Here is a 111,585-nt window from a genome sequence, read left to right as displayed (position 1 = left end):
CACTGAGAGCACGGGATTGAAATTCTTGTCTTCCATTCAAATAACGTGAGGGCGATTCATGTCTATTGGTTTTGGTCGGCTGCACACCGGTGTGGTGCTGGCAGTCGCTCTCCTGCCTTCCTGGGCGCTGGCACTGTCCTGCTTAGAGTATCGGTCAGACTATGTGGTCAAAGATGGAGCCGTGGTGTTCTCAGCGTACCCGCCCGCTATCAAAAGGCGCGTTGAGAACTTCGATAGCAGTTCATTGCAACTGGTTCATCCGCCAGGGTACGGAGCCGGCCCCTGCTCAACTTTTATCAACGACTACGCAAGCGACGGCCATCGTGTCTTTTACCGCGGGGAATTGATTGAGGGGGCTCAACGCAAAGGCTTTCGAATCCTCGGAGATGGGTACGCTGCGGATGAAAACGCAGTCTATGGAAAGACGGCGCGGATATCAGAACGTGTGTCCGATTTCAAAAAAGTGGGCACTTTGGCCACAGACGGTGTCGCTGTGTTCTACCAAGACCGGCGGTTGAAGGGCGCAAATTTGGAGAGCCCACCAGGGCTCCCTCGGATCTATCGAACCAGTGCAGCTGTCTACGATGCACAGGGGGAGGAGATCGATGCCGATCCTGCGACAGTGCTTGCCTTGATTCCATCGAACGAATTATGGCGTGATCAAACCAAGGTCTTCCTTAGATCGAAGGTGATTCACGGCGCTGACCCGGATACCTTTGAAAGCATCGGCGACTACTTCTACAGGGACAAGCGAGCTGTGTACTTGATGGGCCGCGAAATTCCCGGCATGAACCCAAGAACCGCGCGCCAGTTTAAGCATCAGGGGCTGTACTCAACAGACGGAAATGCGGTTTACAAACGATACGATCGCCTTAACAGAGATCCTGAGACGTTCACCGCAGAAATGCAGTCGTGGTACACGAAGGATAAGAACGGCGTGTATCACCAGGACGTCCTCATAAAAGACGCTGACGTTGCGACGTTTGAGGCGACGGCGCTTGAAATGGCCCGGGATAAGAACTACTACTACCGAGGAAATACCATGGTGTGCGCACGGCGCGAAGGGCTGAAGCCAGGAATCGAGCGGTGCAAGCCGTGAGCGGTGTTGGCATAAAGTAACTTGGCACGCTGGGCATGGCTTCTTCGGCTAGAACAAAAAGGCCGCGCCTCGTAAGAGGCGCGGCCTTCGTCATCTTGGGACAGCCCGCCATGCGGGCCGAGAGTCGATCAATACCCCAACGTCTTCCCATCCGGATTGCGCGGATCCGAGTACCCGTACAGCGCGCCACCCCGCAGCTGGATCGTCTGCGTGCGGCCCATCGATGGCTTCACAGCGATGTTGTGGCCGCGCTGCTTGAGCAGCGCCAGGGTGTCGGGCGACAGGCCCTTTTCCACGCGCAGCTCATCGGGCGTCCACTGGTGGTGCACGCGCGGTGCGGCGGCGGCTTCGGCGGGGTTCATGCCGAAGTCAATCGTGTTCACCACCGTCTGCAGCACCGTGGTGATGATGCGCGCGCCGCCGGGGCTGCCGGTCACCAGGGTGGGCTTGCCGTCCTTGAGCACCAGGGTGGGCGTCATGGACGACAGGGGGCGCTTCTTGGCGGCAACCGCATTGGCGTCGCCGCCGACCAGGCCGTAGGCATTGGCCACGCCGGGCTTGGCCGAGAAGTCGTCCATCTCGTTGTTGAGCAAGATGCCCGTGCCCTTGGCGACGATGCCGCTGCCGAAGTTGGTGTTCAGCGTGTAGGTCACGGCCACGGCGTTGCCGGCCTTGTCCACCACCGAGTAGTGGGTGGTCTGGTCGCTCTCATAAGGCTGGGGCTGGCCGGGCTTGATGCTCTTGCCCGTGCGTGCGGTGTTGCCGTCGATGCCCTTGGCCAGCGACTCGGCGTAGCGCTTGGAGGTCAGGCCCTTGAGCGGGATCTTCACGAAGTCCGGGTCGCCCAGGTACTCGGCGCGGTCGGCGTAGGCCAGCTTCATGCTCTCGGCCATGTAGTGGATGGTCTGGGCGCTGTTGGGGCCCCACTGGGCCAGGGGCAGGGGCTCCAGCATGTTCAAAATCTGCACCAGGTGCGGGCCGCCGGAAGAGGGTGGCGGCATGGTCACGATCTCATAGCCGCGGTAGGTGCCGCGCGTGGGCACGCGCTCGGCCACCTTGTACTCGCGCAGGTCCTGCAGGCTGAGGGCGCCGGCATGCGGTGCCATTTCGGCGGCGATCTTCTGGGCGATCTCGCCTTCGTAAAACGCCTTGGCGCCTTGCTGGCCGATCAGGCGCATGGACTGGGCCAAGTCTTTCTGCACCAGCGGGTCACCCACCTTCAGGGGCTCGCCGTTCTTCCAGAAGATGGCCTGGGTGGCGGGCCACTTGCCCATGTTCTTCTTTTCCTGCTGCAAAATCTTGGCGAGCGTTTCGCTCACGGGGAAGCCCCGGTCCGCCAGTTCGATGGCCGGGGCGATCACGCGCGCCAGGGGCAGGGTGCCCCAGGTCTTGAGCGCATGCTCCATGCCGGCCACGGTGCCGGGCACGCCCACGGCGTAGTGGGTGAACAGCGACTTGCCGTCCACCACGTTGCCCTTGTCGTCCAGGTACATGTCGCGCGTGGCCTTGATGGGCGCCACTTCGCGGAAGTCCAGGGCCACGCTCTTGCCGGTCTTGGCGTCGTGCACCATCATGAAGCCGCCGCCGCCCAGGTTGCCCGCATTGGGCAGGGCCACGGCCAGCGCAAAGCCGATGCCCACGGCCGCGTCCACCGCGTTGCCGCCGGCCTTCAGGATGTCGAGGCCGATCTGCGAGGCCAGTTCCTGTTCGGTGGCGACCATGCCGTTGCGCGCCACCACGGGGTGGAACACGTCCATGTCGAAGTCATAGGCGGCGCTGGCGGCCTGGGCCGCTGCCGTCTGCTGTACTGCCGGCGCGGATGCCGGGACGGCAGTTACGGCCGTCGGGGTGCTGCCGCAGGCGGTCAGGCTGGCCAGGGCCAGTGCGACGCTGCTGGCCAGCAAGGTGTGGCGGATGCTCATTGGTAGGTGCTCCTTGGTTATTGCTTTGTAGGATTTTGGAAGTCAGGCCCGCGAATCGGCACGCGAAAGGGGCCCAGGTTAAGTGTAGGGGTGGCCCGGGCTGCGCGTAATCACCGGGTCATGCCGATTGGGTATGCGCCCCATGCGTGCGCGTCATCCCCCGCCGGCAGGCGCTCCCGCCGGTTGCTGGTCGGGTGAAATCGGTCGGGGATGAAGAGGTCATGGCTGCGCAGTCCTGAAGGGCAGGACGAGTGGCTGCAGGCCCATGACTCTAGGGGTGTTGCGGACCGGAAAAAAGGTCCACGGGGGTGCAATCTGATGGTGCCACGGGGCGTGGCGCCTTGCCATCAAGGCCGTCCACCAAGGGATGGACGTTCGCCACCGGTCTACCGCCTGAGGGGGCGGGGCGGCTACGGGGCCGGGCGTTTGCAGCGCGCCCAGCCCCGAGGGGCCGGCTTACGCCAGCAGGTCCTTCAGGGTGCGTGCGATCACCTTGGTTGCACGGCGCAGGTCTTCCAGGTCCAGGCGCTCATCGGCGCGCTTGGCATGCGATTCGAGCACGGTGCGCGGGCCGGCGCCGTAGATCACGCCGGGAATGCCGCGCTCCACGTACAGGCGCACGTCGGTGTACAGGGGCGTGCCCAGGGCGGGCACGGGCTCGCCCAGCAGCTCCTGCGCGTGCTTCTGGATGGCATCAACCAGGGGCTTGTTACCGGCCAGCGGCGTCATGGCGTTGGCCAGCAGCAGGCGGCGGATCTCCACCGAGATGCCGGCGCGCTCGCCTGCTGCCTGCTCGATCACGCGGCGGATGTTGGCTTCCACCTCCACCGGATTCTCCTCGGGGATCATGCGGCGGTCGAGCTTGAAGCTCACCTTGCCGGGCACCACGTTGGTGTTGGTGCCACCCTCGATGCGGCCCACGTTGAGGTACGGGTGCTTGATGCCGGCCACGTTGGAGGTGACCTTCAAGTACTCCTGGTTCTGCGCGTACAGCGCGTTCAGGATGTGCACGGCGCCCTGCAGCGCGTCCACGCCGGTGTGGGGCACGGCGGCGTGCGCCATCTTGCCGTGCACCGTCACCTCCATCTGCAGGCAGCCGTTGTGGGCCGTGACCACCTCGTACGAGAAGCCGGCCGCGATCATCAGGTCCGGCTTGGTCAGGCCCTTTTGCAGCAGCCAGCCGGGGCCGAGTTCGCCGCCAAACTCTTCGTCGTAGGTGAAGTGCAGTTCCACCGCGCCCTGGGCAGGCTGGGCCACGGCTTCGAGAGCACGCAGCGCAAAGGTGAAGCTGGCGAAATCGCTCTTGCTCACGGCGGTGGCGCGGCCGTACATCTTGCCGTCCACGATCTCGGCGCCGTAGGGGTCGTGCGTCCAGCCTTCGCCGGGGGGCACCACATCGCCGTGGGCGTTCAGGGCGATGGTCGGGCCCTTGCCTTCGCTGCCGTACTTGCGGCGCACGATCAGGTTGGTGATCGACTCCATGCCGTAGGCCTGCACGTCGGCGGCGGGCACGGCGTGCTTTTCGGCCTCGTAGCCAAAGTCACGGAGCAGCTCGGCCGTGCGCTCGGCATGGGGTGCGTTGTTGCCCGGGGGCGTGTCGGTGGGCACGCGCACCAGCGCCTGTAAAAACTGCACTTCCTCGTCGAAGTGCTGGTCGATCCACGCATCCAGTGCGGCGTAGTCGGTCGTTGGGGTGGTGGTCATGCGGGGGTTTCCTCGGAGAGCTGTTGCAGCACGTGCGTGAAGGCGTCCACGGCCAGCTGCATGTCGTTGTTGGTGGTGGATTCGAGCGGGTTGTGGCTGATGCCGGAGTTCAGGCCGCGCACGAAGAGCATGGCCTGCGGCATGATCTCGTGCAGCTTCATCGCATCGTGCCCGGCGCCGCTGGGCATGCGGAACAGGGGCACGCCCTGGGCGTCCACCGCGCGTTCCCAGCGCTGCTGCCAGGCCGGGGCGCTGGGGGCGGCGGCCGCGCGCATGGATTCCTCCAGCGTGTAGCGCATGCCGCGCCGCTCGGCAATGCGGGCCAGCTCGGCCAGCACGTCCTTGGCCAGCGCGTCGCGCTGCGGGTCGTTGGGGGCGCGCAGGTCCAGGCTGAACTGGCAGCGGCCGGGCACCACGTTGATGGAGCCGCCGGGCACGTTGAGCAGGCCAATGGTGCCCACCGAGTCGCCGTCCTTGGCGGCGCGCTGCTCGATGTACAGGGCCAGCTCGGCCACGGCCACGGCGGCGTCGCGGCGGCGGTCCATGGGGGTGGTGCCGGCATGGCTGGCCATGCCGATCATCTCGCCCACGTAGCGCACGCCGCCGTTGATGGAGGTGACCACGCCCAGCGGCAGGTCCAGCTCGTTGAGCACCGGGCCCTGCTCGATATGCACCTCGATGAAGCCCAGGTACTGCGCGGCGTCGCGCTGCAGTTTGGGAATGTCGTCGATGCACAGGCCGGCATGCTGCATGGCCTCGCGCATGGTCACGCCGTCGGCGTCCTTCTGGTCTAGCCAGGCGTGGTTGAAATGGCCGATGAGCGCGCCCGAGCCCAGGAAGGTGGCCTTGTAGCGCTGGCCTTCTTCTTCGGCAAAGCCGATGACCTCGATGCCGAAGGGCAGGCGCTTGCCGGCGCGGTGCAGCTCGCGCACGCAGGCCATGGGCACGAAGATGCCCAGCCGCCCGTCGTACTTGCCGCCGTTGCGCACCGTGTCGTAGTGCGATCCGGTCATCAGGTATTTGGCTTGTGCGGCGCCAGCGGCAGGGTGGTAGCGGCCCACCACGTTGCCCACGGCGTCGACCTCCACCTCGTCAAAGCCGCAGTCGCGCATCCAGTGGCTGATGCGCTGCGCGCAGGCGCGGTGCGCGTCGGTCAGGTAGGTGACGGTGAGCTGGCCCTTTTCGGCAAAGCCGGGGTCCGAGTGCTGGGCCAGGTTCTCCTGCCAGTCCCACACGTCGTTGCCCAGCATGGGCTCGGCATCGAACTTGTCGTTCAGGCGGATCTCGGCGATGCGGTGGATGTTGCGCAGCGCCTCGGCGCGCTCGAAGTCGGGGTGGTTGTCCAGCCGGCGCGCAAAGGTGGCGATGATCTCCTGGCGTGGCAGGCCCGCGCCGCGCGGCCCGCGCACCGCCAGGATGAAGGGGAAGCCAAAGCGCGCGTTGTAGTCCGCATTGAGCTTCTGAATGCGCGCGAACTCCTCGGGCGTGCACTGGGCCAGGCCCGCCTTGCTCTGCTCGTTGGTCGACTCGGCCGTGAGGCTGTTGGCCACCATGGCCTTGCCGGCCAGTTCCGGGTGGGCGCGGATCAGTGCCAGCTGCGCATCCTGCGGCGCGGTGCGCACGGCCTGAGCCAGGGCGTGGCGCAGGTGCGCCAGCGAGCGGAAGGGCCGCTCTGCCAGCGCCTGCTCTGCGATCCAGGGCGAGTGCTCGTACACGCCGTCCAGCCACTGCAGGGCCTCGGCCGGGGTGGCCGCGTTGAGTTGGTCAAGGGTGAGTGCCATGGTGGTCAGGCCTTGCTGGTGACGGTGGTGTCGTTGAAGGGATGCACCTGGGCCCAGTGGCGCGCGATGTCCACTCGGCGCGCCACCCACACCTTGTCGTGCTGGGCGATGTGGTCCAGGAAGCGCTGCAGCGCCGTGATGCGGCCGGGGCGGCCGAGCAGGCGGCAGTGCATGCCGATGCTCATCATCTTGGGTGCGTTGTCGCCGTCGGGGTCGCCTTCGGCGTACAGGGCGTCGAAGGTGTCCTTGAGGTACTGGAAGAACGGGTCGGCATGCGAATAACCCTGGGGCAGGGCAAAGCGCATGTCGTTGCAGTCCAGCGTGTAGGGCACGATGAGCTGGGGCGCCACGCTTCCGTCGCTGCGCTGCACCTTCATCCAGAAGGGCAGGTCGTCGCCGTAGTAGTCGCTGTCGTACTCGAAGCCGCCGAAGTCGGCCACCAGGCGGTGGGTGTTGGGGCTGTCGCGCCCGGTGTACCAGCCGGTCGCGCGCTGGCCGGTCATGCGCTCGATGATGGCCATGGCCTCGGCCATGTGGGCGCGCTCCACCTCTTCGGGGATGTGCTGGTAGTGGATCCACTTGAGGCCGTGGCAGGCGATCTCGTGGCCGGCCTGCACGAAGGCCTGGGTCAGCTCGGGGTGGCGCTGCAGCGCGCTTGACACGCCGAACACGGTGAGCGGCAACTGGCGCTTGTCGAACTCGCGCAGGATGCGCCACACGCCGGCACGCGAGCCGTATTCGTAGATGCCCTCCATGCTCATGTGGCGCTCGGGGTAGCTGGCGGGGTTGAACATTTCCGACAGGAACTGCTCCGAGCCCGCGTCGCCGTGCAGGGTGGCGTTTTCGCCGCCCTCTTCGTAGTTGAGCACGAACTGCACGGCGATGCGTGCCTGGCCGGGCCACTGGGCATGGGGCGGGTTGGGGCCGTAGCCGACGAGGTCGCGGGGGTAGGGGTGGGTGGAGTCGTAGATCATGGTGTGTCTGCTCACGAAACGGAAGTCACGGGGGCGAGCGCCATGGCCAGGTCGCTGGCAGGGCGCTTGCGGTCGAAGGTGAGGCTGGCCTCGACATGCTCGAGGTGCGACTGCATGAGGGCCACGGCCTGGTCCTCGTCGCGCGCGGCCAGCGCGGTGACGATCTCGCCGTGTTCCTCGTGCGAATGTTCTGCGGCGCTGGCCGACTGGTACATCAGCGTGATCAGCGCGCAGCGCGAGATCAAATCGCCCAGCAGGTGGGCCAGCACCTCGTTGCCCATGAGCTCGGCCATGCGCACGTGGAAGTCGCCCAAGAGCTCGGTGCGGCTGCTGGCATCAGCCGTGCCCATGGCGGCCTTCTCGCTGGCCACGTGGGCGCGCAAGGCCTTGATCTTGGCCGGCGTGACGCTGCGCACGAAGGCGCGGGTCATCTCGGTCTCGAGCATGCGGCGCACGGCGAAAACCTGGCGTGCCTCTTCCACCGAGGGGGTGGAGACGAAGGCGCCGCGTGCGGGCTCCAGCGTGACCAGCTTGTTCTGCGCCATCTGGAACAGCGCCTGGCGCACCAGCGTGCGCGAGACGCCGAAGTGGTCGGCAAGCTTCTGCTCGGCCAGCTTGGTGCCGGGCTGCAGGCGGTGTTCAACGATGGCGCGGGTCAACGCCTCGACGATGGCACTGGTGGATGAAGATTCCATGGCGACATGATAGGAGGATTGGCGAAAAGTGTATACACTTTTGGTCTACAGATTGCATTTTTCCTATCCCCATCCTTCAGGAGAATCCCTATGGGCTTGAGCACGCATGTTCTGGACACCATGAATGGCTGCCCCGCGGCCGGCATGGAAGTCGCCCTGTATTCCACCCACGGCGACGCCGCCACGCTGCTGCAGCGCCTGGTGCTCAACCACGACGGCCGCACCGATGCACCGCTGTTCGACAACGCCAGCCTGCGCGCCGGCACCTACCGGCTGCGCTTTGACGTGGCGGGGTATTTCAAGGCCAAGGGCGTGCAATTGCCCGAGCCGAACTTCCTGAACCAGGTGAGCCTGGACTTCGGCGTTGCGCACGAAGACCAGCACTACCACGTGCCGCTGCTGGTGAGCCCGTGGAGCTACTCCACCTACCGCGGTTCTTGAAGGCTCTCAGAGCTGACCTTCGGTGAGGGTATCGAGTTGGAACTTGCCGCTCTTGTCCCACAGCCAGGTCTCGGTGTAGGTCACCTTGCCCAGGCGCGTGGGCACCGGGTAGGGGGCCGCGGCGCGCACGGTGCGCTCGATCTCCTTGACCACCTCGGGTGCATGGCGCGGGGCGCGCAGCCAGTTCACGCGCGTGACCTTGCCGGTGCGGTCGATGTCCACCTCGATCACGCCGATGGCGTACAGCTGCGGGGGCAGCTTGCCCTTGAAGATGCGCTCGGCGTTCAGGCCATAGAGGTGGGTGGCGCCGTCCTGCCGGTAGGCGCGAGGCGTGGCAGCTGCCGAGGGGCGGGCCGAGCCGGCGCTGGCCGGCACGGGGCCCTTGACGCCCTGGATGTCGGTACTGGTAGGAGGGCGGGTCTCTGGCGTGGCTGGCGCGGCTGCGGGTTCTGGCGCAGACTTGCAGGCAGCGACCAGGGCGGCACCCGCGGCCATGATGCCTGCCAGCAGCCAGTGGCGGCCTTTGCCGGGACGGTGATTTGGCGGGGTATCGGGCATGGTGGGCGGGTGTAACGAAAGGACGGCGGCAGTGGAGAACTTGCGTTTGTTGCTGGAGGGCCTTGCGGCCGAACCGGCATGTCTGGTGAGCGTGGAGTCTACCCAAGGCTCCGTCCCGCGTGAATCGGGCGCGTGGATGGCCGTGTTCGCAAACAGGTTGGTGGGCACCATCGGCGGTGGCCACCTGGAGCACCAGGCCATTGCCGAGGCGCGCCGCCGCCTGGCAGACCCTGGCGCCGCGAACGATCCGGCGCCGATGCGCTTTGCCCTGGGCCCTGCCCTGGGCCAGTGCTGCGGCGGCGTGGTGTACCTCGAATTCGAGCGCCTGGCCGCGCAGGACGCCCCGGCCCTGGCCCGGCGCCTCACGGCCGACCTGCACCCCGTGGCGCTGTTCGGCGGCGGCCATGTGGGCCATGCCCTGGCGCGCGTGCTGGCGCCGCTGCCCTTTGCGCTGACCTGGATCGACAGCCGCGACGGGATTTTTCCGGACGCGCCGCCGCCCAATGTGCACTGCGAGCATTCCGAGCCGGTGCAGATGGCCGTGCCCACGCTGGCGGCGGGATCGCGCGTGCTCATCATGAGCTTCAGCCATGCCGAGGACCTGGACGTGGTGGCCGCCTGCCTCAGGCGCCAGCGCGAGCAGGGCGACCTGCCCTTCATCGGGCTCATCGGCAGCAAGACCAAATGGGCCACCTTCACCAGCCGGCTCACGGCACGCGGTTTCAGCGCGCGCGAGCTGGCGCATGTGACCTGCCCCATCGGCGTGCCGGGCATCCCCGGCAAGGAGCCCGAGGTGATCGCCGTGGCCGTGGCGGCACAACTCTTGCAATCAGTGGCGGCAGTCCAGGCGGTGGTGCACAACCCACAGCGAGGGTATTCCCAGGCCTGATTGCTTCTTGATGGACTGGAATTGAGAACAGTTTTTGCATACACTTTCACCCGGGATCTTGCCGGCCGTTGCGGCACCGGTCCCATGGGTCGCAGCGGTGCCCCGGCAAGCATGGTTTGCCAAGGTGCGCGACCCCCTGTTCTGCTCAGAGCGCCCGCAGTGGTGAGCAGGTTGTTCAGGCGGTGTGTCCCCCCACGCCGCCAAGGTTGAGAAAAAAATGGAACACTACCTTCTCGACTGGGCCAACCTGCTGCTGCGCTGGGTCCACGTCATCACCGCCATCGCCTGGGTTGGCTCGTCGTTTTACTTCGTCTTCCTGGACAGCAGCCTCACGCCGCCAGAGGACGAAGACCTGAAGAAGCAGGGCGTGAGCGGCGAGCTCTGGGCCGTGCACGGCGGCGGCTTCTACCACCCGGTCAAGTTCGCCGTCTCCCCGCCCGAGCTGCCCAAGCACCTGCACTGGTTCTACTGGGAGAGCTACAGCACCTGGCTCAGCGGCTTTGCGCTGTTCACCCTGTCCTACCTGTGGAGCGCCGGCACCTACCTGATCGACAAGTCGCGCATGGACTGGGCGCCGCCCGCAGCCATCGGCGCGGCGCTGGCCTTCCTGGTCGTGTTCTGGCTGCTGTACGACGGCATCTGCCGCATCTTCGGGCAAAAGAAGAACGGCGACGCCATCGTCGGCGGCCTGGTGCTGGTGCTGGTGTGCATCGCCTCGTGGCTGGCCTGCCACCTGTTTGCCGGGCGCGCGGCCTTCCTGCTGGTGGGCGCGATGATCGCCACCTCGATGAGCGCCAACGTGTTCTTCTGGATCATCCCCGGCCAGCGCACCGTGGTGCGCCAGATCCGCACGGGGCAGAAGGTGGACCCGATCCACGGCAAGCGCGGTAAGCAGCGCAGCGTGCACAACACCTACTTCACGCTGCCGGTGATCTTCGCGATGCTGAGCAACCACTACAGCTTCCTCTGGAGTCACGCGCAGAACTGGCTGGTGCTGATCGTCATGATGTTCGCGGGCGCCGCCATCCGCCAGTTCTTCGTGATGCGCCACGGCTACAAGCTCGGCCGCAACCCCAATCCGCTGCCTTACGCCCTGGTGGGCGTGGCTGCCCTGCTGGGCGCCATTGTCTGGATGCGGCCGGCCCCACCAGCACCGGCACCCGTCGCCGCGGCCAAGCCGGCGGCGGCTGTTGCTGCTGCCCCTGCGGCCCCTGCCGCTTCCGCGGCGGCCCAGGCCGCAGCGGCCACGGCCCCGGCTGCCGCCGCACCCGCCGCGGCGGGCACCGGTGGCGAATTCGCCGCCGTGCAGACGGTGCTGGAGCAGCGCTGCTACCTGTGCCATGGCGCCCAGGTGCAGATGAAGAACCTGCGCCTGGATTCGCCGGCCCTGGTCAAGCAGCACGCCCAGGCGGTCTACCAGCAGGCCGTGGTGCAAAAGCTCATGCCCATGAACAACGCCACGCAGATGACGGACGCCGAGCGCGCCCTCATCGGCCGCTGGTTCCAGGACGGCGCGAAGACGCCCTGATCGACGCGCTGCCTGGGGCAGCGCTGGACCATCAGGCGGCCAGCACGCTTTGCAGCGCGCGCAGCGCGTTGTGCGGCGGCCCGGGCAGCTCGCCGCCGTGCAGCACCACGCCGGTGGAGGCCAGCTTGGCCTCGTGCTTGGCCACGGCGGCCAGGTTGGCCACCTCCTCGGCATGGCGGTACACGCCGGGCTGGATGCGCACCGCGCCGATGGCCAGCGTGGTGCAGGGGAAGAAGCGGCGCACGCCGTGCCGGTCTTCCGAGTGGATGCCGCCCATGGCGCGCGCGCCGTCGTCGAACAGGGTGAGCGCCTCGCGCGCGAACTCGTCCACGATGTGCTTGCAGCGCTGCAGCCAGTTGCTGCTCTGGAAGATGAGCATGAAATCATCGCCCCCCACATGGCCCACGAAGTCGCGGCGCGCGTCGCAGTGCGTGGTGGCCAGGCGCGCCACCAGGCGGATCATCTGGTCGCCACGCCAGTAGCCGTAGTGGTCGTTGAAGGGCTTGAAGTTGTTCAGGTCCGCATAGCAGGCGACGAACTCGGTGCCGCTCTCTAGCAGGCGCTGCATGTGCATGCTGATGGGGATGTTGCCGGGCAGGAAGGTCAGCGGGTTGGCGTGGCGCGCAGCCTCGATGCGCGTCTCGGTCACCGCGCGCACCAGTTGGTCACCCGTGCCCAGGCCCACGTAGCGGCCGTTATCGGTGACGATGTAGCCGTCGCTCAGGTAGCGCTGGTCCTGCGAGGTGAGGATGCCCACGAGCTGGTCCACGTCGCAGTCGAGCTCCACCACGCGCGGCGTGTTGTTGGCAAAGCCGACGCAGGGCTTGCGCCCATGCACCTCGCGAAAGTACAGCGTGGCGTAGTGGTTCATGAACTGCTGGCGGTTGATCAGCGCCACGGGGCGCTGGCCATCCACCACGGCCAGTGCGTGCAGGTCGGTGCGCCCCTGCAGCAGGGCGGCCACCTCGTCGTTGCTGCTGGAGGGCGCCACCGTGGGCGCCTGCAGCACCATCAGGCTGCGCAGGATGCCCGGGCGCGCGGTCTGGCCCAGGTGGGGCAGCACGGCCACGCGGCGGTCCTGCAGCACGTCGAGCGCCGGGCCGTCGATGGCCTCGCGCGGGGTGCGCGCCGGGCGCCCCAGCACCCAGCCCTGGCCGTAGGGGATGGCCAGGTCGCGCAGCGCCCGCAGGTCGTCGCGCGTCTCGATGCCCTCGGCGATCAGCGTGGTGCCGAACACGTCGGCAATGCCCTTGATGGCCTGCAGCATCTGCAGGTTCTCGGGGTGTTCGCTGATGTCGTGGATGAAGTAGCGGTCGATCTTCACGAAGTCGGGCTTGACCTCGGACCACAGCCGCAGGCTGGAGCGCCCGTCGCCGAAATCGTCGAGCGCCAGGCGCGCGCCGCAGGCATGCACCTCGCGGATGGCCTCGCGCAGCGCGGGCATGTCGGTCACGCGCTCGTGCTCGGTGATCTCGAACACCAGCATGCGCGCGCTCACGCCAAAGGCGCGCACCGTCTCGCCCAGGCGGCGCTCGCCGCACAGGGCCACGGCATGCACCAGCGCATCGGCGCTGATGTTCACGAACAGCCGGCCGGGCGCGCCGTGGTCGCCCCAGTTCGAGAGAGCGGTGAACACGCACACGAGTTCGAAGTCCTGCAGCAGGCGCTCGCGCCGGGCGGTCTCCAGCAGCAGGTCGGGCGTGTGCAGGGCCGTGCCCTCGGGGCCGCGGATCAGTGCCTCATGCGCAAAGATGCTGCCTTCGCGCAGGTCACCCAGCGGCTGGAAGACGCAGTGCAGGCCCCCTTCGCGCATGAGCCGCGCCAGCGGCCCTGATCCCAGCCGCGCCGCAGGCGACAGCAGCGCCAGCATGCGGTCGAGACGTTCTTGCTTGGGATGCGCCATGGTTGCAATTTGTCACTTCTAGGGGGCTGACCATACCGGCCGCTCGTGACAGATGCGTTACAGGGGTTCGGGTTTCCACCTGTCTGCCCGAGGCCACGCACAATGGGCACCATGTCTGAAATCTCTTCTTCCCCAGCCGGCGCGTTGCCCGATTTCCACACCGATCCCCGCGGCTTTCTGCGGGGCCTGTTCGACGTTGCCGTGCGCAGCGCCCAGCCCCTGCACGGCATGCGCGCCTGGCTGCCCGCGCCGCCGCGCGGGCGCACCCTGGTGCTGGGGGGCGGCAAGGGCGCAGGGGCGATGGCCCAGGCGCTCGAAGCCCTGTGGCCGCACGGCGCGCCGCTGTCGGGCCTGGTCGTCACGCGCTACGGCCACACCCCGCCCCGGCCCGAGGGCCTGGTGCAGCGCATCGAGGTGGTCGAGGCCGCGCACCCCGTGCCCGATGCCGCCGGCGAGGCCGCGGCGCAGCGCCTGCTGGACCTGACCCAAGGCCTCACGGCCGACGACCTGGTGCTGTGCCTGATCTCGGGCGGGGGCTCCTCGCTGCTCACCCTGCCGGGCGAGGGTCTGACCCTGGAGGACAAGCAGCGCATCAATCGCGCGCTGCTCGAGAGCGGCGCCGACATCGCCGAGATGAACTGCGTGCGCAAGCACCTCTCGCGCATCAAGGGCGGGCGGCTGGCGGCGGCCTGTGCGCCGGCGCGCGTGGTCACGCTGACCATCAGCGACGTGCCGGGCGACGACCCCTCGGTCATTGCCAGCGGCCCGACCGTGCCCGATGCCACCACCTGCGCCGAGGCGCTGGCCATCCTGGTGCGCTACGGCATCGAGGTTCCGCACCAGACCCTGCAGGCGCTGCGCGAGGGTGCGCTGGAAACGCCCAAGCCCGGCGACGCCGTGTTCGAAGGCCATGCCGTGCACCTGGTGGCCACGCCCTGGCAGGCGCTGGAGGCCGCGGCCGCGGCGGCGCGCGCGGCAGGCTTGGACGCCGTCATCCTCTCGGACGAGATCGAGGGCGAGTCGCGCGATGTGGGCAAGGTGCACGCGGCAATGGCGCGCTCGGTGGCGCGCCATGGCCAGCCGTTCACCAAGCCCTGCGTCATCCTCTCCGGTGGCGAAACCACGGTCACGGTGCGCCCGCGCGCACCCGACGCCCCGCGCGGCCGCGGCGGCCGCGCCGGCGAGTTCTGCCTGGGGCTGTCCAAGGCGCTGCAAGGCGAGCCGTCGGTCTGGGCGCTGGCTGCCGATACCGACGGCATCGACGGCGTGGAGAACAACGCGGGTGCCTTCGTCGGGCCCGACACCTTGTACCGCGCCCATGCATCGGGCGCCGACATCAACGACGCCCTGCAGCGCAACGACGCCTGGGGCTACTTCGCGGCCCTGGGCGACCTGCTGGTCACCGGGCCCACGCACACCAACGTCAACGACTTTCGGGCGATCCTGGTGCTGTAGCCCTCCGACCCATCAGGGCCCTGCAGCCTTCCAGCGGGGCGCGTGCTGCGAAACTGGCACGGTCGAGGCCAGTGCCCCCGTGCAAGGGCCGCCCCGCCGCACCGGGGGCATCCCCCCTCAGGGGGGATGACGCGAAGCGGCTCAGGCGGGAGCATCAGAACCTGTGGCGGACGCCCAGGCCGAAGCTGTTGCCGGTGGTGCGCGCCGTGATGCGGTCGTTCATCAGCATGGCATACACATCGGTGCGCTTGGACAGGAAGTGGTCATACCCCAGCGTGAAGGTCTTGCGCGAGACGTCGGTGGCCGACAGCTCGGTCTGGGCCCACGAGGCCAGCACCTTGCCGGTGCCGAACACCGGCACGGACACGCCCAGCTGTGCCGTTTTGGCCTTGTTGGCGCTGTTGTCGGCCTTGGCCTGGCCGTAGCTGGCAAAGGCCTTGACCACGCTGAAGTCGTAGGCGCCGCCGAGCATCCAGTCGCTCTTGGTGGTGCCCAGGTAGGTATTGGGCACGGCAGGGTTGCTGACCTGGTCGCGCTCGTAGAAGCCGGTCAGGGTCAGCGGGCCGTTGAAGTACAGCGCGTTCAGGCCGATGTTCTTCTTGCCGTTGTCGTTCGCGATCTCGCCCACCTGGTAGTGGGCATTGAGCGTGAGCCCACCCAGGCTGGGCGTGCTGTAGATGATCTCGTTGGACCAGCCCGTGTCCGAAGGCGTGGTCGCCGTCCAGCCCGTGCCGTTGAACAACGGCACGTTCATGTGCAGGATCAGCGGCGCGAAGGTGAACGAATCGCCCATGGGGTTCGACAGGATCGAGGGCAGGAAGTTGGGCGCCAGGCCGCGGCCCACGGTCACCGTGCCGAAGCCTCCCGACAGGCCCACGTTGGCATCGCGCGAGAAGAAGGTGTCGTTCACGAAGCGGCCCTGTACGCCGCTGTCCACCTTGATGAACGAGGTCAGCGCGAAGTTGGCCTTGAGGCCGCCGCCGAGGTCTTCGGTGCCCTTGACGCCGAACCACGAGGTGGTCATGCCACCGCTGTTGAGCACGGTGGCGCGGCCGGCATCGCCGGCGTTGCGCAGCGAGCCGACGAACACGTCGGTCAGGCCCATCAGCTGGACGGAACTCTGCGCCTGGGTGGCCGCGCTGGCGCACAGCAGCGCGCCACCGAGCGAGAGGGCAATCAGGTTTGTTTTCATTGTGTACTCCTGGGGTGAGGAAATGGCCGGAGGTCCGGCGCGGGGCTCTGGTGCCCGCCGCATGCCGCACCTTGGTGCACGGGCGGAACCAGCCGACCGGGTTCGCAAGTTCCATGCCCCTGGCCGAACAAGTGCTTACAGAAAGCGGACACCGCGCAGGGCCGTGCGCGTGGCACCGGTTTGATCTTGCTCAATGCGCCCGCCAGCCACGCGCGGCACAGTTCGGGCCATGCTGCCCTCATCCCTTTTCTCCCTGCCGGCCCAGGTCCAGATGGCTGCGGCCGGTGACATGCTCAGGCACCGCCACCAGACCCTGGCCACCGTGGCCCACCTGGAGCGTGGGCGGGTGCTGCTGGGGATCTGCGAGCACGGGCAGATGCGCCACCAGCTCGGCGTGGTGGAAGCCCCCTTCTGGCTCGACGCTGCATCGGCGCTGTTGGGCGAACCCTGTGCCATGGACATGGTGGCCCAGACCCCGGTGCACCTGCGCCATGTGCCGGTGGAGGCCTTTCGCAGCCACTGCGCCGAGCTGCCGCCCGCCGCGCAGGCCCTGCTGCGCAACCTGGCCACGGGCTACCTGCAGCAGTCGGGCCTGGCCGTGAGCCGCCTCGCGCAGGACGCCCAGGCCCGCTGCGCGCAATGGCTGCTGCAGAACGCCGAACCCGACACGGGCGGCGCCATGAGCGTCACCCTGCACCAGCGCAAGCGGCTCATCGCCGCCCAGCTGGGCATCGCCCCCGAGACCTTCTCGCGCGTGATGCGCCACCTGCGCGAGCATGGCCTGGTGGCAGGCACCGGCAACGTGCTCAGGCTGCCCCAGCCGATGGCACTGCAGTCGGTCGCAGGCGGCTGAGACCCCGCAAAAGAAGGCCTGAAAAAGGTCGCCAGGAGAGCCTCTCTCAGGGTTTTTCCTTGGGGGCATGTGAGGGTTCCACCCAAGCCCTTGCGGGCGGGTGCTGCGTATATTTGTTGGGAGCCCTGTTGTTTCCTGCAGCTTCCTCCATGCCCGCCTCCTTCATCGTCCGTACCTGCAGCCCTCCAGACCGGGACAGCGCATGACGCCACCTGCCAACCCCGTCGCTGCCGCGCAAGAGCCCGCCTGGAGCCTGCCAGGCCCTCTGGTGCTGCGGCTGATGGTGGTGGCTGCGCTGGTGGTGGTGCTGGCCAGTGCGGCATCGGTGTGGCTGGTCTCGCGTGCCGCAGGCCAGGAGGCCATGCGCCGCGTGGTCGGCCAGCAGACCGACGAAGTCGAGGTGGTGGCGCGGCTGTTGGCCAGCAAGATCGAGCAGAGCCAGAAGGTGCTGCGCACGGTGGCCCAGGGCATCACCCCGGCCATGCTGGAGTCGCCGTCCTCGCTGGACTGGCTGCTGCAGCAGGGCCTGCCTGCGGTAGGCTTCTTCGACGCACTGCACGTGGCCCGCAAGGATGGGGAGCTGCGCCTGAACATCCGCTCGGGCCAGTTGGTCAAGGCGGCCGAGCTGGACCCGGCCGAGCGCGATGCCCTGCGCCGCACGCTGATCGACGGCAAGCCCCAGGTGTCGGAGCTGATCGCCGGGCGCACCAATCAGGCGCGCATCATGTTCACGCTGCCGCTGCACAGCGAGGAGGGGGCCGTGCTGGGCGTGGTCGCAGGTGCGCTCAAGCTGCAGTCGCAGGGCCTGCTGCCGCAGTCCATGGCGCTGCCGGCGCGCGACGACTCGCGCCTGCTCGTCTTCACGCGCGACGGCACCATCCTCTCGCACACCGACCCGGCGCGCATCATGGGCCAGGTGCGTGACGAGCCGGGCCTGGCACCCGTGTTCGCCGAGTGGCTGCGCCGCGCGCAGCCCGTGGTCGGGCGCGGTACCACCGAAGTGCAGCCCGAGCACATCGTGAGCGTGGCCGGCATGCCGTTGCCGCAGTGGTTCGTGGCACGGGTGAGCAACTCGCAGGCCCTGTTGGCGCCGCTGCAGGGCGCCCAGCGCGAGGCCTGGTGGCTGGCCGCCGCGGTGATCGCCCTGGGCGTGCTGCTGCTGGCCGCCGCCATGGCCTGGATGGCACAGCCCCTGGCCCAGCTGTGCCGCGGCGCGCTGCAGCTTCTGCGCCACGACCAGCAACCTGGCGCTGCGCGAGGCACCGTCGAATGGCCCGCCGGCCGGGGCGAAGTGGGCGCGCTGGTGCGGGCGTTCGACGGGCTGGCCCAGCAAAAGCGCCAGCAGGACCACCTGCATACGCTGCTGCACGGCCAGTTCCAGGCCATCCTGCAGAACGCGTCGGTAGGCATCGTCATCACGCGCCATGGCGTGCTCGAAGTGGTGGGGCGCCAGGCCTGCCTGATGCTGGGCTATGCCGAGAGCGAGCTGCAAGGGCGGCCGGCGCGCACGCTGTACGGCTCGGACGCCGACTACGCCCGCCTGGGCGAGCGCGTGCAGTCGGCCTTTGCGGCGCACGGCACCTTCGATGGCGACGTGTGCTTCGTGCGCAAGGACGGCAGCCCCGTCTGGGCGCGCGTGCAGGGCCGCAAGGTGGACTCCGAGGCGCTGGGCGGTGGCACCGTGTGGATGCTGGAAGACATCACCGCCGCGCGCGAGGCCCAGTACCAGCAGGCCTGGGAGCTCACGCACGATGCCCTCACGCAATTGCACAACCGCTCGGCCTTCGACCACCGGCTGGCCCTGCTGCTGGCCGAGCGCTCGGCACGCACGCGCACCGCCGATGCGGCACCGGCGGCCGCTGCAGGGGACGACGCACCCGACGACGGGGTGGTGCTGTTCATGGACCTCGACCATTTCACGCTGGTCAACGACGTGGCCGGCCACGATGCGGGCGACGATGTGCTGCGCCACGTGGCCCGGCTCATCGAGACCCAGGTGCGCCAGGTGGGCTGGTCCGCGCGCCTGGGCGGCGACGAGTTCGCCGTGGTGCTGCCCGGTTGCACGCTGGCACGCGGCCAGGCCGTGGCCGAGCAGTTGCGCGCCACGGTGCAGGCCTGGGAGCCGTCCTACCAGGGGCGCAGCTTCACGCTCGGGGTGAGCATCGGCCTGGTGGTGCTGGACTCCCACCTGCACGACGTGGCCTCGGTGCTGTATGCCGCCGACATGGCCTGCTACGACGCCAAGCGCGCCGGCCGCAACCGGGTCGAAACCCGGCATGCGCGTGACATGACGTCCTCAGGCCGCATGGCCCTGGGACCGTACTGAATCTCCCTCAGTCGCTGATTCGTCCCAGCGCGCGCAGCACGTTCTCGGCCGTGGCGGGCGCCGTCAGCCGAACCGGGGCCAGGTGGTCCTCGCCCGCACCACGTGTGGCCGCCACGGCATTGCGCAGCGCCTCGTAGACGCTGATGGCCAGCATGAACGGGGGTTCGCCCACGGCCTTGCTGCCGCCCACGTTGTCCTCGCGGTTGGCCTCGGGCCACAGGTTCACGCGGAAATGCGCGGGGATGTCGCCCGTGGCCGGTATCTTGTAAGTGCTGGGGGCGTGGGTGGCCAGGTAGCCCTTGTCATTCCACACCAGTTGCTCGGTGGTGAGCCAGCCCATGCCCTGCACGAAGCCGCCCTCGATCTGCCCGATGTCGATGGCCGGGTTGATGCTGTGGCCCACGTCGTGCAGGATGTCCACGGCGATCACGCGGCTCTCGCCGGTGAGGGTGTCGATCACCACCTCGGTGCAGGCCGCACCGTACGAGAAGTAGTAGAACGGCCGGCCCGTGAGGGTGGTCTTGTCGTAGTGGATCTTGGGCGTGCGGTAGAAACCGTCGCTCCACAGCTGGATGCGGTTGGCGTACGCCTCCTTGACCACGTCGTCGAAGGCGCGCACCTTCTTGGGCGAGATCACCTGCCCGCCCGCGAACTGGATCGCACCCGCGCCGCAGCCATCGAGCCCGCAGACATAGGCCGCCAGGTTGTCGCGCACGTGGCGCGCGGCGAACTGGGCCGCGCGGCCGTTCAGGTCGGTGCCGCTCGAAGCGGCGGTGGCGCTGGCGTTGGGCACCTTGCTGGTGTCGCTGGCCGTGACCAGCACGCGCTGCAGCGGCACGCCCAGCTCGTCGGCCACGATCTGCGCCACCTTGGTGTGCAGGCCCTGGCCCATTTCGGTGCCGCCGTGGTTCACCTGCACGCTGCCGTCGGTGTACACGTGCACCAGCGCACCGGCCTGGTTGAACAAGGTGGCCGTGAAGCTGATGCCGAACTTGACCGGCGTGATCGCCAGGCCGCGCTTGAGCACGGGGTTGGTGGCGTTCCAGGCGGCGATGGCGGCCTGGCGCTCGCGGTAGTTGGCATCGCGCTCCAGCTGGGGCATGAGCTCGTGCAGGATGTTGTCCTCCACGGTCATCTGGTAGTGGGTGACGTTGCGGCCTTCGCTGGCGTCGCGGCCGTAGAGGTTGCGCAGGCGCACGTCCTGTGCGTCCAGCCCCAGTGCGCGCGCGATGTCGCCCAGGATGGCCTCGATCACGATCACGCCCTGCGGGCCGCCGAAGCCGCGGAACGCGGTGTGGCTCTGGGTATTGGTCTTGCAGCGGTAGGAGGCGATCTCCACGTCGCTCAGGTAGTAGGCGTTGTCGCTGTGGAACACGGCCCGGTCGGCCACGGGGCCCGAGAGGTCGGCCGAGAAGCCGCAGTTGGCCGCCATGTGCAGGTTCAGCCCCGTGATGCGGCCCGTGCCGTCGAAGCCCACGTCGTAGCGGTAGGCAAACGGGTGGCGCTTGCCGGTGACCATGAAGTCCTCGTCCCGGTCCAGGCGCAGCTTGATGGGGCGGCCCAGCTTGTGTGCGGCCACGGCGGCCCACACGGCCAGGTGCCCGGCCTGCGTCTCCTTGCCGCCAAAGCCCCCGCCCATGCGCCGGCACTCCACGCGCACCGCATGGTTGTCGATGCCCAGGGCGTGCGCCACCCAGTGCTGCACCTCGCCGGGGTGCTGGGTGCTCGAATACACCCACCACTGCTTCTGTTCCAGCGGCATGGCGTAGGCAATCTGGCCTTCGAGGTAGAAGTGCTCCTGCCCGCCTACCTCGAAGGTGCCTTCCAGGCGGTGCTCTGAGCCGGCCAGGCCCGCCGCCGCATCGCCGCGGCGCACGAACACCGGGGGCAGCACATAACATTCGGCCGCCAGCGCCTCTTCCACCGTGAGCACGGCGGGCAGCGGCGTGATGTCGAGCTTCACGGCGCGCACGGCGCGGCGCGCCTGCATCACCGTGTCGGCCACCACCAGGCCGATGACCTGGCCGATGTGCTGCACCGTGTCCATGGCGAACACCGGCTCGTCGTGCGCGAAGGCGGCCAGCATCTTGTCGCCCGGCACGTCGGCGGCCAGCACCACGCCGCGCACGCCGGGCAGGGCCAGGGCGGCGCTCGCGTCCACACCGTTCAGGCGGCCGTGGGCCACGTTGGAGAGGATGGGCGAGGCGTAGAGCGTGCCCTTGATTTCGGGCAGGTCGTCGATGTAGTGGGCCGCGCCCGCCACCTGGGCGCGCGCGCTTTCATGGATGTGCGAATGGCCCATGGCGCGCAGGGTTGCGGGGGGCGTGGCCGCCAGCGGCGCTGCCACGGGCTGGTCGGCGTGCGCGTCGGCGGCCACCACCACGGGGTCGTCCACTGCATCGCGGCTCAGGGGAAGGGTGTCACGCTGGTTCATACGGCGGCCTCCAGTCGGAAGTTTTCCACGCTCACCGCATCCTGGCCCTGGCTTTCGAGCCAGAAGCGCTGCAGCAGGCTGGCCAGCACGGTGCGGCGGTAGGCGCCGCTGGCGCGCATGTCGGAGATGGGGCTGAACTCGGCCTGCAGGGCGTCGGCGGCCTGCTTCACCGTCTCGGCCGACCAGGGCTGGCCGGTGAGGGCGGCTTCTGTTTGCCGCGCCCGGGCTGGCGTGGCGGCCACGCCGCCCGCACCGATGCTGGCACGGCGCACCACGCCGGCCTCGATGTCGAGGTTGACGACCAGGCACACGGCCGATATGTCGTCGTCGAAACGCTTGGATATCTTGTAGGCACGCAGGAAGTTGGCCCCCACGCTCGGCACTGGCGTGTCCTCGCTGCCCCCCAAGGGGGCGCTCGCCGCCTTGGGGCGGCCCGGCGGCGGCTCGGCTTCGGTGACCGCAGGGCGCGGCACCACGATGCGCACCAGCAGCTCATCGGGGGCCATCACGTTCTGGCGGTAGCCGGTGTACAGGTCTTCGAGCGCCAGCGTGCGCTCGCCGCGCGTGCTGGCCAGCACGATCTGCGCGCGCAGCGCGATCAACAGCGGCATGGAGTCGCCGATGGGCGAGCCATTGGCCACGTTGCCGCCCAGCGTGCCCGAGTTGCGCACCGGCAGGCCCGCGAAGCGCGTGGCAAAGCTGTGCAGCTGCGGCCACTGGCGCACGAGCGCGGCAAACGCGTCGGTCAGCGACACGGCGGCGCCGATGGTGATCTGGTGCGCGTCTTCACCGAGCTGCAGCAGCTCGGCCGCGCGCGTCACGTCCAGGATCTGTGCGTACTGCTTGTGCATCTTGGTGACCCACAGCCCCACGTCGGTGCAGCCGGCCACCACCTGGGCGCCGGGGTGCGCGGCGCGTGCGGCCAGCAGGGCTGGCAGGGTGGTCGGGGCCAGGTAGGCCGTGCCGTCCGCTGCCAGGGACTGCAGCTGTGCCAGCTGGCGCAGCAACTGGGCTTCGTCCACGGCCACGGGGGGCAGGGCGGCCATCTGCTGGGCCGCGTCGAGGATGGGGCGGTAGCCCGTGCAGCGGCACAGGTTGCCCGAGAGTTCTTCCTGCGCGAGTTCGCGCGTGATGGGCTGGCCGTGGCACACGTGGTTCTGGTACATGCCGAACAGGCTCATCACGAAGCCCGGCGTGCAAAAGCCGCACTGCGAGCCGTGGCACTGCACCATGGCTTCCTGCGCGGGGTGCAGGGTGATGGCTTTCTCTGCCGACGGGGCCGGGCCGGCGGGGCGGATCAGCGGGTCTTCGGCCAGGTCTTCCACCGTCCACAGCGCCATGCCGTCGACCGAGTGGGCCAGGCGGATGCAGCTGTTCACGGCGCTGTAGTGCAGCTTGCCGTCGCGCTCCTCGCCCAGCACCACCGTGCAGGCACCGCAGTCGCCCTCGCCGCAGCCCTCCTTGGTGCCCGTGCAGCCCAGGTCCTCGCGCAGCACTTCGAGCAGCGTGCGGTCGGGCGGTACGTCGTGCAGCGCCGCGGTCTGGCCGCGGCGGATGAAGCGGAGAGGTCGGTGGGTCATCATCATCGTCATGCGTGGGGTGCTCGAAACGGGCCAATGGGTCAAAACCAGAGCGTATGCGCGCCTGCGAGGGAACGCATATGCGAGAGCGTATAACGGGGATGCCTGCCGCGCTATGGGGCGGCTCGGCTCGGCGCCTGCTGGATACACTGCCGCTGCACCATTGTTCACCGTTTTGTCCCGCCTGCAACCGTCCATGCCTGCCGCCACGCCACCCCGCAAATCCGCCGCTGCAAAGGCCGTGCCCGCCGCCACCCTGGACCAGCCGGTGTACGAGGCCGTGCTCGACGCCGTCATGCACGGCCGGCTGCGCCCCGGCGAACGCCTGGGCGAGCCCGCGCTGTGCGAGCGCTTCGGCGTGAGCCGCACGGTGGTGCGCCAGGCCCTGCACCGGCTGGCCGAGTTGCGCATCCTGGACATCGTGCCCAACAAGGGGGCCACGGTGGCCCGCCCCGGCCCCAGGGAGACGCGCGACATCTTCGCCGCGCGCCGCGTGGTCGAGGCCGGCATCGTGCGCATGGTGGCCGCGCGCATCACGCACGGCGAGGTGCAGCGCCTCACGCAGCGCATGCGCGCCGAGCACGAGGCCCTGCACCAGCAGGACCATGCGCGCTGGGTGGCGCTGGCGGGGGGCTTCCACCTGGCGCTGGCGGAGCTCTCGGGCAATGCAGAGCTGCAGCGCATCCTGACCGAACTCATGACGCGCTGCTCGCTGATCGTCGCGCTGTACGAGGCGCCCGGCGAGTCCACCTGCGAGCACGAGGAGCACGAACAGCTGGTCGAGTGGCTGGCCCTGCGCGATGGCGACGCGGCGGCCGCTGCCATGGACCGCCATCTGCTGGCGCTGGAGGCCCGGCTGCGCCTGCCGGACGAAGGTACACCGCTGGGTTGAAAAATCGTATACGTTTATTATGCGAAATGGAATTTATCCGTTAATCAGGATAAAATTTCGTATACGATTTGTTTTATAAAAGGCCATGGACATCGATTTCTCGCAGCTGGACGCCTACCAGCGCTACAAGCTCATGGCCAGCCTGATCGTGCCGCGCCCGATCGCGCTGATCACCACGCTGGGCGAAGACGGCACCGTCAACGCGGCGCCTTTCAGCATGTTCAACATGCTCGGCGAGGACCCGCCGGTGGTCATGGTCAGCATCAACCGCCTGAAGGACGGCTTGCTCAAGGACACGGCGGCCAACATCCTGCGCACTGGCGAGTTCGTGGTGCACATCACCGACGAAGCCATGGCCGCGCAGATGCATGCCTGCGGCGACAGCCTGCCGCCCGATGAAAGCGAGCTGGCGCACGCCGGCCTTACGCCTGTGCCCTCGCGCAGCGTGGCGCCGCCGCGCATCGCCGAAGCCCCCGTGGCCTTCGAATGCGTGCTGCACGAAACCCTGGAGACCGCGAGCCGCTACGTCTTCATTGGCCGCGTGCAGTGGCTCGGCGTGCGCGAGGGCCTGGTGGACACCGAGCGCTGGCGCGTGCGCCTGCAGGACTTCCACCCCGTGGGGCGCTTCGGCGCGAGCTTCTACGTGAAGACTGGCGAGCGCTTCGCCATCGGTGCGGACACGCCTGCGCAGGCGCGCACCACGGCCATCGACGAGATCTGAGCGCCATGGCCGCACCCGCCTTCAGCGCACAGGACCACGCCGCGATGCGCCTGGCCATCGACGCTTCGCGCGCCGCGCTGGCTGCGGGCGACAACCCCTTCGGCGCCACGCTGGCCTCGCCCGCTGGCGAGGTGCTGTTCACCGCACGCAACAACCAGAACACCACCCGCGACTGCACCGGCCATGCGGAGCTGGTGCTGGTGCGCGAGGCCTCGGCCGCGCTCGGCCCCGAGGCCCTGCGCGGTGCCACCGTCTTCGCCAGTGGCGAGCCCTGCGCCATGTGCGCGGGCGCCATGTTCTGGGCCGGCATTGCGCGCGTGGTGTATGCCGCGAGCCAGCAGGACATCGCGCAGGCGCTGGGCGGGCCGCAACTGGCCACGCCGTGTGCTGAACTGCTGGCGCAGGCGCGCCCACCCGTGGCCGTGCAACACGGCCTGCTGCGCGACGAGGCCGCGGCCGCATTGCGCGGGGCCTGACTGCGCTGCAGGGGCGGGGCCTGCGGCCCTGCACAGGGATTTCCAGGGGCACGGCGCAGTGGGTGTGCGGTGTACAGTGCGCCGACACTTTTTTCCCCACCCCACAACGCCCCCACTGCCCACACCGTGCAGCGCAACGCATCCATCGCGCAGAGCGGCATACGTGATGGCGTATGACAAGAATGCAGGCCCCTGTATGCGAGACCACGCCCTTTTCGACAAGATAGACCTCCATCTCATAAGGGTCTTGCACACCGTGTTGACTGAACGCAGCGTATCGAGGGCAGCCATCCGCCTGGGCATGCACCAGCCGGCGGTGTCGGCCGCGCTCAAGCGGCTGCGCGACCTGGCGGGCGATCCGCTCTTGGTGCGCTCGGGCGCCAGCATGATGCCCACCGACGCGGCACTGCGCATGGTGGAGCCCGCGGGCGCCATCCTGCGCTCGGCCGAGGCCCTGTTCTCCGATGCCCGGGGCTTCGATCCGCGCACGGCCACCCGCACCTTCCGCGTGGCCGCCAGCGACTACCTGGACCCGCTGTTCCTGCCCCAGCTCGTGGCGCGCATCAAGGTCGAGGCCCCGCTGTGCCCGATCGAGATCCTGCCCCTGTCGGGCGACACGCACTACCACGCCCACTTGGCACAGGGCGATGTGGACGTGGTCATCGGCAACTGGCCGCAGCCCCCGGACGACCTGCACATGGGCCGCCTGTTCGGCGACGAGGTGGTGTGCCTCGTGAACCGCGACCATCCCGCGGTGCGCCGCGGCTGGGACGCCGAGAGCTGGCTGGCCGCCGAACACATCGCCCCCACGCCCACCCACCCCGGCGCGCGCGGCGTGATCGACCTGCACCTCGATGGCCTGGGCCTGGCGCGCAACATCACCGCGCGCTGCGCGCATTTCAGCGCCATCCCCCCCATCGTGGCATCGAGCTTGCTTGTGATGACCACCGGGCGCCAGTTCTGCGAGCGCTATGTGGACCACCTGCCGCTGGCCATCCTGCCGAGCCCCGTGGAGTTTCCGCGCCTCATGTACTACCAGCTGTGGCATGCCCGCACACACCACTCGGCGGCCGCCGTGTGGCTGCGCGAATGTGTGAAAGGCGTGGCTGCATCGCTACGAAAAGAATAGCTTTGCGATCATGCTGATCAAGCGATGGCAGGCAGTTTTATCCCTATAACGACCCACCAAACTGAGAGACAATCCACCGCATGAGTTCACCACCTCTTTCCAATGCCCCGGGCTTGGCGCCCCGGCTGCAGCTCACAGGCATCACCAAGCGCTATCCCGCCGTGGTGGCCAACAGCGGTGTCTCGCTCACGGTGCAGCCGGGCGAGATCCATGCCGTTCTGGGCGAGAACGGCGCGGGCAAGTCCACGCTGATGAAGATCATCTACGGCTCGGTCAAGCCCGACGAGGGCAGCGTGCACTTCAACGGCCAGGCGGTGCAGGTGCGCAATCCGCAGGAGGCGCGGGCCCTGGGCATCGCCATGGTGTTCCAGCACTTCAGCCTGTTCGACACCCTCACCGTGGCCGAGAACGTCTGGCTGGGCCTGGACAAGAGCCAGGACCTGGCCGAGGTCACGCAGCGCATCACCGCCAAGGCCGCCGAGTACGGCCTCGACATCGACCCGCTGCGCCCGGTGCACACGCTGAGCGTGGGCGAGATGCAGCGCGTGGAGATCATCCGTGCGCTGCTCACCAACCCCAAGGTGCTGATCCTCGATGAGCCCACCTCGGTGCTCACCCCCCAGGCGGTGGAAAAGCTCTTCGTGGTGCTGCGCAAGCTCGCCTCCGAAGGCTGCAGCATCCTCTACATCAGCCACAAGCTGCATGAGATCCGTGCGCTGTGCACCGCCTGCACCGTGCTGCGCGGCGGCAAGGTCACGGGCGTGTGCAACCCGGCCGAGGAATCGAATGCCTCGCTCTCGCGCCTGATGATCGGCGCCGAGCCGCCAGCGCTCGAGCACCGCGAGGTGCAGACCGGCGCCACGGTACTCAACGTGCAGGGCCTTTCGCTGCCGCGCGCCGACCAGTTTGGCGTGGACCTGGTGGACCTGTCCTTCGAGGTCAGGGCCGGCGAGGTGGTCGGCATCGCCGGCGTCTCGGGCAACGGGCAAAAGGAACTGCTCTACGCCCTGTCGGGCGAAGACCAGCGGGCCACGCCTGCCAGCATCCAGGTGGCGGGGCAGAACGCGGGCCGCATGGGCCCCGCCCGCCGCCGCGCCCTGGGGCTGCATTTCGTGCCCGAGGAGCGCCTGGGCCGCGGTGCCGTGCCCACCATGGGCCTGGCGCACAACCTGCTGCTCACGCGCACCAACTCGGTGGCGGGCAGCGGCTGGATCAAGGTGGGGGCGCTCGAAGCCCATGCGCGCGCCATCATCGAGCGCTTCCAGGTCAAGGCCGGTGGGCCGCACTCGGCAGCCAAGTCGCTGTCGGGCGGCAACCTGCAGAAATTCATCGTGGGCCGCGAGATCGATGCCAAGCCGCGGCTGCTCATCGTCTCGCAACCCACCTGGGGCGTGGACGTGGGCGCGGCCGCGCAGATCCGCGGTGCCATCCTGGCGCTGCGCGATGCGGGCTGTGCCGTGCTGGTGGTCAGTGAGGAGCTGGACGAGTTGTTCGAGATCTGCGACCGCCTGCATGTCGTGGCCAAGGGCCACCTGTCGCCCTCGGTGCCGCGCGCCGAGGCCACCGTGGAGCGCATCGGCGAATGGATGAGCGGGCTGTGGCATGCCGACGTGCAGTCCCACCTGGGACACGCAGGACGGGCTTCGGCCGTGGGAGGACTGCAGCATGCTTAAACTGGAACCGCGTCCCCAGTCCTCGCGGCTGTGGACCTTCGGCTCGCCATTGCTGGCGCTGGCCTTCACCGTGCTGATCGGGGTCATCCTCTTCGCCGCCCTGGGCAAGGACCCCGTGCGTGCGCTGCAGATCTTCTTCTGGGAGCCGATCAAGACGCCGTACGCCATCGGCGAACTCATGGTCAAGGCCACGCCGCTCTTGCTCATCGCCCTGGGCCTGGCCGTGTGCTTTCGCTCCAATGTCTGGAACATCGGCGCCGAGGGGCAATTCGTCATCGGCGCCGTGGTGGCTGGCGGTGTGGCGCTGCTGGCCGACAAGACCACCGGCCCGTGGATCGTGCCGGCCATCCTCGTGGCCGGCGTGCTCGGCGGCATGGCCTGGGCGGGGCTCACCGCGCTCTTGCGCGACAAGTTCAACGCCAGCGAGATCCTGGTCAGCCTGATGCTGGTCTACGTGGCCACGCTGGTGCTGGGCTACCTGGTGTACGGCCCGTGGAAGGACCCCATGGGCTACAACTTCCCGCAGACCAAGACCTTCGAGCGCGTGACGCAGATCCCGCGCCTGATGCAGGGCTCGCGCGTGTCCATCGGCCTGCTGCTGGCCCTGGCCGGCGCGGCCGCGCTGTGGGTCTTCCTGTTCCGCACGCGGGCCGGCTTTGCCCAGCAGGTGGGCGGCCTGGCACCGGCAGCGGCGCGCTATGCCGGCTTTTCGTCGCGCCGTGCGCTGTGGGTGGCGCTGCTGGTCTCCGGCGGGGCCGCAGGCCTGGCCGGTGCGCTCGAAGTGGCCGGCCCCATCGGCCAGCTCACGCCGTACGTGCCGGCGGGCTATGGCTTCGCGGCCATCATCGTCGCCTTCGTGGGGCGGCTGCACCCGGTGGGCATGGTGCTCTCGGCCATCCTGATGAGCATGTTCTACATCGGCGGCGAGCTGGCGCAGTCGCGCCTGGGCCTGCCCAAATCGCTCACCGGCGTGTTCCAGGGCCTGCTGCTGTTCACGCTGCTGGCCTGCGACACGCTGATCGCCTACCGCGTGCGCTGGGTGGGCCACCAGGGGGTGAAGGCATGAACCGCACACCTCGTATCCACCACATTTTCGGGCAGGGGGCTTGATATGGAATCCTATGCACTGCTCATAGGTGCCACGCTGAGTGCGGGCACCGTCCTGGCCATCGCGGCCCTGGGCCTGCTGATCAACGAGAAGGCCGGCATCGTCAACCTCGGTGCCGAGGGCATGATGCTGTGCGCCGCCATCGCCGGTTTCGCCACCGTGGTGCACACAGGCAACAGCTGGCTGGGCTTCGCGGCCGGCATGGCCGCCGGTGCCGTGCTGGCCGCCATCTTCGGCGTGCTGGTGATCTGGCTCAACACCAACCAGTACGCCACGGGCCTGGCACTGAGCCTGTTCGGCGTGGGCTTCTCGGCCTTCCTGGGCATCAGCTACGTGCAGGCCAAGCTGCCCGAGATGCCCAAGTACGCCATCCCCGGCCTGTCCGAGGTGCCGCTGCTCGGGCCCGCGCTGTTCCAGCAGCACCCGGTGGTCTACCTGACCATGCTGCTGGTGGCCGCGCTGATCTGGTTCCTGTACCGCTCGCGCGCCGGCCTCGTGCTGCGTTCGGTGGGCGAATCGCCCGAGTCGGCCCATGCGCTGGGCTACCCGGTGCGCCGCATCCGCCTGGCGGCCGTGGTGGCCGGCGGCGCACTGTGCGGCCTGTCGGGGGCCTACATCTCCACCGTCTACACGCCGCTGTGGGTCGAGGGCATGGTGGCCGGCCGCGGCTGGATCGCGCTGGCGCTGACCACCTTCGCCACCTGGCGCCCGGCGCGCGTGCTGCTTGGCGCCTACCTGTTCGGCGGCGTGACCATGCTGCAGTTCCACCTGCAGGCCACGGGCGTGCAGGTGGCCAGCCAGCTGCTGAGCATGCTGCCCTACGTGGCCACCATCGTGGTGCTGGCCCTGATCTCGCGCAACCCGGCGTGGATCCGCATCAACATGCCCGCCTCGCTGGGCAAACCTTTCTACCCTGGTTCGTGAAGATGGGCGGATGCCTTCTCGTGGCGCACGGCCTCGGCTTGGATCTTGCATCCTGCCGGGTGCCAAGGCCTTGCCGGTCGCATCTCCCCCAAAAACCTTTGGTTACCGCCCGGTAGATCGCCCCATAATCACCGTTTTCGTCCCCAACCTTGCAAACTCCTTCTTTCTTATAAGGAACCGACATGACTGATCTGCAGAAACGCTCCATGCTCAAGATGGCTGCGCTGACCGCCGTTGCGGCCGCCGCGCTGGCGGGCTGTGGCAAGAAGGAAGAGCCGGCACCGGCGCCTGCTGCCGCACCGGCCCCCGCGCCAGTGGCATCGGCCCCCGCGCCCAAGCCTGAGCCGCTGAAGATCGCGTTCGCCTATGTCGGCCCCGTGGGCGACGGCGGCTGGTCGTTCGCCCACGACAACGGCCGCAAGGCCATCGAGAAGGAATTCGGCGACAAGGTCGTCACCAGCTTCGTCGAGAGCGTGCCCGAATCGGCCGATGCCGAGCGCGTGCTGCGCGACCTGGCCGGCCAGGGCAACAAGCTGATCTTCGGCACCACCTTCGGCTACATGGAGTCGATCCAGAAGATCGCCCCCGACTTCAAGGACGTGAAGTTCGAGCACGCCACCGGCTACAAGACCGCCGACAACGTGCGCACCTACGACAGCCGCACCTATGAAGGCGCCTACATGGCCGGCGTGATCGCCGGTGCGATGACCAAGAGCAACACCCTGGGCGTGGTGGGCTCGGTGCCGATCCCTGAAGTGATCCGCAACATCAACAGCTTCACGCTGGGTGCGCAATCGGTCAACCCCAAGATCAAGACCAAGGTGGTCTGGGTCAACGAATGGTTCAGCCCACCCAAGGAAACCGAAGCCGCCACCTCGCTGATCAACGGCGGCGCCGACGTGCTGTTCCAGAACACCGACTCGCCCGCCGTGCTCAAGACCGCCCAGGAAAAGGGCAAGCGTGCCTTTGGCTGGGACAGTGACATGACCGCCTACGGCCCCAAGGCCCACCTGGCATCGGCCGTGATCAACTGGGGCCCGTACTACATCAAGGCCACCAAGGACGCTCTGGAAGGCCAGTGGGCCACGGGCCAGAGCTGGTGGGGCGTGAAGGAAGGCGCGATCGACATCGTCTCCATCGCCGAAGACGTGCCTGCCGACACCAAGGCCAAGGTCGAAGCGGTCAAGAAGGGCCTGGCCGACGGCAGCTTCCAGATCTGGAAGGGCCCGATCGTGGGCCAGGACGGCAAGGAAGTGGTCGCCAAGGACGCCGTCGCCGACGACAAGTTCCTGAGCGGCGTGAACTTCTACGTCAAGGGCGTGGAAGGCAAGATCCCCGGCGGCGACAAGAAGTAAGCCGCCATTGATCGGGCCACAACGGCCCGGTCCACGAAAGGGAACGTGCGCAGCACGTTCCCTTTTTCGTTGGGGCCGTACAGAATGTCCACAGGGCTGCGCGCCGGGCCCCGAACAACAAGAACCATTCCCATGATCGAAACCACCCTCTGGCACCCGGTGGCCCTGGCGCACGCGGTACAGCAGGCGCCCCTGGCCGTGCAACTGCTGCAGCACGCCCTCGTGCTCTGGCGTGATGGTGCCGGCCAGGTGCAGGCCTTCACGGACCGCTGCCCGCACCGGGGGGCGCGCCTGTCCCTGGGCCGGGTGCACGGCGGCCGCATCGAGTGCCCCTACCATGGCTGGCAGTTTGCAGCCAGCGGGCAGTGTGAGCATGTACCGGCGCTGCCGCAGTTCACGCCGCCCGCAACGCACTGCGCTCTGCGCCATGGCGTGGTGGAGGCCTACGGCCTCATCTGGGTGCGCATCGGTGCGGGCGATGCTGCGCTGCCCGCCTTCGAGGCCGAGGGCGACGAGCGCCTGCGCAAGCTCGATTGCGGCCCCTACGACGTGGCGACCAGCGCCCCGCGCATCGTCGAGAACTTCCTGGACATGGCGCACTTCGGTTTCGTGCACGACGGCTGGCTCGGCACGCGCGAGGCCACGGCCATCGACGACTACCGTGTCGAGCCCACGCCCACGGGCCTGCGTGCCACGGGCTGCAAGGCCTGGCAGCCGCAGTCCAACCTGCACTCGACGCTGCCGGCCCAGGTCGAGTACACCTACGAGGTGACCGGCCCCTACACGGCGGTGCTGACCAAGGTGCCCGAGGCCGGCACCACGGCCGTGGCCGGCTGGCGCGAGTCCATCGCGCTGTTCGTGTGCCCGCTCACGCCGGAGACCAGCCGCGTGTGGTTCCGCCTGGCCGTGGCCGACTTCGCATCGCCCGACGAGAGGCTGCAGGCCTTCCAGCACACCATCTTCACCCAGGACCAGCCCGTGCTGGAGTCCCAGACACCGCAACGCCTGCCGCTGGACCTGCGCGCAGAGTTGCATACCGCCGCCGACAAGGCATCATCCGCCTACCGCCGCTACCTGCGCGCCAGCGGCATCACCTTTGGAGTTTGCTGATGTTCAAAGTCCCCCCCATCCCCGCCGCGCGCATCCCCGAGCTGCTGCGCGCCATGCCCAAAGCCGAGCTGCACATCCACATCGAGGGATCGCTGGAGCCCGAGCTGATCTTCGCGCTGGCGCAGCGCAACGGCCTGTCGCTGCCCTATGCCGATGTGGAGGCGCTGCGCAGCGCCTACGCCTTCACCAACCTGCAGAGCTTCCTCGACATCTACTACGCGGGCGCCAGCGTGCTGCTGCACGAGCAGGATTTCTACGACATGGCGCGCGCCTACCTGGTGCGCGCCGCGGCCGACAACGTGCTGCACGCCGAGCTGTTCTTCGACCCCCAGACCCACACCGAGCGCGGCGTGGCGATGGAAACGGTGGTCAACGGCCTGCACCGCGCCTGCGTGGACGCGAAGGCCGACCTGGGTATCAGCGCCACGCTGATCCTGTGCTTCCTGCGCCACCTGAGCGAGGAGTCGGCTTTCGAGACGCTGGAACAGGCCCAGCCGTTTCTGGACAAGATCGTCGGCGTGGGCCTCGACAGCAGCGAGGTCGGCAACCCGCCCGAGAAGTTCGCGCGCGTGTTCGCGCGCTGCCGCGAGCTGGGCCTGCATCTCGTGGCCCACGCGGGCGAGGAGGGGCCGCCGGCCTATATCTGGAGCGCGCTCGACGTGCTCAAGGTCGAGCGCATCGACCATGGCGTGCAGGCCGTGCACGACGCCGCGCTGATGCAGCGCCTGGCGCAGGACCGCATTGCGCTCACCGTGTGCCCGCTGTCCAACCAGAAGCTGTGCGTGTTCCCCAACCTGGCCGACCACAACCTGGCGAAACTGCTCGACGCGGGCCTGGCCGCGACCGTCAACTCGGACGACCCGGCCTACTTCGGCGGCTACATCAACGACAACTTCACCGAGGTGTTCGCCGCCACGGGCATGACGGTGCGCCATGCCTACCAGCTGGCGTTCAACAGCTTCGAAGCCAGCTTTGCGGGCAACGCCGACAAGCGGGTGTGGGAGCACAAGCTCAAGGAGCGCTTCGAGCGCTTCATGGAGCACGACTACTGATCCCGGGGCGCTCGCACCAGAGGAGTGCAGAAATTCAGGGTAAACCCTATAATTCAACTTTATGTAAGCATTTGTTGGCTCCCGTGAGGTGCTGGCACTGCTGAATGCGGCCCCTGGGGGCCGTATTTTTTTGCGCAACCCACGCCCCTTCCTGGCCGGAGCCTTCCCCATGTTTCTCAATCAGCTGTCCATCGGCAAGCGCCTGACCCTGGTGCTCGGTGTGATCCTTGCCCTGTTCCTGCTCAGTTCCATCGTGGCCGTGGTCCGCCTGGGCCAGCTCGGTACCGAGATCGACACCATGGTCAACGACAACATCAAGGTCGAGCGTGCCGGTGCCGACTGGCTGCGCCACACCACTTCGGGTGTGCAGCGGGCCGCCGCCATCGCCAAGAGCAGCGACGCCTCGCTGATCCCCTACTTCGCGCCCGCCACGGCCACCTCCATCAGCGAAACCAACGAACTGCAGAAGTTCATTGAATCGAAGATGGACACGTCCGCTGAAAAGGAACTGTTCACCAAGGTCGGTGAACTGCGCAAGGCCTACCTGGCCGCCCGCGAAGAGGTGAGCAAGTTCAAGCAGGCCGGCGATGCCGAGAACGCCAGCAAGGTGTTCAGCGAGCGCTTCGAGCCCACCTCGCGTGACTACCTGGCCGGGGTGCAGCAACTGGTCAGTGCCCAGCGCTCCGATCTGGATGCCGCCGGCAAGCGCGCCGAGGAACTGCGTTCCCAGACCACCGTGCTGCTGTACGTGTGCACGGCCATCTCCCTGGTGCTCGGGGCCCTGCTGGCCTGGCTGCTGGCCACCAGCATCACGCGCCCGCTGCGCAAGGCGGAAGCGATCGCCGAGTCCATCGCCAACATGGACCTGACCGGTGCCCCCCAGGCCAGCTACGCCAATGACGAGACCGGCCACCTGCTGCGCTCGCTCGATGTCATGCGCAGCGCGCTGCACGGCTCGCTGCAGCAGGTGCGCGGCGTGGTGGACAGCATCTCCACCGCCAGCGCGCAGATCGCCATCGGCAACCAGGACCTGAGCGCGCGCACCGAACAGACGGCCGCCAACCTGGAGGAGACGGCAAGCTCCATGGAAGAGCTCACCAGCACCGTGCGCCAGAGCGCCGACTCGGCCGTGCAGGCCAACCAGATGGCCGCGTCGGCCGCCCAGGTGGCGCAGCGCGGCGGCGAGGTCGTGGCCCAGGTGGTGAGCACCATGGACGCGATCAACGCCAGCAGCAAGAAGATCAGCGACATCATTGGCACCATCGACGGCATCGCCTTTCAGACCAACATCCTGGCGCTCAACGCCGCCGTGGAGGCGGCGCGTGCCGGCGAGCAGGGCCGGGGCTTTGCCGTGGTGGCCAGCGAAGTGCGCAGCCTGGCGCAGCGCAGCGCCGAGGCCGCCAAGGAGATCAAGACCCTGATCGGCCAGTCGGTCGAGAAGGTGGAATCGGGCGCTGCGCTGGTGCAGAACGCCGGCAGCACCATGGACGAGATCGTGGGGTCCGTGCGCCGCGTGACCGACATCATCGGCGAGATCAGCGCCGCAGCATCGGAGCAGAGCCAGGGCATCAGCCAGGTGAACGTGGCCGTCAGCCAGCTCGACCAGATGACGCAGCAGAACGCTGCGCTGGTGGAGGAATCCACCGCGGCCGCCGAGAGCCTCAAGGACCAGGCCGCGCGCCTGTCGGACGTGGTCGGCGCCTTCCGGCTGGGCGCACCCTCGGGCGCATTGCGCCTGCATTGAGCGCCAAAAACGCGCAACTGGTTACAATACCCACCCGCAAAGGCTGCTGTCCCGGCAGCCTTTTGCTTTTTCTGCCATCGGGACCATGTAGAGGACTACCATGTATAAAAACCTCGCCACCGCACTGCGTGCGGTCTGTGTGAGTGCGCTGTTCGGCGCCGTTTCCATCTCCCCCGCCTTTTCCCAGTCCAGCAAGACGGCGCCCGCAGCGCCCGTCAAGGCCGGCTTCGTCTATGTCTCGCCCATCACCGAGGCCGGCTGGACCAGGCAGCACGACGAGGGCCGCAAGGCCGTGGAGGCGGCGCTGGGCAGGGACGTCAAGACCACCTTCGTCGCGGACGTGGCCGAGGGGGCCGACGCCGAGCGCGTGATCCGCGACCTGGCCGCCACCGGCCACCAGATCATCTTCACACCGAGCTTCGGCTACATGGAGCCCACGCTCAAGGTCGCGCAGGACTACCCGAACGTGAAGTTCGAGTCCATCACCGGCTACAAGACGGCCGCCAACGTGGCCGCCGCCAACGCGCGCTATTACGAGGGCCGCTACCTGGCCGGCATCGCCGCCGGCCGCATGAGCAAGACCGGCGTGGCCGGCTATGTGGCGGGCTTTCCCATTCCCGAGGTGCTGCAGGGCATCAACGCCTTCACCCTGGGCATGCGCTCGGTCAACCCCAAGGCCACCGTCAAGGTGGTCTGGCTCAACGCCTGGTTCGATCCGCCCAGGGAGCGCGATGCCGCCATGGTGCTGTTCAACCAGGACGTGGACGTGATCGCCTTCCACACCGGCTCCACCGCCGTGATGGCCGCCGCCCAGGAGCGCGGCAAGATGGCCGTGGCCTACCACTCCGACATGCGCGGCACGGGGCCCGATGCGCAGATCGTCGCCGTCACCCACCAGTGGGGCCGCTACTACACCGAGCGCGTGCGCGCCGTGCAGGCCGGCACCTGGAAGAGCGCCACCGTCTGGGGCGGCGTGCGCGAGGGCCTGATCCGCGTGGGCGACTTCGGCCCCAAGGTGCCGCAGGCCGTGCAGCAGGAAGTGCTGGCCGCGCAAAAGGCCGTGGGCGCAGGCACGCTGCACCCCTTCCGCGCAGGCAAGGCCGCCGTGCGCGATAACGAAGGCCGCGAGGTCATCGCCGCAGGGCAGGTGCTCAGCGACGAGCAGATCCTCAAGATGAACTGGCTCGCCGAAGGCGTGCAGGGCAAGCTCAGCCACTGAACCTCGCATACCCATTATGGGCGGCTGCATATGCAGCGGCACGCCTGTGCCGCTAAGCTAGTCCCCATGCGTGTCTACCGTTCTGCCCTTTTGCGTTTCGCCGACGATGGCTCGGCCCTGTACGACGAGGATGGCCTGCTGGCCATCGCCCCCGATGGCGCGGGCCGCCAGCGCGTGGTGGCCGCGGGCGCGTGGAGTACCCTGGCGCCCACCTACGGGCAGGGCGCGGTCGAGCACCTGCCCGGCCGCCTCATCGCGCCGGGCTTCGTCGACATGCACATCCACTTCCCCCAGACGGATGTGATCGGCGCGCCTGCCGCGGGCCTGCTGCCCTGGCTGGAGAACTACACCTTCCCGCACGAGTCGCGCTTCGTCGACCCGGCCTACGGCGCCCAGGTGGCCGGCTTTTTTGTGGACGAGTTGCTGCGCAACGGCGTGACCACGGCGCTGACATTTGCCACCTCGCACCCTGCGAGTGTGGACGCACTGTTCACCGAAGCGCAGAACCGCCAACTGCGCCTGATCACCGGCAAGGTGCTTCAGGACCGCCATTCGCCCGACGGCGTGCGCGACCTCACCGAGCAAAGCCTCATCGACACCGAGGCGCTGATCCGGCGCTGGCACGGCGTGGACCGCCTGGGTTACGCCATCACGCCGCGCTTCGCGCCCACCAGCACGCACGAGCAATTGCAGGGCGCAGGCGAACTGGCCGCGCGCCACCCCGACGTGTGGATCCAGTCGCACGTGGCCGAGAACCTCGACGAAGTGCGCTGGGCGCGCGAGCTGTTCCCGGCCTCGCGCAGCTACCTGGGCGTGTATGGCGACTACGGCCTGATGCGCGAGCGCGCGGTGTACGCCCACTGCATCCATTTCGACGACGACGACCGCGCGCTGATGCGCGACACCGGCACCGTGGCCGCCGTCAGCCCCACCAGCAACCTGTTCCTGGGCAGCGGCTTCTTCGACTATGCGGGCGCCGACCGCGTGGGCTTCGGCTATGGCCTGGCCAGCGACGTGGGGGGTGGCACCAGCTTCAGCCCGTTTCGCACCATGCTGGCCGCCTACTACGTGGGGCGCGAAGGGCAGACCAAGCAGGGCCTGAGCCTCTCGCCCCAGCAGCTGTGGTGGCAGCACACGGCAGGCGCCGCCAAGGCCCTGGGCCTGGGCGGCGTGGTCGGCAACCTGCAGCCCGGCTGCGAGGGCGACTTCGTCGTGATCAACCCCGCCGCCACCCCGCTGCTGGCGCGCAAGACGGCCCAGGCCGGCAACCTGGACGAACTGCTGTTCGCGATGATCGTGCTGGGCGACGACCGCCTGGTCGAGCGCACGGTGATCAGCCAGTCAGTCCTGGATTTGCAGGCTGCAGGCACCTGACGGGCGGCCTGGCATCCGGGACCATGCTGCGTACCGTGTCCTGCGCCGCTCCCTGGCTGGCCCTCGCGGCGGGCCTGCTGGCAGGCGAGCCCGTCCGGGCCCAATTGGCGAGCGACAGCACCGCCGCACAGCGGGTGCAGGAAGCCTGCCGCTCCGAGGTCTCGAAGTTCGAGGAGGCCATCGGTTTCATTCGCCGCTCGCAGGGCAACCAGGCGGCCGCGGACCTCAAGGAGAAGCTGCTGCCCGCCCAGCTGGAGCGCGACATCCTGTTCAAGGAAGGCTACTGCGGCCTGGCGCGCCACATCCGCGAGAAAAAGCTGAGGTGACACTTGCGCAGCGCCGCGCCGCGCCGGGCGGTGGGCGCGTGAAAAAGCCCGGCTCCAAGGGCTGGTGCGCGGGGCCGGTGGCAGCGTCCTGCCTAGAATACGGCGCAGGAGTTAACCAATGAGCATCAAAAGCGACAAATGGATCCGCCGCATGGCGGCCGACCACGGCATGATCGAACCCTTCGAGCCCGGCCAGGTGCGCGAGGCCGAGGGCCGCAAGATCATCAGCTACGGCACCAGCAGCTATGGCTACGACATCCGCTGTGCGCCGGAATTCAAGGTCTTCACCAACATCCACAGCACGGTGGTGGACCCGAAGAACTTCGACGAAAAAAGTTTCGTCGACTTCCATGGCGACAGCTGCATCATCCCGCCCAACAGCTTTGCGCTTGCACGCACGGTCGAGTATTTCCGCATTCCGCGCAACGTGCTCACCATCTGCCTGGGCAAGAGCACCTATGCGCGCTGCGGAATCATCGTCAACGTCACACCCTTCGAACCCGAATGGGAAGGCTATGTGACGCTGGAATTTTCCAACACCACGCCGCTGCCGGCGCGCATCTACGCGGGCGAGGGCTGCGCGCAGGTGCTGTTCTTCGAGAGCGATCCCGACGACGTCTGCGAAGTCTCGTACAAGGACCGTGGCGGCAAATACCAGGGCCAGGTCGGCGTGACCCTGCCCAAGGCCTGACCGCCCAGGGCGCATGCGCGCCGCCGGCGGTCCTGTCCTACAGGGCCAGGGCACTTCGGCTGAAGTGCAAGTGTTGGTAAGTTTCCTAGCATGGATGCATGCCTGCGGATGTTCGCAGGGTCCGTGTGAAGGAGTCCAACATGATCGACTTTGTTGACCCGTCCGCACCCCGCACGATGGCGGGTGCCGACCTGCCCCACCTGGCTGGCCCCAGCGCCGCCCGCCATGACCAGCATGGCGAGGCCGAGATCCATTACTGGCCGTGCGAAGTGCTGGATGCCTTCATCCTGCAGATGGCCAAGCGTGGCCACTGTGTGAACACGGCCATGATGCTCGGCCACCCGCCGTATGCGCAGGAACAGCTGGCGATCGCGCGCCAGCACCGTGACAGCGAACTGGACGGGCTCGCCGCCCGTCTGGGAGACTATTTCAGCACCGGTCCGGCTTCGGGCTCCACGCACACCCTGTTGCGCCCCTGGCCCTTGGCCTCGTAGAGCGCGGCATCGCTGCGGCGCATCATCTCGTGGGCGCTGTCCTGCCCCGGGCGCAGGCTGGCAATGCCCGCGCTCACCGTGATCCGCCCCACCAGAGGATCGTCCTGCGCCGCCATGCCGTCCACGATGGACTGGGCGATCGCGCGGGCGCCACCAAGGTCGGTGTCGGGCAGCACCACGGCAAACTCCTCGCCGCCGAGCCGCGCGATCACGTCCGACGCTCGCAGGCGCTGCTGCAGCGTCAGCGCCAGCCGGCGCAGCACCTCGTCTCCCGCTTCATGCCCGAAGCTGTCGTTCACGCGCTTGAAATGGTCCACGTCCACCGAGACCAGGCTCAGGGGCCGGCCGCTGCGGCGCGCCAGGGCCAGCGCAAACTCCATCCTGCTGTCGAACCCCCGGCGGTTGAGCAGGCCGGTCAGGGCATCGGTGCGGGCCTGCAGGTCCAGCGCGCGGTTGGCGGCCTCCAGCTCCAGGGTGCGCACCCGCACCTTGTCTTCCATGGCTTCATGGGCCGCCATGAGGCGCTGCGTCATGCCGCTCAGGGCCGATGACAACTGGTGCACCTCGCGGTTGTGGGTGACCAGCGGAATCGTGGCCCCCGGCTTTCCCGATTCCACGAGGCTGGCCGCATCGGCCAGGACATAGAGGTCTTCGCTCAGGCGGCGGACCGCGATCCAGGCCAGGCCGGAGGCCAGCACGGCCGCCAGCAGGCCGATCACCACGGCCATGTGCACGGCACGGTTGGCTTCCGCGAACGCGACCTCCACCGGCTCCCGCGCCACGATGTGCCAGCCTAGGTCGCTGGGGGCGTTGCGGGCTTCCATGCGCACGCTGGAGGTCAGGTAGTTCTTGCCGTCGGCCCAGGGCACCACGCTGGCGGGCCGGGTGCCCGACTCCCGGGTGGCCACGGTCAGTGGCACGGGCAGGCGCTGGCCGCCGGCTTCGAGCGGGCTGCGGTACTCCGGCGGCGAGAAAATGAGCTTGCCCGTGCGGTCGAACACGAACAGGTCCACCGAGGCGCCCTGGATGCCAACGGGGGCCAGGCTTTGCAGCACCTCGCGCGTCCACTCCCAGCTGCCGTGCATGCCCAGCACGCCGACTGTCGTCTGCCCTGTGCGGATGGGGGCGGCAAAGTCCACGAAGCGGTGGGGTTCCCCCGAGGTGTTGGGTGGCAGCAGGGTCTCCAGCAGCTTGGCCGGGTGCACGTCGCCCACATGCAGTTGCGCAAGCCCGGCGATGAACCAGGGCCGCTCGCGCACGCTTTCACCCTCCAGCAGCCCCTTGGTCGCGGCCCGCACCACCCCCTGGACATCGGCCACGCCGATCCACAGGCTGTGCGGATCGATGGCCTGGCTGCGTGCCAGCAACTGGCGCACCTCGACCGAGCCCAGGCCGTGCTCCCAGATGCCTGGAGCATCGGCCAGCACCTGCACCACACGGCTGCGTTCGTACAGGCCCTGGGCGAGCTGCCGGCTGGCGTTGTCGGCCACGGTGTGCAGCGCCCGGCTGGCGTCGCGCTGAATGCGCAGCTGGAGCAATTCGCCAAAACCCAGGGACAGCAGCACGGCCAGCCCGACAACGAGCACCGCGAACACCAGCGAAATCTGCGTGCGCAGGCTCTGGCCGTGAAACCGGGTGGGATGGGTCATGGTAGTGGGGTGGTCCCTGGCGGGGAATGTGCGCCCGCTCCCATGTTCCCGTCAATGCCCCGGGGGCGCGGTGTTGGCGGAGCGCAGCACCAGGCGGGCAGCCGCCAGGTCCCAGCCGGCCCAGCCGCAGCTCTTGAACAGCACGGGCCCGGTGCGGGACCGCGCAGCACCTGCCTGCCGCACCACGTCCCGCAGCGTGGGCAGGCGCGCGACATCGAGCCCGGCCTGCAGCAGGTCGCCGGCCTCGTGCCCGGCATCGGCCGTGTCCACCACCACCGTGCCCTGCTGTGCCATCCACTGGCACAGCCCGGGCGAGAGTTCGGCCATGGTGGGGGTGTAGGCACCGACCGCCGCCACGAAGGCATCGTGCCGGGGCCGGGCGCCCAGCACCACCGCCGTGCCCGGGGTGCATGCCGCCACCAGGGGGCAGTGGGCCAGGGCCGCGTCGGCGTCCTGCACGACCCGGGCCTTTGCGCCCAGGGCGCGGGCCGCCTGTGCCAGGGCTTCGGCACTGGCCGCGCTGCGCGAAGCGACCCAGACCTCGCGCACGCCGAGCACCTCCACGAAGGCCTGCACATGGGCCAGGCCCTGCACGCCGGCACCCACGACGAGCAACGGGCCCTGCGGCACCGGCGCCAGGCGCTGCGCTGCCAGCAGCGAGACGGCCGCCGTGCGCCGGGCCGTGACGGTGGGGCCGTCCAGCACCACGCGGCGCTCGCCGCTGGCCACGTCGAACACCACCACGTCGCCCTGGATGGTGGGCTGGCCGCGCGCCGCATTGCCCGGGGTCAGGGTGATCAGCTTGGCCATGGCCACCGTGCGGTCGCTGGCCGGCATCACGAACAGCGTGCTGCCGCCCGCGAGCGGCAGCACGCCGCGCGGCGGCACGGCGATGCCCTCGTCCTGCAGCAGGGCTGCGATCTCGTCGGCCAGCGCGGCCCAGGGCAGCAGGCCGGCCGTGGCCTCGGGGCCGAGCATGGGGGCGGGGGATGAAGGCGGTACGGAATGCATCGGCAGACTGTACACAGCCCGGGCGCGTGTCGGCACGGGCCGGCCCCCGGTTCAGTGGGTGGCGCCAGCCCCGAGCGCGATGTCCTGCTGCGCCAGCACAGCCGCCCACAGCGCGGCATGCAGGCCGCGCACCATGTCGCGCAGCGCCATGTGGGGCGTGCCCTGGCCGGGCAGCCAGGGCACGTGCACGAAGCCGCCGCGCATGCCTGCCGCTCCCTCGGTGGCCAGCAGGTGCAGGAGGCCGTAGAGCACGTGGTTGCAGACGAAGGTGCCGGCGGTCTGCGACACCTCGCAGGGCACACCGGTGCGCTGCACGGCGCGCAGCATGGCCTTGATGGGCAGGCTGGCAAAGTAGGCCGCCGGGCCGCCCGGTACGATGGCGCCGTCGATGGGCTGGGCGCCCCGGTTGTCGGGAATGCGGGCGTCGTCCACATTGATGCCGATGCGCTCGATCGACAGGGCCGCCCGGCCACCGGCCTGCCCCAGGCACACCGAAAGGGCAGGGCGCAGCTGCCGGTGCAGGGCAGCCAGGCGCTCCAGGGCCTGGCCGAACACGGTGGGCAGTTGCGCCGAAACCACCGTATGCCCACCGATGCACTGGCCCTGCAGCGCCTGGGCCAGCAGCCAGCTCGGGTTCACGGCATCGCCGCCGAACGGGTCGAAGCCCGTGAGCAGGATGACGGGGTTGCTGGCGTCCGAGGGCAGGTGGTGGGGATGGGGCAGCATGGGCAGGGCGGGTGGTGGGGCGGCGACAGCCTGCATGGTAGCGCGCTGGTTTCCTACCTGCATCCGGTGTTCGCGAGGGCGCGTCGCGCGTAACATGCGGTCCATGCCCCCATCCGGTGGGGGCGCTGGAGAATCGAAGATGAAATGGGAAGGCAATCGGGAATCCGACAACGTGGAGGACCGCCGGGACGAGGGCGGTGGTGGCGGCGGCGGCTCGCCCATCTTCGGCGGCCGCAGCATCGGCATCGGTACCATCGTGATCGCCCTGGTGGGCGGCTGGGTGCTGGGCATCAACCCGCTGACCATCCTGGGCCTGCTCAGCGGCGGCGGGCCGCCCGCGCAGGTACAGCAGCAACCGCAAGGGCCGGCACACCGCCCGCCGGCCGACGACACCATGGCGCGCTTCGTGTCCACCGTGCTGGCCGATACCGAGGACGTGTGGCAGGGCGTGTTCCGCCAGGGCGGCGGCACCTACCAGGAGCCGCGGCTGGTGCTGTTCCGCGGCTCCACCCCCACGGCCTGCGGTGCCGGCCAGGCGGCCATGGGCCCGTTCTACTGCCCGGCCGACCAGAAGGTCTACATCGACCTGGGCTTCTACGAAACCCTCAAGAACCGCCTGGGCGCGCCGGGCGACTTCGCCCAGGCCTACGTGATCGCGCACGAGGTGGGGCACCACGTGCAGAACCTGCTGGGCATCAGCGGCAAGATGGACCAGATGCGCGGCCGCGTGAGCAAGACCGAGTACAACGCCCTGTCCGTGCGCCTGGAGCTGCAGGCCGACTGCTTTGCCGGCGTGTGGGCGCACCATGCGCAGGCCGCCCGCAAGATCCTGGAGCAGGGCGATGTGGAGGAGGCCATGAATGCCGCTGCCAAGATCGGCGACGACGCCCTGCAGCGGGCCGGTGGCGGCCGGGTGGTGCCCGAGAGCTTCACCCATGGCAGCAGCGCCCAGCGCCAGCGCTGGTTCAACAACGGCCTGCAGAACGGCAGCGTCAAGGGCTGTGACACCTTTTCCGCGCGCAACCTGTGATGGGCCCTGAGCCGTCCTCCGCTGCGGTTCGCGAGGGGACGGCCGGCGCCGGGCCCGCCGTGTCGCCGCCCTCTGGCGCGGCGGCGGCCTGGTCGGCCGCTGCGGTCACGGTCCCGCATGCCGTGGGCCTGGGGCTGCTGGCCTTCGCGCCGCTGGCCGGCGGTTATTCGCTGGCGGCCCTGGCCCTGTGGTCGGCCGCCTTGCCCGGCCTGCTGCTGACCGTGCTGGCGCCGCGCCCGGGTGTCGTCTACGCGCCGACCACCGTGGTAGCCCTGCTGTTCGCCGCCGTGGTGGCCACGGCCCACGGCGCGGCGGGCACCCTGGGCCTCACGGCGCGCCAGGTGCTGGCCGTGAGCGGTGCCACCGTGGCGCTGGCTTTCGGCTTCCAGTGGCTGCTGGGGGTGCTGCGGCTGGCCTCGGTGGCGCGTTTTCTGCCGATTTCGGTGACCCATGGCTTTGCTGCGGGCGTGGGCCTGTCCATGGTCGTGGGCCAGCTGCGCAATGGCCTGGGCGCCGGCACCGGCTGGGGCTGGGACCTGCGCACGGCATGGCATGCTGCGGCGGCCCTGGCGGTAGTGGGCCTGGCGGTGCTGCTGCGCCGGCGCTGGCCCCGCATGCCGGGCCTGCTCACGGCCGTGGTGCTGGTGGCGCTGGCGGTGGCCGTGGCCGGCCTGTGGGGTGTGGGCATGGGCGCCGTGTTCGCACCGGCCGTCACGCCAAGCGCCTTCGCCGGGCCGCTGTGGCCCGACTGGACGGGCATTCCCTGGCTGGAGCTGGCGCACCGGCACGGCTCGGCGCTGGTGGTGCTGGCCCTGCTGATGGCGCTGGTCAACAGCCTGGAGATCCTGGTCTTCAACCAGGAGCTGGAGCTCGACCATGGCCTGCGTGGCAACCCCAACCTGGCCCTGCGGCGCGAGAGCGTGCTGGGCGTGCTCTGCGGCCTGGCGGGCATGATCCCGGCGTCCACCAGCGCCTCGCGTTCGCGCATCGTGCTCGCGCAGGCCGGTGCCTCGGCCAGCGCACCGCGCTGGCATGCGGGCATCATGCTGGCAGTGGCGCTCACGGGCGCCTGGTGGCTGCACTGGGTGCCCATGGCCTGCCTGGCCGGCGGGCTGGTGCTGGCAGGGTTGATGCAGGTGCCCGGCCTGTTGTGGTCGCCAGGGTATGCGCGCCGCTCCAGCGTGACCTGGGCGCAAAGCTGGCTGGTGGCGCTGGTGTTCGCCGTCATGGGCGGCGTGGGGGCGCTGGTGGCCGGGCTGGTGGTGGCCACCTTCGTGCTGCTGCGCGATTCGGCCTCCAAGGTGTTGCGCCATGTGCGGCTGGACGGGCAGATGCGGTCGCGCCGCCTGCGCCGTGCGGGCTCCGACACCTGGCTGGCGCCGCGCATGAACCAGGTCGCGGTGTTCGAGCTGCAGGGCGTGATGTCCTTTGGCGTGGCCGCGCACCTGGCCGAGCAGGTGCGGCTGATGCTGCAGCCCCGCCACCGCTGGGTGGTGCTGGACGCCAGCCGCGTGCCGGCCTGGGACAGCACCGCCCTGGCGCAGCTGCGGGCCCTGGTGCGCGACCTGGGCCTGCAGGGCGTGGCCTGCGCCGTGGCCGCGCTCGACCGGGTGGCGGCCGAGCAGGTGGGCTCCGGCGTGCGCAGCTTCGCCGATGGCGACCGGGCCCTGGAATGGGCCGAGGCGGCGATCCTTGCCGAACGGCCCGAGCATGAACGGCCTGTCTATCCCGAGCAGGACAGGCTCGGCGAAATTGGCGAAGGCATCGCCACGGAGGCCCGGCTGGCGCTGGAGGCCCTGCTGGAAGCGCTGCCCATGGCGGCCCATGGTGTGGTGTTCAACGCCGGCGATACCGACCGCGACCTGCTGGTCGTGCAGTCGGGCCACATCACGCTGGTGACCCAGTGGCCGCCCGAGCGGGGCCTGCGCCTGGCCACCGTGGGGCCGGGCATGGCGTTCGGGGAGATGGCCTTCCTCAATGGCGCGGCCCGCACCGCCAGCGCCGGGGCGGAACTCGGCCCCGCGCAGCTGGTGCGGTTGTCGCGGGCGCACTTCGATGCCTGGGCGCACCGCTACCCCGAAGCCGCGCTGACCGTGATGAACAACATTGCCCAGATCGGTGCGCGCCGCCTCGCGGTCACCACGCGCCAGCTGCGCGCGGTGCTGGAGTAGGGCCTGCCGAGAGGCCTCGGCCCCCGGAAATTACCATCTGTGACTTGATGGTTATTGGTTTGGTGCTATCGAAATAAAAGCACCAAACCCAGTCTTGTGGCGGCATGCCTCGGTGAATTCACCCTTGCTTACCACCCCCATGGTGTGTTTGGGCCACCGGTGCGACAATAGAAGGCTAAATGACAAGTTCTTTTTCCAATCTTTCGCTGGCCGAGCCGCTGGCGCGTGCCGTGGCCGAAATGGGCTACGAGTCCATGACGCCCATCCAGGCCCAGGCCATTCCGGTGGTGCTCACCGGCCAGGATGTGATGGGTGCCGCCCAGACCGGTACCGGCAAGACGGCGGCGTTCTCGCTGCCGCTGCTGCAGCGCCTGCTCAAGCACGAGAGCAGTTCCACATCGCCCGCCCGCCACCCCGTGCGTGCGCTGGTGCTGCTGCCCACGCGCGAACTGGCCGACCAGGTGGCCCAGCAGATCGCGCTGTACGCCAAGTACACCAAGCTGCGCAGCACCGTGGTCTTCGGCGGCATGGACATGAAGCCCCAGACCATCGAGCTCAAGAAGGGCGTCGAGGTGCTGGTGGCCACGCCGGGCCGCCTGCTGGACCACATCGAGGCCAAGAACGCGGTGCTCAACCAGGTCGAGTACGTGGTGCTCGACGAGGCCGACCGCATGCTGGACATCGGCTTTCTGCCCGACCTGCAGCGCATCCTGTCCTACCTGCCCAAGCAGCGCACCACGCTGCTGTTCTCGGCCACGTTCTCGCCCGAGATCAAGCGCCTGGCCGGCAGCTACCTGCAGAACCCCATCACCATCGAGGTGGCTCGCCCGAACGAGACGGCCTCCACGGTGGAACAGCGCTTCTACAGTGCCAACGACGACGACAAGCGCCGTGCCATCCACCAGGTGCTCAAGACCCGGGGGCTCAAGCAGGCCTTCATCTTCGTGAACAGCAAGCTCGGTTGCGCCCGCCTGGCGCGCAGCCTGGAGCGCGAAGGCCTCAAGACGGCGGCCCTGCACGGTGACAAGAGCCAGGACGAGCGCCTGAAGGCCCTGGAAGCCTTCAAGAAGGGTGAAGTCGACCTGCTGGTGTGCACCGACGTGGCCGCGCGTGGACTCGACATCAAGGACGTGCCCGCGGTGTTCAACTTCGACGTGCCGTTCAACGCCGAAGACTACGTGCACCGCATCGGCCGTACCGGCCGTGCCGGCGCCTCGGGCCTGGCGGTCACTCTGGTGTCGGGCAGCGATGCCCGCCTGGTGGCCGACATCGAGAAGCTCATCAAGAAGAAGATCGAGCTCGAAGCCATCGAGTACGACGAAGACCAGCCGCGTGGCCGCATCAACGATGGCCGCCGTGCCTGGCGCGAAGCGGGCGAAACCGGCGATGGCCGTGACGCCATTGCCTCCGGCCCGCGCCGCGAGCGCGAACGCGAGCACCGCCCTGGCCGTGAAACCCGCGAACCGCGCGAGCAGCACCGGGGCTTCCGCCCTGCAGTGGCATCGCGCGACCCGTTCTTCGAAAAGCCCTACGAATCCAGCGCGGCTGCCGACGCAGCCCCCGCCTGGGAATCGGCCCGATCGGCCCCGCGCAGCAGCGTGTCCGCCAACATCAAGCCCAAGCGCAAGGTCGCGGCGCTGTTCAAGGCCGCAACCGCCGTCGTCGCCACCACGGACTGACGCACGCGTCGGTGGGCGAGGCTCCAAGGGCTGCTGCGGCAGCCCTTGCCACGTCTGGCGCTCCCTTGGCGCTCCCGCAGCGCTGCAGGGCCGTCGACGGCCGCGGCTCAGCCCGGTGCCTGCGACTGCTCGCAGTGCACCTGCAGCAGCTCGCGGTCGGCCAAGGTGGTGCCAAAGCGCATGGCGCTCAGGCAGCCGCCCCAGACGCAGCCCGTGTCCAGCGCCAGGGTGTCGCTGCGGTCCAGCAATCCCAGCGTGGACCAGTGGCCGAAGGCCACCAGGCTGCCTGCCGCCCGCCGGCCCGGCACGTCGAACCAGGGCATCAGGCCCTCGGGGGGCGTGTCCGCGCTTTCGGTGCTCTCGAAGTCCATCACCCCGCCCGCCGAGCAAAAGCGCAGCCGTGTCATCGCATTCACGATGGTGCGCAGCCGGTCCATGCCGGTGAGCGCCGGGTCCCAGCGGTCCGGGCCGTTGCCGTACATCTGGTGCAGGAAGTCCGGCAGCCCCGGGCCGCGCAGCACGTCCTGCACTTCGCCCGCCAGCGCCAGGGCCTCGTCCACCGTCCATGCGGGCAGCAGGCCGGCATGCACCATGGCCAGGCGCTCTCCCGCGTGGACGTGGGTGCGCATCAGGGGCTGCTGGCGCAGCCAGCCGAGCATGGCATGGCGGTCCTGCGCCTCGAGCACCTGGCCCAGAGTGTCCTTGCGCGAGGGCTTGCGTGCCCCATGCGCCGTCGCCAGCAGGTGCAGGTCGTGGTTGCCCAGCAGCGGGCGCAGCGCATCGCCGTGCCGCATGCAGCGGCGCAGGGCCGCCGCTGATTCGGGCCCCCGGTTCACCAGGTCGCCCAGCAGGTAGATCGTGTCGCGGCTGGCGGAAAAACCGATCTCGTCCAACAGGCGTCCGAGCGCGCTGTCGCAACCCTGGATATCGCCTATGCAGTAAAGTGCCATCGTGTTCCCATTTGTAGAACCATGGATTTTCTGCTGATTGCGCTGCTCACGCTGCTCAATGGCGTCTTTGCCATGTCCGAGCTGGCACTGGCGTCGAGCCGCAAGTCGCGCCTGGCGGCCCTGGCGGCCGAGGGGGACAAGGGCGCGCAGGCCGCGCTCGAACTGCTGGACAACCCGACCCGGTTCCTGTCCTCGGTGCAGGTGGGCATCACCTCCATCGGCATGCTCAACGGCATCATCGGCGAGGCCGCGTTCAGCGATGACCTGGCGCGCTGGCTGCAGGCGCTCGGTGCGCCCGAGCGTGCCGCTGGCATCGCCGCGACTGCGCTGGTGGTCACGGTCATCACCTTCATCACCATCGTCTTCGGTGAACTGGTGCCCAAGCGCATCGGCCAGCTCTACCCCGAGACCGTGGCCCGCTTCGTCGCGCGGCCCATGGCCGGCGTGGCGACGGTGGCCAAGCCCTTCGTGCGCCTGCTGTCGCTGTCCACCCAGGGTGTGCTGAGCCTGCTGCGCATCGACAACAATGCCGGCCGCGCCGTGACGGAAGAGGAGATCGTGGCCAGCCTGGAGGAGGGCCGCGATGCCGGGGTGATCGAGCACCACGAGCACCAGATGGTGCGCAACGTGTTCCGCCTCGATGACCGGCCGCTGACCTCGCTGATGGTGCCCCGCACCGATGTGCAGTGGCTGGAAGCACGGCTGAGCGTGGCCGAAGCCCTGCAGATGGCGGGCACCGGCGGCGGCCATGGCGCCCACTCCTGGTATCCGGTGAGCCGGGGCTCGCTCGACGAGGTGGTGGGCCTGATCAGCGTGGCGCGCCTGCTGGAACTGGGCGTGCAGGCCCCAGGCTCCATCGAGCAGTACGCGCTGCCGGCAGCCTTCCTGCCCGAAACCCTGAGCGGCATGGAACTGCTCGAACAGTTCCGCGCGCGCTCCGGCCGCATGGTCTTCGTGGTCGATGAATATGGCGTGGTGCAGGGCATCATGACGCCGCGCGATCTGCTGGAGGCGATCACCGGGGAGCTTCAGCCGGGCGCCGCCACCGACGCCTGGGCCACGCAGCGCGAGGACGGCGCCTGGCTGCTCGATGGCCTGATGCCGGTCAGCGAACTCAAGGCGCGCCTGGATATTCGCGAGTTACCCGGCGAGGAGCGGGGCCGTTACAACACACTGGCGGGATTGCTCATGGCCGAATCAGGCCATTTGCCTGCCGTGGCCGAGCGCATTGCCTGTGCCGGGTGGATATTCGAGGTGCTTGGCCTGGAAGGCAAGAGAATCGACAGGGTATTGGCACAAATGGAACAGCCTGACCCATCCGGGTGATTACCTGGACAACTGGATATATTTTCGCCCGTGCGGTTGTTTCAACGGCTTGTCGCGATTTTTTTGGCCAACCCGGCAAAATTTGCCCATTATTCCTATAATGGGGCCTCCTTTGTCCACCCAGCAACCCAACATACCATGACAACCAGCTACAAAGAACTCCTCAAGCAACGCGATGCCCTGGAACAGCAAATCGGTGAAGCGCGCAAGCGCGAGCTGTCCGATGCCGTGTCGCAGGTGCGTGCTCTGGTGGCGGAGTTTGGCCTGACCGCGCAGGACGTGTTTCCCAGCGGCCGGGCACGCAGTGCCAGTGCGGGTACCAAGGTAGCGCCCAAGTACCGTGACCCAGCCACGGGCCAGACCTGGACAGGCCGTGGCAAGGCACCGAAGTGGATTCAAAACGAAAACCGCGAGAAATTCGCCATTTGATGGGTTGAATCATCGATTGCGGGACGGCCCTTTGCCGGGCCGCATAAAAAAAGAGCCCGCAGTCGCGGGCTTTTTGCATGGCGTGCACCCTGTGGGTGCGGGTCGGATGCTGCTGCGACGGCCGCAGCGGCAGCACTGCTCACTGGGGAGCCGCGGCTATTTCGCGCAATACCTGGGCCGTGAATTCATCGGCGGGAAAGAATGACTCCACCGCCAGCTCCTGCAAGGTCACGTCCACCGGCGTTCCAAATATGGTGGTGGTGCTGATAAACGAAAGCGTTCCCCGCGCACTTTGAAAGCAGAAGGGCATTACCACACCCAGCATTTCACCGTCGAGCACCAGGGAACTCGATTCATCCGGCGCCGGGTATTCGAGCAGTTCGGCCTGCAGGGCGATCAGCACCGGGTCGGCCGTGGCCTGTATCTGCTGGCGCAGGCGCTCGAACAGATGGGCCCGCCACTGCGCAAGATTGGCGATGTGCGGGGCCAGGCCCTTGGGGTGCAGGCTCAGGCGGAACACGTTCACCGGCCCTTCCAGCAGTTCGGGGCTCACATGGTTGGCCAGCAGCGCCTGGGCGGCGCGGTTGGTGGCCACCACGTTCCAGCAGCGGTCCAGCGCCAGCGCCGGGCAGGGCTCGTGCCCCTTGAGAACCAGCTCCACAGCCTGGCGTGCGGCGGCCAGGGCCGGGTCGTCCAGCGCGCGCTCGCGGTACATGGGCGCATAGCCGGCCGCCACCAGCAGCGCATTGCGCTCGCGCAGCGGGATCGCCAGGCGCTCGCACAGGCGCAGCACCATCTCGCGGCTGGGGTTGGTGCGTCCCGTCTCCATGAAGCTCACATGGCGGGTGGAGATGTCCGCCTCGTCGGCCAGCTCCAGCTGGCTCAGGTGGCGCTGCTGACGCCAGGTGCGCAGGTGGTCCCCGAACGAAGCGGGGCCCGGCGTGCTGCCGCGGTGGCCGGCGGCCGCAGGCCGGTGGGGCAGGGAGGGGCGTGGGGCGTGGTGTGGGCTGGTCATGCCCTGCATCCTAGAGGCATATCGCACGCGGGCCATTACCTCGCAGGTCATCGACGCCGTGAGCGGTCGCGGCAACCATGGAGGCTCTTGCACTTCAACACAACCCAAGGAGTCCATCATGTCCTATCTGTCCTCTCCCTCGTTCCTGCGTGCCGTGGTGTGGTTCGATGCTGCCACGGGGGTACTGCTCGCCGCCCTGCACCTGGCGCTCACCGAGCCCCTGTCGCAGTGGCTCGGCCTGCCGGCGGGCCTGGTCTCGGCCAGCGGGCTGGCGCTCATCGGCTTTGCGCTGCTGGCGGCCGTGATTGCGGGCCAGCTCCACACGCCGCGGGGCCTGCTCGGGCTGCTGGTGGCGGGCAATGCCGCCTGGGCCCTGGCCAGCCTGGGCCTGTTGCTGTCCTCGGCCGTGGCCCCCACGGGCTGGGGCCAGGCCTACCTGGTCGTGCATGTGGTGTCGGTGGGCCTGCTGGCCGAACTGCAGTGGTTCGGCATGCGCCGCCTGCCGTCGATGGCCGCTGCTGCCTGAAGGCCTGCACGCACGCGCATCGGCCACAGGACCTGTGCCTGCATGGGGCGTGAGAGGGGGGCCTTGGCCCCCCTTTCGGCGTGTAGGCGCCCACCGCTTTCATGCACATGCATACCCCCACCGTTTCATCCGCCACGCGGGACTGACAGAATAGGCCTTGTCGCATCACAGGAGTCAGCCATGGCCACATCGACCAAGTCGTCGCCCCAGCCCGCCCGTCACGCTTTTGCCAGCACGCTCAAGAACTTCAAGACCGCGTCCGGCAAGACCGGACAGTTCTATTCGCTCCCTGCGCTCGCCAAGGAGTTTCCCTCGATCAACCGCCTGCCGGTATCCATCCGCATCGTGCTCGAATCGGTGCTGCGCAACTGCGATGGGCGCAAGGTCACGGCCGAGCATGTGCGCCAGCTGGCGCACTGGGGTCCCACGGCCGAGCGCAAGGACGAGATCCCCTTCGTGGTCTCGCGCGTGGTGCTGCAGGACTTCACCGGCGTGCCGCTGCTGGCCGACCTGGCCGCCATGCGCAGCGTGGCCGCCAAGCTGGGCAAGAACCCCAAGAAGATCGAACCCCTGGTGCCCGTGGACCTGGTGGTGGACCACTCCATCATGGTCGACTACTACGGCAAGAAGAATTCGCTGGACCTCAACATGAAGCTCGAGTTCCAGCGCAACCGTGAGCGCTACGAGTTCATGAAATGGGGCATGCAGGCCTTCAGCACCTTCGGCGTGGTGCCGCCGGGCTTCGGCATCGTGCACCAGGTGAACCTGGAGTACCTGGCCCGTGGCGTGCACAAGACCAAGGCCGGCGTGCACTACCCCGACACCCTGGTCGGCACCGACAGCCACACCACCATGATCAACGGCATTGGCGTGGTCGGCTGGGGCGTGGGCGGCATCGAAGCCGAGGCCGCCATGCTGGGCCAGCCCGTGTACTTCCTCACGCCCGACGTGGTGGGCTTCGAGATGACGGGCCAGCTGCGCGAGGGCGTGACCGCCACCGACCTGGTGCTCACCGTGACCGAACTGCTGCGCCAGCACAAGGTGGTGGGCAAGTTCGTCGAATTTTTCGGCGAGGGCACGCGCACGCTGGCCCTGCCCGACCGGGCCACCATCGGCAACATGGCTCCCGAGTACGGTGCCACCATGGGCTTCTTCCCGGTGGACGAGAAGACCATCGACTACTTCCGGGGCACGGGCCGCACCAAGGCCGAGATCGAAGCCTTCGAGGCCTACTTCAAGGCCCAGGGCCTGTTCGGCGTGCCGCTGGCCGGCGAGATCGATTACTCGCAGGTCGTGCGGCTCGACCTGGGGTCGGTCACCCCCAGCCTGGCCGGCCCCAAGCGCCCGCAGGACCGCATCGAGCTGGGCAAGGTCAGCAGCCAGTTCGTCGACCTGTTCAGCAAGCCCAATGCCCAGAACGGCTTCAACCGCCCGGCCGAACTGCTGCACACCCGCCACCACATCCACCGCGGCCAGGAGGTGGTGCAGGAGGCCGCACCCAAGGACAAGCCCGCACCCGCGGGCGCCCCCCGCTCGGTGGCCGAGATGGAGGGCAACAAGCCCGCGCTGGCCACCGCCCATGCCGATGCGGCCGCGGCCATGCCCACCAAGGGGGCCGATCCCACGGTGGGCAATGGCGACGTGCTGATCGCCGCCATCACCAGCTGCACCAACACCTCCAACCCCAGCGTGCTGCTGGCCGCCGGCCTGCTGGCCAAGAAGGCGGTGGAAGCGGGCCTCAAGGTGCAGCCGCACATCAAGACCTCGCTGGCCCCGGGCTCGCGCATCGTCACCGACTACCTCACCGAGACCGGCCTCTTGTCCTACCTGGAGAAGCTGGGCTTTGCGCTGGCCGGCTACGGTTGCACCACTTGCATCGGCAATGCGGGCGACCTCACGCCCGAACTCAACGAGGCCATCACCGGCAACGACCTGATCTGCGCGGCCGTGCTCTCGGGCAACCGCAACTTCGAGGCGCGCATCCACCCCAACCTCAAGGCCAACTTCCTGGCCAGCCCACCGCTGGTCGTGGCCTATGCCATTGCCGGCACGGTGCTCAAGGACCTCATGACCGAGCCCGTGGGCAAGGGCAAGGGCGGCAGGGACATCTACCTGGGCGACATCTGGCCGACGAGCGACGAGGTGCACAAGCTCATGAAGTTCGCGATGAACGGCAAGGCCTTCCGCGAGAACTACGCCAAGGTCGCCACCGACCCCGGCAAGCTCTGGGAAAAGATCAAGGGCGTGAGCGGCAACGCCTACACCTGGCCCGCCAGCACCTACATCGCCGAGCCGCCGTTCTTCGGGCAGTTCACGCTCGAACAGGGCGCTGCGACGGCCTCTGCGGTGCATGGCGCACGCATCATGGCGCTGTTCGGCGACTCCATCACCACCGACCACATCTCGCCCGCAGGCTCCATCAAGGCCACCTCGCCCGCCGGCCAGTGGCTGCAGCTCAACGGCGTGCAGAAGGCCGATTTCAACAGCTACGGCGCGCGCCGCGGCAACCACGACGTGATGATGCGCGGCACCTTCGCCAACGTGCGCATCAAGAACCTCATGCTCCCGCCCACGGCCGATGGCTCGCGCGAAGAGGGCGGGGTGACGGTGTTCCAGAACGAGGGGCCCCTGCAGGGCGAGAAGATGTTCATCTTCGACGCCGCCATGCAGTACATGGCGCAAAAGACGCCCACGGTGATCTTTGCCGGCGAGGAGTACGGCACCGGATCGAGCCGCGACTGGGCCGCCAAGGGCACGCAGCTCTTGGGCATCAAGGCCGTGGTGGCGCGCAGCTTCGAGCGCATCCACCGCTCCAACCTGGTGGGCATGGGCGTGCTGCCGCTGCAGTTCAAGGGCACCGACTCGTGGGAGTCGCTGGGCCTGACCGGCAACGAAACCATCAACGTGCTGCCCGACCCGGCGCTCGCGCCCCAGAGCGATGCCACCCTGGTGATCCGCCGCACCGACGGTTCCAGCCAGGAGGTGGTGGTCACGCTGCGCATCGACACCCCCATCGAGGTGGACTACTACCAGGCGGGCGGCATCCTGCCCTTCGTGCTGCGTCAGCTGCTCGAAGGCTGAGCGGGTGCAGCGGGCGGACGCGGCCTGGAGCCCGCGCCCGCCCGCCAGGCCACCACCAGCCGGCTGGTGGCAGCGATTGTGGCGCACATGCTGCGCGCGTTTCGCCCGATGACCGCTGGCGCTTACAGCCCGATACACTGGTGAGGTGCAGCTGACGCCCTATCCCCCACAGCTCCTATGAAACCCCCAGTCCACCGCTCAGAGCGGATGCTCGTCTCGGACGCTCCCGCCGCCACGGTGGTGCTGGCCGTGGGGGTGCTGGCGCTGGTGATGGTGTCCCTGGGCGGCATCCTGGGCGAGGGAACCGACCGCCAGCATGGCCTGGAGCCCTTCATGGAGCTGGTGGCCATCCTGCTGGCGCTGCTGGTGGTGTCCGTGTCCCTGCATGTGCTCGACGAGCAGGGCCAGGGCCGTGCCAACGTGCTGGTCGCCGGGTTCGGCGTGGCCGCGGTCTGCAATTTCCTGCACGGCGTGCTGGCCCATGCCACGCCGCAACCGGCGTCTGCCCTGGTCACCGACATGGCGCTGTGGCTGGGCGCCTGGGTGCGCGTGGCCGAGTGCGCCGCACTGCTGCTTACGGCACTGCATGCCTCCCTGCCCGGGCCTGCCCGGATGTGGGCGGTGGCGGCGGGCGCGTTTTCCCTGGCGCTGGTCTGGGCGGCCGTGGGGCCGCTGGCCCGTGGGTTTGCCCAGGCGTCGGGCGGCATGCTGCCGACGCTGATGGCCGCCGTGCTGTGCCTGGGACTGGTGGTGGCTGCCGTGCGCCTGCACCGCGACGCGGCGGCGGGCGACAACCGCACGCGCGGGCGCCTGCTGGCCTGGGCGGCGGCCGCCTTCGCGGTCGCAGAACTCCTGGTGGGCCTCTCCGGCGCAGGGCAGCTCGGCTGGGCCGACATGCTGGCACATGGTGCGCGCGTGGTGGGCTACGCGCTGCTGTACCAGGCCGTGTTCGTGGTCGGCATGCGCCAGCCTTTCGAGCGATTGCACCAGGCCGAAGCCCAGCTGCGCGAGAGCGAGACGCGGCTGCAGCTGCTGGGCCGCAACCTGCCGCTCAGCGTGCTCTACCAGGTGGTGCGCGAGACCGACGGCCGCATGCACTTCGTGCACATCGGCGATGCCATCGAGCGCCTGAACGGCCTGCGCGCCGAAGACGTCCTGCGCGACCCGGGTGTGCTGTACCAGCAGATCCTCCCCGAAGACCTCCCCATGCTGGAGGAAGCCCGGGAACAGTCGCTGCGCACCATGGGGCCCATGGAGGCCAATTTCCGCATGCGCGTGTCCTCGGGGGCCGTGCGCTGGATCCACCTGAGTTCCTCGCCCCGGCTGCTCGATGGCGGGCGCGTGATCTGGGACGGCGTGCAGAGCGACATCACCGCCGAGCGCGAGGCCGAGCAGGCCGCCCACGCGCACGAGGTGCAGATGGCCAACATGCTGCGCCAGGTGCCTGGCGGGGTGGCACGGCTGGACCGCGACCACCGGGTGCTCTATGTGAACGAGCAGCAGGCCCGTTGGCTGCACCGCACACCGGAGCAGTTGCAGGGGCAATTGCTGCAGGACGTGATCCCCACCGCGGTCATGGCACGCATGCAGCCCCAGCTGAAAAAAGCCTTTGCCGGCGAGACGGCGGTCTTTGAAAACCGCATCGATGGCCTGGATGGCGCCCAGTACCGCCACACCACCCTTGTGCCCGAGTCCATCACCGACCAGGGCGTGATGGCGGTGGTGGTGTTCGCCTACGACCTGACCGAGCTCAAGCGCATCGAGAACGAGCTGGCCCAGCAGAAGGCCCACCTGGCGCGCGTGGTGAACGCCATACCGGACATGGTCTTCCTCAAGGATGCGGACGGCGTCTATGTCTCCTGCAACCCGGTGTTCGAGCGTTTCGCGGGCAAGCCCGAGCGCGAGGTCATCGGTTGCACCGATTTCGACATTTCGCCCGCGGCCGCGGCCGAGCAGTTCCGGGCCTACGACCGGCGCGCCATGCAGGCCTGGCAACCCCTGGTCTATGAAGAACAGCTGACCTTTGCCGAAGATGGCTACCAGGGGTACTTCGAGACCATCAAGACGCCCATCCGCGACCTGCATGGCCGGGTCACGGGCGTTCTCGGGGTGTGCCGCGACATCACCGACCGCAAGCGCGCAGAGCAGGAGATCGAGCGCCTGGCGTTCTACGACGCGCTCACGGGCCTGCCCAACCGGCGCCTGCTGCTGGACCGCCTGCAACGCTCCATTGCCGCCTGCCAGCGCAGCAAGAACCTCGGTGCCCTGCTGTTCATCGACCTGGATAACTTCAAGGACCTCAACGACACCCTGGGCCACGACATGGGCGACCAGCTCCTGTCCCAGGTCGCCACCCGCCTGGTGGGCAGCGTGCGCGAAGCCGACACCGTGGCGCGCTTTGGCGGCGACGAATTCGTCGTCATGCTGGACAACCTGAACCCCGAGCTGCAGGACGCCGCCGCCCAGGCCGAAACCGTCGCCGAAAAACTCCTGGCCAGCCTGAACCAGCCCTTCGCCCTCGGAGGCCAGCAGCACTACAGCACCCCCAGCATCGGCATCACCCTGTTTGGAGACGAACGCCTGTCGGTCGATGAACTCCTCAAACGGGCCGACCTGGCCATGTACCAGGCCAAGGCCGCCGGGCGCAACACCCAGCGCTTCTTCGACCCGGACATGCAAGCGGCCGTCAACGCCCGCTCCAACCTGGAAGCCGACCTGCGCCAGGGCCTGGCCCGGAGCGAGTTGCTCGTGCACTACCAGCCCGTCGTCGACCACCAGGCACGCCTGGTGGGCGCCGAAGCCCTGGTGCGCTGGCGCCACCCCCAGCGCGGCATGATCAGCCCCGGCGACTTCATCCCCCTGGCCGAGCAGACCGGCCTGATCCTCCCACTGGGCCAGTACGTGCTGGAAACCGCCTGCAGGCAACTCCAGCGCTGGAGCCAATCGCCCGCCACCGCCCAGCTGTCCATCTCGGTGAACGTCAGCGCGCGCCAGTTCAGGCAACCGGGCTTCGTCGCCGAAGTGCTGGGCACCTTGAAGGACTGCCAGGCCCGGCCCCAACTGCTCAAGCTGGAACTCACCGAAAGCCTGCTGCTCGGGGACATCGAAGACACCATCGTGCGCATGGAGCAACTCAAGGCCGAAGGCGTGGGCTTCGCGCTCGATGACTTCGGCACCGGCTACTCGTCCCTGTCCTACCTCAAGCGGCTGCCGCTGGACCAGATCAAGATCGACCAGAGCTTCGTGCGCGACGTGCTGAGCGACCCCAACGATGCGGCCATCGTGCGCACCATCCTGGCGCTGGCCAAGAGCCTGGATTTGCAGGTGGTGGCCGAGGGGGTGGAGACGACGGGGCAGCTGGGGTTCCTTCGGCTGCATGGCTGCGAGGGGTTCCAGGGCTATCTGTTTGGCAGGCCTGTGCCGGTGGACCTGTTCGAGCGTGAACACCTGCCCGAGCCCCCTGTCCCGGCCCCTGCCGCCGAAGCGCCATGACCGCCGTGCCAGGGCCCACCCCCGCCGCGCCCGCACCTGCCGCCACCGTGCTGTGGGTGGATGGCGATGCGCCGCACGCGCAAGCGGCCATCGCCGTGCTGGCCCAGCGCTGCCCGGGCTGGCGCGTGGTGCACAGCCCCTCGGCCGAGGCCGCCTCCCTGCTGCTGGCGGCGCAGACCTGGGATGCACTGGTGCTGTGCCTGGACCCGCAGATCCAGGAGCTGCCCAGCCTGCTCGAACTGTGTGCCGGGCGCCCGGTGCTGCTGTGCCTCGATGCGCAGCAGGAGGCCCTGGCGGCACGCGGCTTTCGCTGCGGCCTGGGGGACTATGCGCTGCGCGCAGCGGATGGCAGCCACCTGCCCGAGCTGGTGCACCGCCTGTCCGCGCTGGTGGGCCGCCAGGGCGCGGTCGCCGTCCCCGGGGCGGCGCAGCAGCCCATGCGCACGGTGGATGCACGCATCTGGCACGAGGCGCTGACCCTGCTGCAGGAGCAGCGCCAGGGCCTGCAGGTCACGCTGGCGAGCATGAGCCAGGGCATCTTCCGGACCGGGCCGGACGGGCGCATCACCATCTACAACCAGCGCGTGCTGGAGCTGCTGAACCTGCCCGAATCGCTGATGGCCGCCCGGCCCACCCTGGCCGAGCTCACGCAGCTGCAGGCCGAGCGGGGGGATTTCGGCAGCGGCTACAACCTGGTGGACCACCGCGGGCGCGACTACATTGCGCGCTCCGCCGTGGACCCCTCGCCCGAGGTCTACTGGCGCACCACGCGCGATGGCCGCACCTTCGAAGTGCGCACGACGCGGCTGCCCGATGGCGGGCTGGTGCGCACCTTCACCGACGTGAGCGACTATGTGCGCGTGGAAAATGAGCTGCGCGAGAGCGAGGCGCGCTTTCGCGGCCTGAGCGACCTGTCCTCCGACTGGTACTGGGAGCACGACGCCGACGGCCGCTTCGTGCAGCTGGCGGGCGATCTGAGCGTCAACGGCATCCCCCTGTCGAGCGTGATGGGCCGCACCCGCTGGGAGATCGGCGCGCTCAACATGGGCGATGCCGACTGGGACGCCCACCGCGCGGTGCTCGCGGCGCAGCAGCCGTTCCGCGACCTGGAGCTGCAGCGCCAGCGGCCCGATGGCAGCATGCACTGGATCTCGGTGAGCGGGGTGCCCGTGTTCGACGGCCAGAGCGTGCTGCGTGGCTACCGCGGCGTGGGGCGTGACATCACCGAGCGCAAGCAGGCCGAGCTGCAGATCGAGCGGCTGGCGTTCTTCGACGCGCTCACCGGCCTGCCCAACCGCCGCCTGCTGATGGACCGCCTGCAGCGCGCCACCGTGGCGGCCGGGCGCAGCCACGCGCATGGCGCGTTGCTGTTCATCGACCTCGACAACTTCAAGGACCTCAACGACACGCTGGGCCACGACACCGGTGACCAGCTGCTGGTGCGCGTGGCCAGGCGCCTGCTGTCCTGCGTGCGCGAGAGCGACACCGTGGCCCGGTTTGGCGGTGATGAATTCGTGGTGCTGCTCGACGGCCTGCACAGCGACGTGGCGCATGCCAGCAGCGAGGCTGCGACCATTGCGCAGAGCATCCTGGCCGCCCTGGGCAAGCCCTACGACATGGACGGCATCAGCCACCACAGCACGCCCAGCATCGGCATCGCGCTGTTCGGGCAGCGCCCGTCCACGCCGGACGAGCTGCTCAAGCATGCCGACCTGGCCATGTACCAGGCCAAGGCGGCGGGGCGCAACACGCAGCGCTTCTTCGACCCCGACATGCAGGCCGCCGTGAGCATGCGCGCGGCGCTGGAGGCCGACCTGCGCCGCGGCCTGAACCAGCAGGAGCTGCTGCTGTACTGCCAGCCGGTGGTGGATGCCTCCGGCAAGCTGCTCGGCGCGGAGGCCCTGGTGCGCTGGAACCACCCGCGCCGGGGATTGGTGCTGCCCGGCGAGTTCATCCCGCTGGCCGAGCAGACCGGCCTCATCCTGCCGCTGGGCCAGTGGGTGCTGGAAGCCGCCTGCGCCCAGCTGGTGCTGTGGTCGCGCAGCGCGCTCACGCGCCCCTTCTTCCTGTCGGTGAATGTGAGCGTGCGCCAGTTCCGCCAGCCCGATTTCGTGACCCAGGTGCTGGGTGCGCTGCAGGCCAGCGGCGCCAACCCCGAGCGCCTGCGCTTCGAGCTGACCGAAAGCCTGCTGCTCACCGATGTGGAGGACAGCATCGCCCGCATGGAGCAGTTGCGCCGCCACGGGGTGGGTTTTTCAATGGACGACTTCGGCACCGGCTACTCCTCGCTCAGCTACCTCAAGCGCCTGCCGCTGGACCAGCTCAAGATCGACCAGGGCTTCGTGCGCGACCTGCAGACCGACCCCAACGATGCCGCCATCGTGCGCACCATCCTGGCCCTGGCGCGCAGCCTCGATCTCTCGGTGGTGGCCGAAGGGGTGGAGACACCGGGCCAGTTCGAGTTCCTGCAGCGCCACGGCTGCCAAGCCTTCCAGGGCTACCTGTTCGCCCGCCCCATGCCGGCCGAGATGCTGGAGCGCGCCCTGCTTCCTGCGCCATGACAAACCCGGGGCGCACCGGGCGGGCGACAATCGGCGCATGAAGAAACAGGTGCTGGTGGCGGGCGGGGGCATAGGCGGGCTGGCTGCGGCCCTGGGCGCATCGCGCGCCGGCTGGGATGTGCGGCTCTACGAGCGCGCCGCGGCCTTCAGCGAGGTGGGGGCGGGCGTGCAGCTCGGGCCCAACGTGGTGCGCCGCCTGCAGGCCTGGGACCTGCACCGGCCGCTGCAGTCGGTGGCCGCGTTTCCGGCCCGCTTGCAGGTGCGCAGCGCCCTGTCGGGGCGCGAACTGGCCGAGCTGCCGCTGGGCGCCACCGCCATCGAGCGCTATGGCGCCGCCTATGCCACCATCCACCGCGCCGACCTGCACAGCCTGCTGCTGGCCGCCGTCACCAAGTACACCGACACCCAGCTGAACCTAGCGCACGCCATCGAGGGCTTCACCGACGGCAGCACGGCCACGAGCCCCATCCCGGGGGCCGAAACCGCCGTCACCGTGCGCACCAGCCGCGGCAAGGAGGTGGAGGGCGACGCGCTGGTGGGGGCCGACGGCCTGTGGAGCGGCACGCGCCTGCAACTGCTGGGCGGCACCGCGCCGCGCGCCACGGGCCACCTGGCCTACCGTGCCCTGGTGCCGCAGGAGGCCCTGCCCAAGGCCCTGCGCACCCAGCAGATCACCGCCTGGCTGGGCCCGCGCCTGCATGTGGTGCAGTACCCCGTGCGGCGTGGCGAGTTGCAGAACCTGGTGGTCATCATCGAAGGCCCGGCGCCCGACGACATGCAGGGCTGGGACCATGCCGCGAATGCCGCCGACCTGGAGCAGGCCCTGCAGCGCGCCTGCCCGGCGCTGCAGCACGCCGTGTATGGCGTGGCGGCCGCCGGTGGCGGCTGGCGCCTGTGGCCCCTGTGCGATCGACCGCCCGTGCGCGGCGCGGCAGAGATGGCGCAAGGCCTGGTGGCCCTGCTCGGCGATGCCGCCCACCCCATGCTGCCCTACCTGGCCCAGGGCGCGGGCATGGCCATCGAGGATGCGGCCGAGCTGCAGCGCGCCCTGTCCATGCACGACCTGGAGGTGCCGCTGCGCCTGACGCGCTATGCCCTCAACCGCTGGCAGCGCAACGCCCGCGTGCAGGCGCGCGCCACGCGCAATGGCCGCATCTTCCACGCCATGGGGCCCGTGCGCTGGGGGCGCGACGCCTCGCTGCGCCTGCTGGGCGCGCGCGTGCTGGACCTGCCCTGGCTCTACCGCGGTGACGGTTCGGTGGCGAGCTCGCTCTAGGACGCCACGAGGGGACAGTCCGCCAGCACCCGCTCGGCCAGCGTCTGGCGCAGGGCCTGCAGCGCGGCGATGCGTGCGTCGATTTCGAGCAGCTTGGCGGACAGCACCTCGGTGACGGCGGGCGCCGGGTCGGGCGCATCCCAGATCGCGGGCAGCCGGTCGCCGATCTCGGCCAGCGTGAAGCCCAGTTGCTGCGCGGTGCGGATGTATTGCACCAGCATCAGCACCTCGTCAGGGTAGTCGCGGTAGCCGTTGGGCAGGCGGCGTGCGCGGATCAGCCCCTGTTGCTCGTAAAAGCGCAGGGCTTCGCGGCTCATGCCGGCGGCGGTGGCAAGTTCTCCGATCAGCATGGCATGGCTCCTCACCCAAAAAAAGTGCTTGACCCTGAAGCGTACTTCAAGGTGGAAGCTCGGGGCCTTCTTCACTCCGAACTTTGTCACGCCATGCCCATTCCTGCCTTCTCAACTCCCCGCTACCTTGCCATCGTGCGCGCCAGTGGCTGGTACGACCTCATCGTGACCTGGCCCTTCGCCCTGCCGTGGACCTTTGTCTGGCTCTACGGCACGCTCACCTGGCTGTCGACCTCGCTGGACCTGCCCGGCACCCTGCACCCGCTCGATGGCACCCATATGCTGCTGGCCAACCTGCTCGGCTCGGTGGTGGTGGTCTGGTCCATCGCGCGCATCGTGGCGCCCGGCGTGCTGCTGGGCCGGCTCGATGGCCTGGCGCGGTTCCTGTTCGCCACCTGGCAGGTCTACGCGGTGGCGCAGGGGGCCAGTGCCATCGTGCTCGGTTTCACCGCCTTCGAGCTGCTGTTCGGCGTGCTGCAATGGTGGCGCGTGGCCGGGCAGGGCGGTGTCGCCTGCCCCGCCAAAATCAGTGCGCGGGGGCCGGCAGCAGCCTGAACGCCAGCACACCGGCTGCCAGCAGCGCCGAGATGCTCAGCATCACGGCCACATACGGATCGGCGCCGCGCGCAGAGGCCAGCGAGGCGGCCAGCCCCGTGAGCCACTGCATCAGCGCCACGCCGAGGAACAGCGCCATGGTGAACACCGCCATGGCGCGCCCGGTCATGGCCGCCGGGTAGGCCGAGCGCACGTCCGCGTACTGCAGCACCATGTAGCCCGAGAGCAGGCCCACGGCGATGGCGCCGCCCACGTCCAGCCACTCCTGGTGCAGCAGGCCGATGAGCAGGAACAGGCCGCACAGAACCACCGTGAAACCCGTGATCCAGCGCCTGCGGTGCGCCGGGCCGGGGTCCAGGCGGCCGAAGTATGCCGGGGTGAACAGCGACACCAGCGAGGACAGCATGGCCACGTTGCCGCTGGCCACCAGCGAGTAGCCGTGCCGCTCGATCAACAGCGGCCCCAGCCACAGCCCGCGCAGGGTCAGGAAGGAGGCATACGTGGTCAGCGCCAGCAGCATGATGCCCGCGGTGTGCGGCAGCAGGAACAGGGCTCCGAAGCCGCGCACGGCCGAGGCGATCGATTCGCGTGGAGCATCGGCGGTGTGCAGCGGCTCTACAGGCTCGTGCACCTGCCACCAGATCAGCAGCCAGGCCAGCGCCGCCAGCCCCGCCAGCACGCCGAAGCCCGCGCGCCAGGAGGAGTGCTGCACCAGCCAGGCCAGCGGCGTGCCGGTGAACAGCATGCCCAGGCCGCCGATGCCCATGGCCACGCCCGAGACCATGGCAAAGCGCCCCGGGGGAAAGTAGCGCGCGATGAACACCGTGCACACCAGGAAGGCCGGCGCGCAGCCCACGCCGATCAGCACCTGCCCGAGCAGCACCATGCCGTAGCCCGGTGCCAGTGCCGACAGCAGCGACCCGGCGATGGTCAGCGGGAAGGCCACCAGCAGCGTGCGCCGCACGCCATACAGGTCGATGCCCACGCCCATGAACAGCTGCATGCCGCCGAAGGCGAAGGCAAAGGCCCCGGCGAATGCGCCCAGGGCCTGCGCCGACAGCCCGAACTCCGCGCGCAGCCCGGTGGCGATGATGGCCGTGATGGTGCGAAAGGCCTGGCTCAGTGCAAAGCCCGAGACCAGGGCCAGCAGCATCACCCAGGCGACCCGGGGGGCGAGCAGGGGCGAAGGGGGTAAGGGTTGGGCGGACTCTGCGGTCTGGGGCGGCAAGGGGGTGTCTCCGGGAGGGCGCGCACGGTGCGCGCCGCGTTCGAGGGTACACGGTGGGCGGGCGACTGGCTGTCCCCCATGCGGAGGATGTCTCAGAGGTCCGTGCGCAGCTTCCAGATCTCGGGGAACAGCACCACGTCCAGCATCTTGCGCAGGTAGCTCACGCCGCCCGTGCCGCCGGTGCCGCGCTTGAAGCCGATCACGCGCTCCACCGTGGTCACATGGCGAAAACGCCACAGGCGGAAGGCGTCTTCCAGGTCGGTGAGCTCCTCGCCCAGCTGGTACAGGTCCCAGTGCTTGTCGGGCGCGCGGTACACGGTGAGCCAGGCCTGCTCCACGCCGTCGCTTTCGGCGTACGGCAGGGTCCAGTCGCGCTCGGTGTGGCTGGCCGGCACGGGGATGCCGCGGCGCGCCAGCAGGCGCAGGGCTTCGTCGTACAGCGAAGGCGCCTCGTAGGCGGCCTGCACCTGGGCCAGCAGGTCGGCGCGGTGCTCGTGCGGCTTGAGCATGGCGCGGTTCTTGTTGCCCAGCGCGAACTCGATGCTGCGGTACTGGTAGCTCTGGAAGCCACTCGACTGGCCCAGGTAGGGCCGCATGGCGCTGTACTCGGGCGGCGTCATGGTGGCCAGCACGTCCCAGGCATGCACCAGCTGCTCCATGATCTTGGAGACGCGGGCCAGCATCTTGAAGGCCATCTGCAGTTCGTCCTGCGCAATGTGGCCTATGGCGGCGCGCAGCTCGTGCAGCATGAGCTTCATCCACAGCTCGCTGGTCTGGTGCTGCACGATGAACAGCATCTCGTCGTGCGCCGGCGACAGCGGCTTTTGCGCCGTGAGGATGGCGTCGAGCTGCAGGTAGTCGCCGTAGCTCATGCTTTGGCTGAAGTCGAGCTGGGCGCGCTCCTCGTGCACGATGGATTCAGGCTTGCCGCTGGCGGGGCCGGCCGCGCCGGGTTCTGCTGGGGTGTGGGAGAAGGGGCACATGGCTCAGGTCACCGCATGGATCTGGTTGAACTCGGGGCGCTGCCACTCGGCCGCTTCGAGCACCTGGCGCAGGTGCTCCACGGCGTTCCACACGTCCTCGTAGCCGATGTACAGCGGCGTGAAGCCAAAGCGCAGGATGTCCTTGTGCGGGCCCTGGCCGCCATCGCCCTTGCGGAAGTCGCCGATCACGCCGCGCGCGATCAGCGCCTGCACGATGGCATAGGCACCGCTGCCCTGGCCATTCAGGCCCTGGCCCTCGTCGCGTGTCAGGCACACCTGCGAGCCGCGCTGTGCGTGCGCAACCGGCGTGGCCAGGCCCAGGCCGTGGCCGGCGCAGCGCTCCTGCACCAGGGCGATGAACAGGTCCGTCAGCGCCAGCGACTTGGCGCGCAGCGCGGCCATGCCGCCCAGCGGTTGGGCCGCGTCGAACACGTCCAGGCCGCACTGCAGGGCCGACAGGCTGATGATGGGCTGCGTGCCGCACAGGTAGCGCGTGATGCCGGGGGCCGGCTGGTAGTCCGGCGTGAACTGGAACGGGGCGGCATGCCCCCACCAGCCCGACAGTGGCTGCCAGAAGCGGTTGGCATGGCGCGGGTGCACCCAGGCGAAGGCCGGTGCGCCCGGGCCGCCATTGAGGTACTTGTAGCCGCAGCCGATGGAAAAATCGGCGCCTGCACCGTTCAGGTCCACCGGCACGGCGCCCGCGCTGTGCGCCAGGTCCCACACGGTGAGGATGCCGGCTGCATGCGCGGCGGCCGTGGTGCCTGCCATGTCGTGCATGGCGCCGGTGCGGTAGTTCACGTGGGTGAGCATCAGCACGGCCACGTCGGCTGTCAGTGCGGCGGCGATCTCCTCGGGCTCCACCAGCACCAGCTCCAGCCCGCGCTCCCTGCACAGGCCTTCGGCGATGTACAGGTCGGTCGGGAAGTTGCTGCGCTCGCTGACCACGCGCTTGCGCGCCGGGCTGTCCTCGCGGGCGATGTTGAGCGCTGCGCTCAGCACCTTGTAGAGGTTGATGGAGGTGCTGTCGGTGCAGACCACCTCGTCCTTGCCCGCGCCGATGAAGGGCGCGAGCTGGTTGCCCAGGCGCTGCGGCAGGTCGAACCAGCTGGCGGTGTTCCACGAGCGGATGAGGTCGGTGCCCCATTCGCGCGTGACCACGTCGGCCACGCGGGCCGCAGCCGCCCTGGGCAGCACGCCCAGGGAGTTGCCGTCCAGGTAGATCACGCCCTCGGGCAGGCTGAAGTGCCCGCGCAGCGGGGCCAGAGGGTCTTGCGCGTCGAGCGCGCGGCAGTCTTGCAGGGTGGTCATGGGAGTCGCGGGTTAGGTCGTGGAATCAGGTCAGGGCGCGCAGCACGGCGCGCACGGGGGAGGCGTCGGCCGTGGTGAGCTTGAGCGGCAGGGCGATCAGTTCGTAGTCGCCCTCGGGCACGCCGTCGAGTACCAGGTTCTCCAGCACGCGCAGGCCGCGCTGGCGGATCACCTGGTGGCTGTCCAGGGTCTTGCTGTCGGCCGGGTCGATGCTGGCGGTGTCGATGCCCACCAGCAGCACCCCGAGGTCGGCCAGGCGCGCGATGGTGGCCGGGGCATAGGCGGCCAGGGCCCCATCCCAGCGGTCCACCGGCATGGTCTCGTAGGTGCGCACCAGCACGCGCTGCGGCAGGGTGGTATTCACGGCGTGGGCAATGTGCTCCCACTCGATCAGCGGGCCCCGGCCGATGGCATGGATGACGCGGCAGGGGCCGAGGAAGGCCTCCAGCGAGACGTCACCGATGGTGGCGCCCTCGGCGTCGTAGTGCAGCGGCGCATCGGCATGTGCGCCCACGTGGGGCGAGAGGGTGATGGCGCTCACGTTCACCGGGCAGCCGGGCCCGATCGTGGCGCACCACTGCTGGCTGTAGGCCGTGTCGCCGGGGAACACGGGGCTGCCCGCATGCACGGGCGGCGAAATGTCCCAGAGCTGGCGTGCGTTGGGGGTGTGGCTTGCTTGCATGGGACAAAGTTTGCATGTCCCGGAAAACCCGTGGTGTCGGTTATTTCCAACAGCAGGGGGATTTTTTGTTGAAGCCTAAACTAGTTTGGACCGGTCAGAAAACCAGGCCTTCTGCCAGGGGCGGCAGCCCGTGGCGCGTGCGTGCCTTGTTGCAGGCATGGTCACCGGCCTCGAATTCGCGGCAGGGTGAGGGCCGCCACTCGTAGATGCCGCAGGCCGCCTTCTCGCCCACTGTGCCGGTGAGCGCTGCGCAGCGCGCGGGCACGTGGTCCGTGCCGCGCATGCGGCAGGTGCTCTCGGTGACCTCGACGGCCAAGCCGCCGGGCACGGTGCCACCCATCTCCTGCATCTCGTGGACCGAAAAATCCACGCGAAAGCTCGCGCAGCAGGCGCCACAGGTCAGGCAGGGGTGGGCGGATTCGGACATACGAAAGCGTGCCGCGGTGGGCTCAAGGGACTTGTCGAGGGGCTGAGATGGTACGCCAGCGGTCTGCCGCCGGGCCGCTTGCCAGGGTGATCGCGTCGGGTTTCAGCCGTACAGCCGGCCCTGTGCCAGTGCTGCCAAGGCGTTCGCCAGGTTGGCGCGCGCCTGCGCCTCATGGCGATCGTGGAACCACTCGGTGCCGTAGATACGTGGCCGCTCCAGAAACCCCCGCAGCACCGCGCTGCGGCCCGCCACATAGCGCGGCCAGCGCACGAAGAAATACTCGCGCCGCACATTGCGCTCGAACTGGCGGTACACCGCGTCGCTCTGGCCCAGCACCGCCAAGTCGATGTCCACCACCCATTGCGCGTCGCCGCTGAGCGGGCCGGGGTTGTGGCGCGTGTCCAGGATGAACTGGTGCACCGTCTGCACCAGCGCAGGCGGCAGGCCCTGGGCGTTCAGAAAGCGGCTGGCCCAGTCGGCGCTGCGCTCTTCGTTCAGCCCGCCCCACGGGCGGTACACGGCGTCGTGGTACCACAGGGCCAGTGCCACGGCATGCGGCTGCTGCAGCGCGCCGGGCTCGGCGGCCTGCACTGCCTGCAGGTGGCGCAGGCAGGCCCACAGGTGCGTGGTGCCATGGTAGGCGCGTGGCCAGCGCGCCCAGGCCAGCACCAGGCGGCGGCCTTCGCTGCGCCAGGCGGGCCTGTCGTGGCCCAGGTCCCGGCCCAAGGCCTGCCAGTGCGCCAGCAATTCGGCGCAGTGGGCAGGCTGGCGGCGCCAGGGCATGGTGAATGAACTCAGGCGACCTTGCCCAACAGCAGGTACTCCATGAGTGCCTTTTGCGCGTGCATCCTGTTTTCTGCCTCGTCCCAGACCACCGATTGCGGCCCGTCGATCACGTCGGCCTCGACCTCTTCCCCGCGATGCGCAGGCAGGCAGTGCATGAACAGCGCATCGGGCTTGGCGACGGCCATCATCTCGGCATCCACGCACCAGTCGGCAAAGGCCTTCTTGCGCGCTTCGTTCTCGGCCTCGTAGCCCATGCTGGTCCACACGTCGGTGGTCACCAGGTCGGCGCCCTTGCAGGCTTCGAGCGGGTCGCTGAAGAACTGGTAGCTGCCGGCGGTGGCGCCGGCCAGCTTCTCGTCCACCTCGTAGCCGCGCGGCGTGCTCACATGCACCTTGAAGCCCAGCAGCGCCGCTGCCTGCAGCCAGGTGTTGGCCATGTTGTTGCCGTCGCCCACCCAGGCCACCGTCTTGCCCGCAATCGAGCCGCGGTGCTCGATGAAGGTGAAGATGTCGGCCAGGATCTGGCAGGGGTGGTACTCGTTGGTCAGGCCGTTGATCACCGGCACGCGCGAGTTGGCGGCAAAGCTTTCGATCTTGCTCTGCTCGTAGGTGCGGATCATCACCAGGTCCACCATGCGGCTGATGACCTTGGCGCTGTCCTCGATGGGCTCGGCGCGGCCGAGCTGGCTGTCGCCCGTGGTCAGGTGCACCACGCTGCCGCCCAACTGGTACATGCCGGCCTCGAAGCTCACACGCGTTCGGGTGCTGGCCTTCTCGAAGATCATGGCCAGCGTGCGGTCCACCAGGGGGTGGTGCTTTTCATAGGCCTTGAACTTCTTCTTGATGAGCGCGGCACGCTCGAACAGGTAGGTGTACTCGTCGGCGCTGAGATCGTTGAACTGCAGGTAATGTTTCATGGCATTGCGGCGCGCTCCGTGCGCGCCCAGGGTTTATTCGGCCAGCAAGGCTTTGACCAGCGGGACCAGCTTGGCGACGATCTCGTCGGCCTCGGTGGTGGACAGGATCAGCGCGGGCACCAGGCGGATCACCTTGTCGGCCGTCACGCTCAGCAGCAGGCCGGCTTCGGCCGCCTGGGCCACCAGCACGCCGCAGGGCTTGTCCAGTTCCACGCCGAGCATCAGGCCCTGGCCGCGCACTTCCTTGACCCCGGGCAGGCTGCCCAGTTCGCGCACGAGCGCGGCCTTCAGGTGCTCACCCACGGTGGCTGCATTGTGCAGCAGACCGTCCTCTTCCATGATGCGGATGGTTTCCACACCGGCGCGCATGGCCAGCGGGTTGCCGCCGAAGGTCGTGCCATGGTTGCCAGGCTGCAGCACATTGGCCGCCTTGGGGCCGGCCACCACGGCGCCGATCGGCACGCCCGAGCCCAGGCCCTTGGCCAGGGGCATCACGTCCGGCACGATGCCGGCCCATTGGTGGGCGAACCACTTGCCGGTGCGGCCCATGCCGCACTGCACCTCGTCGATCATCATCAGCCAGCCGCGCTCGTCGCACAGCGTGCGCAGCTGCTGCAGGTACTCGATGCGCATCGGGTTGATGCCGCCTTCGCCCTGGATGGTCTCGAAGAACACGGCCACCACGTTGGGGTTGCCCTCGGTGGCCTGCTTGATGGCCTCGATGTCGTTGAGCGGCACGCGCACGAAGCCCTCCACCAGCGGGCCGAAGCCGTTGTGGATCTTGGGGTTGCCGGTGGCCGACATGGTGGCGATGGAGCGGCCATGGAAGGCCTTCTCGTAGACCACGATCTCGGGCTTGGCGATGCCCTTGTCCACGCCGTACTTGCGTGCGATCTTCAGGGCCGCCTCGTTGGCCTCCAGGCCCGAGTTGCAGAAGAACACATTGGTCATGCCCGACAGCTCCACCAGCTTGGCGGCCAGGGCTTCCTGGCCGGGCACGTGGTAATAGTTGGACGAATGCATGATCTGGCTGATCTGGTGCTGCAGCGCGGGCACCAGCTGCGGGTGGTTGTGGCCCAGGGTGTTCACGGCAATGCCGCCCAGGCCATCGAGGTATTCCTTGCCGTTCACGTCCCACACGCGGCAGCCCTGACCACGGGCCAGCGCGATGGGCACGCGGCCGTAGGTGTTCATCACGTGGGGCGAGGCGGCCTCAATGAAAGCGGTCATGCAGAAATCTCCTGGCGGTGCGGTGAAAAGTGGGTGGCCCGGTTGTCTGGCCCACCCGAAAAGCGAAGCACGATTCTAGGGGCCATGCGATGACCCGCTGTTGACGATTGCGCATCACTGCAATGCGCTCGGCCGGTGATGCCATGCCCTCCAGTCAGGTTTAGAGGGGTAGCTCTTATATAAGAGTTAGAATCCATGGTTGCAGTGCAGCATGCAGTGATCCTGTGGTTGCAGGCTGTCCATTACACTTCGACCCGATGGTTTCCCCCACCTCCAAAGAGATCTTCATCCAAGGCGTTACCCATGACGGGAAAACCTTCCGTCCCAGCGACTGGGCCGAGCGTCTGGCGGGGGTGATGAGCAGTTTTCGCCCGGGCGGAGCACGGCCGGGCAGCCACCTGAGCTACTCGCCCTGGTGCATCCCCACCACCTTCGATGGCGTGAAATGCGTGGTGGTGCACCGCGACCTGCGCGACCACGAGCCCATGGCCTGGGATTTCGTCGTCAATTTCGCGCGCGACAACAACCTGCAGGTGGTCGAGGCCTGCCTGGTGCCGGACGCCCCCATCCCCACCCCTCCCGCCGCCAAGACCTGAGGCGCCGGGCTTCTGTGCCCCCCTCGTGCATGCGAACCAAGCCCCCTCGGGGCTTTTTTTGTGCCTGGACGGTACTGGCCGCCCCGCATTCGGAGCCCGGAAACGAAAAAACCGCCCAGAGGGCGGTTTCTCGTTTTTTTTGCTGGCAGCGCACCCGTTACAAACGGCGAACGGCGCGGGCCGTTCGGGCTGTTTGCCTGAAGAGGGTCAGGCGGCCAGGGCCAGGGCTTTCACCTTGGCAGACAGACGGCTCTTGTCGCGAGCAGCCTTGTTCTTGTGGAAGATGCCCTTGTCGGCCACGGAGTCCACCACGGCTTGCATCTTGGCGAACAGTTCGGTCGCCTTGGTCTTGTCGCCGGTCAGAACAGCCTTTTCGACGTTCTTCACAGCGGTACGGTATTTGGAGCGCAGCGAGGTGTTCGCGGCGTTGAGTTTCGTGTCCTGACGGACGCGCTTGCGGCCCGACGCCAGGCGCGGGTTCTTCTTCTTGGGTTTAGCGGATGCCATTGTGTGTTTCCTTAAGGTCTGAGGATGATGCCAGCAAAGCCCGCGATTATAGCCCAGACGGCCAGCCAAGCCTAGAGAGCGGCACCTGGAGGGGCGCGGAAGGGCTTTTGGTAAGCGGGTGCAACGCCGGCAGCCGCTTCCCACGGGCCTTGCAAACTTCATCCTGCCCTCACGGGGCCTTTGCACACTGCCTCTTTTATCCCCCTTCGGAAGATCCCTTGGCACCTCCCCTGCCCACCCCCGCTGCGGCCGCCGTGCGCCCGCCAGCGCATACACTCCCGGCGGTGTCATTGCTCAAAGCCGCCTCCACCGTCTCCCTGCTGACCCTGGCCTCCCGCGTGACGGGCCTGGCGCGCGATCTCCTGATGGCCTCCTTCTTCGGGGCCAACGCCCTGACGGACGCCTTCAACGTCGCCTTCCGCATTCCCAACCTGTTTCGCCGCTTCTTTGCCGAGGGGGCGTTCAGCCAGGCCTTCATCCCGGTGCTGGCCACTTCCAAGGCCCAGCAGGGCGAGGACGCCACGCGCGTGCTCATCGCCAACGTGGCCACGGCCCTGGCCTGGGTGCTGCTGCTGACCTGCGTGCTCGGCGTGGTGGGGGCTCCGGTGCTGGTCTGGGCCCTGGCCAGCGGCATGCGCCAGAGCCCCGAGGCCTACGACGCCGCCGTGCTCATGACGCGCTGGATGTTCCCCTACATCGGCTTCATGTCGCTGGTGGCGCTGTCGGCCGGCGTGCTCAACACCTGGAAGCACTTCACCGTGCCGGCGGCCTCGCCCGTGCTGCTCAACCTGTCGATGATCGGCGCGGCGCTGCTGGGCGCCCCCCAGCTCGAGGCGCGCGGCATCGAGCCCATCTACTCCATGGCCGGCGGCGTGCTGCTGGGCGGGGTGCTGCAGCTGGCGGTGCAGATCCCGGTGCTGGCGCGCATGGGCCTGTTGCCGCGCATCGGCGTCAGCTGGCGCGCCATCCGCACGGCCTGGGCTGACCCGGGCGTGCGCAAGGTGCTGTCGCTCATGGGCCCCATCCTGCTGGGCGTGGGCGTGGCGCAGATCTCGCTGATGATCAACACCCAGATAGCGTCCTACCTGGCGCCGGGCAGCGTCACCTGGCTGTTCTATGCCGACCGGCTGATGGAGTTCCCGACCGCGCTGCTGGGCGTGGCCCTGGGCGTGGTGCTCACGCCGCAGCTCACGGCCGCCAAGGCCGCGGGCGATGCCGAGAAATACTCGGCCATGCTCGACTGGGGCCTGCGCATCGTGGTGCTGCTGGCCGTGCCCTGTGCCGTGGCGCTGCTCACCTTCTCCAAGCCGCTGGTGGCCACGCTGTTCCACTACGGCAAGCTGGCCGACGGCGACGTGGGCCAGATCGCGATGGCCCTGTCGGGCTACGGCGCGGGCCTGCTGGGCCTGGTGGCCATCAAGGTGCTGGCCCCGGGCTACTACGCCAGCCAGGACGTGCGCACGCCGGTGAAGATCGCCATCTCGGTGCTGGTCATCACGCAGTTGCTCAACATCGCGCTCGTGCCCTGGATCGCGCACGCCGGCCTGGCCCTGTCCATCGGCCTGGGTGCCCTCATCAATGCGCTGTGGCTGCTGATCGGCCTGCTGCGCCGCGGCAGCTACCAGCCGCAACCGGGCTGGTGGCGTTTTGCACTGCAGGTGGTGGCCGCCAGCGCGCTGCTGACGCTGCTGCTGGTGTGGTCGTCGCAGCATTTCGACTGGGTCGCCATGCGCAGTGCCAAATGGCAGCGCATCGGTTTGCTGGCACTGCTGATGGGGGCCTCGGCCGCGCTGTATTTCGGCGCCCTGTGGGCGGCGGGCCTCAAGCTGCGCAAGATGCTGCGGCGCTGAACCGGCAGACCGGTGGCGAAGCGAAATAACCCTCTACCGCGTGACTTTTGCAGCTTGACGCGGCGGGGGCAGAACCTTACAACCTTGTCATGCCACTGAGCCTGACCGTACCGACCGCGCTGGAGTACTTTGCATCGCTGGTGCAAAGCGATGACCATTTCCCCCTGCTGGAGGCTGCCGCAAGCCTGGCGCAGGACGAGTACCCCGAATTCGACGTGCAATTGCTGCTGGGCGACATGGACCAGCTGCAGGCGCGCATCAAGCGCCGCCTGCCGGCCGATGCGCCCGCGCTGCAGCGCCTGCGCACGCTCAACCAGTTCTTCTTTGCCGACATGGGGTTCGGCGGCAACGTCAACAACTACTACGACCCCGAGAACAGCTACCTCAATGCCGTGCTGCGCACGCGCCGGGGCATTCCCATCAGCCTGGCCGTGCTGTGGATGGAGCTGGCCCAGGGCCTGGGCCTGCATGCGCGCGGCATCGCCTTCCCGGGGCATTTCATGGTCAAGGTGCTGCTGCCCAAGGGGCAGGTGGTGCTGGACCCGATCACCGGCCAGTCCCTGAGCCGCGAGGAGCTGGGCGAGCGGCTCGAACCCTACAAGCGCCGCAACGGCCTCATCGACGACTACGACGTGCCGCTGGGCCTGTACCTGCAGGCGGCCACGCCGCGCGACATCATCGCGCGCATGCTGCGCAACCTCAAGGAGGTGCACCGCACCCAGCAGGACTGGCAGCGCCTGATCGCGGTGCTCGACCGCCTGATCGTGTTGCAGCCCGAGGCCTGGGGCGAGTGGCGCGATCGCGGGCTCGCGCACGCCGAGCGCGGCAACCTGACCGAGGCCATCTTCGACCTGGAAACCTACCTCCAGCATGTGGAGGATGGCCTGGACATCGACCACGTCACGGAACGGCTCGGCGCCCTGCGCAGCGCGAACGAATAGGCGCGAACCGTTTTTCGCGCCGGGCTGGCTGTCGGCCTCAGCCCTGCAGCCGGGCCAGTTCGGCGCGCAGCGCCTCGTTCTCGGCGGTCAGCTCGGCCACGCGCAGGCGCAGGGCCTGCAGTTCGCCGCTGGCCGCAGCCGATTCCTGCGCGGGGGCTTCGTCCGCGGCTTCCTTGTCTTCGCGCGGCTTGCGCTGCTTGGCATCGCGCACGCGCTTGGCGGCCTGCTTGAGCTCGTCCTTGCCGCCCTTGGCCGCAGCCACCTGCTCCTCGGCCGGCAGGGTGGCCACGGTGGCGGCCGTGGCCAGCGAGATGGTGCCGGACTTGACGGCTGCCACCAGCTCGGGTGCTGCCTGCTTCTGGATCTTTTCGATGGCCACCACCTGGCTGCTGCTCAGGCGCGCCGCGCGGGCAATCGCCTCGCGGCTGCTCAGGCTCTCGGAGGGCACGTCCGCCTCGGGGGCGGGCGGTGGGGGCGCGGCTACCGGGCCATCGGAAGACCAGGGCAGGTCGGCCTCGTCCACCGGCTCGGGCGGGATGGCGGCGGCGCGACTGCGGCGCGCGGCCACGATCTCGCGCTTGCGCAGGGCCAGCACGCCGCGCTGGAAGTCCGAGACGCTGCGGCGGCCCAGGTGCTGGTCGATCATCCACAGGTGCACGTCTTCCATGCTCTGGAAATGCGTGTTCTGCACCGTCTGGAAAGGCAGGCCGTGCTTTTGGCAGATGCCGTAGCGGTTGTGGCCATCCACCAGCACATCGCCCCAGAGCACCAGGGCATCACGGCAGCCCTCGGCCAGCAGGCTGCGTTCCAGGGCGTCGTGCTCGTCGCGGGTCAGGGGATCGATGTAGGCTTTGAGTTCTTCGTTGACGACGATGTTCATGGTGGCGCGAAATCCGGGGAGCAGGGCAAGGGGCGGGATTGTAATGGGCCGCCCTGCGGCAGCTCCTACCGGTCCCGGGGTCCGCGCAGGGCGATCCAGGCCGCCACCGGCATGAACACCACCAGCAGGCCGACGATGATCCAGAAGCCGTGCGGGCTGTCGGCCAGCGGCACGCCGCCCACGTTCATGCCGAGCAGGCCGGTCAGGATGTTGATGGGCAGCGCCAGCACCGTCACCACGGTCAGCACGAACAGGCTGCGGCTGTTGGCCTCCTGCACGTTGGCGGCGACCTCTTCCTGCAGCAGCTTGATGCGCTCCTGCAGGCCCTGCATGTCACGCAGCACCACCGAGAACTCCTCGGTCGAATCGCGCAGCTCCTGCGCATCCTCGGCGCCCATCCAGGCCGGCGGGTTCTGCAGCAGGCGGAACAGGGCCGCGGGCTCGGGTGCCAGCAGGCGCTGCAGGCGCACCAGCAGCCGGCGCAGCACGCCCAGGCGCGCGCGCTTGTGGTCCAGCCGGCTGGCGAGCAGCTCGTCCTCGATGCGGTCGATGCGCTGCGTGACGCCGCGCACGATGTCCACCAGGCCCCCGGCCTGGGTGCGCATGAGCTGTTCGAGCAGGGCCACGCTGGAGCGTGGCGAATGCCCATTGCGCACGGCGGTGCGCAGCGCGTCCACCGAGCGCAGCGGGTGGGCCCGGGCCGTCACCACCAGCTGGGGCGCCACGCTGATCCACAGCGTGGCGATGTCGAAGGGCTCGAAGGCGAAATCGAAATGCGCGTCGTTGAGCACGGCGATCAGCGTGTCGTCGTCGCGCTCGATACGGGTGGAGTGCGAGCCATCCTTGAGCGCCTCGAAAAAGGCGTCGGGCAGCCCGGCATGGCGCTCCATCCAGCGCACCGCCTGGGTGTGGCTGAGGTTGAAATGCAGCCAGACGAAGGGAAGGGCCTCGCCGTCCCCGGCCGGGATGGCGGGCGGCTGGCCGAGCGACTGCAGCCACTGCGCGGCCTCCACCGAGTCGATGGCCTGTGGCGCACCCATGGTGCCCATGCGGTAGCCGCAGATCAGGCCTGCGGCATCGCCCCCATAGTTCTGTCCTGCGGTACTGGCGGCGGGTGCATTCATGGAAAGCGGGAAAAGGAGCGGAAAAGTCGCCACGGTGGCGGGACGTGCCAGCACATGGCTGCCGATATTGCTGTTACCGCATGACAGCGGTGTGACACTTCATGTGGGTGTCATGCATTTGTCACCGGGCGAGCGCATCATGGGAAACCCCTTATCTGCCCCTCCGACGCCATGTTCCAGAACGCCCCCATCGATGCACAGGACCTGATGCAGCGCATCGCCAACGACCTGATCGACAGCTACGACGAAGAGCTGGAGCTGGAGATCGAGGACCGCAACGTGGACGATGTCGGTGACCTGGTGCCGGCCGACAGGCATGCACGCCAGCTGTATTTCAAGGAGCTGTTCCGCCTGCAGGGCGAGCTCGTGAAGCTGCAGGACTGGGTGCAGCACAGCCGCCAGAAGGTGGTGATCCTGTTCGAGGGCCGCGACGCGGCCGGCAAGGGCGGCGTCATCAAGCGCATCACCCAGCGCCTGAACCCGCGCGTGGCCCGCGTGGCGGCACTGCCCGCACCCAACGACCGCGAACGCACGCAGTGGTACTTTCAGCGCTATGTGGCGCACCTGCCGGCTGCCGGCGAGATGGTGCTGTTCGACCGCAGTTGGTACAACCGTGCCGGCGTCGAGCGCGTCATGGGCTTTTGCACCGACGACGAGTACGAGGAGTTCTTTCGCACCGTGCCCGAGTTCGAGAAGATGCTCGTGCGCTCGGGCATCACGCTGGTGAAGTACTGGTTCTCCATCACCGACGAAGAGCAGCACCTGCGCTTCCTGGGTCGCATCCACGACCCGCTCAAGCAATGGAAGCTCAGCCCCATGGACCTGGAAAGCCGCATCCGCTGGGAGGCCTACACCAAGGCCAAGGAAACCATGCTCGAGCGCACCCACATCCCCGAGGCCCCGTGGTGGGTGGTGCAGGCCGTGGACAAGAAGAAGGCGCGCCTGAACTGCATCTCGCACCTGTTGTCGCAGTTTCCCTATGAAGATGTACCCCATCCCCCTGTGGTGCTTCCCGAGCGCGTGCGCAACCCCGAATACCTGCGGCAGCCGGTTCCCGCCAACATGTATGTCCCTGATTCGTACTGAGGCCGCGCCGGGCAGGTGTGCGGCGAGGCCGGTCAGGTGTTCCTCAGCAACTCGATGGTGGAGATCACATCCTTCACCTTGAAGGGCTTGAGCAGCACGCGGCGCACGCGCAGCGCCTTCATCTGCTCTGCGGTGGTGGCGTCCACCTCCGAGGTGGTCACGGCCACCGGCACGGACGAGGCCACGGCCAACTGCGAGGCGCGCACGCTTTCCAGCAACTGCACGGCCTCCTGCCGTTCTTCCAGCGACACGATGACGCCTGCAAAATCCCGCTGCGCCAGCTGTTGCTGCGCGGTGCGCACGCTCGCCACCTGCCGCACTTCGGGCAGCGACAACTGCCGAGCGGTGGAAACGATGATGCTGCCGGTCAGCATGCTGGGCTCCACCAGCAGGATGCCCTTCGCTGCGCCGCTCATGGATTCCGATCCTCGTTGTCAGGCGCTGGCTCGGCATGGCGCCGCATGAGCTCCTCCACCGCCAGGTCGCGCAGCGAAGCCAGGATGGCCAAGTCCACCCGGTCCAGGTCACGCGGCTGCTGGTCGATGATGCACAGGGTGCCGATGCTCTCGCCGCTGGGCAGCTTGAGCGGGGCGCCGGCGTAGAACTGGATGCCCGGCCCGCCGGTCACCAGCGGGTTGTCGGCAAAGCGCTGGTCTTTCGCGGCGTCGGGCACGACCATGGTCTCGTCCTTGAGGATGGCATGGGCGCAGAACGAGATGTCGCGTGCCGTTTCAGGAGCATCCAGCCCCACCTTCGCCTTGAACCACTGGCGCTCGGCGTCGATCAGCGAGATCAGCGCGATGGGCATGTCGAATTCCTGCGCGGCGAAGGCCACGATGCGGTCGAACCGCTCCTCGGGCGGCGTGTCCAGGATCAGCAGTTGGCGCAGGGCCTGCAGGCGCTCGTCTTCGTTGGCAGGGGTGGGCGGCTCTTGCATGTCGATCAGGCATTCCAAACGCACGGAATGCCATTATGTTCCGCGATAGCGCAAGCCTGCGGTCAGTGGCGGGTCACGACCTCCCGTGCCGGTGTGCCGGGACGGCCGAACTGGTGCCAGGCGCGGCGCAGCTGCGTGTCCGAGCTGAAGCCCGCCAGCGCTGCGGCCTGTGTCACGTTGTGGCCCGACTGCAGGGCCGCCTCGGCCGCGGCCAGGCGGATGCGGCGCAGGTATTCCAGCGGCGCGATGCCCGCATGCTCCAAAAACAGCCGGTTCAGGTGCCGCGGCGAGGTGTGCGCCACCTCGGCCATGGCGGTCACGTTCCAGGGCGCCTGGGGCTGCTGGCCCACGGCGTCCTGCACGCGGTGCAGGGCTCCGTGCAGGTGGTTGCGGTGGTGCAGGAAGGGCGAGAGCTCCGGGTCCTGCGGGCCACGGCGCAGGGCCACCACCATGGTCTGGGCCACCTGCGCGGCAATCGCCGGGCCGCAGGCGTCGGCAATGCGGTAGAGCATCAGGTCGATGCCGGTGGTCACGCCCGCGCTGCTGTGCAGTGCGCCGTCGTGCACGAACACGCGGTTGGCCACCACGTCGCAGTGCGGGTCCACCTCGGCCAGCTCGCCCAGGTGCTGGTGGTGGGTGGTGGCGCGCCGGCCGGCCAGCAGGCCCGCGTGCGCGGCCAGCACGGCACCCGCGCAGATGGTGACCAGCTCCAGCCGGCCCGTGGCCAGGCGCATGCCGCGCAGCCAGTGCAGCAGGTCGCGGGCCTCGCTGTTGTCCACCGCGATGGACTTGCCCGGCAGGCCCACCAGCACCACCCAGGCCGGCTGGGGCAGGGGGCAGGGCAGGGGTTCCAGCCCCGTCAGCATGGCCCCCACCGAGGTCACCGCCTGCGGCGTGGGGGCCGTGAAATGCTGCACGAAGCGTTCGGGCTGGCCCTGGGCGCGCAGCAGCTGGTTGGCGATGCGCAGCGCCTCGGCCGGTCCGGCCCAGTCCAGCACCAGACTGCCGGGCAGCAGTGCGAAGTAGACGTGGATCGGGGCGTGCGGTGTCAGGGGCTGGGGTTCCATGGCGTGTCCATCTGGCGGGCGGTGCGCTCGGAAAGCGCCCGGCCCGCCAGGCGCGTGACCAGGTGCAGGGACATGTCGATGCCGGCACTGATGCCGGCCGACGTGACCAATGCCCCGCGGTCCACCCAGCGCACATTCTCCTGCACGTCGAGCGCCGGGAATTGCGTGCGCAGGTCGGCAATGTCCTCCCAGTGCGTGGTGGCCGGCCCCTCGGTCAGCACGCCGGCCGCTGCCAGGATGAAGGCGCCCGTGCAGACCGAGGCGGTGAGCTGCGCGCCCGCGGCCGCCCGGGCCACCCAGGCACGTGTCTCGGCGCAGGCGGCGGCCGCATCGACCACGCCGCCGGGCACGATCAGCACGTCCGGTGCGGCGGCCGTGGCGAAGTCGGCATCGGGCAGCACGCGCAGGCCGGCGCGCGCCTGCACCGGCTGCAGGCTGCGTGCCACGCACTGCACGGCAAAGGGCGTGGGCGCGCCGGGCTGCAGGCGCTGCTGCATGCGGCAGGCCGTGGTGAAGACTTCGTAGGGGCCGCCCAGGTCCAGGGCTTCGACATCGTCGAACACCAGGATGGAGACTTGCAGGGGGCGTTGCTCAGGGGATGCGGTGGTCATGGGTGGGCGCAGTGGCGGTCAAAGGGAAAGAAGGGGGTTCAGCGCCGCGGCGCTGGCGGGGCGAAGACATAGCGCGGGTAGGTGCTGCGGGCGGCTGCGGCCAGCGCCGGGTCCACGTCCACCGTGCAGAACGGCTGGTCCGCGCTGGTGCGGGCGAGCAGGGCACCGTCGGGGCTGATCGCCCAGCCGGCACCGCCGTAGGTGCCGGCGGCGTGGTCGACCCGGTTCGACGAGAGGCTGTAGGCACCGGTGCGCGCCGCGGCCACGGTGCCCATGGCCAGCCACTTGGCGGTGGTCGCCGCGGCGGTGGCGCGCGGCGAGAGGATGGCCTCCACGCCCAGGGCCGCATAGCCGGCATAGGTTTCAAGCGCCCAGAGCTCGGTGCAGATGCTCAGCCCAAAGCCCAGGGGGCCGGCCGTGAAGCGTGCAAACTCGGCATCGCCACGCTCGAACCAGGTGGCCTCCCAGCCGCCGGGCTCGTCGGGCAGGTGGAACTTGCGCCGCAGCGGCTGGTAACCGGCCTCGTCCGACCAGGCAAAGCCTTCGTTGTAGTGCCGCCCATCCATGGTGACCGGGCGGGCGCCCACCACCCGGGCGACGCCCAGTTCGTGCAGCCGGGCGGTCCAGGCGTCGCTCAATGCCACGGCCGCCGCCCAGCGCGCGGGCTCGAATGGCGTGGACTCCCACACCGGCTCCACGAAGGCGAATTCGGGCAGCAGCACGAGCTTGGAACGCTCACTGCGCACATGAGCGCACAGGGCCCCCCAGGCGGGTTCGAGCAAGGCGGGCTGGCAGGGCAGTTCGCAGACGGTGGCGCGCATGGCGGTCTCCCGGTTCAGCCTGCGGCCACGGCGGCGGCCAGGGCCTCGTCCACCGTGCGCAGCGTGGCGAAGCGGCCTGCCAGCACGGTGGCGGTGCGGGCCTTGATGTCGGCGGCGGGCAGGGTGCGGCCATCGGGCTGCACCATGTCCCAGGTCAGCGTGGCATCCACGACATAGTCCACCTCCCAGCCCAGGTCCGAGGCATGGCGCGTGGTGGTCTCGCAGCACTGCTCGGTGCGGATGCCGCTCACGATGAGGCGCTGGATGCCATGGCGCGTGAGCCAGACATCCAGGCCCGTGCCCACCAGCGCGCTGTGGCGCGACTTGGTGAAGGTGGCCGCCGCGTCGAAGGCGGCCAGCCCGTCGAGCGCCCGCACATGGCCGGATTCGATGGCGAAGGCATTGCTGGCATCGGCCGGGCCTTCACTGTGGAACACGCGCACCACGGGGATGCCCTGCGCAACGCAGCCCTCGATCAGCGCGTTCTGCGCCGCCAGGTAGGCCGGCAGATCGTCCGCCGTGAAATAGGGGCGCTGGCGGAAGGATTCCTGCACATCAATCACAATCAGACAGGTTTTCATGGGAGTGGCCTTCGGCTTCGGGTTGCAATCCACGTATCTTCCGCCTGAAAAATCGTACCGTCCCAACAGGCCTGGACATCTATCGATCAATTTCCGCCATGAATTAGGGGTGAGCGGCGATGGTGGAGGTTGTCGATCTGCCGAATACCCCGGTTTTCGGGTCGAGTGGCTTCAAGGCAAAGGCCTGCTTGCTATTGATTGGATAGCGTCAGGCGGGTGAAGCCATAAGCTGCTATGGTGTATAGGGTTTTCCCTATATATGGATAGCACCCGCACATCTGCCCATGGCCCGCCGCTCTCGCCTCTTCTCGCTGTCCGCGCTCACCCGCGCCTACCAGCGCAACCTCAAGGCCTTCGAGAAGGCGGCCAAGCCCATGCGCAAGCAGGCCGCCAAGGCCCTCAGGGCCGTGCCCAAGCTGGCCACGGCGGCCCAGCCCATGCCGCGCCTGCGCACGGTGACACCCCGGCCGCGCAAGCCCCGGCCGGTGGCGGGCGAGTGGCTGGCCGGCATTGCGCCCGGGCCTGCCGGTGCGCGGCGCTTTCACCTCTACATTCCCCCCGGCCTGGCACTCGGCAAGGGTGAGACCCTGCCGCTGCTGGTCATGCTGCATGGTTGTGGCCAGACCGGGCGCGACCTGGCGCTCAGCTCGCGCATGAATCGGCTGGCGGCGCGCAAGCGCTTTCTGGTGCTCTACCCCGAGCAGGAGCGGCTGGCCAATGCCCATGGCTGCTGGAACTGGTTCGAACGCCGCAATGGCAAGGCCGACGCCGAGGCCGCCACCCTGCTGGCGGCCGTGGACCAGGTGGCGCGCCGCCATCCGGTGGACCTGGACCGCGTGGCGGTGGCGGGCCTGTCGGCCGGCGCCAGCATGGCAGCCCTGCTGGGCGCCACCTACCCGGAGCGCTTTTGCGCCGTGGCCATGCACTCGGGCGTGGCCCCCGGCACGGCCGAATCGGCTGCCACGGCCATGGCCGCCATGCACGGCAAGCGCGAGGCGCACCTGCCCGATCCGCCGGGTGCCAGCGCCCTGGTGCCGGGCCTGCGCATCGACGGCACGCCCTTGCCGCGGCTGCCGCCCCTGATGATCCTGCACGGCGATGCGGACAACGTCGTGTCCTCGCGCAATGCCGCGGCCACGGCTGCGCTCTGGGCCGAATCGCTGGGCGCGCGCGAGGGCATGGCGCGCACGCTGCAGCGCGGCAAGCGCCATGCCATGCGGGTGACGGAATACCGGGCGCGTTCGCGCAGCGTGGTGGTGGTGCGCGAAATCCTCGGCCTGGGCCACGCCTGGAGCGGTGGCACGGCCGATCTACCCTACAGCGATCCGGCGGGGCCGGATGCCTCGGCCCTGGTCTGGGCCTTTGTTTCGCGCCAGTTCATGCAAAAGTGAGCGATTGCTCACACCAGGCGCGCTGCGACCAGTTCCTTCTTCAGGTAGGCGTAGAACAGCGGGGCCGCCACCAACCCGGCGGGGCCGAATACCGCCTCGGCCACGAACATCACGCTGAGCAATTCCCACACGCCCATGTGCGTGCGCCGGCCCACGACCTTGGCGTTGATCACGTACTCGGCCTTGTGGATCAGGATCAAAAAGCCCAGGCAGGCCGCGGCCGCCAGCGGCGACACCGACAGGCCCACGATGGTGATCACCGCATTGCACAGCAGGTTGCCGACGATGGGCACCAGACCGGCCACGAAGGTCAGCGTGATCAGCACCGGGGTGTAGGGCAGCTCCAGCTTCCAGATGGGCAGCACGAACAGCAGGAACAGCGCCGTGAGCAGGGTGTTGAAGCTGGCGATCCAGAACTGCGCCGCGACGATCTGGCGGAAGGCCTCGCCCAGCAGGGTGATGCGCTGCTGCAGGGCGATGGCCAGGGGCCCGCGCGGCGGGGCCGGCGGCCGCACGGCCGCGAGCGCGCCGATCAGCAGGCCCACATAGGCAAACAGCAGCCCGGCCAGCCAGGCGCGCCCGGCCATGGCCAGGGCGCCGGCCTTGGCCCCCAGGTAGCTGGCGATGATGCGCTGGATCTCCGCCGCGCCCTCGGGCAGGTGGCTGGCCATGTCGGCCGGCAGCTTCAGGCGCAGCTCCAGCACCGTGCGCGCCATGTAGTCGAGCAGTTCGCGGTACTGCTGGGGCGCCTCCACCAGGTAGCCGCGTGAATGGGTGACACCGATGGCCAGCAGCACCAGGGGCGAGAGCATCACCACGGCTGCGGCGGCCAGTTCGGCCATGCGCGGCAGCACCGTGGCCTGCGGCGCCCCGCGGCGCTGGGCCAGTCGCGCCAGCCAGCGCGCCAGCGCCCGGGTGGCCAGGAAGCCCAGGCACACGCACAGCAGGCCAGGCAGCAGGTTGCGCCACATCACCAGCAGCAGCGCGCCGGCCATCAGCAGGTAGCTGGCCAGGGCCACGCCGCGGGGCAGCGGGCCGAAAGGGAGCGGACGGTCTGCCCCGGACAGGGTGGCCGGCACGGCAGGCGTGTCGGGCAGGGGTGCGGGCACGATGTCGGTGCCCGCTTCAGGCGGTTCCAGCGGTGGCTGCGCCATGGCGCTGGGCCGTCTCAGGCAACGACCACGGCGGCGCCGTCACCACGCGGTGCGATGGCACCGATGGTGTAGACCTTCTCGCCGGCAGCGGCCAGCGTGGCGGCCGTGGCGGCGGCGTTGGCGGCATCCACCACCACCACCATGCCGATGCCGTTGTTGAAGGTGCGGTTCATCTCGATGTCGTCGATGCCCGCGGTCTTCTGCAGCCAGGCGAACAGCTCGGTCTGGGGCCAGCTGCCCTTTTGCAGGTGCGCGGCCGTGCCTTCGGGCAGCACGCGCGGGATGTTCTCGAGCAGGCCGCCGCCAGTGATGTGGGCCAGCGCCTTGATGGGGTGGGCGGCCAGCGCGGCCAGCACGTTCTTCACGTACAGGCGGGTGGGCTCCATGATGGCCTGCTTGAAGGGCTTGCCGTCCAGCGTGGCAGGGGTGTCGGCGCCGGCGCGCTCGATGCACTTGCGCACCAGGCTGAATCCGTTGGAATGCACGCCGTGGCTGGCCAGGCCCAGCACCACGTCGCCGGGCTGCACGTTCTGGCCGGTGAGGATCTTCGATTTTTCGACCGCGCCCACGGCAAAGCCGGCCAGGTCGTATTCGCCAGCGGGGTACATGCCGGGCATTTCGGCCGTCTCGCCGCCGATCAGCGCACAGCCGCTCAGTTCGCAGCCCCGGGCGATGCCGCCGACCACGGCGGCTGCCGTGTCCACGTCGAGCTTGCCGCAGGCGAAGTAGTCGAGGAAGAATAGGGGCTCTGCGCCCTGCACCAGAACGTCGTTGACGCTCATGGCTACCAGGTCGATGCCCACGGTGTCGTGCATGTTCCACTCGAAGGCCAGCTTGAGCTTGGTGCCCACGCCATCGGTGCCGGAGACCAGCACGGGTTCCTTGTAGCGCTTGGGCACTTCGAACAGCGCGCCGAAGCCGCCGATGCCGGCCAGCACGCCTTCGCGCATGGTCTTCTTGGCCAGGGGCTTGATGCGTTCGACCAGCGCGTCGCCCGCGTCGATGTCAACGCCGGCGTCTTTGTAGGAAAGGGGAGTGGGGGTCGCGGAAGAGCTCATGGAGGGTGTGGGCTGGTAGGCCCGCAGGGCGGGCTGGAATCCGGGGATTTTAAGGGGCATCGCCGCGCCGGTCGCTCAGCCCTGCCCGGCCGGGGGCTTTGGCGCACGCGCGGCCCGGCGCGCCTGCAGCAGCACGCCGGCCAGCGCCAGGGCGGCAAACAGCATTCCGGCGGCAAACGTGGCGCCCGGCCCCCACCGGTCCCACAGCAGGCCCGCCAGCACGCTGGCCACCAGCAGTGCCCCGCCGCTGACCAGGTTGAACATGCCAAAGGCCGTGCCGCGCAGGTCGGCCGGGGCGGTGGCAGCCACCATGGTGGCCAGCAGCCCCTGGGTCATGGCCATGTGCAGCCCCCACAGGGCAATGCCCAGCCAGGCCAGCATGCCGTGGCCGCGCCAGGCCAGCAGGGCGTCGGCGGCGATCAGCACCACCAGCCCCCAGGCCAGCAGCGTGGTGTGGCTCATCCGGTCGGACAGCCTGCCCAGCGGATAGGCACCGAGCGCGAACACCAGGTTCATGAGCACCAGCACCAGGGGCGTCCACGCCAGTGGCAGTCCGTCCTGCTGCAGGCGAAGGAGCAGGAAGGCCTCGCTGAAGCGGGCCAGGGTGAACACGGCCCCCAGCGCCACCACCCCCCAGTAGCGTGGCTCCAGGCGGCGCAGGCTCTCGCGGCGGATCGGGTTGGTGCGGGGCGTGCCCGCGGGGCGCTCGGGCTCCCGAACGCCGACCAGCAACAGCAGCACGCACAGCACGGCAGGCAGCACGGCCACCCAGAACACGGCGCGAAAATCGTTGGCCCAGAGCAACATCAGCCCCATGGCGATCAGCGGGCCCAGAAAGGCCCCCACTGTGTCGAGCGACTGGCGCAGGCCGAAGGCGGCGCCCTGCATGCCGGGCGGCGCGAGGTCGGCCACCAGGGCGTCGCGCGGTGCGCCGCGAATCCCCTTGCCGACGCGGTCCAGCAGCCGGGCCGCCACCACCCAACCCACGGTGGAGGCCAGGGCAAACAGTGGTTTTGCGAGGGCACCCAGTCCGTAGCCGAGCACCGCCAGGGGCTTGCGGCGCCCCCACCAGTCGCTCAGCGCCCCTGAAAACACCTTGAGGACCAGTGCCGTGGCCTCGGCAACCCCTTCGATGATGCCCACGGTGAGCATGCTCACCCCGAGTGCCGCGACCAGGAAGACGGGCAGCAGGCTGTGGATCATTTCGGAGGAAATGTCCATGAGCAGGCTCACGAATCCCAGGGCCCAGATGCTGGCGGGAAGGCGTCGGGGGCGGGGCGGAAGGTCGGCCATGGGGGGCTTGGTGGATGGCAATGGAGGTGCGCCGCGTGGCGACGCCGGCAGGAGACTAAAATCGGCCATATTGTCGCTGCCGGGATCTTTCGCCGAAGGACCCCCGGGACGACGCATCGGCCCTGTGCCGCTACCTCCGCCGCGTTCCGCCGCAGTCACCTACGGCCAGACACTTTCAATGCCACCTGTGATGCCGCTGCTGATCCTTTCCCTGCCCGCCGCTCTTGCACCCACCGCCACGGGTTGGCCCCTGCCGCCCGGGTGCCGCGCATGAAGCAACTGGCGCTCGACATCGGCCTGGCCACGGGGCCTACGCTTTCCCGCTTCTTCGCCGGCCCGAACGAGGCTGCCCTGCAACACCTGCGCCTGGCCGCCGGCGTGGGCAGCAGCAACCCGGCCAGCCGCTCGCCCGTGCCCACCTATATCTGGGGCGAATCGGGCAGCGGCAAGTCGCACCTGCTCAATGCCGTGCGCCAGACGCTGCGCGAGCAGGGCGACGCCGTGGGCTGGCTCGACCCCTCCGTGGGCGAGCCACCCGAGTTCGACGAGGCCTGGTCCGCCGTGCTCATGGACGACGTGCACCTGTACAGCACCGCCCAGCAGGCCATGGCCTTCAACTGGTTCGTCAACGCCATCAGCCCGGCCAGCGGCAGCCAGCGCTGGGTCCTGGCCGCAGGCGACCTGCCGCCGGCCGACCTGCCGCTGCGCGACGACCTGCGCAGCCGCCTGGGCTGGGGCCATGTGTTCCAGCTGCAGCTGCTGGGCGAGCCCGAGCGCCGCGCCGTGCTGCGCCAGGAGGCCGACGCGCGCGGTGTGTTCCTGAGCGACGATGTCATGGACTACATGCTCAACCGCTTCTCGCGCGACCTGGGCAGCCTCATGCAGCTGCTCGACCAGCTCGATGCCTACGCCCTGCGCGCCCAGCGCGCCATCACCATCCCGCTGCTCAAGGCGATGCTCGAGTCCGAATGAGCACGCACAGCCACCCGCCGGCGCCGGCCGGCACCTGACCGAATGACCACCCCCGATTCCCCGGCCACCCGCCACCGGCTCGCGCTGTTCGACCTGGACCACACGCTGCTGCCACTCGACTCCGACTACGAATGGGGTGAGTTCACCATCCGCATCGGCTGGAACGATCCCGTCGAGTTCGCGCGCCGCAACGGCGAGTTCTATGCCCACTACCAGGCCGGCACCCTCGACGTGCACGACTATGTGCGCTTTGCCACCGAGGCCGTGCGCCTGCGTGGCCCCGAGGCGGCAGCCGCCGCGCACGAGCAGTTCATGCGCGAGGTCATCACCCCGGCGATCAAACCCCAGGCCCTGGCCCTGGTGCAGCAGCACCTCGCCGCCGGGGACGAGGTGCTGATCGTCACCGCCACCAACGAGTTCGTCACCACGCCGATCGCCCAGGCGCTCGGCGTGCAGCAGCTGCTGGCCGTGCAGCTGGTGCGCGGTGCGAACGGCTGGTACACCGGCGAGATCGACGGCGTTCCCACCATGCGCGAGGGCAAGGTCACGCGCATGGAGCAGTGGCTGGCCGAGCGCCGGCTCACCTGGGGCGATGTCGAAAGCACGTTCTACAGTGACTCGATGAACGACGTGCCCCTGCTCGAAAAGGTCGACCACCCCGTCGCCACCAACCCCGACCCGCGCCTGCGGGCGCTGGCCCAGGAGCGCGGCTGGCGCATACTGGACCTGTTTACTGCACACCCATGATCAAGAAGTTCATCGACAAACTGCTGGGCAAATCGACGCCCGGCACCTCGGGCGGCAAGCCGCATTTCGGCAAGCGCGAAGAGGTGCCTGCCACCGTGCACGGCATCAACCCCGAGCTGGTGGACCGCCGGGCCGCCGAGGTCGTGGCCACGCTCAAGCAGGCCGGCTACGAGGCCTACATCGTGGGCGGCGCGGTGCGCGACCTGCTGCTGGGCCTGCGCCCCAAGGACTTCGACGTGGCCACCAATGCCACGCCCGAGCAGGTCAAGGGGCTGTTCCGCCGCGCCTTCATCATCGGCAAGCGTTTTCGCATCGTGCACGTGGTGCACGGCCGCGGCCGCGAGCACGAGGTGATCGAGGTCTCGACCTTCCGTGCCTACCTGGACAACGCCGCGGCCGGCCAGGTCGCGGGCAACGAGAAGACCAGCAAGCAGCAGCTGTCGGGCATGCAGCATGCCGTGGACGCCAGCGGCCGCGTGCTGCGCGACAACGTCTGGGGGCCGCAGGACGAGGACGCCACGCGCCGCGACTTCACCGTCAACGCCATGTACTACGACCCGGTCAGCCAGGTCGTGGTGGATTACCACAAGGGCATCCAGGACGCCAAGAAGAAGACGCTGCGCATGATCGGCGACCCGGCCACGCGCTACCGCGAAGACCCGGTGCGCATCATCCGCGCCGTGCGCTTCGCGGCCAAGCTCAGCGCGCTGGGCTTCACCATCGAGGCCAAGACGGCCGCGCCGCTGGTGCAGTCGCAGACCCTGCTGGCCGACGTGCCGCAAAGCCGCATGTTCGACGAGATGCTCAAGCTGCTGCAGACCGGCCATGCCATCGCCACCATCGCCCAGCTCAAGAAGCTCGGCATGGCCAAGGGCATCTACCCGCTGCTGGACGTGGCGGTGGAGCGTGCCGACACGCCGTTCGTGAGCGCCGCCCTGGCCGACACCGACCGCCGCGTGGGCGAGGGCAAGCCCGTCGCACCGAGTTTCCTGCTCGCCTGCGTGCTGTGGGAAGACGTGCGCAACGGCTGGGATGCACGCATGACCAACCAGCGCCAGCATGCCCTGCCCGCGTTGCAGGAGGCCATCGACGAGGTGTTCGACAAGCGCATCGGCGACGTCTCGGGCCGCGGCAAGCTGGCGGCCGACATGCGCGAGATCTGGGTCATGCAGCCGCGCTTCGAAAAGCGCGTGGGCAGCACGCCGTTCGGCATGGTCATGCAGCCGCGCTTCCGTGCCGGCTTCGACTTCCTGCGCCTGCGCGCCGACGTGGGCGAGATCGGCGAGGCCCTGGCCGAATGGTGGCAGGACTTCCAGGCCGCCGACGATGACCGCCGCGAAGACCTGATGGACCAGGCCCGTGAAGAGCAGAAGGCGCGCCAGCGCGTGGGCCAGCCCACGGCGCGCCGGGTGCCCAAGGCGGCGCCCACGGGCGAAGGCCAGGCGCCGCAAGCACCGAAGCCGCGTGCACCGCGTGCGGCCTCCGCCGACGGCGGGCAGGACGAGGGAGACGACTTCGGGCCGGACCACGGCGGCGATGCCGTGCCACCCGATGGCAGCGCCCCCAAGAAGCGCCGCCGCCGTCGCCGCAAGCCCACAGGCGGTGGTGGCGGTGAAGGCTCTGCCGCGCCTGCGGCCCAGTGAGCGCGCACGCCGGCATGGCTGTCGCGGCCTTCATCGGCCTGGGCGCCAACCTCGGTGACCGGGGCGCCGCGCTGCAGCAGGCGCTGGCCTCCCTGGCCGCCCTGCCGCAGACAGCAGTGCGCCAGGTCTCCTCGCTGTACCGCAGCGCGCCCGTGGATGCCGACGGCCCCGACTACCTGAACGCCGTGGCCGAGCTGGCCACCGGGCTGTCGCCCACGGCCCTGCTGCAGGCCCTGCAGGCCATCGAGGCGGCCGCGGGCCGCGAGCGCCCGTACCGCAATGCGCCGCGCACGCTGGACCTGGACATCCTGCTCTACGGCGACGAGGCCATCGCCACCCCCACCCTCACCGTGCCACACCCGCGCATGGACGAGCGTGCCTTCGTATTGCTGCCGCTGTCCGAACTGGCGCCTGCGCGCGTTGCGCCAAGCCAGCTGGCGGCCGTTGCCGACCAGCGCATCGAGCGCACAGACACCCTGCTCTGGCCAGTGGCAGGCGCCAGCCGCTAAACATTGCGGGGCAGCCGCGCGGCCAGCCCCAGCACCACCACCTCCGTCCAGGCCTCGAAGCCCGCATCCAGCGGGTGCGTGCTGCCGCTGCTCCAGCGCACCACGAAGGCCCGGTTGGCCATCTGCGGCAGGTGCCTGGCCAGGGTCGGGCAGGTCGCGCCGTCGACCTGCGCCAGGCGCTGCTGGTGGCCTGCGGCCCAGCCGTCGGGGTCGTCGTCGGGCTGCGGCGCCAGCTCCAGGGTCACGAAGCTGACCATGGCGGCAATCACCACGTTGTAGGCATCGAACAGGCCCTGGTCCGTGAAACCGGCCGATTCGAGCAGCGCCAGGATGCGGTCCAGCAGCAGCGGGTCCAGGCTGGCGTTGGAGACCAGCTGCGCACCCAGCACCGGGGCGATGCGCGGGTGCCGGTGCACGGCCAGCCGGTAGCGCGCGAACAGCGCGCGCAGCTCTGCCTGCCAGTCGCTGTTGGGGGCGGGTGGTTCCAGCCCACCCACGGCGGCCGTAACCGCACCGGCGATCAGCGCATTGCGGCCCCCGGGCACATGCCAGTACAGCGCCGTGGGGTACACGCCCAGCGACCGGGCCAGGTCGCGCACGCTGAAACCCTCCACCCCCCGCTGGTCGATGAGTGCCAGCGCGGCTGCCAGCACACTCTCGCGCGACAGGGGCGCGGCGGCTGCGGTGTCGGGGGCTACGGGGGGGGTGGTGCGGGCGCGGGGCATCGGCAAGGGGGCGAAGGCAGTTGTTGGCGGATTGTCGGGCATCCGGTGGCGCCGAATGCACCGCTTGCCAGATCGGCATCGCGGATCCATAATTTCTTGTACACCGTACAGGAAATCGCATGAACGCCACCCCCGCACCCTTGGACCACGCCCTGTTCCAGGCCGTGGAGAACTACCGTGCACGCAACCCGCGCAGCGCTGCCCTGCTGGCCGAGGCCGAAACGGCGCTGCCCGGCGGCAACACCCGCAGCGTGCTGTTCCACGGCCCCTTCCCGCTGAGCATGGCGCGCGGCGCGGGCTGCAGGGTGTGGGATGCCGATGGCCACGAATACATCGACGCGCTGGGCGAGTTCACGGCGGGGCTCTACGGCCACTCGCACCCGGTGGTGCTCGCAGCCATCGAAGAAGCACTGCGCGGCGGCATCAACCTCTCGTCCCACACGGCGCGTGAAGGCCTGCTGGCGCACGAGATACAGCGGCGCTTTCCGTCCATGGAGCTGCTGCGCTTTGCCAACTCGGGCACCGAGGCCAACCTGCTGGCCCTGGCCGCCGCCAAGGCGCACACGGGGCGCAGCAAGGTGGTCGTGTTCGATGGCGCCTACCACGGCGGCGTGCTCACCTTCGCGGGCGGCGGCTCGCCGATGAACGTGCCGCACGATTTCGTGCTGGCGCGCTACAACGATGCCGACAGCGTGCGCGCGCTTGTGGCCGCGCACGGGCCGGACATCGCCGCCATCCTGGTCGAGCCCATGCTCGGGGCCGGCGGCTGCATCCCCGGCGAGCCGGCCTTCCTGCAGGCGCTGCGCACCCTGGCCGACGAATGCGGCGCGCTGCTGGTGTTCGACGAGGTGATGACCTCGCGCCTGTCCTTCGGTGGCCGGCAGGCGCTGTTGTCCATCCGCCCAGACCTCACCACCGCCGGCAAGTACCTGGGTGGGGGCATGTCGTTCGGGGTGTTCGGCGGGCGCCGCGACGTGATGCAGCGCTTCGACCCGCGCCGCCCCGATGCGCTGGCCCACGCCGGCACCTTCAACAACAACGTGCTCACCATGGCCGCCGGCCATGCCGGGCTGATCCAGGTGCTGACCGCCGAGGTGGTGCAGGCGCTCAATGAGCGCGGCGAGCAGCTGCGCGCGCGTTTCAACGCCGTGCTGGAGCGCCATGGTGTGGACATGGCCTTCACCGGCACCGGATCGCTCATGACCCTGCACGCCACGGCTGCGCCGGTGCGCTCCCCCGCCGATCTGCAGGGCACCGACGGGCGCGCCAAGGACCTGGTGTTCTTCGGCCTGCTGGAAGAAGGCGTGTTCATGGCGCGGCGCGGGCTGATCGCGTTGTCCCTGCCGGTGGGCGATGCCGAATGCGATGCCCTGGTGGCCGCGCTGGAGGCCGTGGTGGTGCGCCACCGCGCCGTGCTGCCGGCCCGGGCATGAAAAAGGGCCCCCGAAGGGGCCCTTGGGACAGAGACGCCGGGAATCAGTCGACCTTCGCACCCGAGGCCTTGACGACCTGCTGGTACTTGGCGCGCTCGCTGGCCATGAAGGTCTCGAACTGCGCGGGCGTGGTCGCCACCGGCTCGGCCAGCAGCAGGCCGAAGCGGGTCTTGGTTTCGGGCGAATTAAGCGCCGCGACGAAGGCCTTGTTCAGCTTGTCGATCACCGGCTTGGGCGTGGCCGCAGGCGCCACCAGGCCCCACCAGGTGTCGATGGAGAAGCCCTTGAAGGTGTCCGACAGCGGGGGAACGCCCGGCAGGTTGGGGCTGGCGGCCAGCGAGGTCACGGCCAGGGCCTTGAGCTTGCCGGCGCGGATGTTGGGGGCTGCGGCGGCCAGGTTGTCGATGTTGAAGTCCACCTCGCCGGCCAGCAGGGCCAGCTGGGCGGGGTTGGCGCCGCGGTAGGGGATGTGCAGCGCGAAGATGCCGGCGCGCTGCTTGAACATCTCGCCCGCCAGGTGGCCGGCGCTGCCGTTGCCGCCGCTGCCGTAGTTGAGCTTGGCGGGGTTGGCCTTGGCGTAGGCGATCAGGTCCGCCAGGTTGTTGATCTTGAGCTGCTCGGCCTTGGCGGCGTTGATCACCAGCACGTTGGGCACGCGCACCATCTGCGTGATGGCCGCGAAGTCCTTGGCCGCGTCGTAGGGCATGCGGCTGTACAGCCAGGGGTTCACGGCGTGCGTGGCGGTGGCCGAGATGCCGATGGTCAGGCCGTCCGGCGCCGCCTTGGCGATCGCATCGGCACCGATGTTGCCGCCGGCGCCGCCCTTGTTGTCGATGATCACCGTGCCCAGCGAATCGCGCACCCGCTCGGCCAATGCACGCGCCGTCACGTCGATGGGGCCGCCTGGTGCATAGGGCACGATCAGGCGGATCGGCTGGCCCGAATCCTGGGCCATCGCAGCGAGGGGAAGGGCAGCGGCCATGACGGCAGCGCTGGCGAGAAGGGTGGTGAGATTTCTGCGGTTCATGGCGCCATTGTGCAAAAAATGGAGTGTCCACTCCAGAAAGGGTGGTCTTGGCTGCCGTGTCAGCCGTGCTTGTCGGCCTCGGAGGTGAAGGCATCGGCAAAGAACTCCTCGGGCGGCAGGCCGCGCTGGGCGCTGTAGGCGTCGCGTGCCGATTCGACCACGATGGGCGCACCGCAGGCATAGACCTGGTGGCCCGAGAGATCGGCAAAATCGTCCATCACGGCCTGGTGCACAAAGCCTGTGCGGCCGGTCCAGCCGTCTTCGGGCTGGGCGTCGGAGACCACGGGCACGTAGGTCAGGTTCGGCATCTCGGCCAGGCGCTGCTGTACCCAGTCGGCCATGTACAGGTCCTGCGGGCGGCGCCCGCCCCAGTAGAGCACCGTAGGCCGCGTGCTGCCCTTGAACTGCAGGTGCTCGATCAGCGCCTTGGTGGGCGCAAAGCCCGTGCCCGAGGCGAGCAGCACGATGGGCTTGTCCGAGTCCTCGCGCAGGAAGAAGCTGCCGAACGGCCCCTCCACGCGCAGGATCTCCTTTTCCTTCATGGCGCCGAACACGTGGTCGGTGAAGCGCCCGCCCGCCATGTGGCGGATGTGCAGCTCCACTCCCGGGGCCTCGCCCTGGGTGTGCGGCGCATTGGCCATGGAGTAGGCGCGGCGCGCGCCGTCGCGCAGGATGAACTCGATGTACTGCCCCGCGTGGTAGCGGAAGGTGTCGGCCGCGGGCAACTGCAGGCGCACCTGCATCACGTCGTGCGACTTCTTCGTCAGGGTGGACACGCGCACCGGCATCTTCTTGACCGGGTAGGCGCTCTCGTCCGTGACCTGGCGCGATTCGAGCACCACGTCGGACAGGGGCTTGGCGCAGCAGGTCAGCACGAAGCCGGCGGCCTCCTCGTCGGCCGTTAGGGCCTTGGACTGGTGGTTGGCGTGGAACACCGCGCCGCTCAACTTCTTGCACTTGCAGGAGCCGCAGGCGCCATCCTTGCAGCCGTAGGGCAGGCCGACGCCGCTGCGAATGGCAGCGGACAGGATGGATTCATCGCCCTGTGCGGCAAAGGCGCGGCCGCTGGGCTGCACGGAAATCTGGAACGTGGACGTGGGGGCCGCCTCGGCGCTGGTCATGTTGTGGGTATCCTTGGGACGTATCTTCTTCGCGGACCCGATTTTGCCCTCAAACCAAAACCCCCTCGGCGCCCTGCCGGCGCGCTTTCGCCGTGAACGCTTGCTGATCGTGGGCTGCGGTGACGTTGGCCAACGCGTGGTGCGCCAGTTGCAGGCGCACGGTACGGCGGCACCGCGCCTGCGCGTGCTGGCACTCACCTCCAGTCCGGCACGTGTGGACGGCCTGCGTGCGCGCGGCATCACACCGCTGGTGGGCAACCTCGACGACGGCGCCACCCTGCGGCGCCTGTCGGGCGTGGCCACGCGGGTCATGCACCTGGCGCCGCCCCCCGGCGAAGGCGCCGGCGGCGACGCCTGGTGGCGCGACCCGCGCACCGTGGCGCTGGCGCGCGCGCTGCGCCTGCGCAGCCAGCCGGCCTCGCTGGTGTATGCCTCCACCAGCGGCGTGTATGGCGACTGCCAGGGCGCCCTGGTGCCCGAGACCCGGGCCCTGGCGCCCGCCACCCCGCGTGCGCAGCGCCGCGTGAATGCCGAGCGCGCCGTGCGCCACCTGGGGCGCACGGGCGTGCGCGCCAGCATCCTGCGCATTCCCGGCATCTATGCGCCCGACCGCGAGGGCGGCACGCCCGAGACGCGGCTGCGCAAGGGCACGCCGGTGCTGGTGGCCGAGGACGATGTCTACACCAACCACATCCATGCCGACGACCTGGCCCGTGCCTGCCTGCGTGCGCTGTGGAAGGGGCGCGCGCAGCGCATCTACAACGTGTGCGACGCAAGCCACATCAAGATGGGCGACTATTTCGACCTGGCGGCCGACCTGTATGGCCTGCCGCGTCCGCCGCGCCTGCCGCGCAGCACGGCGCAGGCCCAGTTGCCGGTCGTGCTGCTGAGCTTCATGAGCGAGTCGCGCCGGCTGGACAACCGGCGCATGCTGCAGGAGCTGGGCCTGCGGCTGCGCTACCCCACGGTGGCCGAGGGCCTGCGCACTTAGGTTCTCAGGGCCTTTCCAGGCTGTTCGACTGCTGGCGCGCACGCCAGTCGGTGGGGGCCGGGCCGGGACCATACTGCACCGGGCGCTCGTTGCGGGCCCGGTCGGCGGCAGCGCGGCGGTCGCGCTCCATCTGGTCACGCCGCGCCTGCTCGCGTTCCCGTTCCGCTTGCTGGTCGCGGCGTTCCTGGTCGCGCCGGGCGTTGTCGCGATCCCGTTCACGGCGCTCGCGGTCGGCCTGGTCGCGCTGCGCCTGGTCCCGCTGTGCCTGCTCGCGGTTGCGTGCATGGTCGTGCCGCTCCTGGTCGCGGCGGGCCTCTTCACGTTGCCGGTCGCGCTCCCGCTCCCGTTCCCTTTCCCGTGCCGACTCACGTTCCTGGTGGTAGCGGCGGTCGCGTTCCATCTGGTCGCGCAGGGCCGCTTCGCGGTACTCCTGGTCCCGCTGGTCCTGCTCGCGCTGGCGTTCGCGTTCCTGGCGGTCGCGCTCCATCTCGCGCGCCATGGCCTCCAGGCGCCATTCGCTGTCGCGCCGCGCGTCTTCTTCGATGCGGCGCATGCGGTCCATGGCCTCCGCATAGGTGGGGCGGATGATCGCAGGCGGCGTGCTGCCGGGGTGGGGCCGAACGGTCGCGGGCGGCGGGGCAGCCGCCTTGGATGGCGCCGCTTTCGGGGCAGCTCCCGCCGCGGCGGACCCGGGTGGAATGGGCGAGGGGTAGCTGGCCAGGTCGACGTGCTGCAGACCAGGCAGGCCCGATGGGCGGTGCGCACCCACCGAGGCCGTGGTGGGAGGCAGGGGCGACGCCACCGTCGAATCCTGCACGGGTGCAGCGGCAGGGCCGGGTAGAGCCGCCGGGGTTGGCAGCGGCTGTACGGGAGAGGGCTGGCTGGCCAGACGGGCGTACTGCAGGGCGAGGGGATGTGCCGGGTAGGTGCCGCGCGGGGCGCAGGCGGCCAACGCCGCAGCGATCAGGGACAGGCATGCCAGGCGCACGGGCAAAGGGGTCATGGAGCTCCTTGGGCAACCGCCAAACGACGGCGGTGTTCGCTCTAGACGCGCGATGGGGCCGGGCGGTTGACGCCAGCGCCTGCGGTATTTGGGTGGGTGCCAGGGGCCGCGCAGTGCCGTGCGGCGGGCGTGCCTGGGAGGAGGGGGAACAGAGGGGGAACAGCGCAGGGCCGGGCTTCCCGGCAGGCCTCAGCAGGGAGCCTGTCCGCCGTTGGATCTGCAGATCCCGCCGGGGCCCGGGAAGCGCCCGGGGCCGTTGCGTGGGTAGGTGTTGCCCTGGTTGTCGGTGCAGCGGTAGTCCGAGCACTGCGTGAGTCGCGGAGGCTGCGGCTGGGGTGTGGTGGGGAAGGGCTGGGGAAACACCGCGGGCGGGTAGCCAGGGCCGTAGCGTGGTGGCACCACCACCACGCGCGGTTGCGCGGCGCGGGCGCGTTCGACCTCGGCATAGCCTTGGGGTCCCAGGCAATCGAGGTCCATTTGCCGCTGGGCGGCCTCCAGGCGCTGCCCTTGCTCCTGCGTGGAGCGTGGGCCCTCGCCAGCCAGCATGTCGTAGTTGCGGCGTGAGCGCGCGCACTCGGGCGAGCGTGCATAGTCCTGCGGCAGCGGGGCGTTGGCGGCGCGCGCACGGTTGCGATCCTCGGCACGCCGGGCCTCGGCCTGGGCCGCATCGTTCTCTGCCTGTAGCCGCTGCTGCTTGCGCTCCAGCGCCTCGGCGGAAAGCTGCCGGTCGAGCAGGATCTCTTCGGGCGTGCGGCGGGGCTCCACTTCACGGGTCGCCTCGCCGCTGCTGCAGGCCCCGTCGGTGTACGTCACCTTGCCGGTGCGCGCATCGGTACAGCGGATGACCTGGGCCTGCGCGCCCAGGCACAGGCCTGCCAAGAACAGGCCGTAGAGGGCGGGGCGGAGGATGCAGGCCATGGTGTCTCGCAAGCTGGGGCCAGTGTTCAGGGGTTGGATCGCATGCTGCCGCGCCAGCCGGTCGAAGCCTGGCTGAGGCCGGACTGGACCGGCCGGCTTTCGTTGCGCCTGCGGTCTGCGGCCGCACGGTTGTCGCGCTCGCGCTCCAGGCGTTCGCGGTGCGCCTGCTCGCGCTGGGCCTGCTCCCGATCGCGCTCGCGCTGCCGTTCCTTGTCCCGTTCGCGCTCCTGGTGGTAACGGTGGTCGCGCTCCATCTGGTCGCGCAAGTCGTTCTCCCGGCGCAGGGCAGCCTCCCGGTACTCCTTGTCGCGCCGGTCCTGCTCGCGCTGGCGCTCGCGTTCGGCATAGGCCTCCGGGCCCATGCAATCCATGTCCATGCGCTGCTGGGCGGCTTCCTTGAGCGGGCCATATTCCCGCGTGGAACGATGGTCCTGCTGGATGCGCAGCAGGTCGTAGGCACCGCGGGAGCCTGCGCACCCGGGCGAACGGGCATAGTCATACTGCCGCGGGGCATAGTCGGCGAGTGCACGCTGGAGGTCCGCCGCGCGCTGCGCATCGGATGGCGCGTTACCACTGTCCGCCTGCAGTCGTTGCCGACTGCGCTCCAGCGCTTCGGCGTCAAGCCGCTGCCGCAGTACCTCTTCAGGCGCTGGGCGTATCGTGACGGCGTGTGTGGCCTCGCCACTGTTGCATGTGCCGTCGGTGTAGGCGACTTTGCCGGTGCGCGCATCGGTACAGCGCGTCACCTGGGCCTGAGCGCCCAGGCACAGCCAGGCCGTGCAAAGGCCAAGTACAAGGTGGCGGGCCAGGATCATCTCTCGTCCTGCGGAGCAGCCAGCCATTGCTCAGGGCTGTTCCTTGCTGTTCGATTGCTGGCGGGCACGCCAGTCGGTGGGTGCCGGGCCGGGGCCGTACTGGCGGTTGTCGCCACGCGACCGCTCTGCGGCTGCGCGCCGGTCGCGCTCGATCTGGTCGCGGCGTGCCTGCTCGGCCTGGTTGCGGCGGTCCTGGTCAGCCTGGTTGCGGCGCTCCTGGTCGCGGCGGGCGTTGTCGCGGTCGCGATCACGGTCCCGATCGCGGCGTTCACGCTCGGCCTGTTCGCGCCATTGCTGCTGAGCGCGCTCACGTTCCCGCTCGCGCGCCCAGTCGCGCTCGTCGCGGCGGTTGCCGTAGTACGCCGGCGGCGGCGCCACGTACACGGGCTGCGGCGAATGGTAGACCGGCGGCGAATCGTAGATGATCGTCGACGAGCTCGGCGGGTAGTAGGTGGGGGCGGGTGCGTAGTACGGGTCACCCGGTACCGTGGCACAGCCGGTCAGCACGGCGCCCAGGACCGTAGCGGAGAGAACGCGGGCGATGGTATTTGTCATATGGATTCAGACTCCCGGCGCACGGGGCGCGTTCCGCGTTGCAGGTAAAGGCCCGGAAAACAACACCACGATGGTGTTACATCCGCCAGGCCGCTTGCAACTTGACGTTTGAGCCCCGCATTTGGTTGACCGGACGCCAGTTTGCCGCAGACAGGCGTGCCGCGATAGCCCTTGCGGGTAGGCCAAATGCCACTGGCCGGGTAGGTGCGTGACATCGTTCACGCCCCAAGGCCCGCGTTGCCGCTGGTTGCGCCGCCGCAGCAGCGCAACGGCCCGGCAACGGGCTGTTTTCTTACTTGGGCAGCACGCGGCGGATGGTCTCCGCCAGGTCTTCGGCCACGAACTTGGCCACGTAGCCATCGGCGCCCACGCTGCGCACGTGGTCTTCGTTGGCCGAGCCCGACAGCGAGGAATGGATCACCACCGGCAGTCCGTGGAAGCGCGCGTCCTGCTTGATGTTGCGGGTCAGCGTGAAACCGTCCATCTCGGGCATTTCCAGGTCGGTCAGCACCATGGCCACGCGGTCCAGCACCGTCTTGCCTTCGGCCTCTGCACTCCGGGCGATCGCGTTCAGCCGGTCCCAGGCTTCCTTGCCCGACTTGACCATCTCGTAGGGGGCGTTCAGGGCCTTGAGCTCCTGCTCGATGAGCGAGCGCGCCACGAAGGAATCGTCGGCCGCCAGGATGATGCTGCCGGGCTTGAGCTTGAGCTTGGCGCCCACCTTCTCCTCGGTGACCTCGTGGCCGTCCGAGGGCGAGACCATCTGCAGGATGGCCTCCACGTCCAGCACCTGGGCCAGGCGCGACTCGTCGGTGTTGCCATCCAGGCGGGCAATGCTGGTCACCAGCTTGCCCTTGGCACCGCTGGTTTCGGCCGAGAGCACCTGCTTCCAGTCCAGGCGCACGATGTCTTCCACCGATTCCACGGCGAAGGCCTGCGTGGTGCGTGCGTATTCCGTCACCAGCATGATGTTCAGGCCGGTCTGGGGCTTGCAACCCACGATGGAGGGAAGGTCCAGCACGGGAATCACCTGGCCGCGCAGGTTGACCACGCCCAGCGAATGCGCCGTGGTGCCGGCAATGGGCGTGATGCTGGGCATGGCCACGATCTCGCGGATCTTGAACACGTTGATGCCGAACAGCTCGGACTTGCCCAGCGCGTTGTCGGTGCCCAGGCGGAACAGCAGCAGCTCGAACTTGTTGGTGCTGGTGAGGTTGGTCCGCTCGTCGATGTCCTGCTGCACTGCTTTCATGGGAATGTCCTTTGCGCTGATACGCGCGTTTACAAATTCTAGGATCAGAACGGTGTGCGCAGCACGTTAAATTGTCAGGGCGTACCCGAATGGGGTCTGCCCACCCCCCAACGTCGCGGCGCCGAGACACTGCAGGTGCATGTTCCGTGCCGGCCTGCTGTTGTTGCTGTTACATATCGGCGAAACGCTGCGCACGGGCCCTTGGTGCCCAGGGAGTGCCCTGGACATTTTGCTACAGGCCTGCCACCGGTCCATAGTGCAGCACGGTGGGAAAAGGGTCATAGAAATGGTGCAGCAGCGCCTTCCATTCCTGGTACTGCGGCGATTGGCGAAAGCCCACCTCGTGGTCCTCCAGGGTGTTCCAGCGCACCAGCAGCACATAGTCGTCCGGGCGCTCGATGCAGCGCTGCAGTTCGTGCGACTGGTAGCCCGGCATCGAGGCGATGATGCGCCGGGCCTGGGCAAAGGCCTGCTCGAAGGCACTGGCCTGGCCGGGGCGGATGGTGAGTTGGGCGATTTCCAGGATCATGGGACGGTCTGTTGGGGGTGGTGGGTGCAGCCCCGGTTGTACCCCAGACTCCCCGCTGGCCTGCCCTGGGTCCAGGTTTTCTAGGCCGCGCTCGAGAGCGCGGCCGGTGCCGCCGCCCCTGCCGCGATCACCCCCAGCAGCGCCAGCATGGGGGCGTCCGAGGCGTCGCAGGCCAGGCCCATGTGCCGATCGAAGGCCAGCGCTCCGTCCAGCGGCCGTACCACCGCGTGGCGCGCATGGGCGGCGTGCGATTGCGGCACCACCGCCAGGCCGATGCCGGCATCGACCATGTGCAGCAGCAGTTCCTCGCGCTCGGCGCTGGCGCGCACCGTGAGCGCAATGCCCCGCTCGGCCAGCAGGCGGATGAAGGACTGGTGCAGCGGGCAGTGGGGCCATTCGATCAGCGGCAGGCCCTTGAGGTCGGCCACGCCAAAGCGCTTCCTGAAGCGCAGCGGGTGCTGGCCGGGTACCAGCATCACATAGGGTTCGCTCCACAGGGGAAAGAAGGTGTCGCCGGGTGCCTTGCAATGCCCGGCCACCAGACGCAGCCGGGAGTCCTCGGCACTGGCGGTCAGGCGGACCAGGGCGTGGGGCAGGTGCTGCTCCAGCTGCGCCAGCAGCGGCGCGGCCGGGCCCACGAGCAGGGTGTCCTGCAGGAAGATGCGCAGGGTCTCGCGCGGCGCCTCGCGGAAGTCGCGCACCATGGCGCTCGCGTCCGCCAGCAGGCTGCAGGCGCGCGGGTACAGGCGGTGGCCCTCGGGCGTGGGCGCCAGGCCGCTGCGGCTGCGCTCGAACAGCACCGCGTCGAGCGCATCCTCCAGCCCCTTGATGGCCATGCTGATGGACGGCTGCGCCACGAAGCAGCGCCGCGCGGCCGCCGTCACCGAGCGTTCCTCGTAGGCGGCCACGAAGTAACCGAGCGCGCGCAGGTCAAACAGCATGCTGGCGGAAGGCTCTGCTTCCCACGGCGTTGTACTTGGTCGCCATGCGTCGAACGAGCGCGGCCTGGGCCAGCGACCGCCGCGCAAGGGCCGCCCCGCCGCGCTGGCGGTGTCCCCCTTCCCGAATGGCGCAGCCATTCGAGAGAAGGGGGAAGGCGCGAAGCGACTCAGGGGGTTGTTGTCTCATGCGATGGTGGTGACGTTTTCGCGGAAGTAGTCCACCTGGCCATCCCGTGAGTGGCTCACGATCCAGGTCAGGCTTTCCACCTCCCGCTGTTGTACCGCATAAAAGAAGCGCTGGTGGAACTGCGTGAGCACCCAGTCGTTGCCCAGCGGCTGGCTGTGGGTGTGCAGGATCTGCGTGCCCCGGGGAAACACCTCCACCGCCAGGCGCTGCAGCAGGGTGATCAGGCCCTGCTTGTCGCCGGCCACCTGCCAGCTGGTGTCGGCGCCGTCGCGGTAATGGTCGATGCGCAGGTCCACGTCGTCGGCCACCTGGGCCAGCAGGGTAGGCACGTCGCCGCGCGCAAAGGCGGCGATCACCTGGTCGATGGGGTAGGTGGGGGTGGCGGGGTTCGTCGTCATGGCAAGGCTCCTTGGGGGAAGAAAGAAGCCGCGACTGTAGGCAGGCCACTGCGCCCGCACAACGATGGAATTTATGGCCCGTGGCGATAAAAAACCGATGGATGTCCAGGGGCCGCTGCGGGGCTCAATCCAGCATGCCGGGGACCTGGCGCAGGTAGCTGTGCAGCGCCGCAATCGCCTGGCGCACCTTGGCGGGCTGCGCGTCGCGCTGAGGCGTCACGGCCCAGACGTCGAGCGTGCCCAGATCCCACTGCGGCAGCAGGCGCGCCAGGCGGCCCGATTGCAGTGCATCGTGCACGTCGCTGCTGCCCAGCATGGCCACGCCCAGCCCGGCTTCGCACATCTGCTGCAGCGAGAGCTGGTTGTTGCTGGCGATGCGCGGCTCCATGCGCAGCGCGCGCGCCTCGCCGTGGTGGTTGCGCAGCTCGGCGAACATGCCCTCGCCATCGCGCACCAGGCCCAGCCAGGCGTGCGAGAGCAGGGCGTCGGGGTGCTGGGGCAGGCCATGGCGCGCCACCCAGTCGGCCGAGGCGCAGAGGTAGACATTCATCGCGCACAGGCGCCGTGCCGCCCAGCTCGAATCCTGCAGCCGGCCAAAGCGCACGGCCAGGTCGATGCGGGCGTTGATGAGGTCGATGGGCGCGTCGTCCACCAACAGGCGCAGGCGCAGCGCCGGGTGGGCCGCCAGCATGTCACCCAGTGCCGGTGCGATGTGCCGGGCAAAGCCCACCGTGGCCGACAGGCGCAGTTCGCCGCTCGGTGCATCGCGCGAGGCCGCCAGTTCGGCCCGCGCTTGCTCGGCCGCTGCCCACATGGCCGCGCAGCGCGCGTGGTAGCGCTGGCCGGCCTCGGTCAGCGCCAGCTGGCGCGTGGAGCGGTGCAGCAGGGTCACGCCGCCATCGCTTTCGAGCTTGCGCACCTGCTGGCTCACGGCCGAGGTGCTCATGCCCAGGGCGCGCGCCGCCCCGCTCATCGAGCCGTGCTGCACCACGGCGGCGAATACGGCCATGCGTTTCAGGTCGTCCATGAAGTGCCTTGGGGGTTGATTGTGAAGCTGAGCTTCAAGCAGAAGGCATTTTCAGGCCTCTACCGGGCTCTTTGACAAGCCCCTATTCTCACTCCATCGCTTCAACCAACGGAGAATCCTATGAAAATCGCCCTGATCGGCGCCACCGGCTTTGTCGGCTCGGCCGTGCTCGAAGAACTGCTGCGCCGCCAGCACCAGGTGACCGCCCTGGCCCGCAACCCCGGCAAGATCGCCGCCCGCGAAGGCCTCACCGTGGTGCAGGCCGATGCGCAGGACGCCGCCCAGGTGGCCCAGGCCGTGGCCGGCCAGGACGCCGTGGTCAACGCCTACAACCCCGGCTGGACCGTGCCCGACATCCACGACCAGTTCCTCGTCGGCACGCGTGCCATCTATGCGGGCGTGAAGCAGGCGGGCGTCAAGCGCCTGCTGGTGGTGGGCGGCGCGGGCAGCCTGTACGTGGCGCCCGGCGTGCAACTGGTGGATACGCCCAACTTCCCCGCCGAGTACAAGCCGGGCGCCCTGGCCGCCCGCGAGGCACTGAACCTGATCCGCAGCGAAACCTCGCTGGACTGGACCTTCCTCTCGCCCCCCATCCTGCTGGCCCCCGGTGAGCGCACCGGCCAGTACCGCCTGGGCACCGATGCACCGCTGATGAACGGTGAAGCCCCCGGCGGCATCAGTGTGGCCGACCTGGCCGTGGCCATCGCCGACGAGTTGGAGAACCCGCGCCACGTGCAGCAGCGCTTCACCGTGGCGAGCTGATCGCCTTCGGCCAGGGGGCTGAAAGGCACACGCCCGGCATCGCCGGGCGTTTTGCATTGTGCGCAGTGCATACACTCCCTGCTCCGTGTTGCCCCCTTCCTCCTGATGCAAGCCCTGTTGAACGCCATCGCCACGATGGCCCCCCTGCCCACCGACGCCCAGCGCGTGTTCCATGGCCGCGGCGGCCTGTACCCGGGCTGCGAGCACTGGGTGCTGGACGTCTTCCCGCCCGTATGGGTGCTCACCAGCTTCCAGCCCGTGGCCGAGGAGGACCTGGCCACCATCGGTGCCGCCCTGGCCGCGCGCTGGGAGCAGTTGCACCCGGGCGAGCCGCTGAACTGGGTCTTCCAGACCCGGCACGAGGGCCGCAGCGAGACCCGGCTGATGGCCGGCAGCGTGCCCGACCCGCATGTGGTGACCGAGCAGGGCGCGCGCTTTCGCGTGCACGTGGCCCGCGGCCAGAACCATGGCCTGTTCCTCGACATGGCCGAGGGCCGCCGCTGGGTGCGCGACTACGCCGCCGCGCGCAGCACCGACCGCTATGGCCTCAAGGTGCTCAACCTGTTCGCCTACACCTGCGCCTTCTCGGTGGTGGCCCTGCAGGCCGGCGCCAAGCAGGTGGTCAACGTGGACATGGCCCAGGGCGCCATCGCCATCGGCCAGCAGAACCACCAGCTCAACGGCCTCACCACGGGCGCGAGCTTCCTCGCGCACGACATCTTTTCCACCTGGGGCAAGATCACGCGCGGCGGGCCCTATGGCCTGGTGATCGTGGACCCGCCGAGTTTCCAGCGCGGCAGTTTCGTCGCCACCAAGGACTACGCGCGCCTGATGCGCCGCCTGCCCGACCTGCTGATCCCGGGCGGCCATGCGCTGCTGTGCCTGAACGCGCCCGAACTGGACACGGCCTTTTTGCAGGACCAGATGCGCGAAATCGCGCCACAGCTGGAGTTTGTCGAGCGCGTGGCCAATCCGGCCGTGTTCGCCGATGTGTCGGAGGAGCGCTCGCTCAAGGTGCTGGCCTATCGCATGGCGGACTGATCAGCCGCCGCTCACGTGGGAGTGTTCAAGGCGTGGTGTCGCCATCGATTCCCAGAATGGCACCGACCGAGCGCTCCAGTTCTGCCACCAGATCCGGGTCCATGTACTGGTACTCGTCGGGGATGTCGAGCACGTGGATGGGCTTGTCCGCAAGGACGCTGCCGAACTCTGCCAGGAGCCGGGACTTGTGCTTTTCTTCCATCACGAAGATGGCCTGGGCCCACTGCAAGTCCCGTTCGGACACCGGGTGCCGTGCGTTGGGGCTGGTGCCCGCAGACCGCACGGACAGCAGGGGATGGTTGCGCCAGACTTTTTCGGCGGTGGGGCTGCGCCACTGGTTGCGGCTGCAGACGAACAGTACCTGGAGCCGTTGTTCGGCTTGGAGCCTGGACTGGCCCGAGTGGTCTCTCGGCGGCTTGAGCGGCAGCGGTTCGCCAGCGGTGGCTGCCTGGCTGGGGTTTGGGGCCCGTGCGCGTTGCACGGCCTGGCGGTAGCGGAGCTTCCAGTCCTGGTCGCGCTGGGGGTCAGGGGGCATGCAGAAGGGGGCGAAGTGGAATCATCAACCGACTGTAGCGCCACTGCGGTGTGCTTCCAAGCCGGGTGTCCTGCGCTTGCAACACGCTTCCAGGCCGGACGCGGCGCCAGTGCCTTGGCAGGGGCCTGGGATCATTGGCCGGCGCGTTGGTGGCGCTCCTTGAGCTTTGCCACTTCCTTCACCTGCTGCCGAAAGGCCTCCACAGCCTCCCGCGAGTCCGCGTCCCAGGACTCGGTCTTCATGTGCTGCAGCACGGCCAGCAGCGCATCGCTCAACTGTCCTATCTGGCGCCCGTAGCTCCCCACGTCCTCGATGATCTTCTGCTCGAGTTCGGGGTCCGAGGATTTGCCCATGTTGATGTTGATCAGGCCCACCTGGCCCATCGTCATCTTGGTCCAGTACTGGAAGGCCTGGTTCACGGGGCCGGACAGGGGCATGTGGAAATCGGGCATGGCGCATCTCTCCTTTGAGGTTGGTGGCGGCAGGAGAAGAGATTGCAAGCCAAAAGCCGGCCCGTATCCAGAAAATTCTGGCAAGCTCTAGCCCGTAAGCCAGCGCAGCGGCGCCAGCACCGTTTGCGGAAACAGCACCATGATGAACATCACGGCGAACTCGGCGGCCATGAAGGGCAGCACGCCGCGCGTGACCTCGTCCATCTTCATGCGTCCCACGCCGGCCACCACGTTCAGGATGGTGCCCACCGGCGGGGTGACCAGGCCGATCGAGTTGTTGATGATGAACAGCACGCCGAAGTAGACCGGGTCGATCCCTGCCGCCTTGATCACGGGCATCAGCACCGGCGTCAGGATCAGGATGGTGGGCGTCATGTCCATCGCGGTGCCCACCAGCATCACCAGCACCATGATCGCGATCAGCAGCAGGGTCTGGTTGCCCATGAAGGGCTTGAGCAGCTCGACCATCTGGGCCGGCAGGTTGGCCACCGTGATCAGCCAGGACGACACCATGGCCGCCGCCACGAGGAACATCACCACGGCGGTGGTCTTGGCGGCGGTGGTGAAGATCGGCAGCAGGGCGGACAGCGGCAGCTCGCGGTAGATCACGCTGGCGACGAACAGCGAGTACACGGCCGCCACCACGGCGGCCTCGGTCGGCGTGAAGACCCCCATGCGCAGGCCCACCAGGATGAACACCGGCAGCGTCAGGGCCCAGACCGATTCGCGGGCCGCGCGCCAGATCTCGGCCGCGCTCTTCTTTTCGGGCAGGGCGAGGGCCTCCTTGCGCCCCACCCACCACCAGGTGACCGCCAGGCCCATGCCGATCATGATGCCGGGAACAATGCCGGCAATGAACAGCTTGCTGATCGACACATTAGCCGCCACACCGAAGATCACGAAGCCGATGCTCGGCGGGATGATGGGGCCGATGACGCCCGAGGCCGCGATCAGCCCGCCCGACACCTCCTTCTTGTGCCCGGCCTTGACCATCATGGGCAGCAGCAGCGCCGTCAAGGCCGCAGCGTCGGCCACGGCCGAGCCCGACAGCGAGGACAGCAGGCACGCCGCCAGGATCACCACATACCCGAGGCCGCCCTTGACGTGCCCCACCAGGGCCAGTGCGAAGTTCACGATGCGCTGCGACAGGCCGCCCACGTTCATGATCTCGCCGGCCAGCATGAAAAAGGGCACGGCCAGCAGCGGAAAGCTGTCCGCGCCGTTGATGAAGTTCTGCGCCAGGATCTGGGCATCGAACAGGTCGAGCTGCCACATCAGCCCGACGCCCGCCGCCAGCAGCGCGTAGGCGATGGGGATGCCCAGGGCCATGGCGCCGATCAGGCCGCCGAGAAAAATCAGCACGGTCATGCTCTTGCCCCTGGCTTGTGGTTGGCAGCGTTCTCGCGTGCGAGTTCGGCCTGCAGGGCCTCCAGCTCCGCCTGTTCTTCGGATTCCTTGACCATCACCAGGTCGTCCTCGCGGACCTTGCCGGTCAGTACCCGCAGCAACTGCAGCACCAGCAGGAAGCCGGCGCATACGGAGAACACCACGCCAGAGGCATAGAAGAAGGCCATCGAGGCTCCGGTGACCGGTGCCTCCACGTCCCAGTTGATCACCATCTGCTTCCAACTTCCGACAAGGAAGAGCCAGGTGAGGTAGAGCATCAGCACCTGCCCGAGCACCATGCAGACTTTCTTGCCCTTGACGGGCAGCCGGGACACGAGCATGTCCGTGCCCAGGTGGGCGTTCTCCTTGAGGGCCGCCACAGCGCCCAGGAAGGTGATCCAGATGAACAGCCAGCGCGAGAGCTCTTCGCTGACCGTGATGCCGGAGTTGAAAACGTAGCGCAGCACCACGTTGCCGAAGACCAGCACCACCATCACGGCAAGCGCCAGCGCGATGAGCAGGTTGATGGCCCGCACGTAGCGGTCGATGAAGGTGTCGAGCATGCTTGGCTCCTTGTTGGCCGTGCTTCAGAGCTGCGTTGGGTTCAGCAGGCCGCGCGCCGCCAGGTTGGCGATGAAGGCCCTGATCCCGAAGCGCCACGGCGGGGCCGTCTCGCTGTGGGTCACGGTGTTGTGCAGGGCACCGAGCCAGGCGCTGTGGATGGTGACCTTGTCGCCCAGTCGGTGGGTAAAGCCGCCGCCGGGCTGGTCACGGTCCTCGATGGGGGCGAACAGGGTGCCCAGGAACAGCATGAAGCCATCGGGGTACTGGTGCGCGGCCAGGGTCTGGGCCACCAGATCGGCCGGGTCGCGGCTGATGCTGGCCATGGTGTTGATGCCGCGCAACGTGAAGCCGTCCAGACCCTCCACGCGCAGGTGCACGGTCTCGCTGCGCACCTGGTCCAGGCCGAAGCTGGCATCGAACAGGCGGATGAACGGACCGATGGCGCACGAGGCGTTGTTGTCCTTGGCCTTGCCCAGCAACAGCGCGCTGCGGCCTTCGATGTCGCGCAGGTTGACGTCGTTGCCCAGGCTGGCGCCCACGATGTCTCCGCGGCTGTTCACCGCCAGCACCACTTCGGGTTCGGGGTTGTTCCAGGCCGAGTCGGCGCGGATGCCGATGTCCTCGCCCGTGCCCACCGAGGCCAGCACCGGTGCCTTGGTGAAGATCTCGGCGTCGGGTCCTATGCCCACTTCGAGGTACTGGGACCACAGGCCTTTTTGCTGCAGCAGGGCCTTCAGGGCCATGGCCTGGTCCGAGCCCGGCCGGATGTCGGCCAGGCTGTCGCCGATCAGGCCGACCACCTGGCTGCGCAGGCCTTGCGCGCGGCTGGCGTCGCCCCGCGCCTGCTCTTCGATCACGCGTTCGATCAGGCTGGCCGCAAAGGTCACGCCCGCGGCCTTCACCACCTGCAGGTCGCAGGGCGCCAGCAGCCAGGGGCGTGCGGTATCGCGCAGGCCGGGCTGGCTGTTGGCCAGCAGGTCGGGCACGCTGCACAGGTACTGGCCCGGGGTGGTCCGTGCTGCCTCGGCGGGGTTGGGCATGTCCAGCAGGGTGCTCATGGTGGGGTAGCGACCGCTCAGGTCGTAGACGCCATCGGCGCGCAATGCCACCACGGCAGGGCCGGGGGGGCGGCCCGGCGTCCAGGCGCGGCCCACCAGGGTGCCGGCCAGGCCGTCATCGGGCAGGGTATGGGCGTGCGTCGCCGCACCGGCCACGGCGGCCGCTGTTGTGTCACTCATCGGTCAGTCCTTGAAAATTCGAGATCGGTGCCAACCAGCCCCTGGGCTGGTCAGTGGTTGTGGCGCGGCGTGTTCTCGGCAATGCGGCGGTAGTCGAGGGCAAAGTCCAGCGTGGCGCCGTCGACCAATTGCCCGGTCTTCTCGCGGTACAGCGCCTCCCAGGGGGACTGGCTGCGGGGCACCGGGGGCGGCGGCAGTTCGCGGCGGCGCCGTGCGATCTCTTCGGGCGCCACCAGCGCATCGCAGCGGCCGGCCGCCAGATCGATGCGCAGGGTGTCGCCGCTCTGCAGCCATGACAGGCCGCCACCCACCGCGCTTTCGGGCGAGGCGTTGAGGATCGAGGGGCTGTCGGCCGTGCCCGACTGGCGTCCATCCCCCAGGGTCGGCAGGGTGGTGATGCCGCGGCGGATCAGGGCGTCGGGCGGCTGCATGTTGACCACCTCGGCCGAACCCGGCCAGCCGATGGGGCCGGCGCCGCGCATCACCAGGATGCAGCCCTCGTCGATGCCCAGCGCCGGGTCGTTGATGCGTGCGTGGTAGTCGTCGGCGCCATCGAACACCACGGCGCGGGCCTCGAAGACACCTTCGGCCCCGGGCCGGCTCAGGTAGCACTGGCGAAAGGCCTCGGAAATCACCGAAGTCTTCATGATCCCGAAGTCGAACAGATTGCCCCGGAGCACCAGGAAGCCGGCCTTGTGCATCAGGGGCGCCTCGAAGGGGAAGATCACCTCGCGGTCGCGCGTCTCGCGGCCCTGCAGGTTCTCGGCCACGGTCTTGCCGGTCACGCTCAGGCAATCGCCGCGCAGGCGCCCGGCCTGCTGCAGCTCCCACATCAGTGCCGGCACGCCCCCGGCGCGAAAGAAGCGCTCGCCCAGGAACTTGCCGGCCGGCTGCATGTTGAGCAGCAGCGGCAGGTCGTAGGCGTGTTCGGTCCAGTCCTCGGCCCGCAGGTCCACGCCGGCATGCCGCGCCATGGCCATGATGTGCACCTGCGCATTGCTCGATCCGCCGGCCACGCTGACCACCGACAGGGCGTTGAGAAAGCTGTCGCGGCTGAGGATGCGCGAGGGCCGCAGGTCCTCGAAGGCCATCTCGACGATGCGCCGCCCGGTCTCGTACGCCATCTGGCCGCGTTCGCGGTAGGGCGCGGGGATGGCGGCACAGCCCGGCAACGACAGGCCCAGGGCCTCGGCCACCGCGTTCATGGTGGAGGCTGTGCCCATGGTGTTGCAATGGCCCGCGGAGGGCGCGCTGCTGCAGGCACGCTGCAGGAATTCCTCCTCGCCGATCTCGCCCGCTGCCAATTGGCGGCGGCTGCGCCAGATCACGGTGCCCGAGCCCACGAGCTCGCCGTCGTGCCAGCCGTCCAGCATGGGGCCGCCCGAGAGCACGATGGCCGGGATGTCCACGGTCGAGGCCGCCATGATCCCGGCCGGCGTGGTCTTGTCGCAGCCCGTGGTCAGCACCACGGCATCGATGGGGTAGCCATACAGGATCTCGACCAGGCCCAGGTAGGCCAGGTTGCGGTCCAGCGCGGCGGTGGGGCGGCGGCAGTTCTCGAAGATCGGGTGCACCGGGAATTCCATCGGAATGCCGCCGGCATCGCGGATGCCGTCGCGCACGCGCCGCGCCAGGTCCACATGGATGCGGTTGCAGGGCGACAGGTCGCTGCCGGTCTGGGCAATGCCGATGATGGGGCGGCCCGAGCGCAGTTCCTCGGGCGTGAGCCCGTAGTTCATGAAGCGTTCGAGGTACAGCGCGGTCATGTCCGAGCGCGCGGGGTCGGCGAACCATTCGCGCGACCGGAACGGGCGGCGGGGTGTCTTGTGCATGGCGTGGCTTGAAAGGGGAAAGACAGGAGAGGCTTCGCGCCGGCGCGCGGCAGTGCCCGCGCCGGCCGGGAC

The 111,585-nt window shown here is 68.9% G+C and carries 101 protein-coding genes; 47 read left to right on the top strand and 54 right to left on the bottom strand.

The window, feature by feature from the left end:
* Positions 1-58 precede the first annotated feature (58 nt).
* Entirely contained in the window at positions 59-1,099 is a 1,041-nt protein-coding gene (locus AC07PA_RS10650) for a DKNYY domain-containing protein (RefSeq protein ID WP_494605162.1), read from the top strand.
* Positions 1,100-1,227: 128 nt separating this feature from the next.
* Here the strand turns inward: AC07PA_RS10650 and ggt are convergent, their stop codons facing one another.
* The 5 genes from ggt to AC07PA_RS10625 form a co-directional block, all read right to left on the bottom strand.
* A complete protein-coding gene (gene ggt, locus AC07PA_RS10645; protein WP_494605160.1) occupies positions 1,228-3,021 on the bottom strand; it encodes a gamma-glutamyltransferase in 1,794 nt (597 codons plus the stop codon).
* A 456-nt stretch (positions 3,022-3,477) separates the two neighbouring features.
* A complete protein-coding gene (locus AC07PA_RS10640; RefSeq protein WP_494605158.1) occupies positions 3,478-4,725 on the bottom strand; it encodes a M20 family metallopeptidase in 1,248 nt (415 codons plus the stop codon).
* Entirely contained in the window at positions 4,722-6,506 is a 1,785-nt protein-coding gene (gene uraD / locus AC07PA_RS10635) for a 2-oxo-4-hydroxy-4-carboxy-5-ureidoimidazoline decarboxylase (RefSeq protein ID WP_494605156.1), read from the bottom strand. The genes AC07PA_RS10640 and uraD overlap by 4 nt, the downstream gene beginning before the upstream one ends.
* Positions 6,507-6,511: 5 nt before the next feature.
* Complete coding sequence (gene puuE, locus AC07PA_RS10630; protein WP_494605154.1) at positions 6,512-7,480, bottom strand: allantoinase PuuE; 969 nt, start codon at positions 7,478-7,480, stop codon at positions 6,512-6,514.
* A gap of 11 nt (positions 7,481-7,491) precedes the next feature.
* Positions 7,492-8,175: a GntR family transcriptional regulator gene (locus AC07PA_RS10625; RefSeq protein ID WP_007847924.1), complete on the bottom strand. Its 684-nt coding sequence runs from the start codon at positions 8,173-8,175 to the stop codon at positions 7,492-7,494.
* A 90-nt stretch (positions 8,176-8,265) separates the two neighbouring features.
* Here AC07PA_RS10625 and uraH point away from each other — a divergent pair, with 90 nt between their 5' ends.
* Positions 8,266-8,616 (top strand): hydroxyisourate hydrolase, encoded by a 351-nt coding sequence (gene uraH, locus AC07PA_RS10620; RefSeq protein ID WP_007847921.1) that lies wholly within the window; start codon positions 8,266-8,268, stop codon positions 8,614-8,616.
* A gap of 6 nt (positions 8,617-8,622) precedes the next feature.
* Here uraH and AC07PA_RS10615 read toward each other — a convergent pair whose 3' ends face one another.
* Positions 8,623-9,174 carry an energy transducer TonB gene (locus AC07PA_RS10615; RefSeq protein ID WP_193353604.1) on the bottom strand — a complete coding sequence of 184 codons (552 nt, stop codon included), beginning with the start codon at positions 9,172-9,174 and terminating at the stop codon, positions 8,623-8,625.
* Here AC07PA_RS10615 and xdhC point away from each other — a divergent pair.
* Positions 9,173-10,063, top strand: a complete 891-nt coding sequence (xdhC, locus tag AC07PA_RS10610) for a xanthine dehydrogenase accessory protein XdhC (protein ID WP_145695205.1) — start codon at positions 9,173-9,175, stop codon at positions 10,061-10,063. The two genes, AC07PA_RS10615 and xdhC, sit on opposite strands and share 2 nt — an antisense overlap.
* A 217-nt stretch (positions 10,064-10,280) precedes the next feature.
* A complete protein-coding gene (locus AC07PA_RS10605; RefSeq protein ID WP_007847914.1) occupies positions 10,281-11,591 on the top strand; it encodes a urate hydroxylase PuuD in 1,311 nt (436 codons plus the stop codon).
* Between the two features lie 31 nt (positions 11,592-11,622).
* Here the strand turns inward: AC07PA_RS10605 and AC07PA_RS10600 are convergent, their stop codons facing one another.
* The gene (locus AC07PA_RS10600; RefSeq protein WP_494605150.1) at positions 11,623-13,494 is read right to left on the bottom strand and encodes an EAL domain-containing protein; all 1,872 of its coding nucleotides are present in this window, start codon (positions 13,492-13,494) and stop codon (positions 11,623-11,625) included.
* Positions 13,495-13,605: 111 nt separating this feature from the next.
* Between AC07PA_RS10600 and AC07PA_RS10595 the strand changes: the two genes are divergently transcribed.
* On the top strand, positions 13,606-14,949 hold the full coding sequence (locus AC07PA_RS10595; RefSeq protein ID WP_494605148.1) for a glycerate kinase type-2 family protein: 1,344 nt from the start codon (positions 13,606-13,608) through the stop codon (positions 14,947-14,949).
* 154 nt (positions 14,950-15,103) lie between these two features.
* Here the strand turns inward: AC07PA_RS10595 and AC07PA_RS10590 are convergent, their stop codons facing one another.
* Positions 15,104-16,141 carry a porin gene (locus AC07PA_RS10590; protein WP_007847906.1) on the bottom strand — a complete coding sequence of 346 codons (1,038 nt, stop codon included), beginning with the start codon at positions 16,139-16,141 and terminating at the stop codon, positions 15,104-15,106.
* A gap of 229 nt (positions 16,142-16,370) precedes the next feature.
* Here AC07PA_RS10590 and AC07PA_RS10585 point away from each other — a divergent pair, with 229 nt between their 5' ends.
* The gene (locus AC07PA_RS10585) at positions 16,371-16,994 is read left to right on the top strand and encodes a Crp/Fnr family transcriptional regulator (protein ID WP_007847903.1); all 624 of its coding nucleotides are present in this window, start codon (positions 16,371-16,373) and stop codon (positions 16,992-16,994) included.
* Between the two features lie 202 nt (positions 16,995-17,196).
* A complete protein-coding gene (locus tag AC07PA_RS10580) occupies positions 17,197-19,320 on the top strand; it encodes a sensor domain-containing diguanylate cyclase (protein WP_494605145.1) in 2,124 nt (707 codons plus the stop codon).
* Positions 19,321-19,327: 7 nt separating this feature from the next.
* Here AC07PA_RS10580 and xdhB read toward each other — a convergent pair whose 3' ends face one another.
* Positions 19,328-21,754 carry a xanthine dehydrogenase molybdopterin binding subunit gene (gene xdhB, locus AC07PA_RS10575; RefSeq protein WP_494605143.1) on the bottom strand — a complete coding sequence of 809 codons (2,427 nt, stop codon included), beginning with the start codon at positions 21,752-21,754 and terminating at the stop codon, positions 19,328-19,330.
* Positions 21,751-23,337 carry a xanthine dehydrogenase small subunit gene (locus AC07PA_RS10570; RefSeq protein ID WP_494605281.1) on the bottom strand — a complete coding sequence of 529 codons (1,587 nt, stop codon included), beginning with the start codon at positions 23,335-23,337 and terminating at the stop codon, positions 21,751-21,753. The genes xdhB and AC07PA_RS10570 overlap by 4 nt, the downstream gene beginning before the upstream one ends.
* Positions 23,338-23,530: 193 nt before the next feature.
* Between AC07PA_RS10570 and AC07PA_RS10565 the strand changes: the two genes are divergently transcribed.
* The 16 genes from AC07PA_RS10565 to AC07PA_RS10490 all read left to right on the top strand — a co-directional run bounded on the left by AC07PA_RS10565 (position 23,531) and on the right by AC07PA_RS10490 (position 39,622).
* Complete coding sequence (locus tag AC07PA_RS10565) at positions 23,531-24,226, top strand: GntR family transcriptional regulator (protein ID WP_494605141.1); 696 nt, start codon at positions 23,531-23,533, stop codon at positions 24,224-24,226.
* An 85-nt stretch (positions 24,227-24,311) separates the two neighbouring features.
* Positions 24,312-24,947, top strand: coding sequence for a flavin reductase family protein (locus AC07PA_RS10560; protein ID WP_145695213.1), 636 nt, complete (start codon positions 24,312-24,314; stop codon positions 24,945-24,947).
* Between the two features lie 5 nt (positions 24,948-24,952).
* A complete protein-coding gene (locus tag AC07PA_RS10555; protein ID WP_494605139.1) occupies positions 24,953-25,423 on the top strand; it encodes a nucleoside deaminase in 471 nt (156 codons plus the stop codon).
* Between the two features lie 196 nt (positions 25,424-25,619).
* Positions 25,620-26,552: a LysR family transcriptional regulator gene (locus AC07PA_RS10550; protein ID WP_081497236.1), complete on the top strand. Its 933-nt coding sequence runs from the start codon at positions 25,620-25,622 to the stop codon at positions 26,550-26,552.
* An 80-nt stretch (positions 26,553-26,632) separates the two neighbouring features.
* Positions 26,633-28,225, top strand: a complete 1,593-nt coding sequence (locus tag AC07PA_RS10545; RefSeq protein WP_007847879.1) for an ABC transporter ATP-binding protein — start codon at positions 26,633-26,635, stop codon at positions 28,223-28,225.
* Positions 28,218-29,291 (top strand): ABC transporter permease, encoded by a 1,074-nt coding sequence (locus AC07PA_RS10540; protein WP_007847875.1) that lies wholly within the window; start codon positions 28,218-28,220, stop codon positions 29,289-29,291. Before AC07PA_RS10545 ends, AC07PA_RS10540 begins: the two co-directional genes overlap by 8 nt.
* A 45-nt stretch (positions 29,292-29,336) precedes the next feature.
* Positions 29,337-30,257, top strand: coding sequence for an ABC transporter permease (locus tag AC07PA_RS10535; RefSeq protein ID WP_057201413.1), 921 nt, complete (start codon positions 29,337-29,339; stop codon positions 30,255-30,257).
* A 182-nt stretch (positions 30,258-30,439) separates the two neighbouring features.
* Positions 30,440-31,612 (top strand): BMP family ABC transporter substrate-binding protein, encoded by a 1,173-nt coding sequence (locus AC07PA_RS10530; RefSeq protein ID WP_007847870.1) that lies wholly within the window; start codon positions 30,440-30,442, stop codon positions 31,610-31,612.
* 132 nt (positions 31,613-31,744) lie between these two features.
* A complete protein-coding gene (locus AC07PA_RS10525) occupies positions 31,745-32,722 on the top strand; it encodes an aromatic ring-hydroxylating dioxygenase subunit alpha (RefSeq protein ID WP_494605135.1) in 978 nt (325 codons plus the stop codon).
* Positions 32,722-33,774, top strand: a complete 1,053-nt coding sequence (locus AC07PA_RS10520) for an adenosine deaminase (RefSeq protein ID WP_007847865.1) — start codon at positions 32,722-32,724, stop codon at positions 33,772-33,774. The genes AC07PA_RS10525 and AC07PA_RS10520 overlap by 1 nt, the downstream gene beginning before the upstream one ends.
* Before the next feature lie 169 nt (positions 33,775-33,943).
* Positions 33,944-35,518 carry a methyl-accepting chemotaxis protein gene (locus tag AC07PA_RS10515; protein WP_145695217.1) on the top strand — a complete coding sequence of 525 codons (1,575 nt, stop codon included), beginning with the start codon at positions 33,944-33,946 and terminating at the stop codon, positions 35,516-35,518.
* A gap of 100 nt (positions 35,519-35,618) precedes the next feature.
* Complete coding sequence (locus AC07PA_RS10510; protein ID WP_494605133.1) at positions 35,619-36,737, top strand: BMP family ABC transporter substrate-binding protein; 1,119 nt, start codon at positions 35,619-35,621, stop codon at positions 36,735-36,737.
* A gap of 66 nt (positions 36,738-36,803) precedes the next feature.
* A complete protein-coding gene (guaD, locus tag AC07PA_RS10505) occupies positions 36,804-38,111 on the top strand; it encodes a guanine deaminase (protein ID WP_494605131.1) in 1,308 nt (435 codons plus the stop codon).
* A 23-nt stretch (positions 38,112-38,134) separates the two neighbouring features.
* Entirely contained in the window at positions 38,135-38,437 is a 303-nt protein-coding gene (locus AC07PA_RS10500; RefSeq protein ID WP_494605129.1) for a hypothetical protein, read from the top strand.
* Between the two features lie 118 nt (positions 38,438-38,555).
* A complete protein-coding gene (dcd, locus tag AC07PA_RS10495) occupies positions 38,556-39,128 on the top strand; it encodes a dCTP deaminase (protein ID WP_007847855.1) in 573 nt (190 codons plus the stop codon).
* A gap of 140 nt (positions 39,129-39,268) precedes the next feature.
* The gene (locus AC07PA_RS10490; protein ID WP_007847853.1) at positions 39,269-39,622 is read left to right on the top strand and encodes a hypothetical protein; all 354 of its coding nucleotides are present in this window, start codon (positions 39,269-39,271) and stop codon (positions 39,620-39,622) included.
* Here AC07PA_RS10490 and AC07PA_RS10485 read toward each other — a convergent pair.
* From AC07PA_RS10485 to pcp, 3 genes are read right to left on the bottom strand one after another with little or no spacing between them, the layout of a single operon-like run.
* The gene (locus AC07PA_RS10485) at positions 39,553-41,271 is read right to left on the bottom strand and encodes a sensor domain-containing diguanylate cyclase (protein ID WP_494605126.1); all 1,719 of its coding nucleotides are present in this window, start codon (positions 41,269-41,271) and stop codon (positions 39,553-39,555) included. The genes AC07PA_RS10490 and AC07PA_RS10485 overlap by 70 nt on opposite strands.
* 51 nt (positions 41,272-41,322) lie before the next feature.
* Entirely contained in the window at positions 41,323-42,282 is a 960-nt protein-coding gene (locus tag AC07PA_RS10480; RefSeq protein WP_494655373.1) for a delta(1)-pyrroline-2-carboxylate reductase family protein, read from the bottom strand.
* Positions 42,283-42,333: 51 nt separating this feature from the next.
* Positions 42,334-43,008, bottom strand: coding sequence for a pyroglutamyl-peptidase I (gene pcp, locus AC07PA_RS10475; protein ID WP_052024295.1), 675 nt, complete (start codon positions 43,006-43,008; stop codon positions 42,334-42,336).
* 139 nt (positions 43,009-43,147) lie between these two features.
* On the opposite strand from pcp, the gene ypfJ reads away from it, so the two are divergent.
* The 3 genes from ypfJ (at position 43,148) to AC07PA_RS10460 (ending at position 47,888) form a co-directional block, all read left to right on the top strand.
* A complete protein-coding gene (gene ypfJ, locus AC07PA_RS10470; protein ID WP_007847847.1) occupies positions 43,148-44,038 on the top strand; it encodes a KPN_02809 family neutral zinc metallopeptidase in 891 nt (296 codons plus the stop codon).
* A 59-nt stretch (positions 44,039-44,097) separates the two neighbouring features.
* A complete protein-coding gene (locus AC07PA_RS10465) occupies positions 44,098-46,209 on the top strand; it encodes a SulP family inorganic anion transporter (protein WP_238541780.1) in 2,112 nt (703 codons plus the stop codon).
* A gap of 179 nt (positions 46,210-46,388) precedes the next feature.
* The gene (locus AC07PA_RS10460; protein WP_007847845.1) at positions 46,389-47,888 is read left to right on the top strand and encodes a DEAD/DEAH box helicase; all 1,500 of its coding nucleotides are present in this window, start codon (positions 46,389-46,391) and stop codon (positions 47,886-47,888) included.
* A gap of 107 nt (positions 47,889-47,995) precedes the next feature.
* Here AC07PA_RS10460 and AC07PA_RS10455 read toward each other — a convergent pair whose 3' ends face one another.
* Complete coding sequence (locus AC07PA_RS10455; protein ID WP_494605121.1) at positions 47,996-48,838, bottom strand: symmetrical bis(5'-nucleosyl)-tetraphosphatase; 843 nt, start codon at positions 48,836-48,838, stop codon at positions 47,996-47,998.
* Positions 48,839-48,859: 21 nt separating this feature from the next.
* Between AC07PA_RS10455 and AC07PA_RS10450 the strand changes: the two genes are divergently transcribed.
* Positions 48,860-50,164, top strand: a complete 1,305-nt coding sequence (locus AC07PA_RS10450) for a hemolysin family protein (protein ID WP_494605120.1) — start codon at positions 48,860-48,862, stop codon at positions 50,162-50,164.
* 138 nt (positions 50,165-50,302) lie between these two features.
* Entirely contained in the window at positions 50,303-50,593 is a 291-nt protein-coding gene (locus AC07PA_RS10445) for an H-NS histone family protein (protein WP_007847842.1), read from the top strand.
* 139 nt (positions 50,594-50,732) lie between these two features.
* On the opposite strand, the gene AC07PA_RS10440 is transcribed toward AC07PA_RS10445, so the two are convergent.
* On the bottom strand, positions 50,733-51,608 hold the full coding sequence (locus AC07PA_RS10440; RefSeq protein WP_494605117.1) for a helix-turn-helix domain-containing protein: 876 nt from the start codon (positions 51,606-51,608) through the stop codon (positions 50,733-50,735).
* 118 nt (positions 51,609-51,726) lie between these two features.
* On the opposite strand from AC07PA_RS10440, the gene AC07PA_RS10435 reads away from it, so the two are divergent.
* From AC07PA_RS10435 to AC07PA_RS10415, 5 genes are all read left to right on the top strand, one after another.
* Positions 51,727-52,134, top strand: a complete 408-nt coding sequence (locus AC07PA_RS10435) for a hypothetical protein (RefSeq protein WP_494605115.1) — start codon at positions 51,727-51,729, stop codon at positions 52,132-52,134.
* A 180-nt stretch (positions 52,135-52,314) separates the two neighbouring features.
* Entirely contained in the window at positions 52,315-55,215 is a 2,901-nt protein-coding gene (locus tag AC07PA_RS10430) for an aconitate hydratase (protein WP_494605113.1), read from the top strand.
* A gap of 177 nt (positions 55,216-55,392) precedes the next feature.
* Positions 55,393-58,707: a sensor domain-containing protein gene (locus AC07PA_RS10425; RefSeq protein ID WP_494605111.1), complete on the top strand. Its 3,315-nt coding sequence runs from the start codon at positions 55,393-55,395 to the stop codon at positions 58,705-58,707.
* On the top strand, positions 58,704-61,268 hold the full coding sequence (locus AC07PA_RS10420; protein WP_494605109.1) for a putative bifunctional diguanylate cyclase/phosphodiesterase: 2,565 nt from the start codon (positions 58,704-58,706) through the stop codon (positions 61,266-61,268). The genes AC07PA_RS10425 and AC07PA_RS10420 overlap by 4 nt, the downstream gene beginning before the upstream one ends.
* Positions 61,269-61,305: 37 nt before the next feature.
* On the top strand, positions 61,306-62,544 hold the full coding sequence (locus AC07PA_RS10415) for an FAD-dependent monooxygenase (RefSeq protein ID WP_494605107.1): 1,239 nt from the start codon (positions 61,306-61,308) through the stop codon (positions 62,542-62,544).
* Here the strand turns inward: AC07PA_RS10415 and AC07PA_RS10410 are convergent.
* Positions 62,541-62,894 carry a MerR family DNA-binding protein gene (locus AC07PA_RS10410; protein ID WP_145695233.1) on the bottom strand — a complete coding sequence of 118 codons (354 nt, stop codon included), beginning with the start codon at positions 62,892-62,894 and terminating at the stop codon, positions 62,541-62,543. The genes AC07PA_RS10415 and AC07PA_RS10410 overlap by 4 nt on opposite strands.
* A gap of 93 nt (positions 62,895-62,987) precedes the next feature.
* On the opposite strand from AC07PA_RS10410, the gene AC07PA_RS10405 reads away from it, so the two are divergent.
* Positions 62,988-63,449: a hypothetical protein gene (locus AC07PA_RS10405; RefSeq protein ID WP_494605105.1), complete on the top strand. Its 462-nt coding sequence runs from the start codon at positions 62,988-62,990 to the stop codon at positions 63,447-63,449.
* Here AC07PA_RS10405 and AC07PA_RS10400 read toward each other — a convergent pair.
* The 8 genes from AC07PA_RS10400 to AC07PA_RS10365 form a co-directional block, all read right to left on the bottom strand.
* On the bottom strand, positions 63,421-64,602 hold the full coding sequence (locus AC07PA_RS10400) for an MFS transporter (RefSeq protein WP_494605278.1): 1,182 nt from the start codon (positions 64,600-64,602) through the stop codon (positions 63,421-63,423). The genes AC07PA_RS10405 and AC07PA_RS10400 overlap by 29 nt on opposite strands.
* A gap of 167 nt (positions 64,603-64,769) precedes the next feature.
* Positions 64,770-65,660: a tryptophan 2,3-dioxygenase gene (gene kynA, locus AC07PA_RS10395; RefSeq protein WP_007848997.1), complete on the bottom strand. Its 891-nt coding sequence runs from the start codon at positions 65,658-65,660 to the stop codon at positions 64,770-64,772.
* 3 nt (positions 65,661-65,663) lie between these two features.
* Positions 65,664-66,971, bottom strand: a complete 1,308-nt coding sequence (gene kynU, locus AC07PA_RS10390; RefSeq protein WP_494605103.1) for a kynureninase — start codon at positions 66,969-66,971, stop codon at positions 65,664-65,666.
* A gap of 25 nt (positions 66,972-66,996) precedes the next feature.
* Positions 66,997-67,653 (bottom strand): arylformamidase, encoded by a 657-nt coding sequence (gene kynB, locus AC07PA_RS10385; RefSeq protein WP_494605101.1) that lies wholly within the window; start codon positions 67,651-67,653, stop codon positions 66,997-66,999.
* Between the two features lie 94 nt (positions 67,654-67,747).
* A complete protein-coding gene (locus tag AC07PA_RS10380) occupies positions 67,748-68,080 on the bottom strand; it encodes a YkgJ family cysteine cluster protein (RefSeq protein ID WP_007848991.1) in 333 nt (110 codons plus the stop codon).
* Between the two features lie 102 nt (positions 68,081-68,182).
* The gene (locus tag AC07PA_RS10375; protein WP_494605098.1) at positions 68,183-68,863 is read right to left on the bottom strand and encodes an HD domain-containing protein; all 681 of its coding nucleotides are present in this window, start codon (positions 68,861-68,863) and stop codon (positions 68,183-68,185) included.
* Between the two features lie 11 nt (positions 68,864-68,874).
* The gene (gene argF, locus AC07PA_RS10370; RefSeq protein WP_145695238.1) at positions 68,875-69,783 is read right to left on the bottom strand and encodes an ornithine carbamoyltransferase; all 909 of its coding nucleotides are present in this window, start codon (positions 69,781-69,783) and stop codon (positions 68,875-68,877) included.
* 33 nt (positions 69,784-69,816) lie between these two features.
* Complete coding sequence (locus AC07PA_RS10365) at positions 69,817-71,013, bottom strand: aspartate aminotransferase family protein (RefSeq protein WP_494605096.1); 1,197 nt, start codon at positions 71,011-71,013, stop codon at positions 69,817-69,819.
* Positions 71,014-71,270: 257 nt separating this feature from the next.
* Here AC07PA_RS10365 and AC07PA_RS10360 point away from each other — a divergent pair, with 257 nt between their 5' ends.
* Positions 71,271-71,609, top strand: a complete 339-nt coding sequence (locus AC07PA_RS10360; protein WP_007848984.1) for a DUF3579 domain-containing protein — start codon at positions 71,271-71,273, stop codon at positions 71,607-71,609.
* Between the two features lie 207 nt (positions 71,610-71,816).
* Here AC07PA_RS10360 and rpsT read toward each other — a convergent pair whose 3' ends face one another.
* Positions 71,817-72,116, bottom strand: a complete 300-nt coding sequence (gene rpsT, locus AC07PA_RS10355; RefSeq protein ID WP_007848982.1) for a 30S ribosomal protein S20 — start codon at positions 72,114-72,116, stop codon at positions 71,817-71,819.
* Positions 72,117-72,400: 284 nt separating this feature from the next.
* Here rpsT and murJ point away from each other — a divergent pair, with 284 nt between their 5' ends.
* On the top strand, positions 72,401-73,966 hold the full coding sequence (gene murJ / locus AC07PA_RS10350; RefSeq protein WP_494605093.1) for a murein biosynthesis integral membrane protein MurJ: 1,566 nt from the start codon (positions 72,401-72,403) through the stop codon (positions 73,964-73,966).
* Positions 73,967-74,055: 89 nt separating this feature from the next.
* Positions 74,056-74,907 (top strand): SirB1 family protein, encoded by an 852-nt coding sequence (locus AC07PA_RS10345; RefSeq protein ID WP_494605091.1) that lies wholly within the window; start codon positions 74,056-74,058, stop codon positions 74,905-74,907.
* 37 nt (positions 74,908-74,944) lie between these two features.
* Here the strand turns inward: AC07PA_RS10345 and AC07PA_RS10340 are convergent, their stop codons facing one another.
* Positions 74,945-75,787: a ParB N-terminal domain-containing protein gene (locus tag AC07PA_RS10340; RefSeq protein WP_494605089.1), complete on the bottom strand. Its 843-nt coding sequence runs from the start codon at positions 75,785-75,787 to the stop codon at positions 74,945-74,947.
* Between the two features lie 65 nt (positions 75,788-75,852).
* Positions 75,853-76,911: a transporter gene (locus tag AC07PA_RS10335; RefSeq protein ID WP_494605087.1), complete on the bottom strand. Its 1,059-nt coding sequence runs from the start codon at positions 76,909-76,911 to the stop codon at positions 75,853-75,855.
* A 171-nt stretch (positions 76,912-77,082) separates the two neighbouring features.
* Between AC07PA_RS10335 and ppk2 the strand changes: the two genes are divergently transcribed.
* The gene (gene ppk2 / locus AC07PA_RS10330; RefSeq protein WP_494605085.1) at positions 77,083-77,997 is read left to right on the top strand and encodes a polyphosphate kinase 2; all 915 of its coding nucleotides are present in this window, start codon (positions 77,083-77,085) and stop codon (positions 77,995-77,997) included.
* Between the two features lie 32 nt (positions 77,998-78,029).
* Here ppk2 and AC07PA_RS10325 read toward each other — a convergent pair whose 3' ends face one another.
* From AC07PA_RS10325 to AC07PA_RS10300, 6 genes are all read right to left on the bottom strand, one after another.
* The gene (locus AC07PA_RS10325) at positions 78,030-78,413 is read right to left on the bottom strand and encodes a response regulator (protein ID WP_007848966.1); all 384 of its coding nucleotides are present in this window, start codon (positions 78,411-78,413) and stop codon (positions 78,030-78,032) included.
* Positions 78,410-78,934, bottom strand: coding sequence for a GAF domain-containing protein (locus AC07PA_RS10320; protein WP_494605083.1), 525 nt, complete (start codon positions 78,932-78,934; stop codon positions 78,410-78,412). Before AC07PA_RS10320 ends, AC07PA_RS10325 begins: the two co-directional genes overlap by 4 nt.
* A 62-nt stretch (positions 78,935-78,996) precedes the next feature.
* Complete coding sequence (locus AC07PA_RS10315; protein ID WP_007848963.1) at positions 78,997-80,001, bottom strand: GlxA family transcriptional regulator; 1,005 nt, start codon at positions 79,999-80,001, stop codon at positions 78,997-78,999.
* A complete protein-coding gene (locus tag AC07PA_RS10310; protein ID WP_494605081.1) occupies positions 79,983-80,612 on the bottom strand; it encodes a DJ-1/PfpI family protein in 630 nt (209 codons plus the stop codon). Before AC07PA_RS10310 ends, AC07PA_RS10315 begins: the two co-directional genes overlap by 19 nt.
* 38 nt (positions 80,613-80,650) lie before the next feature.
* Positions 80,651-81,433: a carbon-nitrogen hydrolase family protein gene (locus tag AC07PA_RS10305; RefSeq protein ID WP_494605079.1), complete on the bottom strand. Its 783-nt coding sequence runs from the start codon at positions 81,431-81,433 to the stop codon at positions 80,651-80,653.
* A gap of 14 nt (positions 81,434-81,447) precedes the next feature.
* Positions 81,448-82,014 carry a cysteine hydrolase family protein gene (locus AC07PA_RS10300; protein WP_494605077.1) on the bottom strand — a complete coding sequence of 189 codons (567 nt, stop codon included), beginning with the start codon at positions 82,012-82,014 and terminating at the stop codon, positions 81,448-81,450.
* 284 nt (positions 82,015-82,298) lie between these two features.
* Between AC07PA_RS10300 and AC07PA_RS10295 the strand changes: the two genes are divergently transcribed.
* Positions 82,299-83,405: an extracellular catalytic domain type 1 short-chain-length polyhydroxyalkanoate depolymerase gene (locus AC07PA_RS10295; protein ID WP_494605075.1), complete on the top strand. Its 1,107-nt coding sequence runs from the start codon at positions 82,299-82,301 to the stop codon at positions 83,403-83,405.
* A gap of 8 nt (positions 83,406-83,413) precedes the next feature.
* Here the strand turns inward: AC07PA_RS10295 and AC07PA_RS10290 are convergent, their stop codons facing one another.
* The 3 genes from AC07PA_RS10290 to AC07PA_RS10280 form a co-directional block, all read right to left on the bottom strand.
* Positions 83,414-84,559, bottom strand: coding sequence for an AI-2E family transporter (locus AC07PA_RS10290; protein WP_007848952.1), 1,146 nt, complete (start codon positions 84,557-84,559; stop codon positions 83,414-83,416).
* A 14-nt stretch (positions 84,560-84,573) separates the two neighbouring features.
* On the bottom strand, positions 84,574-85,617 hold the full coding sequence (gene purM / locus AC07PA_RS10285) for a phosphoribosylformylglycinamidine cyclo-ligase (protein WP_035202055.1): 1,044 nt from the start codon (positions 85,615-85,617) through the stop codon (positions 84,574-84,576).
* Positions 85,618-85,692: 75 nt separating this feature from the next.
* A complete protein-coding gene (locus AC07PA_RS10280) occupies positions 85,693-86,910 on the bottom strand; it encodes an MFS transporter (protein WP_494605073.1) in 1,218 nt (405 codons plus the stop codon).
* Positions 86,911-87,180: 270 nt separating this feature from the next.
* On the opposite strand from AC07PA_RS10280, the gene hda reads away from it, so the two are divergent.
* From hda to folK, 4 genes are read left to right on the top strand one after another with little or no spacing between them, the layout of a single operon-like run.
* Positions 87,181-87,882, top strand: coding sequence for a DnaA regulatory inactivator Hda (hda, locus tag AC07PA_RS10275; protein ID WP_007848944.1), 702 nt, complete (start codon positions 87,181-87,183; stop codon positions 87,880-87,882).
* A 42-nt stretch (positions 87,883-87,924) separates the two neighbouring features.
* On the top strand, positions 87,925-88,629 hold the full coding sequence (locus AC07PA_RS10270; RefSeq protein WP_007848942.1) for a histidinol-phosphatase: 705 nt from the start codon (positions 87,925-87,927) through the stop codon (positions 88,627-88,629).
* On the top strand, positions 88,626-90,272 hold the full coding sequence (gene pcnB, locus AC07PA_RS10265; protein ID WP_494605070.1) for a polynucleotide adenylyltransferase PcnB: 1,647 nt from the start codon (positions 88,626-88,628) through the stop codon (positions 90,270-90,272). Before AC07PA_RS10270 ends, pcnB begins: the two co-directional genes overlap by 4 nt.
* A gap of 14 nt (positions 90,273-90,286) precedes the next feature.
* Complete coding sequence (gene folK / locus AC07PA_RS10260) at positions 90,287-90,781, top strand: 2-amino-4-hydroxy-6-hydroxymethyldihydropteridine diphosphokinase (RefSeq protein ID WP_494605276.1); 495 nt, start codon at positions 90,287-90,289, stop codon at positions 90,779-90,781.
* On the opposite strand, the gene AC07PA_RS10255 is transcribed toward folK, so the two are convergent.
* A complete protein-coding gene (locus tag AC07PA_RS10255) occupies positions 90,778-91,506 on the bottom strand; it encodes a TetR/AcrR family transcriptional regulator C-terminal domain-containing protein (protein WP_494605274.1) in 729 nt (242 codons plus the stop codon). The two genes, folK and AC07PA_RS10255, sit on opposite strands and share 4 nt — an antisense overlap.
* A gap of 119 nt (positions 91,507-91,625) precedes the next feature.
* Here AC07PA_RS10255 and AC07PA_RS10250 point away from each other — a divergent pair, with 119 nt between their 5' ends.
* Positions 91,626-92,939 carry an aspartate aminotransferase family protein gene (locus AC07PA_RS10250; protein ID WP_494605068.1) on the top strand — a complete coding sequence of 438 codons (1,314 nt, stop codon included), beginning with the start codon at positions 91,626-91,628 and terminating at the stop codon, positions 92,937-92,939.
* Between the two features lie 43 nt (positions 92,940-92,982).
* Here the strand turns inward: AC07PA_RS10250 and AC07PA_RS10245 are convergent, their stop codons facing one another.
* The gene (locus AC07PA_RS10245) at positions 92,983-93,966 is read right to left on the bottom strand and encodes a Bug family tripartite tricarboxylate transporter substrate binding protein (protein WP_494605066.1); all 984 of its coding nucleotides are present in this window, start codon (positions 93,964-93,966) and stop codon (positions 92,983-92,985) included.
* 59 nt (positions 93,967-94,025) lie between these two features.
* The gene (locus tag AC07PA_RS10240; RefSeq protein ID WP_494605064.1) at positions 94,026-95,087 is read right to left on the bottom strand and encodes a CDP-6-deoxy-delta-3,4-glucoseen reductase; all 1,062 of its coding nucleotides are present in this window, start codon (positions 95,085-95,087) and stop codon (positions 94,026-94,028) included.
* Positions 95,088-95,130: 43 nt separating this feature from the next.
* Between AC07PA_RS10240 and AC07PA_RS10235 the strand changes: the two genes are divergently transcribed.
* The gene (locus AC07PA_RS10235; protein WP_494605062.1) at positions 95,131-96,078 is read left to right on the top strand and encodes an SDR family oxidoreductase; all 948 of its coding nucleotides are present in this window, start codon (positions 95,131-95,133) and stop codon (positions 96,076-96,078) included.
* Positions 96,079-96,082: 4 nt separating this feature from the next.
* Here AC07PA_RS10235 and AC07PA_RS10230 read toward each other — a convergent pair whose 3' ends face one another.
* From AC07PA_RS10230 to AC07PA_RS10190, 9 genes are all read right to left on the bottom strand, one after another.
* A complete protein-coding gene (locus AC07PA_RS10230; RefSeq protein ID WP_494605060.1) occupies positions 96,083-97,081 on the bottom strand; it encodes a hypothetical protein in 999 nt (332 codons plus the stop codon).
* 189 nt (positions 97,082-97,270) lie between these two features.
* Entirely contained in the window at positions 97,271-97,999 is a 729-nt protein-coding gene (locus AC07PA_RS10225; protein ID WP_494605058.1) for a DUF4124 domain-containing protein, read from the bottom strand.
* 26 nt (positions 98,000-98,025) lie between these two features.
* Complete coding sequence (locus tag AC07PA_RS10220; RefSeq protein WP_494605056.1) at positions 98,026-98,814, bottom strand: DUF4124 domain-containing protein; 789 nt, start codon at positions 98,812-98,814, stop codon at positions 98,026-98,028.
* Between the two features lie 30 nt (positions 98,815-98,844).
* On the bottom strand, positions 98,845-99,369 hold the full coding sequence (locus tag AC07PA_RS10215) for a hypothetical protein (protein ID WP_494605054.1): 525 nt from the start codon (positions 99,367-99,369) through the stop codon (positions 98,845-98,847).
* Between the two features lie 292 nt (positions 99,370-99,661).
* Positions 99,662-100,621 carry a chemotaxis protein gene (locus AC07PA_RS10210; RefSeq protein WP_007859746.1) on the bottom strand — a complete coding sequence of 320 codons (960 nt, stop codon included), beginning with the start codon at positions 100,619-100,621 and terminating at the stop codon, positions 99,662-99,664.
* 232 nt (positions 100,622-100,853) lie between these two features.
* Positions 100,854-101,150, bottom strand: a complete 297-nt coding sequence (locus AC07PA_RS10205) for an antibiotic biosynthesis monooxygenase family protein (RefSeq protein ID WP_145695261.1) — start codon at positions 101,148-101,150, stop codon at positions 100,854-100,856.
* An 80-nt stretch (positions 101,151-101,230) separates the two neighbouring features.
* Positions 101,231-102,091 carry a LysR family transcriptional regulator gene (locus tag AC07PA_RS10200; protein ID WP_494605051.1) on the bottom strand — a complete coding sequence of 287 codons (861 nt, stop codon included), beginning with the start codon at positions 102,089-102,091 and terminating at the stop codon, positions 101,231-101,233.
* Positions 102,092-102,274: 183 nt separating this feature from the next.
* Positions 102,275-102,676 carry a hypothetical protein gene (locus tag AC07PA_RS10195; protein WP_007861387.1) on the bottom strand — a complete coding sequence of 134 codons (402 nt, stop codon included), beginning with the start codon at positions 102,674-102,676 and terminating at the stop codon, positions 102,275-102,277.
* Positions 102,677-102,800: 124 nt separating this feature from the next.
* On the bottom strand, positions 102,801-103,703 hold the full coding sequence (locus tag AC07PA_RS10190) for a LysR family transcriptional regulator (RefSeq protein ID WP_494605048.1): 903 nt from the start codon (positions 103,701-103,703) through the stop codon (positions 102,801-102,803).
* 120 nt (positions 103,704-103,823) lie between these two features.
* Here AC07PA_RS10190 and AC07PA_RS10185 point away from each other — a divergent pair, with 120 nt between their 5' ends.
* Positions 103,824-104,465: an NAD(P)-dependent oxidoreductase gene (locus AC07PA_RS10185; RefSeq protein WP_007861379.1), complete on the top strand. Its 642-nt coding sequence runs from the start codon at positions 103,824-103,826 to the stop codon at positions 104,463-104,465.
* 105 nt (positions 104,466-104,570) lie between these two features.
* Positions 104,571-105,506: a class I SAM-dependent methyltransferase gene (locus AC07PA_RS10180; protein ID WP_494605046.1), complete on the top strand. Its 936-nt coding sequence runs from the start codon at positions 104,571-104,573 to the stop codon at positions 105,504-105,506.
* A 25-nt stretch (positions 105,507-105,531) separates the two neighbouring features.
* Here the strand turns inward: AC07PA_RS10180 and AC07PA_RS10175 are convergent, their stop codons facing one another.
* From AC07PA_RS10175 to AC07PA_RS10150, 6 genes are all read right to left on the bottom strand, one after another.
* A complete protein-coding gene (locus AC07PA_RS10175; protein ID WP_494605044.1) occupies positions 105,532-106,041 on the bottom strand; it encodes a low molecular weight protein tyrosine phosphatase family protein in 510 nt (169 codons plus the stop codon).
* Between the two features lie 131 nt (positions 106,042-106,172).
* Positions 106,173-106,493, bottom strand: coding sequence for a hypothetical protein (locus AC07PA_RS10170; protein WP_494605042.1), 321 nt, complete (start codon positions 106,491-106,493; stop codon positions 106,173-106,175).
* 87 nt (positions 106,494-106,580) lie between these two features.
* Entirely contained in the window at positions 106,581-107,861 is a 1,281-nt protein-coding gene (locus AC07PA_RS10165; RefSeq protein WP_007855523.1) for a TRAP transporter large permease subunit, read from the bottom strand.
* Complete coding sequence (locus tag AC07PA_RS10160; protein WP_007855522.1) at positions 107,858-108,442, bottom strand: TRAP transporter small permease; 585 nt, start codon at positions 108,440-108,442, stop codon at positions 107,858-107,860. The genes AC07PA_RS10165 and AC07PA_RS10160 overlap by 4 nt, the downstream gene beginning before the upstream one ends.
* Before the next feature lie 24 nt (positions 108,443-108,466).
* Positions 108,467-109,681 carry a fumarylacetoacetate hydrolase family protein gene (locus tag AC07PA_RS10155; RefSeq protein WP_494605039.1) on the bottom strand — a complete coding sequence of 405 codons (1,215 nt, stop codon included), beginning with the start codon at positions 109,679-109,681 and terminating at the stop codon, positions 108,467-108,469.
* 50 nt (positions 109,682-109,731) lie between these two features.
* The gene (locus tag AC07PA_RS10150) at positions 109,732-111,513 is read right to left on the bottom strand and encodes an IlvD/Edd family dehydratase (protein WP_494605037.1); all 1,782 of its coding nucleotides are present in this window, start codon (positions 111,511-111,513) and stop codon (positions 109,732-109,734) included.
* Positions 111,514-111,585: the final 72 nt, after the last annotated feature.

The sequence above is a fragment of the Acidovorax sp. GW821-FHT09B03 genome (assembly GCF_059418305.1).
Note: the sequence above shows the minus strand (reverse complement) of the source record. Positions and strands in the feature narration are given on the sequence as shown.

What these genes read in the sequence shown, in the direction of transcription:
- AC07PA_RS10650 (WP_494605162.1), top strand. Translation starts at nt 59, where the DNA reads ATGTCTATTGGTTTTGGTCGGCTGCACACCGGTGTGGTGCTGGCAGTC.
- ggt (WP_494605160.1), bottom strand. Translation starts at nt 3,021, where the DNA reads ATGAGCATCCGCCACACCTTGCTGGCCAGCAGCGTCGCACTGGCCCTG.
- AC07PA_RS10640 (WP_494605158.1), bottom strand. Translation starts at nt 4,725, where the DNA reads ATGACCACCACCCCAACGACCGACTACGCCGCACTGGATGCGTGGATC.
- uraD (WP_494605156.1), bottom strand. Translation starts at nt 6,506, where the DNA reads ATGGCACTCACCCTTGACCAACTCAACGCGGCCACCCCGGCCGAGGCC.
- puuE (WP_494605154.1), bottom strand. Translation starts at nt 7,480, where the DNA reads ATGATCTACGACTCCACCCACCCCTACCCCCGCGACCTCGTCGGCTAC.
- AC07PA_RS10625 (WP_007847924.1), bottom strand. Translation starts at nt 8,175, where the DNA reads ATGGAATCTTCATCCACCAGTGCCATCGTCGAGGCGTTGACCCGCGCC.
- uraH (WP_007847921.1), top strand. Translation starts at nt 8,266, where the DNA reads ATGGGCTTGAGCACGCATGTTCTGGACACCATGAATGGCTGCCCCGCG.
- xdhC (WP_145695205.1), top strand. Translation starts at nt 9,173, where the DNA reads ATGGTGGGCGGGTGTAACGAAAGGACGGCGGCAGTGGAGAACTTGCGT.
- AC07PA_RS10615 (WP_193353604.1), bottom strand. Translation starts at nt 9,174, where the DNA reads ATGCCCGATACCCCGCCAAATCACCGTCCCGGCAAAGGCCGCCACTGG.
- AC07PA_RS10605 (WP_007847914.1), top strand. Translation starts at nt 10,281, where the DNA reads ATGGAACACTACCTTCTCGACTGGGCCAACCTGCTGCTGCGCTGGGTC.
- AC07PA_RS10600 (WP_494605150.1), bottom strand. Translation starts at nt 13,494, where the DNA reads ATGGCGCATCCCAAGCAAGAACGTCTCGACCGCATGCTGGCGCTGCTG.
- AC07PA_RS10595 (WP_494605148.1), top strand. Translation starts at nt 13,606, where the DNA reads ATGTCTGAAATCTCTTCTTCCCCAGCCGGCGCGTTGCCCGATTTCCAC.
- AC07PA_RS10590 (WP_007847906.1), bottom strand. Translation starts at nt 16,141, where the DNA reads ATGAAAACAAACCTGATTGCCCTCTCGCTCGGTGGCGCGCTGCTGTGC.
- AC07PA_RS10585 (WP_007847903.1), top strand. Translation starts at nt 16,371, where the DNA reads ATGCTGCCCTCATCCCTTTTCTCCCTGCCGGCCCAGGTCCAGATGGCT.
- AC07PA_RS10580 (WP_494605145.1), top strand. Translation starts at nt 17,197, where the DNA reads ATGACGCCACCTGCCAACCCCGTCGCTGCCGCGCAAGAGCCCGCCTGG.
- xdhB (WP_494605143.1), bottom strand. Translation starts at nt 21,754, where the DNA reads ATGAACCAGCGTGACACCCTTCCCCTGAGCCGCGATGCAGTGGACGAC.
- AC07PA_RS10570 (WP_494605281.1), bottom strand. Translation starts at nt 23,337, where the DNA reads ATGATGACCCACCGACCTCTCCGCTTCATCCGCCGCGGCCAGACCGCG.
- AC07PA_RS10565 (WP_494605141.1), top strand. Translation starts at nt 23,531, where the DNA reads ATGCCTGCCGCCACGCCACCCCGCAAATCCGCCGCTGCAAAGGCCGTG.
- AC07PA_RS10560 (WP_145695213.1), top strand. Translation starts at nt 24,312, where the DNA reads ATGGACATCGATTTCTCGCAGCTGGACGCCTACCAGCGCTACAAGCTC.
- AC07PA_RS10555 (WP_494605139.1), top strand. Translation starts at nt 24,953, where the DNA reads ATGGCCGCACCCGCCTTCAGCGCACAGGACCACGCCGCGATGCGCCTG.
- AC07PA_RS10550 (WP_081497236.1), top strand. Translation starts at nt 25,620, where the DNA reads ATGCGAGACCACGCCCTTTTCGACAAGATAGACCTCCATCTCATAAGG.
- AC07PA_RS10545 (WP_007847879.1), top strand. Translation starts at nt 26,633, where the DNA reads ATGAGTTCACCACCTCTTTCCAATGCCCCGGGCTTGGCGCCCCGGCTG.
- AC07PA_RS10540 (WP_007847875.1), top strand. Translation starts at nt 28,218, where the DNA reads ATGCTTAAACTGGAACCGCGTCCCCAGTCCTCGCGGCTGTGGACCTTC.
- AC07PA_RS10535 (WP_057201413.1), top strand. Translation starts at nt 29,337, where the DNA reads ATGGAATCCTATGCACTGCTCATAGGTGCCACGCTGAGTGCGGGCACC.
- AC07PA_RS10530 (WP_007847870.1), top strand. Translation starts at nt 30,440, where the DNA reads ATGACTGATCTGCAGAAACGCTCCATGCTCAAGATGGCTGCGCTGACC.
- AC07PA_RS10525 (WP_494605135.1), top strand. Translation starts at nt 31,745, where the DNA reads ATGATCGAAACCACCCTCTGGCACCCGGTGGCCCTGGCGCACGCGGTA.
- AC07PA_RS10520 (WP_007847865.1), top strand. Translation starts at nt 32,722, where the DNA reads ATGTTCAAAGTCCCCCCCATCCCCGCCGCGCGCATCCCCGAGCTGCTG.
- AC07PA_RS10515 (WP_145695217.1), top strand. Translation starts at nt 33,944, where the DNA reads ATGTTTCTCAATCAGCTGTCCATCGGCAAGCGCCTGACCCTGGTGCTC.
- AC07PA_RS10510 (WP_494605133.1), top strand. Translation starts at nt 35,619, where the DNA reads ATGTATAAAAACCTCGCCACCGCACTGCGTGCGGTCTGTGTGAGTGCG.
- guaD (WP_494605131.1), top strand. Translation starts at nt 36,804, where the DNA reads ATGCGTGTCTACCGTTCTGCCCTTTTGCGTTTCGCCGACGATGGCTCG.
- AC07PA_RS10500 (WP_494605129.1), top strand. Translation starts at nt 38,135, where the DNA reads ATGCTGCGTACCGTGTCCTGCGCCGCTCCCTGGCTGGCCCTCGCGGCG.
- dcd (WP_007847855.1), top strand. Translation starts at nt 38,556, where the DNA reads ATGAGCATCAAAAGCGACAAATGGATCCGCCGCATGGCGGCCGACCAC.
- AC07PA_RS10490 (WP_007847853.1), top strand. Translation starts at nt 39,269, where the DNA reads ATGATCGACTTTGTTGACCCGTCCGCACCCCGCACGATGGCGGGTGCC.
- AC07PA_RS10485 (WP_494605126.1), bottom strand. Translation starts at nt 41,271, where the DNA reads ATGACCCATCCCACCCGGTTTCACGGCCAGAGCCTGCGCACGCAGATT.
- AC07PA_RS10480 (WP_494655373.1), bottom strand. Translation starts at nt 42,282, where the DNA reads ATGCATTCCGTACCGCCTTCATCCCCCGCCCCCATGCTCGGCCCCGAG.
- pcp (WP_052024295.1), bottom strand. Translation starts at nt 43,008, where the DNA reads ATGCTGCCCCATCCCCACCACCTGCCCTCGGACGCCAGCAACCCCGTC.
- ypfJ (WP_007847847.1), top strand. Translation starts at nt 43,148, where the DNA reads ATGAAATGGGAAGGCAATCGGGAATCCGACAACGTGGAGGACCGCCGG.
- AC07PA_RS10460 (WP_007847845.1), top strand. Translation starts at nt 46,389, where the DNA reads ATGACAAGTTCTTTTTCCAATCTTTCGCTGGCCGAGCCGCTGGCGCGT.
- AC07PA_RS10455 (WP_494605121.1), bottom strand. Translation starts at nt 48,838, where the DNA reads ATGGCACTTTACTGCATAGGCGATATCCAGGGTTGCGACAGCGCGCTC.
- AC07PA_RS10450 (WP_494605120.1), top strand. Translation starts at nt 48,860, where the DNA reads ATGGATTTTCTGCTGATTGCGCTGCTCACGCTGCTCAATGGCGTCTTT.
- AC07PA_RS10445 (WP_007847842.1), top strand. Translation starts at nt 50,303, where the DNA reads ATGACAACCAGCTACAAAGAACTCCTCAAGCAACGCGATGCCCTGGAA.
- AC07PA_RS10440 (WP_494605117.1), bottom strand. Translation starts at nt 51,608, where the DNA reads ATGACCAGCCCACACCACGCCCCACGCCCCTCCCTGCCCCACCGGCCT.
- AC07PA_RS10435 (WP_494605115.1), top strand. Translation starts at nt 51,727, where the DNA reads ATGTCCTATCTGTCCTCTCCCTCGTTCCTGCGTGCCGTGGTGTGGTTC.
- AC07PA_RS10430 (WP_494605113.1), top strand. Translation starts at nt 52,315, where the DNA reads ATGGCCACATCGACCAAGTCGTCGCCCCAGCCCGCCCGTCACGCTTTT.
- AC07PA_RS10425 (WP_494605111.1), top strand. Translation starts at nt 55,393, where the DNA reads ATGAAACCCCCAGTCCACCGCTCAGAGCGGATGCTCGTCTCGGACGCT.
- AC07PA_RS10420 (WP_494605109.1), top strand. Translation starts at nt 58,704, where the DNA reads ATGACCGCCGTGCCAGGGCCCACCCCCGCCGCGCCCGCACCTGCCGCC.
- AC07PA_RS10415 (WP_494605107.1), top strand. Translation starts at nt 61,306, where the DNA reads ATGAAGAAACAGGTGCTGGTGGCGGGCGGGGGCATAGGCGGGCTGGCT.
- AC07PA_RS10410 (WP_145695233.1), bottom strand. Translation starts at nt 62,894, where the DNA reads ATGCTGATCGGAGAACTTGCCACCGCCGCCGGCATGAGCCGCGAAGCC.
- AC07PA_RS10405 (WP_494605105.1), top strand. Translation starts at nt 62,988, where the DNA reads ATGCCCATTCCTGCCTTCTCAACTCCCCGCTACCTTGCCATCGTGCGC.
- AC07PA_RS10400 (WP_494605278.1), bottom strand. Translation starts at nt 64,602, where the DNA reads ATGCTGCTGGCCCTGGTCTCGGGCTTTGCACTGAGCCAGGCCTTTCGC.
- kynA (WP_007848997.1), bottom strand. Translation starts at nt 65,660, where the DNA reads ATGTGCCCCTTCTCCCACACCCCAGCAGAACCCGGCGCGGCCGGCCCC.
- kynU (WP_494605103.1), bottom strand. Translation starts at nt 66,971, where the DNA reads ATGACCACCCTGCAAGACTGCCGCGCGCTCGACGCGCAAGACCCTCTG.
- kynB (WP_494605101.1), bottom strand. Translation starts at nt 67,653, where the DNA reads ATGCAAGCAAGCCACACCCCCAACGCACGCCAGCTCTGGGACATTTCG.
- AC07PA_RS10380 (WP_007848991.1), bottom strand. Translation starts at nt 68,080, where the DNA reads ATGTCCGAATCCGCCCACCCCTGCCTGACCTGTGGCGCCTGCTGCGCG.
- AC07PA_RS10375 (WP_494605098.1), bottom strand. Translation starts at nt 68,863, where the DNA reads ATGCCCTGGCGCCGCCAGCCTGCCCACTGCGCCGAATTGCTGGCGCAC.
- argF (WP_145695238.1), bottom strand. Translation starts at nt 69,783, where the DNA reads ATGAAACATTACCTGCAGTTCAACGATCTCAGCGCCGACGAGTACACC.
- AC07PA_RS10365 (WP_494605096.1), bottom strand. Translation starts at nt 71,013, where the DNA reads ATGACCGCTTTCATTGAGGCCGCCTCGCCCCACGTGATGAACACCTAC.
- AC07PA_RS10360 (WP_007848984.1), top strand. Translation starts at nt 71,271, where the DNA reads ATGGTTTCCCCCACCTCCAAAGAGATCTTCATCCAAGGCGTTACCCAT.
- rpsT (WP_007848982.1), bottom strand. Translation starts at nt 72,116, where the DNA reads ATGGCATCCGCTAAACCCAAGAAGAAGAACCCGCGCCTGGCGTCGGGC.
- AC07PA_RS10345 (WP_494605091.1), top strand. Translation starts at nt 74,056, where the DNA reads ATGCCACTGAGCCTGACCGTACCGACCGCGCTGGAGTACTTTGCATCG.
- AC07PA_RS10340 (WP_494605089.1), bottom strand. Translation starts at nt 75,787, where the DNA reads ATGAACATCGTCGTCAACGAAGAACTCAAAGCCTACATCGATCCCCTG.
- AC07PA_RS10335 (WP_494605087.1), bottom strand. Translation starts at nt 76,911, where the DNA reads ATGAATGCACCCGCCGCCAGTACCGCAGGACAGAACTATGGGGGCGAT.
- ppk2 (WP_494605085.1), top strand. Translation starts at nt 77,083, where the DNA reads ATGTTCCAGAACGCCCCCATCGATGCACAGGACCTGATGCAGCGCATC.
- AC07PA_RS10325 (WP_007848966.1), bottom strand. Translation starts at nt 78,413, where the DNA reads ATGAGCGGCGCAGCGAAGGGCATCCTGCTGGTGGAGCCCAGCATGCTG.
- AC07PA_RS10320 (WP_494605083.1), bottom strand. Translation starts at nt 78,934, where the DNA reads ATGCAAGAGCCGCCCACCCCTGCCAACGAAGACGAGCGCCTGCAGGCC.
- AC07PA_RS10315 (WP_007848963.1), bottom strand. Translation starts at nt 80,001, where the DNA reads ATGGAACCCCAGCCCCTGACACCGCACGCCCCGATCCACGTCTACTTC.
- AC07PA_RS10310 (WP_494605081.1), bottom strand. Translation starts at nt 80,612, where the DNA reads ATGACCACCGCATCCCCTGAGCAACGCCCCCTGCAAGTCTCCATCCTG.
- AC07PA_RS10305 (WP_494605079.1), bottom strand. Translation starts at nt 81,433, where the DNA reads ATGCGCGCCACCGTCTGCGAACTGCCCTGCCAGCCCGCCTTGCTCGAA.
- AC07PA_RS10300 (WP_494605077.1), bottom strand. Translation starts at nt 82,014, where the DNA reads ATGAAAACCTGTCTGATTGTGATTGATGTGCAGGAATCCTTCCGCCAG.
- AC07PA_RS10295 (WP_494605075.1), top strand. Translation starts at nt 82,299, where the DNA reads ATGGCCCGCCGCTCTCGCCTCTTCTCGCTGTCCGCGCTCACCCGCGCC.
- AC07PA_RS10290 (WP_007848952.1), bottom strand. Translation starts at nt 84,559, where the DNA reads ATGGCGCAGCCACCGCTGGAACCGCCTGAAGCGGGCACCGACATCGTG.
- purM (WP_035202055.1), bottom strand. Translation starts at nt 85,617, where the DNA reads ATGAGCTCTTCCGCGACCCCCACTCCCCTTTCCTACAAAGACGCCGGC.
- AC07PA_RS10280 (WP_494605073.1), bottom strand. Translation starts at nt 86,910, where the DNA reads ATGGCCGACCTTCCGCCCCGCCCCCGACGCCTTCCCGCCAGCATCTGG.
- hda (WP_007848944.1), top strand. Translation starts at nt 87,181, where the DNA reads ATGAAGCAACTGGCGCTCGACATCGGCCTGGCCACGGGGCCTACGCTT.
- AC07PA_RS10270 (WP_007848942.1), top strand. Translation starts at nt 87,925, where the DNA reads ATGACCACCCCCGATTCCCCGGCCACCCGCCACCGGCTCGCGCTGTTC.
- pcnB (WP_494605070.1), top strand. Translation starts at nt 88,626, where the DNA reads ATGATCAAGAAGTTCATCGACAAACTGCTGGGCAAATCGACGCCCGGC.
- folK (WP_494605276.1), top strand. Translation starts at nt 90,287, where the DNA reads ATGGCTGTCGCGGCCTTCATCGGCCTGGGCGCCAACCTCGGTGACCGG.
- AC07PA_RS10255 (WP_494605274.1), bottom strand. Translation starts at nt 91,506, where the DNA reads ATGCCCCGCGCCCGCACCACCCCCCCCGTAGCCCCCGACACCGCAGCC.
- AC07PA_RS10250 (WP_494605068.1), top strand. Translation starts at nt 91,626, where the DNA reads ATGAACGCCACCCCCGCACCCTTGGACCACGCCCTGTTCCAGGCCGTG.
- AC07PA_RS10245 (WP_494605066.1), bottom strand. Translation starts at nt 93,966, where the DNA reads ATGAACCGCAGAAATCTCACCACCCTTCTCGCCAGCGCTGCCGTCATG.
- AC07PA_RS10240 (WP_494605064.1), bottom strand. Translation starts at nt 95,087, where the DNA reads ATGACCAGCGCCGAGGCGGCCCCCACGTCCACGTTCCAGATTTCCGTG.
- AC07PA_RS10230 (WP_494605060.1), bottom strand. Translation starts at nt 97,081, where the DNA reads ATGACCCCTTTGCCCGTGCGCCTGGCATGCCTGTCCCTGATCGCTGCG.
- AC07PA_RS10225 (WP_494605058.1), bottom strand. Translation starts at nt 97,999, where the DNA reads ATGGCCTGCATCCTCCGCCCCGCCCTCTACGGCCTGTTCTTGGCAGGC.
- AC07PA_RS10220 (WP_494605056.1), bottom strand. Translation starts at nt 98,814, where the DNA reads ATGATCCTGGCCCGCCACCTTGTACTTGGCCTTTGCACGGCCTGGCTG.
- AC07PA_RS10215 (WP_494605054.1), bottom strand. Translation starts at nt 99,369, where the DNA reads ATGACAAATACCATCGCCCGCGTTCTCTCCGCTACGGTCCTGGGCGCC.
- AC07PA_RS10210 (WP_007859746.1), bottom strand. Translation starts at nt 100,621, where the DNA reads ATGAAAGCAGTGCAGCAGGACATCGACGAGCGGACCAACCTCACCAGC.
- AC07PA_RS10205 (WP_145695261.1), bottom strand. Translation starts at nt 101,150, where the DNA reads ATGATCCTGGAAATCGCCCAACTCACCATCCGCCCCGGCCAGGCCAGT.
- AC07PA_RS10200 (WP_494605051.1), bottom strand. Translation starts at nt 102,091, where the DNA reads ATGCTGTTTGACCTGCGCGCGCTCGGTTACTTCGTGGCCGCCTACGAG.
- AC07PA_RS10195 (WP_007861387.1), bottom strand. Translation starts at nt 102,676, where the DNA reads ATGACGACGAACCCCGCCACCCCCACCTACCCCATCGACCAGGTGATC.
- AC07PA_RS10190 (WP_494605048.1), bottom strand. Translation starts at nt 103,703, where the DNA reads ATGGACGACCTGAAACGCATGGCCGTATTCGCCGCCGTGGTGCAGCAC.
- AC07PA_RS10185 (WP_007861379.1), top strand. Translation starts at nt 103,824, where the DNA reads ATGAAAATCGCCCTGATCGGCGCCACCGGCTTTGTCGGCTCGGCCGTG.
- AC07PA_RS10180 (WP_494605046.1), top strand. Translation starts at nt 104,571, where the DNA reads ATGCAAGCCCTGTTGAACGCCATCGCCACGATGGCCCCCCTGCCCACC.
- AC07PA_RS10175 (WP_494605044.1), bottom strand. Translation starts at nt 106,041, where the DNA reads ATGCCCCCTGACCCCCAGCGCGACCAGGACTGGAAGCTCCGCTACCGC.
- AC07PA_RS10170 (WP_494605042.1), bottom strand. Translation starts at nt 106,493, where the DNA reads ATGCCCGATTTCCACATGCCCCTGTCCGGCCCCGTGAACCAGGCCTTC.
- AC07PA_RS10165 (WP_007855523.1), bottom strand. Translation starts at nt 107,861, where the DNA reads ATGACCGTGCTGATTTTTCTCGGCGGCCTGATCGGCGCCATGGCCCTG.
- AC07PA_RS10160 (WP_007855522.1), bottom strand. Translation starts at nt 108,442, where the DNA reads ATGCTCGACACCTTCATCGACCGCTACGTGCGGGCCATCAACCTGCTC.
- AC07PA_RS10155 (WP_494605039.1), bottom strand. Translation starts at nt 109,681, where the DNA reads ATGAGTGACACAACAGCGGCCGCCGTGGCCGGTGCGGCGACGCACGCC.
- AC07PA_RS10150 (WP_494605037.1), bottom strand. Translation starts at nt 111,513, where the DNA reads ATGCACAAGACACCCCGCCGCCCGTTCCGGTCGCGCGAATGGTTCGCC.